The 115343-nt window shown below is 36.9% G+C and carries 83 protein-coding genes and 1 riboswitch (2 of these 84 running past the window's edge); of the genes, 39 read left to right on the top strand and 44 right to left on the bottom strand.

Annotation, left to right across the window (positions count from 1 at the left end; translation table 11 throughout):
* Nucleotides 1-442 carry the 5' portion of a LytR/AlgR family response regulator transcription factor gene (locus A3EM_RS45635; RefSeq protein ID WP_020527721.1) on the bottom strand. The gene continues 302 nt to the left of window position 1, outside the view, so the window shows 442 of its 744 coding nt (coding positions 1-442); the start codon lies at nucleotides 440-442; the stop codon falls past the left edge of the window.
* A 185-nt stretch (nucleotides 443-627) separates the two neighbouring features.
* Between A3EM_RS45635 and A3EM_RS0108250 the strand changes: the two genes are divergently transcribed.
* From A3EM_RS0108250 to A3EM_RS0108235, 3 genes are all read left to right on the top strand, one after another.
* Nucleotides 628-1956 carry a PDZ domain-containing protein gene (locus tag A3EM_RS0108250; RefSeq protein ID WP_020527720.1) on the top strand — a complete coding sequence of 443 codons (1329 nt, stop codon included), beginning with the start codon at nucleotides 628-630 and terminating at the stop codon, nucleotides 1954-1956.
* 245 nt (nucleotides 1957-2201) lie between these two features.
* Nucleotides 2202-3152: a lysophospholipid acyltransferase family protein gene (locus tag A3EM_RS41860; protein ID WP_044237771.1), complete on the top strand. Its 951-nt coding sequence runs from the start codon at nucleotides 2202-2204 to the stop codon at nucleotides 3150-3152.
* A 100-nt stretch (nucleotides 3153-3252) separates the two neighbouring features.
* Nucleotides 3253-3996, top strand: coding sequence for an outer membrane beta-barrel protein (locus tag A3EM_RS0108235; protein ID WP_020527717.1), 744 nt, complete (start codon nucleotides 3253-3255; stop codon nucleotides 3994-3996).
* 69 nt (nucleotides 3997-4065) lie between these two features.
* Here A3EM_RS0108235 and A3EM_RS45630 read toward each other — a convergent pair whose 3' ends face one another.
* The gene (locus A3EM_RS45630; protein ID WP_020527716.1) at nucleotides 4066-6543 is read right to left on the bottom strand and encodes an energy transducer TonB; all 2478 of its coding nucleotides are present in this window, start codon (nucleotides 6541-6543) and stop codon (nucleotides 4066-4068) included.
* Between the two features lie 426 nt (nucleotides 6544-6969).
* Between A3EM_RS45630 and A3EM_RS0108225 the strand changes: the two genes are divergently transcribed.
* From A3EM_RS0108225 to A3EM_RS0108215, 3 genes are all read left to right on the top strand, one after another.
* On the top strand, nucleotides 6970-7632 hold the full coding sequence (locus tag A3EM_RS0108225; protein WP_020527715.1) for a vWA domain-containing protein: 663 nt from the start codon (nucleotides 6970-6972) through the stop codon (nucleotides 7630-7632).
* Nucleotides 7633-7861: 229 nt separating this feature from the next.
* The gene (locus A3EM_RS0108220) at nucleotides 7862-10579 is read left to right on the top strand and encodes a DUF1553 domain-containing protein (RefSeq protein WP_020527714.1); all 2718 of its coding nucleotides are present in this window, start codon (nucleotides 7862-7864) and stop codon (nucleotides 10577-10579) included.
* Between the two features lie 64 nt (nucleotides 10580-10643).
* Nucleotides 10644-12107, top strand: coding sequence for a DUF1501 domain-containing protein (locus A3EM_RS0108215; RefSeq protein WP_020527713.1), 1464 nt, complete (start codon nucleotides 10644-10646; stop codon nucleotides 12105-12107).
* A gap of 10 nt (nucleotides 12108-12117) precedes the next feature.
* Here the strand turns inward: A3EM_RS0108215 and A3EM_RS0108210 are convergent, their stop codons facing one another.
* Both A3EM_RS0108210 and A3EM_RS0108205 read right to left on the bottom strand, forming a co-directional pair.
* Nucleotides 12118-12732, bottom strand: coding sequence for a hypothetical protein (locus A3EM_RS0108210; RefSeq protein WP_020527712.1), 615 nt, complete (start codon nucleotides 12730-12732; stop codon nucleotides 12118-12120).
* Complete coding sequence (locus A3EM_RS0108205; RefSeq protein WP_020527711.1) at nucleotides 12729-13733, bottom strand: phosphotriesterase family protein; 1005 nt, start codon at nucleotides 13731-13733, stop codon at nucleotides 12729-12731. Before A3EM_RS0108205 ends, A3EM_RS0108210 begins: the two co-directional genes overlap by 4 nt.
* Nucleotides 13734-13826: 93 nt before the next feature.
* On the opposite strand from A3EM_RS0108205, the gene A3EM_RS0108200 reads away from it, so the two are divergent.
* Nucleotides 13827-15080 (top strand): hypothetical protein, encoded by a 1254-nt coding sequence (locus A3EM_RS0108200; RefSeq protein ID WP_020527710.1) that lies wholly within the window; start codon nucleotides 13827-13829, stop codon nucleotides 15078-15080.
* Nucleotides 15081-15157: 77 nt separating this feature from the next.
* Here the strand turns inward: A3EM_RS0108200 and A3EM_RS0108195 are convergent, their stop codons facing one another.
* The 4 genes from A3EM_RS0108195 to A3EM_RS41845 all read right to left on the bottom strand — a co-directional run bounded on the left by A3EM_RS0108195 (nucleotide 15158) and on the right by A3EM_RS41845 (nucleotide 18023).
* The gene (locus A3EM_RS0108195; RefSeq protein WP_020527709.1) at nucleotides 15158-15733 is read right to left on the bottom strand and encodes a DJ-1/PfpI family protein; all 576 of its coding nucleotides are present in this window, start codon (nucleotides 15731-15733) and stop codon (nucleotides 15158-15160) included.
* Nucleotides 15734-15983: 250 nt separating this feature from the next.
* Entirely contained in the window at nucleotides 15984-16367 is a 384-nt protein-coding gene (locus A3EM_RS0108180) for an MmcQ/YjbR family DNA-binding protein (protein WP_020527707.1), read from the bottom strand.
* A 96-nt stretch (nucleotides 16368-16463) separates the two neighbouring features.
* The gene (locus tag A3EM_RS41850; protein WP_020527706.1) at nucleotides 16464-17111 is read right to left on the bottom strand and encodes a YceI family protein; all 648 of its coding nucleotides are present in this window, start codon (nucleotides 17109-17111) and stop codon (nucleotides 16464-16466) included.
* A 231-nt stretch (nucleotides 17112-17342) separates the two neighbouring features.
* On the bottom strand, nucleotides 17343-18023 hold the full coding sequence (locus A3EM_RS41845) for a YceI family protein (RefSeq protein ID WP_020527705.1): 681 nt from the start codon (nucleotides 18021-18023) through the stop codon (nucleotides 17343-17345).
* Between the two features lie 333 nt (nucleotides 18024-18356).
* On the opposite strand from A3EM_RS41845, the gene A3EM_RS41840 reads away from it, so the two are divergent.
* The 5 genes from A3EM_RS41840 (at nucleotide 18357) to map (ending at nucleotide 23444) form a co-directional block, all read left to right on the top strand.
* On the top strand, nucleotides 18357-19064 hold the full coding sequence (locus tag A3EM_RS41840) for a hypothetical protein (protein WP_020527704.1): 708 nt from the start codon (nucleotides 18357-18359) through the stop codon (nucleotides 19062-19064).
* A gap of 125 nt (nucleotides 19065-19189) precedes the next feature.
* Nucleotides 19190-19639, top strand: coding sequence for an SRPBCC family protein (locus tag A3EM_RS0108155; RefSeq protein WP_020527703.1), 450 nt, complete (start codon nucleotides 19190-19192; stop codon nucleotides 19637-19639).
* 111 nt (nucleotides 19640-19750) lie between these two features.
* Nucleotides 19751-20962 carry a hypothetical protein gene (locus A3EM_RS0108150; protein WP_020527702.1) on the top strand — a complete coding sequence of 404 codons (1212 nt, stop codon included), beginning with the start codon at nucleotides 19751-19753 and terminating at the stop codon, nucleotides 20960-20962.
* A gap of 35 nt (nucleotides 20963-20997) precedes the next feature.
* Complete coding sequence (locus A3EM_RS0108145; RefSeq protein WP_020527701.1) at nucleotides 20998-22578, top strand: hypothetical protein; 1581 nt, start codon at nucleotides 20998-21000, stop codon at nucleotides 22576-22578.
* 104 nt (nucleotides 22579-22682) lie between these two features.
* Entirely contained in the window at nucleotides 22683-23444 is a 762-nt protein-coding gene (map, locus tag A3EM_RS0108140; RefSeq protein ID WP_020527700.1) for a type I methionyl aminopeptidase, read from the top strand.
* Nucleotides 23445-23449: 5 nt separating this feature from the next.
* Here the strand turns inward: map and A3EM_RS45625 are convergent, their stop codons facing one another.
* On the bottom strand, nucleotides 23450-24196 hold the full coding sequence (locus A3EM_RS45625; protein WP_020527699.1) for a L,D-transpeptidase family protein: 747 nt from the start codon (nucleotides 24194-24196) through the stop codon (nucleotides 23450-23452).
* Nucleotides 24197-24226: 30 nt separating this feature from the next.
* On the bottom strand, nucleotides 24227-25276 hold the full coding sequence (locus A3EM_RS0108130; protein WP_020527698.1) for a glycosyl hydrolase: 1050 nt from the start codon (nucleotides 25274-25276) through the stop codon (nucleotides 24227-24229).
* 252 nt (nucleotides 25277-25528) lie between these two features.
* Here A3EM_RS0108130 and A3EM_RS0108125 point away from each other — a divergent pair, with 252 nt between their 5' ends.
* Complete coding sequence (locus A3EM_RS0108125) at nucleotides 25529-26980, top strand: hypothetical protein (protein ID WP_020527697.1); 1452 nt, start codon at nucleotides 25529-25531, stop codon at nucleotides 26978-26980.
* A gap of 51 nt (nucleotides 26981-27031) precedes the next feature.
* On the opposite strand, the gene A3EM_RS0108120 is transcribed toward A3EM_RS0108125, so the two are convergent.
* The 4 genes from A3EM_RS0108120 to A3EM_RS0108105 form a co-directional block, all read right to left on the bottom strand.
* Nucleotides 27032-27442, bottom strand: coding sequence for a hypothetical protein (locus A3EM_RS0108120; protein WP_020527696.1), 411 nt, complete (start codon nucleotides 27440-27442; stop codon nucleotides 27032-27034).
* 171 nt (nucleotides 27443-27613) lie between these two features.
* A complete protein-coding gene (locus tag A3EM_RS0108115) occupies nucleotides 27614-29131 on the bottom strand; it encodes a sulfatase family protein (protein ID WP_245576491.1) in 1518 nt (505 codons plus the stop codon).
* 345 nt (nucleotides 29132-29476) lie between these two features.
* Nucleotides 29477-30124 carry a superoxide dismutase gene (locus A3EM_RS0108110; protein WP_020527694.1) on the bottom strand — a complete coding sequence of 216 codons (648 nt, stop codon included), beginning with the start codon at nucleotides 30122-30124 and terminating at the stop codon, nucleotides 29477-29479.
* A gap of 233 nt (nucleotides 30125-30357) precedes the next feature.
* The gene (locus A3EM_RS0108105; RefSeq protein ID WP_020527693.1) at nucleotides 30358-31179 is read right to left on the bottom strand and encodes an alpha/beta hydrolase; all 822 of its coding nucleotides are present in this window, start codon (nucleotides 31177-31179) and stop codon (nucleotides 30358-30360) included.
* Between the two features lie 97 nt (nucleotides 31180-31276).
* On the opposite strand from A3EM_RS0108105, the gene A3EM_RS0108100 reads away from it, so the two are divergent.
* Nucleotides 31277-31849, top strand: a complete 573-nt coding sequence (locus tag A3EM_RS0108100; protein WP_020527692.1) for an HAD family hydrolase — start codon at nucleotides 31277-31279, stop codon at nucleotides 31847-31849.
* 21 nt (nucleotides 31850-31870) lie between these two features.
* Here A3EM_RS0108100 and A3EM_RS0108095 read toward each other — a convergent pair whose 3' ends face one another.
* Nucleotides 31871-32518, bottom strand: coding sequence for a hypothetical protein (locus A3EM_RS0108095; protein WP_020527691.1), 648 nt, complete (start codon nucleotides 32516-32518; stop codon nucleotides 31871-31873).
* Nucleotides 32519-32645: 127 nt separating this feature from the next.
* Nucleotides 32646-32748: riboswitch (TPP riboswitch) on the top strand.
* 99 nt (nucleotides 32749-32847) lie between these two features.
* On the opposite strand from A3EM_RS0108095, the gene thiS reads away from it, so the two are divergent.
* The 10 genes from thiS (at nucleotide 32848) to A3EM_RS0108035 (ending at nucleotide 42332) form a co-directional block, all read left to right on the top strand.
* A complete protein-coding gene (gene thiS, locus A3EM_RS0108090; protein ID WP_026210175.1) occupies nucleotides 32848-33048 on the top strand; it encodes a sulfur carrier protein ThiS in 201 nt (66 codons plus the stop codon).
* A 107-nt stretch (nucleotides 33049-33155) separates the two neighbouring features.
* A complete protein-coding gene (gene thiC / locus A3EM_RS0108085; RefSeq protein ID WP_020527689.1) occupies nucleotides 33156-35024 on the top strand; it encodes a phosphomethylpyrimidine synthase ThiC in 1869 nt (622 codons plus the stop codon).
* Between the two features lie 180 nt (nucleotides 35025-35204).
* Nucleotides 35205-35681 (top strand): hypothetical protein, encoded by a 477-nt coding sequence (locus A3EM_RS0108080; protein ID WP_157637786.1) that lies wholly within the window; start codon nucleotides 35205-35207, stop codon nucleotides 35679-35681.
* 50 nt (nucleotides 35682-35731) lie between these two features.
* A complete protein-coding gene (locus A3EM_RS0108075) occupies nucleotides 35732-36502 on the top strand; it encodes a hydroxymethylpyrimidine/phosphomethylpyrimidine kinase (RefSeq protein WP_020527687.1) in 771 nt (256 codons plus the stop codon).
* 1 nt (nucleotide 36503) lies between these two features.
* Nucleotides 36504-37127: a thiamine phosphate synthase gene (locus A3EM_RS0108070; RefSeq protein WP_044237806.1), complete on the top strand. Its 624-nt coding sequence runs from the start codon at nucleotides 36504-36506 to the stop codon at nucleotides 37125-37127.
* Nucleotide 37128: 1 nt separating this feature from the next.
* A complete protein-coding gene (locus A3EM_RS0108065; protein WP_020527685.1) occupies nucleotides 37129-37890 on the top strand; it encodes a thiazole synthase in 762 nt (253 codons plus the stop codon).
* Nucleotides 37891-37999: 109 nt separating this feature from the next.
* Nucleotides 38000-39133: a 2-iminoacetate synthase ThiH gene (gene thiH, locus A3EM_RS0108060; RefSeq protein ID WP_020527684.1), complete on the top strand. Its 1134-nt coding sequence runs from the start codon at nucleotides 38000-38002 to the stop codon at nucleotides 39131-39133.
* A 483-nt stretch (nucleotides 39134-39616) separates the two neighbouring features.
* Nucleotides 39617-40030: an Imm51 family immunity protein gene (locus tag A3EM_RS0108050; protein ID WP_020527682.1), complete on the top strand. Its 414-nt coding sequence runs from the start codon at nucleotides 39617-39619 to the stop codon at nucleotides 40028-40030.
* A 279-nt stretch (nucleotides 40031-40309) separates the two neighbouring features.
* Entirely contained in the window at nucleotides 40310-40936 is a 627-nt protein-coding gene (locus tag A3EM_RS0108045) for a hypothetical protein (protein WP_020527681.1), read from the top strand.
* Nucleotides 40937-41477: 541 nt separating this feature from the next.
* Nucleotides 41478-42332 carry an AraC family transcriptional regulator gene (locus tag A3EM_RS0108035; protein WP_020527679.1) on the top strand — a complete coding sequence of 285 codons (855 nt, stop codon included), beginning with the start codon at nucleotides 41478-41480 and terminating at the stop codon, nucleotides 42330-42332.
* 105 nt (nucleotides 42333-42437) lie between these two features.
* Here the strand turns inward: A3EM_RS0108035 and A3EM_RS0108030 are convergent, their stop codons facing one another.
* From A3EM_RS0108030 to A3EM_RS0108000, 7 genes are all read right to left on the bottom strand, one after another.
* Nucleotides 42438-44852 carry an MG2 domain-containing protein gene (locus A3EM_RS0108030; RefSeq protein WP_020527678.1) on the bottom strand — a complete coding sequence of 805 codons (2415 nt, stop codon included), beginning with the start codon at nucleotides 44850-44852 and terminating at the stop codon, nucleotides 42438-42440.
* A 35-nt stretch (nucleotides 44853-44887) separates the two neighbouring features.
* Nucleotides 44888-46066 (bottom strand): DUF4249 domain-containing protein, encoded by a 1179-nt coding sequence (locus A3EM_RS0108025; protein WP_020527677.1) that lies wholly within the window; start codon nucleotides 46064-46066, stop codon nucleotides 44888-44890.
* Nucleotides 46067-46095: 29 nt separating this feature from the next.
* A complete protein-coding gene (locus tag A3EM_RS0108020; RefSeq protein WP_020527676.1) occupies nucleotides 46096-48864 on the bottom strand; it encodes a TonB-dependent receptor in 2769 nt (922 codons plus the stop codon).
* A gap of 122 nt (nucleotides 48865-48986) precedes the next feature.
* Nucleotides 48987-49733: a hypothetical protein gene (locus A3EM_RS0108015; protein ID WP_157637785.1), complete on the bottom strand. Its 747-nt coding sequence runs from the start codon at nucleotides 49731-49733 to the stop codon at nucleotides 48987-48989.
* Between the two features lie 141 nt (nucleotides 49734-49874).
* A complete protein-coding gene (gene tamL, locus A3EM_RS0108010) occupies nucleotides 49875-52139 on the bottom strand; it encodes a translocation and assembly module lipoprotein TamL (protein ID WP_020527674.1) in 2265 nt (754 codons plus the stop codon).
* A 57-nt stretch (nucleotides 52140-52196) separates the two neighbouring features.
* On the bottom strand, nucleotides 52197-57269 hold the full coding sequence (locus A3EM_RS0108005; protein WP_020527673.1) for a translocation/assembly module TamB domain-containing protein: 5073 nt from the start codon (nucleotides 57267-57269) through the stop codon (nucleotides 52197-52199).
* Nucleotides 57270-57296: 27 nt separating this feature from the next.
* Complete coding sequence (locus tag A3EM_RS0108000) at nucleotides 57297-58316, bottom strand: inositol monophosphatase family protein (RefSeq protein ID WP_020527672.1); 1020 nt, start codon at nucleotides 58314-58316, stop codon at nucleotides 57297-57299.
* 710 nt (nucleotides 58317-59026) lie between these two features.
* Between A3EM_RS0108000 and A3EM_RS41830 the strand changes: the two genes are divergently transcribed.
* Nucleotides 59027-61345: a SulP family inorganic anion transporter gene (locus A3EM_RS41830; protein WP_020527670.1), complete on the top strand. Its 2319-nt coding sequence runs from the start codon at nucleotides 59027-59029 to the stop codon at nucleotides 61343-61345.
* Between the two features lie 8 nt (nucleotides 61346-61353).
* Here the strand turns inward: A3EM_RS41830 and A3EM_RS0107985 are convergent, their stop codons facing one another.
* Nucleotides 61354-61989, bottom strand: a complete 636-nt coding sequence (locus tag A3EM_RS0107985) for a class I SAM-dependent methyltransferase (protein WP_020527669.1) — start codon at nucleotides 61987-61989, stop codon at nucleotides 61354-61356.
* 384 nt (nucleotides 61990-62373) lie between these two features.
* Between A3EM_RS0107985 and A3EM_RS0107975 the strand changes: the two genes are divergently transcribed.
* The 3 genes from A3EM_RS0107975 (at nucleotide 62374) to A3EM_RS0107965 (ending at nucleotide 70281) form a co-directional block, all read left to right on the top strand.
* Entirely contained in the window at nucleotides 62374-64863 is a 2490-nt protein-coding gene (locus A3EM_RS0107975) for a glycoside hydrolase family 9 protein (RefSeq protein WP_020527667.1), read from the top strand.
* Nucleotides 64864-65350: 487 nt separating this feature from the next.
* A complete protein-coding gene (locus A3EM_RS0107970; RefSeq protein ID WP_020527666.1) occupies nucleotides 65351-67675 on the top strand; it encodes a TonB-dependent receptor plug domain-containing protein in 2325 nt (774 codons plus the stop codon).
* Nucleotides 67676-67734: 59 nt separating this feature from the next.
* On the top strand, nucleotides 67735-70281 hold the full coding sequence (locus A3EM_RS0107965; protein ID WP_020527665.1) for a SpoIIE family protein phosphatase: 2547 nt from the start codon (nucleotides 67735-67737) through the stop codon (nucleotides 70279-70281).
* Between the two features lie 97 nt (nucleotides 70282-70378).
* Here the strand turns inward: A3EM_RS0107965 and A3EM_RS0107960 are convergent, their stop codons facing one another.
* Nucleotides 70379-70804, bottom strand: coding sequence for an energy transducer TonB (locus A3EM_RS0107960; protein ID WP_020527664.1), 426 nt, complete (start codon nucleotides 70802-70804; stop codon nucleotides 70379-70381).
* 254 nt (nucleotides 70805-71058) lie between these two features.
* Nucleotides 71059-73896, bottom strand: a complete 2838-nt coding sequence (locus tag A3EM_RS0107955; RefSeq protein WP_020527663.1) for a two-component regulator propeller domain-containing protein — start codon at nucleotides 73894-73896, stop codon at nucleotides 71059-71061.
* 233 nt (nucleotides 73897-74129) lie between these two features.
* Between A3EM_RS0107955 and A3EM_RS0107950 the strand changes: the two genes are divergently transcribed.
* Complete coding sequence (locus tag A3EM_RS0107950; protein WP_020527662.1) at nucleotides 74130-74786, top strand: LuxR C-terminal-related transcriptional regulator; 657 nt, start codon at nucleotides 74130-74132, stop codon at nucleotides 74784-74786.
* Nucleotides 74787-75359: 573 nt separating this feature from the next.
* The gene (locus tag A3EM_RS0107940) at nucleotides 75360-75893 is read left to right on the top strand and encodes a hypothetical protein (protein ID WP_020527661.1); all 534 of its coding nucleotides are present in this window, start codon (nucleotides 75360-75362) and stop codon (nucleotides 75891-75893) included.
* A 132-nt stretch (nucleotides 75894-76025) separates the two neighbouring features.
* Here the strand turns inward: A3EM_RS0107940 and A3EM_RS0107935 are convergent, their stop codons facing one another.
* Nucleotides 76026-78305, bottom strand: coding sequence for an ABC transporter permease (locus A3EM_RS0107935; RefSeq protein ID WP_169513338.1), 2280 nt, complete (start codon nucleotides 78303-78305; stop codon nucleotides 76026-76028).
* Between the two features lie 358 nt (nucleotides 78306-78663).
* On the opposite strand from A3EM_RS0107935, the gene A3EM_RS0107930 reads away from it, so the two are divergent.
* Complete coding sequence (locus A3EM_RS0107930; protein WP_020527659.1) at nucleotides 78664-79164, top strand: YciI family protein; 501 nt, start codon at nucleotides 78664-78666, stop codon at nucleotides 79162-79164.
* Between the two features lie 99 nt (nucleotides 79165-79263).
* Here the strand turns inward: A3EM_RS0107930 and A3EM_RS0107925 are convergent, their stop codons facing one another.
* The 3 genes from A3EM_RS0107925 to A3EM_RS0107915 form a co-directional block, all read right to left on the bottom strand.
* The gene (locus A3EM_RS0107925) at nucleotides 79264-80463 is read right to left on the bottom strand and encodes a PHP domain-containing protein (RefSeq protein WP_157637784.1); all 1200 of its coding nucleotides are present in this window, start codon (nucleotides 80461-80463) and stop codon (nucleotides 79264-79266) included.
* 83 nt (nucleotides 80464-80546) lie between these two features.
* Entirely contained in the window at nucleotides 80547-81878 is a 1332-nt protein-coding gene (locus tag A3EM_RS0107920; protein ID WP_020527657.1) for a Gfo/Idh/MocA family protein, read from the bottom strand.
* Between the two features lie 35 nt (nucleotides 81879-81913).
* The gene (locus A3EM_RS0107915) at nucleotides 81914-82750 is read right to left on the bottom strand and encodes a sugar phosphate isomerase/epimerase family protein (protein WP_020527656.1); all 837 of its coding nucleotides are present in this window, start codon (nucleotides 82748-82750) and stop codon (nucleotides 81914-81916) included.
* Between the two features lie 317 nt (nucleotides 82751-83067).
* On the opposite strand from A3EM_RS0107915, the gene A3EM_RS0107910 reads away from it, so the two are divergent.
* Complete coding sequence (locus A3EM_RS0107910) at nucleotides 83068-88224, top strand: translocation/assembly module TamB domain-containing protein (RefSeq protein WP_020527655.1); 5157 nt, start codon at nucleotides 83068-83070, stop codon at nucleotides 88222-88224.
* A 38-nt stretch (nucleotides 88225-88262) separates the two neighbouring features.
* Nucleotides 88263-90545 carry a translocation and assembly module lipoprotein TamL gene (gene tamL / locus A3EM_RS0107905; protein WP_044237759.1) on the top strand — a complete coding sequence of 761 codons (2283 nt, stop codon included), beginning with the start codon at nucleotides 88263-88265 and terminating at the stop codon, nucleotides 90543-90545.
* Between the two features lie 324 nt (nucleotides 90546-90869).
* Here tamL (A3EM_RS0107905) and A3EM_RS41825 read toward each other — a convergent pair whose 3' ends face one another.
* Nucleotides 90870-92333, bottom strand: coding sequence for an ATP-binding cassette domain-containing protein (locus A3EM_RS41825; protein WP_020527652.1), 1464 nt, complete (start codon nucleotides 92331-92333; stop codon nucleotides 90870-90872).
* A 40-nt stretch (nucleotides 92334-92373) separates the two neighbouring features.
* On the bottom strand, nucleotides 92374-93195 hold the full coding sequence (locus A3EM_RS0107890; protein ID WP_020527651.1) for a hypothetical protein: 822 nt from the start codon (nucleotides 93193-93195) through the stop codon (nucleotides 92374-92376).
* A 102-nt stretch (nucleotides 93196-93297) separates the two neighbouring features.
* On the opposite strand from A3EM_RS0107890, the gene A3EM_RS41820 reads away from it, so the two are divergent.
* Entirely contained in the window at nucleotides 93298-93885 is a 588-nt protein-coding gene (locus A3EM_RS41820; RefSeq protein WP_020527650.1) for a hypothetical protein, read from the top strand.
* A 99-nt stretch (nucleotides 93886-93984) separates the two neighbouring features.
* Nucleotides 93985-94704, top strand: coding sequence for a hypothetical protein (locus A3EM_RS0107880; RefSeq protein ID WP_020527649.1), 720 nt, complete (start codon nucleotides 93985-93987; stop codon nucleotides 94702-94704).
* Between the two features lie 19 nt (nucleotides 94705-94723).
* Here A3EM_RS0107880 and A3EM_RS0107875 read toward each other — a convergent pair whose 3' ends face one another.
* The 10 genes from A3EM_RS0107875 to A3EM_RS0107830 form a co-directional block, all read right to left on the bottom strand.
* Complete coding sequence (locus A3EM_RS0107875) at nucleotides 94724-96385, bottom strand: PQQ-dependent sugar dehydrogenase (protein ID WP_020527648.1); 1662 nt, start codon at nucleotides 96383-96385, stop codon at nucleotides 94724-94726.
* Nucleotides 96370-97323: a TIM barrel protein gene (locus A3EM_RS0107870; RefSeq protein WP_020527647.1), complete on the bottom strand. Its 954-nt coding sequence runs from the start codon at nucleotides 97321-97323 to the stop codon at nucleotides 96370-96372. The genes A3EM_RS0107875 and A3EM_RS0107870 overlap by 16 nt, the downstream gene beginning before the upstream one ends.
* A gap of 119 nt (nucleotides 97324-97442) precedes the next feature.
* Nucleotides 97443-98873, bottom strand: a complete 1431-nt coding sequence (locus A3EM_RS0107865) for a sodium:solute symporter family protein (RefSeq protein ID WP_020527646.1) — start codon at nucleotides 98871-98873, stop codon at nucleotides 97443-97445.
* Nucleotides 98870-99097 carry a hypothetical protein gene (locus A3EM_RS0107860; protein ID WP_020527645.1) on the bottom strand — a complete coding sequence of 76 codons (228 nt, stop codon included), beginning with the start codon at nucleotides 99095-99097 and terminating at the stop codon, nucleotides 98870-98872. The genes A3EM_RS0107865 and A3EM_RS0107860 overlap by 4 nt, the downstream gene beginning before the upstream one ends.
* Before the next feature lie 100 nt (nucleotides 99098-99197).
* Entirely contained in the window at nucleotides 99198-99968 is a 771-nt protein-coding gene (locus tag A3EM_RS0107855) for a 3-ketoacyl-ACP reductase (RefSeq protein ID WP_020527644.1), read from the bottom strand.
* A 251-nt stretch (nucleotides 99969-100219) separates the two neighbouring features.
* Complete coding sequence (locus tag A3EM_RS0107850; RefSeq protein WP_020527643.1) at nucleotides 100220-101368, bottom strand: Gfo/Idh/MocA family protein; 1149 nt, start codon at nucleotides 101366-101368, stop codon at nucleotides 100220-100222.
* A 106-nt stretch (nucleotides 101369-101474) separates the two neighbouring features.
* On the bottom strand, nucleotides 101475-102299 hold the full coding sequence (locus tag A3EM_RS0107845; protein ID WP_020527642.1) for a sugar phosphate isomerase/epimerase family protein: 825 nt from the start codon (nucleotides 102297-102299) through the stop codon (nucleotides 101475-101477).
* A gap of 8 nt (nucleotides 102300-102307) precedes the next feature.
* Complete coding sequence (locus A3EM_RS0107840; RefSeq protein WP_020527641.1) at nucleotides 102308-103687, bottom strand: glycoside hydrolase family 88 protein; 1380 nt, start codon at nucleotides 103685-103687, stop codon at nucleotides 102308-102310.
* Nucleotides 103688-103754: 67 nt separating this feature from the next.
* A complete protein-coding gene (locus tag A3EM_RS0107835) occupies nucleotides 103755-104663 on the bottom strand; it encodes a helix-turn-helix domain-containing protein (RefSeq protein WP_020527640.1) in 909 nt (302 codons plus the stop codon).
* Between the two features lie 110 nt (nucleotides 104664-104773).
* Nucleotides 104774-106168 carry a TlpA family protein disulfide reductase gene (locus tag A3EM_RS0107830; RefSeq protein ID WP_020527639.1) on the bottom strand — a complete coding sequence of 465 codons (1395 nt, stop codon included), beginning with the start codon at nucleotides 106166-106168 and terminating at the stop codon, nucleotides 104774-104776.
* Between the two features lie 305 nt (nucleotides 106169-106473).
* On the opposite strand from A3EM_RS0107830, the gene A3EM_RS0107825 reads away from it, so the two are divergent.
* Nucleotides 106474-107208 (top strand): hypothetical protein, encoded by a 735-nt coding sequence (locus tag A3EM_RS0107825; protein WP_020527638.1) that lies wholly within the window; start codon nucleotides 106474-106476, stop codon nucleotides 107206-107208.
* Here A3EM_RS0107825 and A3EM_RS0107820 read toward each other — a convergent pair.
* On the bottom strand, nucleotides 107182-108150 hold the full coding sequence (locus A3EM_RS0107820; RefSeq protein ID WP_020527637.1) for a helix-turn-helix domain-containing protein: 969 nt from the start codon (nucleotides 108148-108150) through the stop codon (nucleotides 107182-107184). The genes A3EM_RS0107825 and A3EM_RS0107820 overlap by 27 nt on opposite strands.
* A 154-nt stretch (nucleotides 108151-108304) precedes the next feature.
* Here A3EM_RS0107820 and A3EM_RS0107815 point away from each other — a divergent pair, with 154 nt between their 5' ends.
* From A3EM_RS0107815 to A3EM_RS41815, 3 genes are read left to right on the top strand one after another with little or no spacing between them, the layout of a single operon-like run.
* A complete protein-coding gene (locus A3EM_RS0107815; protein ID WP_020527636.1) occupies nucleotides 108305-109456 on the top strand; it encodes an efflux RND transporter periplasmic adaptor subunit in 1152 nt (383 codons plus the stop codon).
* Nucleotides 109457-109472: 16 nt separating this feature from the next.
* Nucleotides 109473-112625 carry an efflux RND transporter permease subunit gene (locus A3EM_RS0107810; protein ID WP_020527635.1) on the top strand — a complete coding sequence of 1051 codons (3153 nt, stop codon included), beginning with the start codon at nucleotides 109473-109475 and terminating at the stop codon, nucleotides 112623-112625.
* A gap of 57 nt (nucleotides 112626-112682) precedes the next feature.
* Nucleotides 112683-114086: an efflux transporter outer membrane subunit gene (locus A3EM_RS41815; RefSeq protein ID WP_044237755.1), complete on the top strand. Its 1404-nt coding sequence runs from the start codon at nucleotides 112683-112685 to the stop codon at nucleotides 114084-114086.
* A 17-nt stretch (nucleotides 114087-114103) separates the two neighbouring features.
* On the opposite strand, the gene A3EM_RS45620 is transcribed toward A3EM_RS41815, so the two are convergent.
* Nucleotides 114104-114769 carry an antA/AntB antirepressor family protein gene (locus A3EM_RS45620; RefSeq protein ID WP_020527633.1) on the bottom strand — a complete coding sequence of 222 codons (666 nt, stop codon included), beginning with the start codon at nucleotides 114767-114769 and terminating at the stop codon, nucleotides 114104-114106.
* A 267-nt stretch (nucleotides 114770-115036) separates the two neighbouring features.
* A protein-coding gene (locus tag A3EM_RS0107795) for an outer membrane beta-barrel protein (RefSeq protein WP_020527632.1) crosses the window boundary here: on the bottom strand, nucleotides 115037-115343 show its 3' portion. It continues 293 nt past the right edge of the window; only the last 307 of its 600 coding nucleotides appear in the window; the start codon falls outside the window, past its right edge; the stop codon is at nucleotides 115037-115039.

Below are 115343 nucleotides of genomic sequence, written 5' to 3'. Positions count from 1 at the left end.
TTTTCAGGTTCTGGTTTAATTCCCTTTCCTGATGAAACAACTCCAGAATTTTTGCAGCTCCTACAAAAATTACGGTAGAATTCACCAAAATAATAGCTCTCAAAATACCATTCAGGTCGAACAAAGGGCTGTGGGGAAGTTGAAGTATGGTTTCATAAAAAAAGTAAATGAATACCCTTTGCAGAACTCCGGAAATTAACAATAGCAATAAATACTGCCAGCCAAAAGAAATGTATTTTTTTGGAAGTAAATTCTTGGGAAGAAGTACATAAATGGTGATATAAACTGCTCCAATCCGGATTGGCAGGAGGATAAATTCGAGAAAATACGATTGGAAATAATTGTTTTCATTTGCCCAGATAAATCCAAACAATAGAAAGTAACTTACCCAAAACAACACATGAGTCAGTATTCTGGAGCCAAATAAATAGTAGCTTTTCATTTGGGATAAATTTGATTTCCAGTTGAGTTTAAATTTTCAGGTTTAATAACCCATTAGTCGAATCCAAAATTAAGAATTTTCACAAGTCATAAAATCCCGCTATTTGGTATAAATAAAGGGGTATTTCATATAAATCTCCAAATTCCCAGGAAGATTTCCTTTAAAATTGGATCAAAAAAACGTTTATGAAAAAAATAATCCTGATCAATTTTTCGATCCTTATGCTTTTGGTTTTCAATCCTATAAGTGCGCAGGATTTGGGCAGAAGAGCTTCCTGGCAGGCAAAGATTGCAGAACCTTCCTTTCCAACTCCCGGGGCACTGGTAAATAGTATAGAAAAAAACTCACCATTGCATAAAAATGGAATTCAATCCGGAGATATCATCCTGAAAGTTGATGATATTTTAGCTAATTCCTCTGAAAGCTGGTGGACCATTACTTATGGGTTAAGAGCCGGCAAGCCAGTAGAAATATTGGTAAAAAGAGGCATAACCACATTTTCGAAAACTATAATTTTCCCCGGAATGGCAAAAGAAAGCCATGAAAACATTGAAACAATTTATACCCAACTGACCAGTGATTATGGTATTACCCAGCGAGTAATTATCACAAAACCCAAAGGCCAAAGTGATAAACAACCAGCTATATTTTTTCTTTCCGGATTAAGTTGCTCCAGTATTGAGTTATATCCCGGAAGAAATTCAAACTGGGGAAAAGTAATCAATGATATTGTGGAAAAATCGGGTATGGTAGTGCTAAGGATAGAAAAACCCGGAGTTGGAGATAGTGATGGGGATTGCGCTTCTACAGATTTTCACACCGAAAAGGCCGGATATCATGCGGCCATAGCTCATTTAAAATCCCTGAATTTTGTGGATACAAACAGGATTATTGTGTATGGTTCGAGTATGGGAAGTGCCCTGGCCCCGTTATTTGCCAATGAATATGGATTGGCTGGTGTGATTTCTGATGGGACCTTTTTTAAAACCTGGTTTGAGCATATGCTGGAAATTGAACGGAGAATCAGACAAATGCAGGGAGATTCTGAGGCTGAAATCGTAGAAAAAATGAATACGGCTTTTATTCCTCTTTACTACGGGATGCTGATCGGGAAAAAATCTTATGAAGAAATTATACAGGAAAACCCGGCCATTGCCCAATATAATTACCACGGATTAAACCACATGTATGGAAGGCCTCTTTCCTATTATCAGCAATTACAGGATTTCAACCTGGCCGGGGAATGGGAAAAGTTGAAAGTGCCTGTAAAAATAATGAGGGGAACAAATGACTGGATTATGTCTTCTTTCGATAACCAGATGATTATGGAAGTTTTGGCCAGAAATGGAAACCAACAAGCCGAACTTTATGAGTTCCCGGGACTGGACCATTGGAATACCATACATGAAAAACCAGCAGATTCTTTCTTCGGAAACCCAGGTAAATGGGATCAGAATATCAGTGATATAATAGTGCAATGGGCGAAGGAATTGGCGAATAATCAGGTGAAATAAGTTTTTTAATTGAATACTTCTGAGCCATTTGCCCTGAAAATATTGTGGGCATTAGTACTTTGGGAAAGTAGTTTAAAACTATTTTCCCAATTTTATTTTTGAAGCTGGATGATTCACAGACAGGTATGGGACTGGAAAAATTAAATTCAACAATGCTTTCCTTATCCTCAGGAATAATTTTTAATTATTTTTGCCAAAATTTACTGAGGGATCCTTAGGCAACAGCAATACTAAATATTAAAAGCTTGAAAAAAAAAATTAGAAAGACACGGAAAGACATCAAGTATTATTTCCTTTTTCAGGGACTTAAAGGATTAATGTTTTTTACCAGAATATTTCCAAGGAAACTGGTTTTGTGGGTATGTGGAAAATTAGGCGGTTTGGCCTATTATCTGGTAAAAGACGCCAGAAAAAAAACGATTGCAAACCTGACCCTTGCACTTTCAAAAGAAAAGTCTGAAGCGGAAATTCTGGAGATCGCCAAAAAAGTATTTGTAAATCTGGGAAAAAATGGAGCCGATGTACTCAGAACCCAACATATTACGGACCTGGAACACTGGAAGGAATATGTAGAAACTGAAGGATGGGAACATTTTGAAAATGCCTTTAACAAAGGAAAAGGTGTGATATGTGTGACCTGCCATATGGGGGCTTTTGAAATGCTGGCTACAAATATGGTTCTGAGGGGATATCCCGCCAGTATTGTGGGAACAGAGTTGAGTAATAAAAGAATTGATGATTTTGTGGTGAATATGAGGACAAGCCGGGGAGTGGAATTTATTCACAGGGGAAAAGACACCATTAAACTGATCAAAACTCTGAAAAGAGGGGAAGTAGTTGGAATGTTGATAGACCAGGATACCAGAGTAAAAAGTACTTTTGCCGATTTTTTCGGAATTCCGGCTTATACACCTCTGGGTGCAGCCCTGATTGCCTTAAAAACCGGTGCAGCGGTAGTGCCATTTGCTATTAGAAGATTAGAAAATGATAAGCACCTTATTTCAGTAAAACCAGAAATCGAAATTGTGAAAAGTGGAGATTTAGATAAAGATATTGATAAATACACCCAGATTTTTAATGAAAATTTAGAGGCTTTCATTCGAAAGGATCTTACGCAATGGGTATGGATGCATGAAAGATGGAAAACACGTCCGCAAGATGTTGCCGAGAGGGAAAGGGAAATGCAGAATGAATAAAATCATCCAGATTTTTTAATCTTACACAAACTAATTAAATTGGATTCGGTTTCGATTACAATTCAATTATTTTTTGGCCTTTACATTAGTGAAATTATTTATGGCATCTAGAAAATTTGGTTCCAGGAAAGTGGAAATATCCACAGTTACCAAAATACCTTTTCCTAATATTCACTCTGCAATTTATGCTTTGGCTTTCATTGGACTTCTCCTCATTTCTCTGGTAGGAAACGCCCAGGATATCAAATGGGGAGCAAGAGCCGGGTTAAATTTCTCCAACCTTGATTTTGATTCTTTTGAGTTTCTTGATAAAGATGGAATTAAACTAAATGTAAGCAGTGATGGTGTTTATGTAGGGTATCATGTAGGTGTATTTAGCCAGATAGGTTTTACTAATATCCCTTTAATGTTCAATCCGGAAATATTATACTCTACCACTGGTGGAAAAATAAAAATTATGGAATCCATGAATGGTGCTGAAATCAATACGACTTCAGAAAATCAAATTTATGGCAGATTGGAAGTCCCTCTGATAGTTGCCTTAGATTTAAGCCCTTTTAGAGTTTCTGCTGGTCCTGTTCCCACCTTTTTTCTCTCAAATAATAAAACACTTACCAATTTGCTGGAAGATAGGGTAAACATAGACATTAGTGATAATTTTGATTCCCCTGTATTATCTTTTCAAATTGCTTTTGGTATGAATTTAGGGAAAAAATTTGCCATTGATTTGAAATATGAGGATAGTTTCAGTGGAGAAACAGGTGTGGGTCAGGGAGTGATTTTGGCTAAGCCAACGAGCCAGCAATTTATTTTTAGTCTGGGTTATTTTTTGAACCAAAACTAGCCCAATAAAAAAGTCTCCTGGATTATACCTTCCCGGAGACTTTTTTATTTCTGAAAATTCTCAGGTCATTTACCTGATGTTAAACTGGATTGGAATGGAAATTTGAGAGTTTACGACCCTTCCTTTTAATTTACCAGGAACCCATTTTGGATATAACTTTAATACTCTTATAGCCTCATCCTCACAGCCATATCCTACATTCGACATAGCCTGAACATTTTGTACTGTTCCATCTCGCATTACGGCAAATTGTAGAATTACCCTCCCGGAAATATTTCTTTCTATAGCCTCTTGTGGATAATTCAGGTTATCTCTCACAAAATTTCCAAAGGCTTTTAGGCCTCCCTGGGGTCTGGGTCTTTCCTCTACCGCAATATAAATTTTATCCATCAATTCCTTCTCTTCAGCCAATTTTCTTTGAACTTCCTCCATCACAGATTCTGAAGGGTTTTCCACTTGTAATCCTACCCCGGCACTGGCAGCTAGTCCGATGTTACCTAAGTTTGCCCCAGGAGCGGGTTCTTGAATCACCTCCTCTTCTACAGGCCTTTCCGGGATGTATTCTTTTGGTTCCTGTTGAGGTGTAGGCTGCGGTTTTGTATTTTGCACTTGAGAAGCCAATTGTTCCTGTGGTGTAGGGTTTTCCTGAGTGATGGAAAGCTCTTCCAACTCATCCCAGTTCTCGTCTTCAAATTCTGTTTCCAGATTGTTGGATGTTCCTCCAAAATCATCATTAGCCGGCAATTCATTTTGTCTGCTCAATAAAACTTTACAAACATCTATTCGGTCTTTGATATATTCGTTATCAGGCTGTTTTTCAGCCGCCATCACGAATTTTGTAAGGGCTTCAACGAAATTACCATCCTTATACAATTGTTCGGCTTCTTCTTTTAAATCCTCAAAATCAGAAGTTTTGGATTCTGAATTGAAAATATTGCCCAACCCGGCTAACAGCCCGAAAGATGATTTTTTACTGAAAGCAAAAAATTGTAGGGAAATAAAAAGAATTAGCAGAATAAGGAATAAGGCTCTCTTCTTTGTGGATTGAAAGAAGCTTTCATTTGCCACAACTTCATCCCCGACATTTTCTTTGGAGTCCTTATTTGCTTTTCCGTTTAATACAGTTCCATTTTTAGTATTCTTCTTGTCATCTACAAAAAAATTATGATCATTATGGTTTAAATCTTCTGGTTTTGCCAAAGTTTCCTTATCCTCTTCATCATTTTGTAAGGTTAATGATTCCAGGCTTTCGAATCCATTAAATTCATTTTGTAGTTCGGATTCTAAGGAATCCAGCTCTTTTTTGTCCTGTTCTTCTCTTTCTTTCTCTTGTTGCTCAATCTCCTTTAAAGTATCATCAAGGGAAATTTCCTTGTCATTTCCTTCATTGTCCTCAGCTCCTCCTATTTCCTGCTCCAGTCTTTTCAATTCCATTAATAAAGGATCTTCTTCCTCGTTTTCCTCCTCCGATTTCATTTTAATTCCATCTTCAAGGGAATCACTTTCCATATCAACCCCTTCAATTCCTGAAAGAAGAGAATCTTCCAGTTTCTGAAGTTCCGACAATTTATCCAGTTCTTCCTTTTCCCTGGCTAATCGTTCTTTTTCCAGTCTTTCCTCTTCCTCTTTTCTTTCTTTTTCTAACCGGGCTTCTTCTTCTTTCCTTATCCTTTCTTCCTCTTCTTTTTGTTCTCGTTCTAAGCGTTCAAGTTCTGCCTGCTTTTCTTTTTCCAGTCTTTCCAGCTCGGCCAAACGTTCCAATTCAAGTCTTTCTTTTTCCTGTCTTTCCCGCTCCAAACGTTCTTCTTCCTCCTTCCTTTCTTGCTCCAACCGGGCTTCTTCTTCCTTTCTACGCCTTTCCTCTTCTTCTCTTTGTTCCTGCTCTATCCTTTCCAACTCTGCCTGGCGTTCTTTTTCCAGTCTTTCCAGTTCGGCCAGCCTTTCTAATTCAAGCCTTTCCTTTTCCTGTCTTTCCTTTTCAAGCCTTTCTTTTTCTTCTTTTTCCTTTTTCAGTCTCTCCAGTTCAGCCTTTCTTTCTTTTTCTAATCGGATCTTTTCCTCCTTTTCTTTTTCCAGCCGAAGCTTTTCCATTTCGGCATAAATAATCCTGCATTCTGTGACCCGGAATTTTATAGCAGTATTGGAGGGTTCAAGGCTATTCAACTTATGGAATAGCGGAAAGGCATCTTTAAATCTTCCTAACTTAAAATATTCTTCACCATAATTTTTTAAGCCGGAAGTATCAAATGATCCATCAGGTTTAAGGAAATCCTTTAATGTTTTTATCTTAATTTTTTCAGCTACTTCCCCCGACTTTGAAAGGGAAAGTTTTCCCCAAAGAGATTTTTTCTGCTTTAGTTTCAGCACTTCAAGTGCCGCATCTATATTATTAATATAGTTGGTATAGAGTTTTTCGAAATGGTCGGAAGTAGTTCTTGAAAGAAGGGTATTAAAAGTTGTTCGTTTATTTTTATACCTGTTTTCAATTTCCTCAAGTGAAGTTTCAGTGTCTGCATCAAAAAAAGACAATGCTTCTAAATGATCCATAAGTAATGGGTTTTTTGGTAAAAAAATCGTCCTAATTTTAGTTTATTGTGTGGTATGTATGGTTTAATCTAAAGCAGGTATTGAAAAAGCTAATGCAATGTAGTAAAAGGCTGGTTGAGTTAAATATTCTGTTTAAATAATTTAACAAATATTCAGAGTTAGGCAAGAATTGGATCGATTTTCATCAAATTTTGCTTATTAGCTTAGGCGCAAAGAAAAAGCCAAAAACTTAAATTAATGTAATATTCTTTGATTTTTTTTCACTTTTATGAGAAAAAATTTTAAATCGGAGCAATTTCTTTCTTTAAAAAGGTTACATCACTGAGAAGAAATTAACACTTTTTTCGAAGTGATTTGTAAGAAATTCGAAAGATTTTGTACTTATTGTTATTGTGGATTTTATGTATTAACTATTCAAAAATAGATATGAAAAAGGGATATACCGATATCGTAGTTTTACTGGACAGATCAGGATCAATGTCTTCAATAAAAGAGGACATGATGGGTGGGTTCAATACCTTCTTAAAAGAGCAAAAGAAACTGGATGGAGAATGTACCATTTCTTTATACAGCTTCGATGAAAATAACGGGCGACTAAGTTATGATACCATTTATAGGGAAGTACCTATAAAAAAGGCTGGTAATCTTAATGACGAAAATTTTGTACCAAGAGGCATGACACCATTACTGGATGCTATGGGAAAATTAATCAATGAAACTGGCAACAGGTACAGGGGTATGAATTCCGAGGACCGACCCGAAAGAATTGTGTTGGTCATCATTACCGATGGGCTTGAAAATGCGAGCAGGGAATTTAAAAAAGAGCAAATTAATAAAATGGTCCAGCACCAGGAGGATAAATATTCCTGGAACTTTATTTATCTAGGAGCCAATCAGGATGCAATTGCTGAAGGGCAATCTATGGGATTTAGTGCTAAAATGGCCATGACATATGAGGTTTCCAAAACAAGAATGATGTATTCCAGCCTGTCTAAAAACATAGCCAATTTCAGAAAAAGTGCAGCTCCTTCCAAGGAATCTCTAGCATTTACAGAAGAGCAGAGGAAAGAGTCAGGAAAGAAAAGTTAGCCTTTTTTCCCTCAGAAAACTGACCTTTAAGCACTACTTTCCTGGTAGTGCTTTTTTATTGGATTAAAAGAGCCATTGGCTTTAATTCTACAAAAAACCATGAATTATAGCCAAATAAGGATGATTTGATACGGATATAACAGTATTTGATACGGCCAGACCAGCCCAATTTAGGAATTCAGACTATCTTCAAGCTTTCTAAAATTACTAACAAGCTATCAGATAAAGTATGAAGCGTATTCGGTACAAACTACTTTCCCTTATCGGATGTTGTGTTTTCCTTTTTCAGTTTATTTCGTGCCAGGAAGACAAAATTAGTTTTAATAAAGAAATCCGGCCTATTTTAAATAAAAACTGTATTAGTTGCCATGGAGGTGTAAAACAATCAGGCGGGTTTGGAATGGTGTTCCGGGAAAATGCCCTGAAAGAAACGGAATCCGGAGTAATGGCCATTGTGCCGGGAGAACCCAATAAAAGTGAGATCATTAAACGTATAAGGCATCATGATCCTGAATTGAGAATGCCTTTGGAAGCTGAACCACTGAAAGAAGAAGAAATTGAACTTATCGAAAAATGGATAGCACAAGGTGCAGAATGGGAGGAGCACTGGGCTTTCATTCCACCCAAATCTATACAGCCTCCTGCAATCGATTCTCCCTGGGTTAAAAATGAGATTGATCAGTTTGTTATGAAGAAACTGGTAGATAATCAAATTACCCCATCTAAAGTTGCTGATCCATATACGCTAATCAGAAGACTTAGCCTGGATATAACTGGTCTTCCTCCCACTCAGGATCAGGTTAATCGCTTTTTAGCAGATTCTACCTACCAAAATTATGAAAGATTAGCTGATGAGATGTTAAACTCTCCAAAGTATGGGGAGCATTGGGCAAGCATGTGGCTGGATCTGGCCAGATATGCAGATTCCAGAGGATATGAGAAGGATTCTTACCGAAGTATCTGGCAGTACCGGGACTGGGTAGTAAAGGCTTTTAATAGTGATATGCCTTTCGATCAGTTTACCATTGAGCAATTGGCTGGGGATTTATTACCAAACCCCAGTATTGACCAGTTAATAGCCACTGGTTTTCATCGGAATTCTGTCAGTAATGATGAAGGGGGATCCGATAATGAAGAGTTCAGGGTGGCCTCAGTGATTGATCGTGTAAATACTACCTGGGAAGTTTGGCAGGGAATTACCATGGGTTGCGTCCAGTGTCACAGCCATCCTTACGATCCCATTAAACTGGAAGAATTTTATACCAGTTATGCTTTTTTCAATAACTCTACTGATGGAGACCTGCCTCATGACCTCCCTCAATTAAGAACTTTTGAAGGAGAAGACTCTACTGATTTGGAAGAAATCAAAAGCTGGATTGTAAAAAATGCTAATGAAGAAGAATCCAATAAATGGGAAAGAATCATTCGAACTAAAGAGCCTATGATTCGCCCACTACTCTTTTCTGATTTTGATAATGTGAGTTTTCAAAACAGAGGAGATCAGGATTTTATGGTTGTATTGGGTGGTGCTTTTATAAAGTTATCCGATGTAGATTTAAGTAAAACCGCTCAGGTTTATTTACAATATTATAGAAACGATAAGGAGCCAGCAGAAGTAGTTGTACGAAAAGATAGTGTAAATGGGGAAAAAATAGGAGAATTTGAATTAGGCTATGCCAGAGGTTGGGGAAATTTAACTTTATCGGGAACGGAAATTCTACAATCAAATGAGACAACGGATCTTTATTTGGTTTTTGAGGGAGAAAAAAATGAATATAAATGTACTGTAGATGGTATTTTACTCACTGAAAGTTTACCAGGGAAAAATTTAGAGGGTTATCAGCACATCCAGGCCATGGTAGATTCTCTACTAATTAAAAAGGGTGGGAAATCTACTGCAATAGTTTGTGAGAATCCTGAAAAGTTTCAGCGAAAAACCCATGTTTTTATGCGTGGAAACTGGATGGTGACCGGACAGGAGGTTACCCCTGCTGTACCGGGAATTTTTGACAGCATTCCAGCGAATAAAACAGCTAACCGATTAAGCTTTGCCCAATGGCTGGTGGATGGAAATAACCCCTTAACTTCCAGGGTAATTACCAACAGGTTTTGGAATAAAATTTTCGGAAAAGGAATTATTAGTTCTGTGGAAGATTTTGGAGCACAGGGAGAAGCACCCTCTCATCCCGAATTGCTGGACTGGCTGGCTTTAAAGTTTTCCGATGATTACCAATGGAGTGTAAAAAAGCTTGTTAAACTGATCGTAATGTCCAATACCTACCGGCAATCCTCTTCGGTATCTCCTGAGTTGTTGGAAAAAGATCCCAATAATGTTTTTCTGGCCAGAGCTCCTAGAGTAAGGCTATCAGCAGAGCAAGTGAGAGATCAGGCTTTAATGGCTTCAGGATTACTAAGTGATAAAATGTATGGCCCAAGTGTAATGCCTACGCAACCTGAAGGTGTATGGCAGGTAGTTTATAGTGGACTTTCCTGGAAAACTTCTGAAGGAGAAGACAAATACCGAAGAGGGTTGTACACTTATTTAAGAAGATCGAGCCCCTACCCTTCTTTTATCACTTTCGATGCCTCCAATAGGGAATTTTGCCTATCGAGAAGAATCCGAACAAACACACCACTTCAGGCATTGGTTACCCTGAATGATTCAGTTTATTTCGAAACGGCTCAGGTATTGGCCAAAGAAATGCAAAACACTTCCGCAGAATTAAAAGAACAGCTTGAACATGGTTATCAAAAATTATTGTTTAAACCATTAACTAAAGAGAAAAGTCAAATTTTAGAAACCTTATTCCATGAAACTTACCAGTATTATGAGGAAAATAATGAGGAAGCCAAAATTGTGACTGGAACAGATGATATCCAATTGGCAGCACTCATCATTGTAGCCAATTCTCTGATGAACCTGGATGAAGTGATTGTAAAAAGCTAACCAAAGCATAAAAAATAAACTATAGAAAATCAGGCCTTTGCGCCACTTAAAATATTAAACAAAAATGAAATTATTTGAAGAAGCCAAACAGAAACATCTACAACTCAATACCAGAAGATATTTTCTGAAACAAAGTATGGCAGGTTTGGGAGGCCTGGCTTTAAGTTCACTATTTGGTTCAGGAGACGTATTCGGCAAAACTAAAGTCAACACAGGATTTGATACTTTCCCCAATTTTGTCCCTAAAGCCAAACGGGTAATTTACCTGCATATGGCTGGTGGACCTTCTCAACTAGAGTTATTCGATTATAAGCCTAAGCTCAAAGAATTGCACGGAAAGGAATGTCCTCAATCACTTTTGGAGGGAAAAAGGTTTGCCTTCATTCAGGGAGTTCCCAAAATGTTGGGACCAATGGCCGAATTCCAGCAATTCGGACAATCCGGTACTTATGTCTCGGATAATTTGCCTTATCTGGCCAATATGGTAGATGATATGACTTTGTTGAAGGCAGTTCATACCGATGAATTCAATCATGCTCCGGCTCAATTATTATTACAAACCGGCAGTCCCAGAGTGGGTAGGCCAAGTATGGGTGCCTGGGTAACTTACGGATTGGGTTCGGAAAATGAAGATTTACCCGGTTTTATGGTTTTGGTTTCAGGAGGAAAAACACCAAGTGCTGGCAAAAATGCCTGGGGAAGTGGCTTTTTGCCTTCGGAATATCAGGGAGTGCAATGTAGAAGCAAAGGTGATCCCATTTTATATGTGTCAAATCCTAATGGCGTAAGCAGAGACATTAGAAGAAAGTCTTTGGATGCCATCAGTGCCATGAATGAGGAGCAATACAAGGAATTCGGTGACCCGGAGATACTCTCCAGAGTAGCCCAATATGAAATGGCTTTTAAAATGCAGGTTTCCGTACCCGATGCCATGGATATCTCCCAGGAACCTGAATATATCCATAAAATGTATGGTACCAAGCCAGGAGAATCAGCTTTTGCCAATAATTGTCTGTTGGCCAGAAGATTAGCAGAAAAAGGAGTTCGCTTTATTCAACTTTACGATTGGGGTTGGGATACGCACGGAACTGGAAAAGATGTTTCCCTAACCGATGGATTTAGAGACCGGTGCCGGGATGTGGACCAACCAATAGCCGCTTTATTAAAAGATTTAAAACAGAGGGGCCTATTAGATGAAACGCTCGTGGTTTGGGGAGGTGAATTTGGAAGAACGCCCATGCAGGAAAACAGGGGAGGCAAAGAATGGAAGTTTTACGGAAGGGACCACCATTCCGAAGCATTCACCATGTGGATGGCTGGTGGAGGGTTGAAGAAAGGGTTTTCTTTTGGAGAAACTGATGAAATTGGTTATTACGGTGTAAAGGATCGGGTACATGTACATGATTTGCAAGCTACAATGCTGCATTTATTAGGCATTGATCATGAAAAATTGACTTATCCTTTTCAGGGGAGAAATTTCCGACTGACAGATGTCCATGGGCATGTAGTAAAGAAAATTATTGCTTAAAACCATTATTTCAATTTGTTACAACAATGGAAGTGGTATCGGAAGAAAGTAATTCGGTAAAATGAAAATTTTCAATATGATAGGAATTTAAGATGGTGGTTTCTTTGTAGTTATTTGAAGGACCATCATCCTGAATTCTTTCCTTTTTTATGATTTCTGATTTAAAATAGTCGTTGGAGAAAACACTGGATTCTTCGTATTTTTCATCCAGTTTATAAGTGAGTTCTGCCACTTTCAATACACTTTCCAATACCTCGCTTTTATTAAAAACCAACAAAAACAACTTGTTTTCAGAATGGCTGGCTACAAAATATTCATAGACTAATAATAGGCAAAAGTCCTCCTGTTCTATATATCCATAATGATAGTAATCCAGTTCTCCGGTTGTATTCTGGTTAATTTTAAATGAGGAATCCTCTTTAATGTAAGCATCTAAAATCCTGGCATCAACTGGAACAAATTCCTGAGTAAAAAGCTCCATTTCAGAAAGCTTTATGGTGATGATATCTCCTGAAAATTGCTTTCCCTTACTTTTTATTTGAGTACATAAATCTTCCTGCTTAATATCCTGAGAGAACGAAAAATTAATCAAATAGAGAATAGAAATTAAATAACTGAATATCATTGTTTTACTTTTCTAATACGAATCCCAAAAGCTTCCTGCGGATTTTTTTGAGTGAGCAAATTTATTTCATCCTGAGAAAACCCATTTTCCACCAGAGCTTTTAGGAAAACTTTGGAAATGGCATCATAAGGACGGATAGCTTTACCCCGGGGAAAGGAATTGCCATCGTGTGAGATTAGCACATTAGCCAATAATCCCTCTGCTTTTAAATCCTTCAATAATTTAAGGTGATGATTCAATGTTTCTGAATCAGCTTTTACTCCATCCAGGGAAATCCAGGCACCTTTTTTTGCTGTTTCAATTATTACAGCAGAATTTTCCGTTTTATTGGCATGTACCCAAATCCAGGCAGAAGTATGGATTTGGTATTTTTCCAAAATGGCTAATTGCCTGGTCACTGCTTCAGGGTTATTTCCGGTGTGTACGGCCATGGTTAATCCGGTTGCCAAATGCGTTATGGCTCCTGCTTCGAATAATTTCAGATCAATTTCGGAAGGAGTTCCATCATCAAAGGCCAGTTTGATAAATCCGGGTTTTACTCCAGTACCCTCAATACCCTTTTCAAATTCATCAATCCAGATTTTGGCAATTTCTTCAGCTGACTTTTCGAAGGCAAATTGGGGAATATACTTGTCATTGGCAGCCCCATAAATCCCCGTATTGGTAATAATTTGCATGCCTGAGGAATCTGAGAGTACCTTTAAAAGTTTTACATTTCTGCCAAAATAAGCCGCTGTACAATCAAAAATAGATTTTACACCTAACCTATTCACTTCTTTAAGATAAGGAACCACCTGAGCAAATAATTTAGCTTCATCATAACTATCCGCTTTTTCTATAGCCGCCCCAAAGTTGGACATTACATGCTCATGAGGCAATGCAAAACCCAAATCCTCTACTGGAATTTGACCATTTACCGTATTAATCGATATTGGTTGGTCAGGTTCAGAGGTATTTTGGCAGGAAAAGAGGAAGAGGAAAATTAATGGGATTAGTTTCATATTTACAAAAAATAGCACGGTGGTTTAATTTATAGTGTCATTGGAAAATATTTAATATGTTTGTGATTATGAAACTTTACCTATTTTTATTAAATGGTCGCCAAAATAAAGTTCGAAAAAAAACAAAATATCGAAATTCTGTTAAACAGACTGCGAATTATTTCATCAATTGATGATAAATTTAATGTGAACTATAATCTCTTTGAATATGAAAAATTATTTTGGCAATTTCTAGTGATTTTAGACTTAGGTAACACGTTAAGTTCCGATTCGAAAAAAAAGATTCTGAATAAAACTTTTGAAATGATTGTGAAAAATCAAAATTTCGAAAAAACCTATTTTATTAATGAATTAAATCAACAAATAACGAAACATAATCTTAGAAAAATAAAATCCTTTTACATATTAACTTCAATTTCCATTACAAACCTTCCTTTTAGAAAACTTGAAGTTGCAAATAGTACAATCCGAATTCATGGAAAAAGTTTTCCTAATAAGTTTTTAAAATATAGAAATGAAGGTTTAAAAAAGTCTCATTTTTTAAGTGACAATAACTATTCAAAACTATCCATTCATGTTAGTTCAAAGAACCATGATGATGCATTTCAAAAAGCTAATTATGCTTTAGAAATTTTTCGTTCCTTTTTATGCTTACTCCTCAATTCCACAATAGAAATCAGAAAAGGAAATAATTCGTTAGATCCTATTAATAAAGTAATTCAAGGGAATGTAACCACAATTCATGAAGAAGATGGAAATTTAGCTCCAAATAGTACTTGCTGGTATTTTCCTGATTTTAAAGAAAGGAAAATATTAATTTTAGATAAGAAAAAGAAGCAAGAAATTAAAAAAAACATCAAATGGTTAATTTTTAATTTCCAAAATTGCAACCCAAAACATCAAGAAAAATTAGGCTTGGCCTTAAATTATTATGTAAACGCATTTGATGAAAAGAATAAATTTATTTGCTTTCTTAAATCTTGGACAGTACTTGAAATATTAACTAACACTGACAATAATGATATTTTAATGAATAGATGTATTTCAATGTTTAATGAAGATGTCAAGGCACATCATAAACAAATATTAGAATGTTTAAGATTATTTCGAAATGAATATGTTCATGAAGGAGATAAAGAATTAAATCCATTAGTAGCATGTTTTTATGCTCAAACATTTATTTATAAGCTGATCATTCATTTCAACCTAAAATATTCAGGGTTTTTCAAAAATATTCAAGAAGCTAATCTTTTTTTAGATAGTCATTCCTCTCATTTAAGGGAGCTTGAAACCAAGAAAAAGATTTTAGATCGGGTAATTAAAAAGAAAAAATTTAAGATGCCGTAGTCATTTTAATAAAAAAACCGACCACAATCAAGCTGTAGCCGGTTAATTAAGTTAATCATCCAAATTAGAGTCTTTTTCTAAATCTCAATTTTTGCACCCAATACTTCTAAAAATTCCCTAATAAAATTCGCATGTCCCGGCCAGGCAGGTGAGGTCACTAAATTGCCATCTACCACTGCTCCGTTAACCTCCACTTCCACATATTTTCCCCCTGCCAAAGTCACTTCCGGAGCAACCGCTGGATAACAGGTGAGTTTTCTGTCTTTCACCACATTGGCTGCGGTGAGAATCTGGATACCATGGCAAACCGCTGCCACCGGAATGTTATTTTTGAAGAAATGCTGCACCAATTCAATTACGCCATTATTAAGTCTCAAATATTCAGGCGCCCTTCCTCCGGCAATCACCAACCCTACATAATCATCATAATCTACATCAATAAAATTATAATTGAGTTGGAAAAGGTGACCTGGTTTTTCGGTATAGGTCTGGTCTCCTTCAAAATCGTGAATGGCTGTTTTGATAAATTCCCCTTTTTTCTTGTCGGGGCAAACTGCATGAACTTCATAGCCCACCATTTCCAGCATTTGGAAAGGAACCATGGTTTCATAATCCTCAGCAAAATCACCAGTTAAAAAAAGAATTTTCTTCATCTTCTGTTACTTTTTTGGTTAAATAAGTTTTCAAAATCAGGGGAAATGAAACGGAAAGCCTCATTTCCTGATCGTTAGTAAAAAATTTAATGTATGCTTTTCAGGTAGGTAAACAACAGGAGCAATTCTTAAAAACACAGGTATTTGCTCCATTGCTCAATAAAATCAGTTCTTGAACTTATATTGCCAGTAAGTTGCTCTATAAAATTAACTATTTCTTGCCAAATTACCTTTTTACAGTAGAAAATTTTCACTTGTTTTTAAGCTCATCTTGTGTTTTTTTCGGCATTCCGGCCACTACTATTTCATAAGAATGATCAATTAACGCCTTTATCAAAACATCACTTAAAGAACCATCCATATAAAGAGAATTCCAGTGTTTTTTACTTTGGTGCCAGCCTGGCTGAATTGCCGGGTATTTTTCCCGTAACTCAATGGCTTTTTCGGGTTCACATTTCAGGTTGATAAAATGAAATGGGGGTACGAGTTCCTGCCCCATTTTAAATTCCTCCACATTGGCCAGGGCAAACATTTTACCCATTACTTTCATCCAAACAGACTCTCCCTTAAAAGGATAATCTTCTGTAACCCCCTTTTTTGCCAGGCAGTAGCTACGGAAACTTTCAAATGTCATCTGCAAAGAAATTTTTGATTTTAATTTAACAAATTAGAAATAAAAAAAGCAATGATTCGAAAACCATTGCTCCAATTTTCTGATAACTGAATATGCTTAAGATGCTGATTTTTTGGAAACTAAATCGAAAGAAACATCGAACTCATCGTCAATGGCCTTATCTCCCCATTTTTCCAAACCAGAGTGAAACATCATATCCCAGTTGGTTCGGTCCAGCCTGAATTCAGCAGAAGTTTTGATATTACTTCCCTCCTCAGAAATTTTTACGGGAATAGAAATTTCCTTGGTGATCTTTTTGATCGTTAAAGTTCCATTTAAAGTATGGGTTGCGCCATTCTCCCCACCCTTGGTGGAGCTGGTAATTACAAACTCAGCAGTCGGACTAATTTCAACACCAAAAAAATCAGTAGATTTTAAATGACCGGTAAGTTTTTTCTGACTTTTAGGATTGTCTTTTAAATCTTCTACATAAATGGTTTTCAGGTTAATTGTAATATTTCCGGAAGTAACTAATCCATTTTCCATTTTAAATTCACCTGAGGCTATATCAATAGTACCATTGTGTTTTCCGGTGATTTTTGCCGCTTTCCAGTTTATTTTACTTCCCGATGCAAATTCATAAGTACCATCTGCAAAGGCTATTGCTTCTGTGGTGGATGCAGGAATATCTGGTTGGTTAAATGCCACCAACAAACTTGTTATTATCAGGGCAATTGAGGATTTGAAAAAATTAGATTGGGTCATTATGAATTATAGTTTTAGTTAAAAATTTCCTCTTTTGGGTATAAGGCACTGCAATCCGTTATAAGCAGAAAATTCCCAAAAATACAGCTAATTTACCTTCTGTGGTAAACAAATACTTTTGGGGAACAATTCACTAGTCTAAAAAGTGCGAAATAATTCAAAGGAATAAAAAAAGCCTTTTCAGGAAATCTGAAAAGGCTTTTCGAAATTGTATTTAAAACTTCCTTCAAATTACATCGCTGTTTTTGAAGCAGTTAAATCAAATTCTACATCAAACTCATCATTGATGGTTTTATCACCCCACTGCTCGAAACCTGAATGGAACATCATATCCCATTTTGTTCTGTCTAATTTAAATTTTGCTGAGGTTTTAATCGCATCACCTTCTTGAGAAATAGTTGCCGGAATAGCAACTTCTTTTTTAATCTCCTTAATAGTAAGCGTACCATTTAAAGTATGGGTAGCATCTGCTTCGGCACTTTTTTCAACAGAAGTAATTTCTAAAGTAGCTACCGGGCTTAATTCTACATTAAAGAAATCCGCAGACTTCAAGTGATTGGTTAATTTGGTTTGCATCTCTTCTTTTCCCTCCAAATCGATTACATAAATAGAATTTAAATCTAATTGGATTGTACCAGATGAGATACTTCCGTTAGAAACAGTGAAAGAACCTTCTGATAAATCCACAGTACCATTATGTTCTCCGGTAATTTTCGTTGCATGCCAATTTACCTTACTATTTTCAGTATCGAATGCATAAGTCCCATCTACAAGTGAAGAAGCATCCTTTTCTTCCACCATTTCAGCTGCTGCAGGGGCTTCCTCAGTGGTTTCTCCACTTTTTTTGCCACTACAGGCAATTACAAAAATTGAAATAAGGGCGACAAATGAGAATTTTAGTGCTTTAAACATGATTGCAATGATTAATAATTAAAGATTTAAAACTGTTAGTTGTACTAAAGGTAGAATGAAGATACAAGTTTAAGGGTTAATTCTATCTATTCAAATAATAAATGTATTAGTTCGGCAATAAATTCGAATACAATTGAGCCTTAAACACTTTTTTAAAGGTTAACTTTCCGACTTAACTAATTTTTAAGATACTTTGTTCAAAAAAATGATAACTCTACAGAATAGTTGGTGTCTTTTGAATAGGTAGCTTTTTTTCTAGTATACACCTGAATAACCGTAAACCTCTTTTTGAACAGAAGCTAATTTTTTACATCATAATTTAAAAATATAAAAATGAATTCTAACAAATTAACTAAAATCTTTTTTTGGGGTGTTGCCCTCATCTTAGCGCTTTCCTTTACTGGAGATAAAAGTTCAGTATGTTACAAGCAAAACTTTAAATCAAAAAAATCCCTTAATGACTTTGAATTTTCCCAGCCGGAAAAATGGTTGTTATCGGAAGGAAAAAAAGGATATGCACTCGAATTTACCGGAAAAAGTGAAGGTTATAAACCTCCTCACAGATCTCCTCATACGATTGGATTGATAAAAGAGAAAAAGTTCAAAAACTTCACACTTGATGTGGACTTAAGACAAACAGGTAAAGAATACGGTCACCGGGATATGTGCATATTTTTTGGATTTCAGGATCCTGCCCATTTCTATTATGTACATATAGCCACCAAAACTGATGATCATGCCAATAATATATTTATAGTTGATGGGGCGCCCAGAACAAAGATTTCTACCAAAACCAATGAAGGAAATGATTGGGGCAAAAATGAAGACTGGAATCATGTTCGGGTAGTGAGAGAAGTGGAATCGGGTAAAATCGAAATTTACTTTAAGGATATGGAAACCCCAATCATGACAGCCACCAATGCTAAATTTGGAGAAGGAGCAATTGGTTTTGGTTCTTTCGATGATTCAGGTATGATAGACAACATCCAGATTGTAAGTGATGGTTGTGTGGATACTGAGTCAAACTTTTTCCCAAACTAGGGAAAAAGTTTTTGTTTGATCGAAGTTTTCCTGTGTTATTTCAGATATCTCCCCCATAGTTTTCAATAAACCAGGGGAAATTTTTATATTGAATAGAAATTTTCCCTGGCTTCAAATGAAAAACCATGCACTACACCAATGAAGTAATCATAGAAGTACCCATCGAAAAAGTCATTTCCCTATTTGATAATCCCGACAATTTAAAAAAATGGCAGCCCGGTCTTCAAAGTTTTGAGCACATTAGCGGAGATTATGGCCAGCCAGGAGCAAAATCGAGGTTAAAATACATGATGGGAAAGCGGGAAATCGAGATGATTGAAACCATAATTACCCGAAATCTGCCACAGGAATTTACGGGAACTTACGAAACCAAAGGCGTTTTTAATAAAGTAAGCAATAAATTTATTCCTATTGAAGGTAATAAAACAAAATACATAGCAGAAAATGAATTTCAGTTCACCGGTTTAATGATGAAGCTATTTGGATTTTTCATGCCCGGAGCATTTAAAAAACAATCTCAGGAATACCTCGACTTGTTCAAAAATTTTGCAGAAAAAGAAGCTGCAAACAACTAAAATTTATTTTTCCTCATTTCTTTATTTACAGTATAAAATCTTATTGTATTAGAATTCGCACTGTTTTAAGTGGATTTTTCCTAAATTTAAAAAACAGTACAAGAGTAACCAATGGAAGCCAGTATAACTCAACCCGAAAATAAACAAGAGAATGTTTCACTGGGGAAATATCATATGCCCTGGTATATTTATTCAGCGGTGATTGCCACTACCTGTATTATCACTGGATTAATCTGGGATATTTCCTGGCACATAAGTATTGGCCGTGACGGACTTTTTTCTCCGCCCCATATCCTCATGTATATTGGAGGTATTTTGGCAGGGTTTGGTGGAGGTTATCTGATGATTAAAACTACATTTTTTGGCACTAAAGAAGAAAGAGCTGCTTCTGTCTGGTTTTGGGGTTTCCGATCTCCTCTAAGTGCCCTCTTTTTGGTTTGGGGAGCTTTGGCCATGATGACTTCCGCCCCTTTTGATGACTGGTGGCACAATGCCTACGGACTGGATGTGAAAATTTTAAGCCCGCCTCATGCTGTGTTGGCCCTTGGAATGGTAATGGTTCAACTTGGTGGGGTAATGCAATTGTTAACCTACCAGAACCGGCTACAATATTCGAAAAAAGACACTCCTGAAATGGAAGGTAAAATTCAGCTTTCCAGGATTTTGTATATTTACACAGTAGGCATGTTGCTGGCTATCCTGTTCATTTTGTCTTCGGAATATTTAAACCCAAATTATGCACATGCCTCTATTTATTACAAAATTGGCTGTGTAATTTTTCCCCTGATTTTGGTAGCAGCCTCTAAAGCTTCCAAATTAAAATGGCCAGCTACCACAGCAGCAGCATTTTATATGGGAATTAACATGTTCATGCTGTGGGTTTTACCATTATTCCCTGCCGAACCAAAACTAGGTCCAATCATTAACCAGATTACCCATTATGTACCTTACAAGTTTCCCCTTTTATTAATCGTTCCATGCTTTTTTATAGACTTATCCTTTCAAAAAATAAATAAACAAGCCGTAAATGACTGGTGGGCAGCTTTAATAATTGGTTTGGTTTTCTTTTTCAGTTTTTTAATCACACAATGGTTTTTTGCCGAATTTATGTTTACTCCTTACGCTGCTAATTGGTTTTTTGCTGGTGATGCTTTAGGATACAACTGGAATCCTGATTGGGAACACAGATATGCATTTTACCCCTGGCTGGAGGATAGCAACCTGACCCTGATCATTGGATTGGTTGTGGCTGCTACCTTATCCGTAATTTTTTCCCGTATCGGCTGCTGGTGGGGTAACTGGATGAGCAAAGTACAGCGATAATCAAAAAAATTCTTTCAATAATTCCACAGAAAAACATGCGGAAAATATTAATTTACCCAATATTATTGGCCATTTACTTTTTAAATGCTGCTCATATTGGAAGTCCTAACATCGTATTTGAGGGAAGTGCAGGAGAATATCCAGTTTTAGTCAGTATATTACCTCCTGAAGTGGTCCCAGGCACAGCTCAGGTTTCTGTCAGGGTAATGGATAAAGAAGCCAGGGAAGTATTTTTACAGGCTGTATATTACCGATATGGAGATGAGAAGGCTCCTTCAGCAGATCCAACCGAAAAAGTTCCTGGAGATGATGAATTATTTACAGGCCAGCTTTGGCTGATGAGTCATGGCTCAGCCAGTGTGAAAATTATTGTAGAAGGAAATAAGGGAACCGGATCTACAGTTATTCCCGTTCCAGCATTGGCTTCTGCCCAGTTAGAGATGGAATCCGAACTGGAAATTTTGCTAATCATTTTAGGGGCCATTTTATTTATTGGTGGTGCCACAATTGTTGGGGCCAGTGCAGGAGAAGGTATGCTAAAACCGGGAGAAAAACTCACTAGTAAAAAAAGGGTAAAATCAATTTTAATTGGGTGTTTGGCTGCCCTTTTATTGGGCGGAACTATTTATTTTGGGGCAGGTTGGTGGAATAGTGAGGAAAATAAATATCAGCGGTACATGTATCAGCCTGTTGGAATCAATACAGAAATCACAGCAATTGATCATAAAAACAAATTAACTATTCATCTTGATGATAAGGGACATTGGGATAGAAAAGCGGGTGATTTAGTACCTGACCATGGAAAACTCATGCATTTGTTTTTGATTAATCAGGATGAGGGAAAGTCCTTTGCCCATCTTCATCCGCTAAAAGTTGATTCGGTAACTTATGATGTAGTTCTTCCCGATTTACCAGCTGGGAATTATCACGCTTTTGCCGATATTGTTCATTTAAGTGGCTTAAGTGAAACGTTGGTTTCTGAATTCGAAATTCAGGGTGAACCACAAAATGCGGGAATAGGGCTGGTAACTGAAATGAAAGAAAATGAACTTCCCATTGATGCTGATGATACCTGGTATGAATATTCAAAACCAAAAGGGCAAGTCCAGATTTTAGATAATGGAATAAAAGTGAAGTGGGAAAATTCAATTGATAAAAAATTTAAGGTAGATCAGATCGAATCATTAAAATTTTCTTTTGAAAGGGAAAATGGAATGCCAGTGGTTTTAGAACCTTATTTGGGAATGCTCGGGCATTCTGTAGTATTTAAGCAGGATGCTTCTGTTTTTATCCATTTACATCCAATTGGGACCATTTCCATGGCTGCTCAGGAAGCTATAGCCGGAAAAGTAGGAGATGAAGTTTCTTTATGCCTTACACTTGATTCAACCAACTATGATGTGCGGTCCCTGGGATTATTGGATCAGAACCAGGTGACCACCATGCGGGATGATATCCTGAAACTGATGAATGAAAAAGGACTGAGCAATAAGGTTTCTTTTCCTTATGCATTCCCAAAAGCAGGGGATTATCGCATTTGGGTTCAGGTAAAAATAGATGGAGAAATTCTTACAGCAGGATTTGATGTTAAGGTAGAGGAAAAGGAAGCTGGCTAGTACAATAAGTAAAAAATTTTACCAAAGGAAAAAAGTAAGGCCATTTCAGTGGGTTTAATAATTTAGCTATAGAACTTTAATTTAAAATCAACATATTAAAAATTATGTCAATAAAATCAGCACAGGATTTAGACGGGATGAAAAAAGCTTCTGAGGTAGTGGGTGAAGCACTATCTAAAATGCGGGAGTTTGCCAAGCCTGGGGTTTCCACTCTGGAAATAGATGAATATGGTTATCAGATCCTGAATAGTTACGGAGCCAATCCGGCACCAAAAAAAGAATATAATTTCCCAGGATGGAATTGTATCAGTGTGAACAATGAGGCAGCCCATGGCATTCCCTCCAGCCATGTCATCCTGAAAGAAGGCGATTTGGTGAATATTGATGTCTCAGCTGAACTAAATGGTTTTTATGGAGATAATGGAGGCTCCTTTGTTATTGGGAAAGATATTAATAACTTAAATCCTCTGGTAGCTGCTTCCCAGGATATTTTATTGGCAGCCATTGGTAGAATAAAAGGAGGTGTGAAAATTTCTGCTATCGGTGGATTTATTGAAAAGGAAGCCAAAAAAAGGGGATTTACCACGATTAAAAACCTTACAGGACATGGAATTGGAAAAAAACTGCATGATTCCCCCAAAGAATTGCCCTGTTATAAAGACCGATTCAATCTGGAACGGTTCAGAAAAAACAGTGTAATAGCTCTTGAAACTTTTATTTCCACAAAATCGAGATATGTGAGGACAGCAAAGGATGGATGGACCTTATTTACAGAAGATGGCAGTTTTGTGGCTCAACATGAACATACGCTGGTGGTAACCGATAATAAACCAATTATCCTGACTCACAATAATGGAATTGCCTAAAGTTTTTAATTAATAAAATCCTGTAACAAATGAGCTTTCAATTCTTTTGGACCCTGAATTATTACAGGATTTTTTTTCTGATCAAGCCAGTGTCTCAATATTTTAAAATTTTCCTCTGAGATGGCAGTGCAGCCTGCAGTGCCTGTTTTTTCATTTTTCCAGATATGTAAAAAAATCAAACTACCCATTCCGGGGATGTTTTCCCTGTTATGATTGATTTCATAAAGCCATTTGTATTGATTGTCCTTCCTCCGCATGGTTTCAAATGATTTAAAATCAGTAGCTTTTACCTCAGTTGTATCAATCACCTGATTGTAGAAAAGCGAAGCCGGATCATCAATTCCCAAATCATTTTTAGTTAATGTCCTGTAATCCCAATGGACTTTTTCATCAGTTTCAGGCGCATATCCCATAAGCTGGCCTAAAGAAAAAATTCCAGCAGGAGATTTCCCATCTCCTTCCACTTTTTGTATGTAATTATGGTCAAATTGCCTGGTTTTGCCCTTCCCTATCCCAAATCCCTTTTTCCCGATTACTGCCTTGAAACGCCCAGCCTCAATCCAGCCATTTTCATGCTTTTCCAATAAAGTCATTGAGGCCTTAAAATTATTCCAACCCTCAGTTTCTACAAGGATGATTTGTTGAGTAAGTTCTTGGTTTTTAGGTAATAAGGCTTCTTCTTTCTGATTGGATTTCACTTGGGTACATGCCTGAATATTTAGGCATAATAATCCCAAAAGTAATATTTTCATGATATCGATCAAGGTTAATTTATTTCCGTTTTACTCTGCTTTGGGATAATGGGTTTTCAATTCTTCAAAACTCATACACCTTGGATTGTCGTAAAGCAATTTAACAGAATCCGGATCATTTGCTGTCCAGATGTATCTGGCCCAGTCCATAAACCAGACCCATTCAGGTTGTTTTTCCAAAATTTCAGCGGTGGGTAATTTTCCACATTCCCCAATTGCAATTAATTTACCTTCCCCAAGTTCAACCAGTTCATCATGGTGGGATTGGCGGTAATCATTATGATAAATATCCGCTGCCAGAATATCTACATAGTCAAGACCAGGGAAAAAATCTGCATAAGCATAAGCTTCATCATTTTCCAAATCCCGTGGCGCGTTTGGATTCCAAACCCAAATCAGGTTATTTAACTGATGATGATGCACGTATCGGTCATACATCATTTTCCAAAGTTTTTGATATCCCTCCTCTCCAGGACGATTGCCATACCAAAACCAAATTCCATTCATTTCGTGGTAGGGTCTCCACAAAACAGGTACTTTGGCATCTTTTAACTGCTTGAGATAACCTGCAATACTATCTACTTTTTGTTCCCACATTTGGTAATATTCAGTTCCCGGAGTAACAATTTGCTTCCATTCATCATCTGTCACCCTCCCTTTCACACTTTTCTGAAAACCCAGTGAATCATGATCAAAGGGCTTTACCTGATGGTACATCAAGGTAATTATACTTCCTTTTTGGTGTTGCCTAATAGCCTCCTCAACTACGTCTTGCCTTACATTCTTACTTCCAAAATCATAACCTAATAAATCTGAACCCCAAACTGCCGGCAATTTTCCCGTAAAATATTTTACAGAATCAGTCGATCGTAACAGCTCGTGACCATAATTGTGCTGGCCTGTAAGTATCTTTTCACCCTTTATCTGATATAAAAAAGACAATACCGATCTGGCCTCTTCCGAAAGATTGGGGTTCACTGGTTCATTTGCATGGGTTGTAGCTGCAGGTTTTTCCTTCGCACATGAAATTACCACAAGCAAAATAAAAACAATGAAGAAATGTTTGGGGAAAATTTTCATTTTCTAAAATAAGATGATTGGAATGTTGCACCGTAAAAATTAAACTATCCTATTATGGATCATACTTTAAAAGAGACAACCAGGTAGTCCAAAACCCTCATAAAATTCTTTAAAGGAATAAAAAAAACTAAAATATTTATTTAACTTCCCCAAACATTATTAACCTGGTTTAAATCTTTATTTTTCTAAAAATCAATAAGATACCATCTCATAAAATTTCATTAATTCCCTTAAAAATAATTATTATTCAGCATGAGATTATTTACCTTTTTTCTCTTTTTCATTTTTGCTTCATTTCAAATTACCGCTCAAACTGTGGAATTAAATCCTGAAAATCCGCACTATCTGAATTACAAGAATCAACCGGTAATTTTAATTACCTCAGCCGAACATTACGGAGCTGTGCTTAATCTGGATTTCGATTATGAAACTTACCTTAAAACCTTGGGAGATGAAGGCATGAACTATACCCGAATTTTTACCGGAGTATATGTGGAAGAACCCGGTGCTTTTAATATTAAAAACAATACCCTCGCCCCAAAACCAAACAGGGTCATTACCCCATGGAAAAGAAGTGGAACTCCGGGCTATGCCAATGGTGGGAATAAATTTGATTTGGACCAATGGGATGAGCAGTATTTCAACCGGCTAAAAGATTTTCTTAAAACTGCTGAAGCCAATAATGTGATTGTTGAAATCACTTTTTTTAGTTCAATTTATCGGGAATCAGGTTGGGAAATTTCTCCCCTTCATCCGGAAAATAATGTGAATGGAATTAACCACAAAGATTATAAAACTGTGCATACGCCTGATAATGGGAAAAAAGCTGATTATCAGCAGAAAATGGTGAGTAAAATTGTAAAGGAAGTAAATGAATTTGATAATATTTTCTTTGAAATTCAAAACGAACCCTGGTCCGATCAAAAAGCGACTGGTTATTATATCAATCCATTTGATAAAAAATCCGACCAGGACTGGAAAAGACGGGTAGATTTAGCCTCTGAAGCATCTTTGGAATGGCAAAAAAACATTGCTGCTGTAGTAAAAGAAACCGAATCCACCTTACCTAAAAAGCACATTATCGCTCAAAATTTCTGTAATTTTAAATATCCTCTAAAAGAAGTTGAGCCCAATATTTCCATAATAAATTTTCACTATGCCTGGCCTGATGCAGTAAATTGGAATTATGGATACAACAAAGTGTTGAGTTATGATGAATCAGGCTTTTCTGGTTCGGAAGATGATGTTTATAGAAAACAAGCCTGGAATTTTATCATGTCAGGCGGAGGTATTTTTAATAATCTGGATTATTCTTTTTTTGCGGGAAAGGAAGATGGTTCCATGGTAAATGAAGCCCCGGGAGGGGGAAGCAAAAATCTGCGGAAAGAGCTTAAAGTGCTTAAAGATTTTATAGGCAGTTTTGAATTTATTAGATTAAAACCTGATCATACTACTATTAAGTTTGCTCCGGGTGTCATTGCTAAAACTCTGTCGGAACCGGGAAAACAATATGCAATTTATCTGGAATTGGGGAATTCATGTGAACTTCAACTGGAGTTACCCAAGGGAAAATATTCCACAGACTGGGTAAATGTAACCTCAGGCGTAATCATAAAAAATGAAGTTCTTGAAAGTAGAGGAAAAGTAGTGAGGCTAAAAAGTCCGGAGTATGAAGGGGCAATTGCCTTAAGAATAAAAAAATAGGGTTAGGCACAAACCTAACCCCTTTATCTTTAGCTTTTTTCTTACCTAAAATTATAGCGATTCGAAATACATCAGCGTTTCCCTCAAAACCAATAAAGCATCTTCATCCCAGAAGGAAATATGGTTTTCAATGATTTCTTTGATGTTTTCTGAGATTAAAGCGGTGGAATCTTCTGATTCAACCTCAGGTTGAAACGCACCCACTTTAGTAAGCTCAGTATAAGTAACAAGTGAATTTACCTGAATTCTATGCTTTTGGAATATGCCATGCAAACGCTTTAGTGCGTATTCCGCTTCCCCCATTTCTTCCTCTTTTTGCACGAAAGTTCCAACTTCTTCAAGTAATTGATTCGCTAACCTTGTCAGATTTGTGTTTGTGGGAATTACCCTACTTTCTTGTTTTTCCTCATTAATCTCATCCAAATCCAAACTTTCCAGTTCCATTAGGTCTCTGAATTTCATAATATAATAATTAGTGTGCCTGTGTTTATTTTTGCTGTGTTTCAAAAAATATAACTACTATAGCCATATTTATTAAAGATAACTATAATAGCTAATTAATGTTATTCAAACTAATCAATTACTATTCCGGTATTTTATTCTGAGATTAAGGAATTTTGAAATTTGGGGAATTTATTGTGTTTTTAGTTGATTTAGTTTTGATTCCAGGTCTGAAACTATTTCCGGGTGGTCATTATAAAGGTTATTGGTTTCTGCAATATCTTCCTGCAAATTGTACAATTGTCCTTTGGGATCATCCGGATTATATGGGGGAAAAACCGGCTCAGTAAATCCACCTGAACCCATGCCTTCTATCATTTTCCAAACTCCATCACGAATGGCAAATTTTCCACCTCCCGAATGGTGTACCACTGGTGCCCGGTCTATACTGGTTGATTTTCCATTCAGTATTGGCCAAAGACTAAAACTATCTCTTGGACGGGAATTTGTATTATTTAACAAATCCTGACAAGTGGCAAAAAAGTCAGTAAGACATATTGTCTGGGCACTTTTGCTTCCAGCCTTTACTTTTCCAGGATATTTCACCATAAAAGGAATATGATGTCCACCATCATAAATATCTGCTTTCATTCCTCTGAAATTATAATTGGACCGGTGATCAAATTCTTCAATAAATTCAGGTTTCCAATAAGCTCCGTTATCACTGGTAAATACGATCATGGTATTTTCTTCTAAACCAGCTTCTTTTACTTTCGCCAATATCTGGCCCACCACATCATCTACCATATTTACAAAATCACCATATTGACCAGCCTGAGATTTTCCATTAAAAGATTCGGTGGGTACCCAGGGTGTATGTGGAGCATTTAAGGGTAAGTATAAAAAGAATGGGTTTTCCCCTTTTTTGTTTTCGTCTATAAAATCCACTGCCTTTTGAGTAAATGTGGGTAATACCTGATCGAACTCGAAAGAAGGAGCTTTTCTCCCTGGTCTCCAGAAAGCTCCGGTATATCCGGTATCCATGTCATTGCCTGCAGTACTGTCTGTGGGAGCTTCCACAGTTACGTTATTTTCCAGATAACAATAGGGCTGGAAATCCAGCGAGGCTGGCAAAATGTAGGAATAATCAAAACCGGCTCTCTTAGGCCCTCCTTTGGCTTCTTCGGAAAAAGCGATGGCATCCGCATCCTTAAAAGCAACCAGCTGCCTGGTAAATAATTCCCCCTTTTTCCCTTCGTGATAATTTCCATTTTTAAGTTTCCAGTCAATTCCCAAATGCCATTTCCCAATACAAGCGGTTTTATACCCCGATTTTTTTAAATATTTGGCAATCGTTTCCTGATCTTCCTCGATCAAAGAAGGACTATATCCTAATAGCACACCTTGTTTTATCCGGCTTCTCCAGGCATATTCTCCCGTTAAAACGCCATATCTGGTTGGCGTACAAACTGAAGAGTTGGAATGGGCATCCGTAAACACCATTCCCTCATTGGCTAACTGATCCATATTGGGTGTAGGAATTTTGGAATCTTTGTTTAGGGCACTCACATCTCCGTAACCCAAATCATCAGCCAGGATAAATATAATATTTGGTTTTGGAGTATTTTGTTGAGTAGTTTCTTTTTCATCTTTACAGGAGAATAATGTAAAAAATAAAAGAAGGAAAGGCAGCATTTTCATTTTCATCATTTTAGAGAGGTTTTTTTAAATTGTTAACAATTTTATTTTAAGAACACTTGCTGTAATTCATTGATTAAGAGCAAAATAATTCTTAAAAAGATACCAGCACAAATCACAAAATTATTATCTGCTTAAAATTATACAGGAATGTCAGAATAGGGAATTTTTAACCCTATTAATTTGCCTTGGTTAATTATTCAGGAGGGAAAGCACAAAAAAAGCCTGTCACTTTTCATGACAGACTCCTATGTTCATCAGATTTAGTTTTTCTTTAAACTAATGGGATTCAGCACTAATCATTATAGTGTGTTAAAATTAGTTTTTCCCAAACAGTAAATCTTTAAAACTTCAATATTAGATCATCACCTGTTCTGTGATTGCAGCCTCATATCTTCTTTCTACTTCCGGCCAGTTTACCACATCCCAAAAGGCATCCACATAATCTCCCCTCTTATTCTGATATTTTAAATAGTAGGCATGTTCCCAAAGGTCAAGACCTAAAATAGGTACACCTCTGAATTCAGCAACATCCATCACCGGATTATCCTGATTGGGAGTTGACCCAATTTTAAGCTGGTCATCATTTACGACCAGCCAAACCCAACCTGATCCAAATCTACTCATGGCCTCTTCCTTAAATTCATTTTTGAAGTTTTCAAAAGAACCAAAGGTATCATTAATCAAATTAGCAAAGTTTCCTCTTGGTTTTCCTCCACCATCAGGCGACATGATACTCCAAAATAGGGAGTGGTTATAATGGCCTCCCCCATTGTTTCTCACCGCATCTCCATATTTGGAAACATTACTCAGAATATCTACAAATGGACTGACCTCAATGGTTTTCCCTGCTAAGGCATTGTTAAATTTTTCAACATAACCTCTGTGGTGTTTTCCATAGTGTACGTCCATGGTATCCTGGTTAATGAAAGGTTCCAGACTATTCGTGGTATATTGAAGTTCCGGAAGTTCAAACAGTTTATTGGATAATTCTGTAGTTTGCATGGTTAATGTATGATTTAAATTAAAAAAATTGGTTTATTTTGATTTTGTCTGTAGTTTATACTTCCAAAAGCCGAAAAAACCTTACCATACCCATTTCATTAAACCGTAAAATCTAAAAAGACATTATATCTCCCTATCTCAGGTGAATATTGGTGTTCAAAAGGAAAAAGTGGATTAATGATGTAGAACATCAGCCTCATAAATGAGAATTGAATTCTACAATATTCCTTAAACTAATCTTTATTCTTTGCAATGTTTTCAACTTCCCTAATCAGGATTGGAAATGCTGGGTAAGTCATTCCATGTCCATATCCATCCATTTCATAGATTTTGATGTCCTCATGGCCGGCAACTTTCATCATTCGGTAGAAATACGCATTTTCTTCATACCTTCCGAGTAATTCCAATTCCCGATCCCCTGTAATTAATACAATAGGTGGAGCATCCTTTTTTACATGGTAAAGTGGTGCAAATTCGTCAATTATGGGCTGAGTTCCGGGAATTCCTCTTTCCTTACGAATGGTAAAATGGGTGATGGTATGTCCGCTGAAAGGAATTAAACCCGCGATATCATTGGCATCAATTCCATGCTTTTCCAAATATTTTTTATCCATACCTACCATGCTAGCCAGATAGCCTCCTGCAGAATGTCCTGAAACAAATATCAATTCCGAACTTCCTCCGTATTCCTTTATTTTTTTAAAAGCCCAGGCAATCGCAGCAGCTGCATCTTCTATATAAGCTGGAGATTTTACTTTTGGATTTAAGCGATAGTTCACCCCAATAATAGCGATTCCTTTTTCCTTCAGTGCATCTGGCAGTTCTTTTTCTCCAGCTGTAATTCCCCCTCCATGAAACCAGACAATTGTGGCAAAATCTGATTTATTGGTAGGGTAATAAAGGTCAAGTACACATCTTTCTTTTTTATAAGCATCGCCAGCAACTTCATCTGAAGTGTAATAAGGAATATTGGTTTTGGTTGCATATTCAGCTTCCTGCGCTAGGAGGTTCGAATAGGAAAGGAATAACAGACTAAAAAATATAAGTTGTTTCATTAGTTTTAGATTAGAGGACAGAAATTGAAACTTAGTTGTTAAGTTCGATAATAATTAATTTTCAGGATAATTATTCAAAATTTTAACTAAATCAAAATTGAATAATCTAAAATTAGTGATATTAGATATTGACGAGACATTGGTTCATTCAACAAGAAATCCTCCTCATGAGAACTGGGATTTTGAATTATTTGACTTTAAAGTTTATAAAAGACCATTTTTAAGTGATTTTCTGTTTTTTTTAAAAGATCATTTTAAAGTTGCTGTTTGGTCATCCGCTTCGGATGATTATGTAGAAGCAATTTCTAAAATTATCTTTCCATCAGATTATCCTTTGGAGTTTATTTGGGGAAGAGAAAAATGCACTTTCAAACTTGATTACTCAAAAGTGGATGATTCAGGCTATCTGGATTACTATGAGCATTACAACTATGTAAAACAACTCTCCAAAGTCAAAAAACAATTCAAAATTCCTCTTGAAACAATTTTGATTATTGATGACTCTCCACATAAATGTATTCAAAACTATGGAAATGCCATTTATCCAATTCCGTTTGAAGGATATAAGAATGATAAAGAATTATTATTACTTCAAAAATATTTATTGAAGTTTAAGGCTGTGAGTAATGTTCGGAATATTGAAAAAAGGTTTTGGCGATCTGAAATTTAAATCATTTTTCCTATTTTTTGGCTAATGGTAATAATTACCTACTCTTAAAACCATTGGAGAGTTTAGTGCCTCCTCAACCCTAGCTTTACCCCAAAATTCGCTGATTATTTCAATTTGTTCTGAATTAGGTTGAATAAGTTTTTTGTTTTCATCATAAATTCTAATCCATAGCAATTTCCCTATCATATAATCAGTAAGTCTATAACTTTCTCCCGAACAGCCACATTCTTCATAAACCATTTTCCCTTCATATTGAGGGAGATCTTTTAATAATTGTGTGATACCTTCAAAATTTCGATTCATCAATATTTTAAAAGCGAATCCGTTTAAATTTCCATCTTCTAAATCCATCATTTTTAACAACTCATCCTCTTCAGCATAATCGTTTAACCATAAATACCTATCCCATTGAGACGGTTGTTCAGCTCCATCCCCAACCCCACTACAAGTAATTCCATCATAGTATTTCATCACTCTTAAGGTATCCCAAACTTCCGTTCTAAACCCTTCTTTAGGTAAAAACCAAGATGAATTAATGGTATTAATAGAATTAAAAATCCAGCACAAAATCACCAATATAAAGGTGGAGAAAATTGAAAGTTGGTTAAATAAAACGTGGTATTTTTTTCTTTTGGATTGTGTACCTTTTTGTCTTTTTTTTTTCCTCATTTAACTTTTTAAATTACTATAGCCTCTTTTTGTATAATTGGCTAAAGTAGAAAAGATACAATCCAGGCAGTATCACTTTTACTTCCTCCAATCCTGTGATTTACCAATATTAACACTATATTTGTATCGAATGCTTTGGGGGTGTTTCACCTAATTTGGGCGAAACTGAGAGCTTACCCTTTGAACCTGATGTAGTTAGCACTACCGTAGGGAAAAGTAATATGAAATACAATTCGTTTGCTCGCTCTCCTAAAGTTTTTATTCATTTAATTTTTTTTCAAATCTAATTTTATTTGGATTTTGAGGAATGCATCTTTTATGAATTAAATATGAAAGTTTTTGTAAACAATGAATCTGTTAACCTTGATGGACATCCGATTTTGGAAAATCTGATTAAACAATTGGATTTACCCTTAAAAGGAACCGCCATTGCCATCAACAATGAAGTGATTCCCAAAAATAACTGGAACACTCAGCAGCTTCATGAAAACGACCAGTTGCTAGTCATTACTGCCACTCAGGGCGGTTGACGATCTGGTCTGTTTAACCTTATTTTAATTTGCCAAAACTATTTTCCGGCTAAAAACCAGGATAGCAAAGGCATTTCAACTTTTTATAAATTTTGATCAAAACTACTATGCGTAAAGACAGAATTCCATCCCAAAGCGTCATCACCAGAACCCCTTTTCCTGCCTCAAGAAAGGTTTATGTAAAAGGAAAAATTCACAATATTGAAGTGGCTATGAGGGAAATTTCCCTTGAAGACACTGTCCATAAATTTAATGGCAGTGCCGGAAAAGTAGAGAAAAATGCTCCAATCACCGTGTATGATACCAGTGGACCATACACCGATGAAAATGTGGAAATTGATGTAAAAAAAGGCTTGAGAAAACTAAGAGAGCAGTGGATTCTGGATAGAGGAGATGTAGAGCAATTGCCTGAAATTACCTCAAAATATGGCCAGGAAAGACTAAACGATCCCAAACTGGACCACCTGAGGTTTGAACATTTGAAAAAGCCTTTGAGAGCAAAACCAGGCATGAATGTTTCCCAAATGCATTATGCAAAAAAGGGAATCATTACCCCTGAAATGGAATACATTGCCATTAGGGAAAACCAAAAAATTGAAGAAGCCAACAAGGAACTGGCCAAACAACATCCGGGAGAAAGCTTTGGAGCCAATACACCAAAAGGAAAAATCACTCCTGAATTTGTAAGGGATGAAGTAGCAGCCGGAAGGGCAATTATTCCAAGTAATATCAACCACCCGGAATCTGAGCCGATGATTATTGGCCGAAACTTTTTGGTGAAGATCAATGCCAATATCGGAAACTCTGCTACTACTTCAAGTATTGAAGAAGAAGTAGAAAAAGCAGTATGGGCCTGCAGGTGGGGTGCCGATAATATCATGGATTTATCTACAGGAAAAAATATCCATGAAACCCGGGAATGGATTATCAGAAATTCTCCGGTGCCTATTGGAACAGTTCCAATTTATCAGGCTTTGGAAAAAGTAAATGGTAAAGCGGAAGACTTAACCTGGGAAATTTTTAAAGATACTTTAATTGAGCAGGCTGAGCAGGGAGTGGATTATTTTACTATCCATGCCGGAGTCCTTTTAAGATATGTTCCTCTAACTGCAAACAGAGTTACCGGAATTGTTTCAAGAGGTGGTTCAATTATGGCCAAATGGTGCCTGGCCCATCATAAGGAGAGTTTCCTATACACTCACTTTGAGGAAATTTGCGAAATTATGAAAGCCTATGATGTAGCATTCTCATTAGGTGATGGTTTGAGACCTGGTTCTCTGGCTGATGCCAATGATGCCGCTCAATTCGCAGAATTGGAAACATTGGGAGAATTGACAAAAATTGCCTGGAAACACGATGTACAGACTATGATTGAAGGCCCTGGTCACGTGCCAATGCACATGATTAAGGAAAACATGGACAAACAATTGAAAGAATGTCAGGAGGCTCCTTTCTATACTTTAGGCCCATTGACTACGGATATCGCTCCAGGTTATGATCATATTACTTCGGGTATTGGAGCTGCTATGATTGGCTGGTTTGGTACTGCCATGTTGTGTTATGTTACTCCAAAGGAACACTTAGGTTTGCCTAACAAAAAAGACGTAAAAGACGGGGTAATTACTTATAAAATTGCCGCCCACGCTGCAGATTTAGCCAAAGGCCATCCGGGCGCACAATACAGGGATAATGTATTGAGTAAAGCAAGATTTGAATTCCGTTGGAATGACCAGTTCAACTTGTCACTCGATCCGGATACAGCCAGGGAATACCATGATGAAACACTTCCCGCTGAAGGTGCTAAAGTAGCGCATTTCTGTTCTATGTGTGGACCGAATTTCTGTTCTATGAAAATTACTCAGGATGTGCGTGATTATGCCGAAGAGCAAGGAATTTCAGCTGAAAAGGCATTGGAAGAAGGAATGAATAAGAAATCTGAAGAATTTGTAGAAAAAGGGAGTCAGATTTATTCTTAATAATTAAGGGTTAGGCTATTTTTCACTAGCGAGGAAATTAATTCCTTCGCTAGTGAAAAATCAAAAAAGCATGGCTTTAGTATCAAGCGAAGCGATTACTTAAGCCTTTTAATTAAAGGAAAGTTTGCAACTTTCCGAAGACTGGCGGTGAAAGAATGGTTCAAAAGCAGATAATTAAAATTGAGCATAATTCAAAATGACATTTGTGATATTTTTTCAATCTTACATGACGCAAGGATTGTTGATTGTAAAGGTGATTTTAATAAATTAACCTTGACCATTCAATGCAATTTTTTGGCAGAATTGATAAATCCTGATTTTGAAAACTTCTATATTGATTTAATTGGAATAAATAAATTAGAATTTGATCCGTGGATGAATCCAATTGATTTAGAGAAGATTGATTTTAATAGCTATGATGAATACTTAAAGGTGGGTTTAGAAATTTTATCCGCTGAGTTAAAAGATAATTTCGTCTTAATAACTTGCAACCAACATGATCTCAATTTGGATTATTGTGGAGGGAGATTAATGATTTCAGCGAATGACTTTGATTTGTTTGATCATATTAAAACCCAGATGACAATTAAACAGCTTGATTCTATTTGTCAAACCTATTGGGATAAAACGAAAAAGCAGCTGGATAAGAAGAAATAAAACTTTTAGCAAATATTAAAGTGCATAATGTTCAAAAAATATCGCTATGCATGATATTTAATTTAGATTCAAAAATTATGGATAATGTACTTTCTATTGCCGGATTTGATCCCTGTGGAGGAGCCGGATTATTGGCAGACATCAAAACTTTCGAAGCCCATAAGGTTGGAGGTTTTGGGGTATGTACAGCATTAACTTTCCAAAATGAATCTGAACTTGAAGGGGTTGATTGGGTAGATATGGATAAAGTGGAAAAACAGATTGGTGTTTTGGCCAGGCAGCATCAGTTTCCTGTGGTTAAAATTGGGCTGATCCAGTTTACAAACATGGAAAAATTGATTTCCCTGATCAATAAGTATCAGCCAGGAGCTAAAATCATCTGGGACCCAATTATTAAAGCCAGTGCAGGATTTGATTTCCAGAATGGTGTTTCCCATAAAGAAGTATTTGAAATATGTAAATCTGTATTTCTGTTCACTCCCAATTGGAAGGAAATGGAATTGATTTCAGCAGGACAAGCAACAATAGATGCCACCGAAATGTTTTCTTTAGCCTGTAAAGTGTATTTAAAAGGAGGACATAATCCGGAAAATAAAGGGCTGGATTTCTTGGTGGAGGAAGGAAAACTAACTCAGTTTCCAGCCGAAAAAGTAGATGTCCCTGAAAAGCATGGCTCGGGTTGTGTGTTATCAGCTGCCATAGCCTCCAATCTGGCAAAAGGAATGGATTTAATCGCTGCCTGTACAAAGGCCAAGACTTATACCTTACATTATATGGAAAGTGATGAAGGTTTATTGGGCTGGCATCAATCAAATAATTAATATGGTCGCAAAACTTCATTATATCACAGATACCATTTCGGGAAAATCTCATGCTGTATTGGCTGAACAGGCTTGTAAAGGAGGAGCAGACTGGGTGCAACTCCGGGTAAAAAATCAGCCTGAAGAAATTATAGAGAAATGGGCTTTGGAAACTCAGGAAGTTTGTAAAAAGTACAAAGCCAGACTCATTATAAATGATCATGTAGCTATTGCCAAAAAAATTGGTGCGGATGGTGTTCATTTGGGAAAAACAGATGAAAACCCGGAAAAAGCCAGATTGTTTTTAGGGAATGATATGATTATTGGAGGCACTGCCAATACCCTGGAAGACATTGAAAAACTAGCGAGATTCAAGGTAGATTATATCGGACTTGGTCCTTTTAGATTTACCAAAACAAAGGAAAATCTCAGTCCTATTTTAGGATTGGAAGGGTTTAAGGAAATAACCAATCAATGTAAATCTTTGGGAATTGATATTCCCATAATTGCCATTGGAGGTATAAAACCAGATGACATCAAAAGTCTTTTGGGAACTGGTGTACATGGTGTAGCGGTTTCCTCTGTAATTAATTTGTCAGAAAATCCCGTTGCCACTACCCAGGAATTAACAAAAAAATTAATTTGAAATGCTAACAATTGCAGATAAAAATTTTAACTCCAGGTTATTCACCGGAACCGGGAAATTTAGTTCAAACGTCCTAATGGAAGAAGCTTTAATTGCCTCAGGAAGTGAACTCGTTACGGTTGCCCTGAAAAGGGTGGATATTCAAAATAAGGAAGATAATATGTTGAATCATGTTACTCATCCTCAATTCAATTTATTGCCCAATACTTCCGGAGTAAGAACAGCTAGAGAAGCAGTTTTTGCCGCTGAGCTTGCCAGAGAAGCATTGAATACCAATTGGGTAAAACTGGAAATTCATCCGGACCCAAAATACTTAATGCCCGATCCGATTGAAACACTTCAGGCCACTGAAGAACTGGCTAAAAAAGGTTTTATAGTTTTACCTTATATCCATGCCGATCCTGTTTTATGTAAAAGACTGGAAGAAGCAGGAGCTGCTGCCGTCATGCCTTTGGGTGCTCCTATTGGCAGTAACAAGGGGCTCAAAACCCTTGATTTTCTTGAAATTATAATAGAGCAAAGTAATTTGCCTGTGGTAGTTGACGCGGGAATTGGTGCGCCATCACATGCTGCTTATGCTATGGAAATTGGAGCCGATGCCGTTTTGGTGAACACCGCAATAGCTGTTTCCCCAAATCCGGTTCAAATGGCAAAAGCCTTTAAATTGGCAGTGGAATCCGGCAGAATGGCCTATGAGGCCAGACTGGCAAAGCAAACCAAACACGCTGAAGCGAGTAGCCCTTTTACGGCTTTTTTGGATTAGAAAATAGGGATTTGGGATTGGTAATTAGGATTAGAATCCAATTTCTAAGATTTCATGCTAGATACAAACAGGGTTTTATTTATAAAGACACTTGATGATAAATTAACAAATGAAGGATTTTCGGGATATTTTTGATCAACATAACTGGGACGATGTAAAGGCCAGCATTTATGACAAAACCGCTGTGGATGTTGAAATTGCCTTGCATAAAAATGGCAACAGGGATTTAGAAGATTTCAAAGCTTTAATTTCCCCGGCTGCAGCTCCTTACCTGGAAGATATGGCCAGATTGAGCCACCAGCTCACTCAAAAAAGGTTTGGAAAAACTATCCAAATGTATGTCCCCATGTACCTTTCCAATGAGTGCCAGAATATTTGTACTTATTGTGGGTTTAGTCTGGATAATAAAATCAGAAGGACGACACTGACCGATACACAGATTCTTAGAGAAGTTGAAGTGATCAAAAAAATGGGATATGACCATATCCTGCTTGTAACTGGTGAAGCAAATAAAACTGTTGGTGTAGATTATCTCAAACATGCTATTGAACTTATTAGGCCTCATTTCTCCCACATCTCCATGGAAGTGCAGCCACTAGACCAACCGGACTATGAAACTTTAATTCCTTCTGGTTTGAATACCGTATTGGTTTATCAGGAAACTTACCATCAGGAAGATTATAAAAAACACCATCCGAAAGGGAAGAAATCCAATTTTTATTATCGACTTGAAACACCTGACAGGTTGGGAAGAGCAGGCATCCATAAAATTGGATTAGGTGTTTTAATTGGACTGGAAGACTGGAGAACCGACTGTTTTTTCACCGCCTTACATCTCGATTATCTGGAAAGAAATTACTGGCAGACCAAATATTCCATTAGTTTTCCAAGGTTGCGTCCCTTCTCAGGAGGCTTACCTCCAAAAGTGGAAATGAATGACCGGGAATTAGTTCAGTTAATTTGTGCCTATAGAATTTTTGATGAAGAAGTAGAATTATCGCTTTCCACCAGAGAAACCGAAAAATTCAGAAATAATGTGATAAAACTGGGCATCACTTCTATTAGTGCTGGCTCTAAAACAAATCCAGGTGGATATTCTGTGGAACAGGAATCGCTGGAACAATTTGAAATTTCCGATGAAAGAAGCCCGGAGGAAATTGCCCAAATGATTCGAAATCAGGGCTATGAAGTGGTTTGGAAAGACTGGGATTTGGCTTATGATAAATTTGAACGGGCGATTTAATGTTTGACAACTAAAAAATGGAACATAAAATTCCTTGGTTAACAATTCTTCGGATTGTCTGTGTAATTTTAATTTTTATTGCCCTATTAAATACTATTTATGGTATTTATTTTTACTATTTCAATCAACCAGAACTTATAGGGCTAAATTACCTACCAGTCGATTATTTTTCTTCTGAAATGATTGACATTTATTGGATAATCATTGTCTCTTCATTCCAGGTCTTTTCTTGCTTGGGGATTTTATCCAATAGAAAATGGGGCTGGTTTCTATTAGCAATTAGTTACACTTATTTGTTTGTTTTGAACCTTATTGATCTATTCAGATATCTTTTCAAGGTTCTGAATATTTATAATCCTATTGTATTTTCAGTAGAATTTTTTATTCCTTTAGCTATTTTACTATTAATAAATACCAAAGTTGTAAGATCACACTTCGATATTTCTTTCAATCTTTTCGGTTTTTTAAAATAATTTCAAATTAATGAAAACTTCCAAAGACCTTATCATCCCGGAAAACCTGATGGAAATTCTATCAAAGGATGAATATTGGGAAGATGATCAATTTTTCCCCTTGAATATTATTATAACACTTGGCTTTGAGGGGGATAGAAGTTATACCAATTACCAAATCAGTTTTGAACCAGATGATCATTTTGAGGAAATTAACAATATTTTCCGTGAATTAAACCAGGAAATAAGCGGCTATGGTTGGGAAGAACTTATCAGAAAATATTTAATTCAAAAAGACCCTAAACTGGAAGAATATACCAATGGAGATTCAGAGTGGGAAACCTGTGTACTCTGGACAACTTCAGAAGATTATTTCCGAAGACTTTTGGATTACATTATAGCGTTGACTACTAACCCGACATTGGCCTTCAAATTATTATACTGAAAACAATTCCATCAACCCGGTACTAATAATTCGCCCTTCTCATTTTTGAATTTTTATTGAAATTATTTATCATTAAACTTTGAGGACCAGCGCAACTTTTTGGTAATGAATTTAATCTCATTATCAGCTTAATTATTACTTCAGAGAACGATTCAATACAATCCAATAACTATTGACAACAATTGAGGAGGAATTCCTTAAAATTGGTCGGTACCTTTTCCCAAAGTATGGAATTGGCACTTTCGATCGATTTGTTTAATAAACTTTTAACAAATAAATATGTATAATTTAGATCATATTATTAAAGTTGGCATCCGATACATTATTTATGGAATTGTAATTCTTGGCCTTACCCAAATATTATTTATTGATGCTCCACTTACCATCGATCCTGCCGAAATAAAAGAAGCTACAATTACCGAGTGGCTGCAGTTGCTATTTTTACTGATCATGTTTTTAATCCATTATTACCTCGGCAGATCAAACAGTACTGTTGCCCCTATAACCAATTTCTTTAATGTAACAATTGTGATGATCCTTATAAGAGAACTCGATTGGTTTATAGACAAAAAAATAATGGCAGACGCCTGGTTAGGATTCGAATTAGTGGTTTTTATTATTGGGGTGGCTTTATTTATAAAACACAAAGATAATGTAGTTTTTGCCCTAGGTCAGTTCATTAGTCTTCCCGGCTTTGGCATAATCGTAAGTGGATTTTTTACTTCTTTCGTTTTCGCTCCGATGCTTGGTGAACAGGATATCTGGCAAATGGTAATGGATGGATTCCTGAAAAGTGTAGCAGATGCCGCTGAAGAAGGAGTAGAGTTGCTGGGTTATACTTTACTACTTATTGGTACAATTGAATATTTTATCAGTATCAAAGCCATGAAAAAAGTCCCATCTTAAATTTTCCATAAGGATATCGATTTAAAAATTTTGTACAAAAGCCCCCTGCCTGGAAAATGGTTGGAGGCTTTTTATTTATATAGGCAACCTTTTCGGCTAATTTCTCATTGATAGTGAGGTAGTCCATATATAATGGGATTCCATTTTTATACATTAAACAAGTAAAAATTGTATTTTTCCAATAAAGTGAAAATTTATTGGGAAAAATTGGGGTCTTCGGAGGCGTTTTTTCCTCTTTAAGAATAAAAGGGTTTTATTGAGGAGATTTGAAAGGTAGTTTTGGACTATAAGTTTTAGTGAAAAGTTAACAAAAACCTTTGAAATTTAACAAATTTTAAAATTTTCATTGAATCTTTAATAAAAATCATGCGTATATAAAGACATTTCATTTTCATATTTTTAAGACTAAGGCTCTGCTTCGTAAGTAGGGCTTTTTTAATTTTTAACCTTTTCAAAGAAAAAATTTCTTATATTTCCTTCTTTTCCATTTTAGCATTATTCCCCTGCGCGTTTTACAAATCAGTCAAAATTTTAGCTTAAAATGAAAGCAGTTCTAGAAAAAATTGACAAGGGAAATGAAAATTCCTTTATGTACAGGAAAATAGATTTGCCGTTTTTTGATGCACCCTGGCATTTCCATCCTGAATTTGAACTGACTTTTATTTCAGAAAGTGAAGGTAAACGCTATGTCGGTGATAGTCTGGAATCATTTGAGCCAGGGGATCTGGTGTTAATTGGCCCAAACCTTCCTCATTACTGGCTCAATCCAAAAGAAAAACAGGGCCGATCCAAATCCATAGTGATTCAATTTTCAGAAAATTTTCTGGGAAATGGGTTCTTTAATATTGCAGAATTGAGGAGTATAGCTGATCTGCTCAAAAAAAGTGAAAGAGGCATTCTATTTTTGGATGAGGAACTAAGAAGAGATACCAAAAGCGGACTGGAAAAAATGCATGAAATGATGGGTATCGATAAGCTACTTACACTCATTAAAATTCTGGATAAACTATCTAAATCCAAAGCTGTGAAAATTCTGTCTTCCCCGGGATTTAATGCAACCATCCAGACTGAATCTGCTAAAAGAATAAATGTCGCCTACAGATATGTGATGGAAAATTTTAAGCACCAGATTAAACTGGAAGATATTGCGGAGGAGGTAAACATGACTAAAGAAGCCTTTTGTCGGTATTTTAAAAGAAAAACCAACCGTACATTCATGGAATATGTGATCCGTTTCAGGATAGGATATTCCTGTAGACTTCTGGTGGAAACCCAGCTCAATGTTTCAGAAATTGGCTACGAAAGTGGGTTTAATACGCTGGCAAATTTTAACCGACAGTTTATTAAATTAAAGGGAGTAAGTCCTAAAGCTTACAGAAAACGATTCCTTGATTAGAACTTCCCTGGTTTACTTCATTGCCTGGCGAAGTGATGCTATTCTTTTCCAAAACACATCGTCCTGGGTAAAATAAAGGTGAGTGAAAACAAATTTTATGTTTCTTTACTTATCGGCAGCCAGTTTTTCTCCAACTGAAAATTCCAGGGTCTGGTAAAAAGGCTGGCCATTGGCCGTTATTCCATTTACCTCCACTTTATAGTTTCCGATATCATCAGCGGTGAAGAATTCCAGATTAACTTCTCCTGATTTTCCTATAATCACCTCAGGATTCCAGTATAACAGATTCCTGAAATCAGGGGTATGTTTATTTTCAGAGATCTCATAGTCGGGGCTATAGAAAATTCGGGGTGATTGCAAACCTGTATATACTTTTTCTGCAATGTTTTCCGGCATGGGAATACCTCCCAAATCACCATTGTAAGAAATAAAATTGATCACGCCTTCATATTTTTCTTCTCCCAGAGAATAGGTTTTGTCCACTACATCAATTTTTTCGATTTTTAGTGGACTCAAGGTTAGAATATAGTCATGATCTTCAATAGGAATCCCATCAAGCAAAGCAAGTGCAGGAGAAAGAAAGGTGCCTTCCGCTTTTACTACATAGAAATTACTTTCCTTTTTTCTTTTTCTGACAAGTACAGCTCTTATATACTCAATAAATAAATCGTTCATGTCCTCAAAACGCGTGTATCTATCCAGGTAATATTGCTTTTCAGGCTCGCCATAAAATGGTAAAATATTAATTTTACCATTTCCATTTACTCCACTAATTTTCGTCTCATCCAGGTAGATTTGGGAAATCTGGATGTTGGCATTTGCCTGCTCTAGAGCCTCTTTAAATGTTTCTTTAATATTATTTTTCAGGTAAAAACCTTCCGGAATAACCTCATCAAATGAAGAAATTAAGTCAATGTCATCCACCTGTAAAGTATCACCTTCTCTCCAGAAAAAAATATCTTCGCTATTGGTTATTCTGAAGGGAATTTCCTGATGAAATGTACCGTCATCATTGACAATAAGTGGGGAAAGCGTAGATGACTTACCATAAAACCCCGTGAAATTGGTCTGATTCGGGTTTGGGTCCTTAATTTTTCCACTAATAATTGGAGCACGTAATTCGGGTGGAAATTTAACTTCGAACTCCTGACTATCAAATAGATTATCCCAATTAAAACGCCTCCAGCCCTGAGTCATTAGTAATAGGTTTATCGCCTCTTTTTTCTCCTGGATATCCTCACAATAATATTCAGGATTTTGAATATCCCCTTTCAAATCCGAGGTAAACAACAAACTGGAAATAATATTATCACTATTTTTTATTTCCTCATCCAAATGCCTGTAAACGGCTATCGACAAAGCTCCTTTGTTAGCCTGGAGCTGTTCTGTATCCAACTGTAAATTTAATTTCACCTTTTCCCGATGGGCATAAATATCTTTATCGGTAGCAAGTTGAAGCGGTTCGGAACCTCCGTCATAATTAAAAACCAGTCTTTCACAAATGGGCTGGAACCGGCCATTGAGCAGGGTTATAGTGAGAATGCCCTCCGGGAAATTTTTTGTGCTTATTGACATGGGAAAACTTCCTTTTACATTTGTCAGCTGATCGGCCTTTAGCAGCAATCCCCTGGAATGAATCACTAAATACATTTGGTTATCCGCAATTCCAGAGGTTTTTACATCCAGGGTTAACTGTGAATCCTGGAGTTTTGCAGCCATTACATACCCAGATAACTGTGGTTTTGGAAGGGCATATTTCTCTGCGGAAGATCGGGAAGTATCCAGGACTACAGTATAATTTTGTCCATTTCCCGGTTTAAAATTAAATGTAGAGAATCCTAAAGCTGAAGTGCTAAACTGAGTAACAATATTCAGAGAATCATCCAGTACAAATCCCGTAATAGTTTTTCCATTACCATATCCATCAGTGGCTTTCACGCCAATTTTACTTTCCAAACCTTCTACCAGATATCCCCCCTCTGGAAAAAAATCGATCAATATTTCATTACTTTTTTTCCGGGAAGTGATTTCCTTCAAGGCCACCGGAGGATTTACAATAGAAAAGCTTTTGGTGTAGTAAAAATCCGCATCGAAGTTCCGCATCCATGAAGTATATGCACGCAATTGGTAAGGGCCCGAACCCAAATCGGGTGTAATTAAGAATTGTCCTTTTCCCATCCCCTCTTTCAATTGAATTCTGGTTTGTTTCAGAGCTTTTCCCTCACTATCCAGAATCTCAATATTTAAAACCTTTGAATAATCAGAAGGGAAATGGGTAGTGGCATCTACGCAGTAGGCTTTCATCCACATCGTTTCACCTGTCATGTATAGTGGTTTATCCGTATGGATAAAAACTTTTTCCTGAAAAACCCCGGATACCCCGTTCTCAAATTTATCGATTAATTCATCTATTGTACCGGGTGACTGGGCCAAGGCAGTGTTCGCACCAAGCAATAGCCCGGAAAGTACAATTGCAAGAAGCGCTTGTATTTTTAATATTATTAAGTCTGTTTTTTTCATTTTTACTTTAAGTAAGCCTCAAAAGGGAAACAAAATCATTCCCAAAAATCTGGTTTTTCTAAATAACCTCCTTTCGCTTCGCAATCCGAACACTGAGGTATACTCATAAGGTAGCCAGCCACACCAGGTCCGGTTTCAGAATAGAGAAATTCCCAGAAGATCTGTCCAAAACCTATAGCTTCAAATACCTCATCATCCGAAATAGGACTTTTCATAATTGTATCCAACTCACATCTCATTGAGGATACAATTCCATGAGGCACATCTCTTCTTGGTACAAAAAGTCTTTGGGAAATCACTCCATTAGCTGAAAAATATCCTAAAACAGGCGTCCCGGGATTGGTTAAATTTTTTATATTCCCAATTACCCTGGCAGGTTGCCTGTCATACAAACTTCCTAAAGCCTCATTCGATTCCTGAAGGTTTTTCCAAAACAAATATTCCTCTTCTTCCATAGCATATTGTCTCACCAAAAGGCTGTATTTTCTGGAGAGCCTTTCAAAGTCATTGCTTACAAATGGAATTTTATGCTGTGAAATGACATTTTCGGAAAGGTTTTGAGTAGTATTTATATTTATGGTTTGAGAAATGTCATCCTGATAACAAAGGTTTTTAGGTTGCTCCCAAAGCCTGGTTTCATCATTACCAAGGTATTCATAAAGTGCAGGATAATTCACCCCAATTTCCCAGGCTTCTTCCCATTCCCACCGATAATACCGGGGATCATCTACCTCTCCATGCGTATCTATATAAAACTGAATACCAGGAATATTGACATCCTTATCCGTTGTTTCTTGTATTTCCTTCCTGTAATATATACTGTCAATTTCCGGAGAGGCCTCTAAAGTTTCCCAATCTGATTGATATTGTTCTTCGTTATAGTAAAAATTCAGCCGGTAACTTTTTCCAGAAGTACCTTTAAATTCAGCCGCATTGGTTTCAAAAATTCCTGTTTCCACTTCAGTTAATGCAAACTGGTTCCCGTTTTCTTCTTCAATTGAAACTTCTATCCCCGAAACGTAGGCAATTCCCTGAGTTTCCAAATTAGTGCTTTTGGAAAAAATCACTCTATAGGGGCCTTCCTCATTAGTAATTAAACCTTCAACCACCAGAATCTCAGAAGCAGAATCCTGTAAAATCGGGTGAAATGGTTCCACGCAGGCGTAAAATCCAACCACCGTGATTATGCTGATATAAATTATAAATCTTTTCACTTTAATTGAAATTAAAAGTTAATCATGAATTACCGGTAATGGAAATTATAGGTGATGGTGGGGATTGGGTTGGCGAAAACAGACAACTGGTAACCATTAATTTCTCCTCCTTCACTTAGGAAATAAACCGAATAGGCATTTGATCTGCCTGTCAGGTTATAAACAGAAAAGGACCATGAACCATGGACTCTCTTTTTCACTTTGTGATTTCCTTCAAAGTTTACTGCCAAATCCATCCGGAAATAATCGGGAATTCTGTACTGATTTCTTTCGGTATATAATAATACAGGTTGATTATTAAATGTATATTTTGAAGCCGGGAAAGTAGCAGGCCTACCAGTGCTGTAATTGATATTCAGGGATAAATTAACTCTTCGGTTAAATTTATAATTAGAAATTATGACCAGATTGTGTGGTTTATCAAAATTAGAGGGATAATAATCTCCCTGATTAATTTGCTCCACCGGAAATTCACCATTGGCTTTCACAAGCGATCTGGCATATGTATAACTCATCCAGCCACTTACTTTTCCAATATCCCTTTTTATCATGAATTCTACTCCATAAGCCCTGCCTTCAGAGTTGATCACATCTGTTTCCAGTACTTCATTCAGTAGCAAATTAGCTCCGTCTTTATATTCTAACACATTCCGAATTTTTTTATAATATCCTTCTAAAGAAATCTCAATCCCTTTTCCAAATACAGTTTTGTAAAGTCCGGCCGAAATCTGATCTCCAATTTGCGGACGAATATACGTATTGCTCAATCTCCAGGTATCAGTGGGAGAAATAGAAACACTGTTTGACAGCATATGAATGTACTGGCGGGTTCGGTCATAACTAAATTTCACAGAAAGATCATCCCTTAATTTTTGTCTGGCGGAAAAACGGTATTCAGGGCCACCATAAGTTTTTATAATTTGCCCATTAGAATAATGAAGGGTATCGGTAATAAATTCAGGTTCTTTAGGACTTCCCGGCTGATAGACATAAGACTTACCCGGCCCAATTAAATTGAACATAGAAAGCCTGATCCCTGCATATAAACTCAGCCTGGGATTTACCTCAAATTCATTCCCAAAATAAATGGCACTTTCGAGTCCGTTTTCTCTATCCAGTAAAACATCCGTTATCAGAGAAGAATCACCCAGAGCCCTCCCCTCTCCTGGGTTAAGATTGTACCAGGTGGAGGTAATGCCCATTCTCAAGTTATTTTTAGAATTGGGAAAATAATTTATTTCCGATTTAAAATTGGTATGGTTAATCTCATAATCCAATTCAAAAGCATTTACCGGAATTTCATCTGCGCTGAGATTATAGGAATAATTGGCATAGGAAGCTGAAGTAAGTAAATAAAGTTTGTTATTAAAATTATGTCGCCATTGAACCGAAGCATTGCTATTGAAATACTGATATACTGAATCAGAATTTAACCTGAAATTATCACGGCTGTGATAACCTGAAAAAACGAGGGTATTTTTCTCATCCAGTTTAAAATTAAACTTGGTAATAAAATCGGAAAATGAAGCCTGACTATTTCTCAAATTCGGGTCATCCAACAGCGAAAAAATATAATCGGAATATGTGCTTCTGACTCCTAATACAAAGGAACTGGTATCTTTCTTTAATGGTCCTTCAATGGTCACTTTCCCGGTGATTGGACTTATTCCACCTTTTATAGAAAAATCCCTTTTATTTCCATCTCTCAGAGCCACATCGAATACTGAAGAAATCCTGCCTCCGTAATTGGCCTGAATACCACTTTTATACAGATTAGCACTGGAAATTACTTCGGGATTAAAGGCTGAAAAGAAACCGAACAGGTGATTGGTATTATAAATGGGGACATCATTAATCAGGATAAGGTTTTGATCCGTTCCACCCCCTCTTACATTAAACCCTGAAGCCCCTTCCCCTACAGTTTGAACTCCCGGCAAAGTAAGAGCAATTTTCATAATATCAGCCTCTCCCAAAACTGTGGGAATTTGCTTGATATTTTTCATGCTCAATTTGGCTACACCCGTCTGTAATTGGTCCACATTATCCCTTTCCCCTGTTACTTCTACTTCTTTAAGTGCAAGAATCTCACTTTCCATCTCCACATCCAGTTTTCCATCTCCATATACCTGAATTTGCCGTTTTGTAGGCTTCATTCCCACTGAATTAACAAATAGTTCATGTTTTCCTTTGGGTAAAGTGAAAGAAAAATAACCAAAAGGATCGGTTACTACACCCATAACCGGTTTTTTCAGAAAAACAGATGCTCCGACTAATGGCTCACCGGTGGTTATATCTTTTATATATCCTTCTATAGTTGCTTCATTTCCTTTATACCGGTCTGCCATCCGCCCAATCTCAAAAAGTTTTGTTTCCAGAGTTTCCTGCGCCATATTTTTATCCGCATCTCTTAGGCCTTCCAGGATGGAATAATAATCATCTCCTTCCTCCTGCTGTACCCCCTGGCCTTTGAAAAAATAGAAGGGCAACTCCGGTTTTATTTCAAAATCATTCGTGACGATTACACTAGACCGATTATGTACATAGAAATTGAGGGATGTACTTTTTGTAAGGGCATCCAGAAAATTTTGTAAGGAAACTTCATCTAATACAAGAGATACCGGTATGCTATCCCATTCCGCTTTGTAATAGAATTTTAAGGGTGGATTGAGGGCTTCAACCTCACTGACAACATCTTTGAACAGCGCATTAGCGTAATTACCGCTCAAAGAAAAATCCTGGGCATTTCCAATGGAAACACCACATATAAAAATTAGGGTGGTTAAAAGAATGTGGCGCATTTCATCTTCAATATAAAACGTTTCAGTTTGCTTTGTTTACATTTTGAGCTATCGCACAAAGCTCAATACCAATTGTTAGTTATTTTGTTTCTCTGATAGTAATTATAAAAAGCAGCAGGGCTTTAGTCTTCGTAAAGAGATAAAGCCTTTACCATTCCTCCATAAATCGTATTCTTTCCGAATTTCAATTTATTTCGCTTAATAATATCTTTCATCTTTTTTTCTTCACCGAATGCTTTGATCATGTCCTTTTTACCATTGATCCGAAAAGTACCATATTGGTTAACCACATAGTACCTGTTTACGGGATCCAATTCGTAATAGACTCTTGCTGATGAACCAACCCTTGACTGAGTTCTGGTTCTGTATATCAATGCCTTTGCCTGAATTCCATCATAAGGAATTTCATAAATATTCTTTTCCAGGACACTATCCTCATAGGAAATAAATCTCCTTCCATCTATTATCATCTCACTCACTTTATCCCTATCCAGGCTAAGAATAAATCTGGATTCGCCATGGTTTACCTCCATTACAATGAGTTGTTTATAAGTATCATACTGAATTAGTCTGTTCTTAAATTCAACCCCATCATAAACAATATCTCCTTTCAACAGATAATCTCCAAAAACAAATTGAGAATTGGCTACCCCAATATATTTCATTGGGTAAACCCTTCCATTTAGAAAATTTCCTATATTAAAATCATCCGTTTTATTGTATATGGAGGCCTTTCTTTGGGCATTGATGTCTTCGATAGAGGAAATTACCTGAGCATTACTGGCAAAAGATGTAATGGAAATAACAACCATTACCAATGCAAAAAGTCGGGCGTAATTCGTAAAAAAATTTAATTTAGAAGACATCATAAAGCTAATAAAATCTTCTCCTCTGGTGGAAAAGAATTGAAAACTACTATGTATTTAGTTTATGTCCAAATAAATAGTTTTATTTTCAACCAAAATTCGATTCTAATCAATGTAAATACTGAAAAAGGGGTATTTTCGGTTTTAAAATGGATAACCGATGGCCACATTTAGCACCAAATGATCATTTCTCCAATCGCTATTAAAAAAATTGACTTTATCAATTACCCATCTTTCTTCTTTGGGCAGGTAGGGAATTCTTAATGGAAAGGCAAAATCAAAACGGAGAATAAACAAGGAGAAATCGAACCTGAATCCCACGCCTGCTCCCATAGAAAACTCTGACAAAAACTCTTTGGCCCTAAAATTTGCCCCGGGCCTGTTGGGATCTTCATTATAAAGCCAGATATTCCCTGCATCAACGAATAAGGCTCCCTTTAAGATCCCCACCATGTCAAATCGGTATTCAACATTGGTTTCTATTTTAATATCACCGGTCTGATCCAGGTTTTCCCGTTGTTCAACAGTAGCAAAATAACTACCCGGTCCTACACTCCGAGCTCTAAAGGCCCTGATACTATTATTTCCTCCGGCATAAAACTGCTTTACATAAGGCAGTGAAAGGGAATTGCCATATGGGTGTCCATAGCCCAGAAATAATCGGGTAACCAATCGGTTTTTTTCTTTCACCCTAAAATAATATTTGGGGTCGATGCTTAGCTTTACGAACTGGGAATATGGCAAACCAAAAATAGTATAGGGATTCTCAAGACTTGGCTGGAAATCCTGCGTGATGGATTGTATTAAATAAAAAAGGTTGCCCGCCACATCAATTTTTCCTTCAAAGGAAAAAGAAGTGCCTGTGTTTCTACCGAACTGATTGCTATATCCGAAGGTATAATTGGTGCCAAAAATGTATTGTTCTTCATAAGTTCTTCTTAAAAACGGGTTTTCCTGCAATAAAGAATCAAATTCTGCTGTGGTATTCGACAATTGTAAAATGTTGGCAGAAATTGGATTTAATTCGTGATAACGCGTAAGCCCTTCTCTCCAGGAATATCCGAAAGTAGCATTAAAGGAATTCATGGTAAACAAATTGGTCCGATTGAGCAAGGAATAACCCAGCCTGACTCTGGTCTCAGGAGAGGATTTTTTCTCCAGTCCTTTTATTTTGAAGGGAATAAAAAATTTAGGAAAGGAAATGCCCGTACTTACATCCACTCCGGTAGAATTGATGCCTGAATTTTCCACCCCAAATTGTGTTTCAAAACTCGTATTGAGTTTAATATCAAAGCGTTCTGCCCCTTTTAATAAGTTCCTGTTTTGCCAACTGAAATTAAACCCCGGACCGGCAAAACTATTGGATTTTGAAACCATTTCTGCCTCCACCATTATAGCTTTTTTCTGCATGGGAATCATGTAAATCACCGCTTGCAAAGAATTAGGTTTATCCTCTACAGGGGTAAAAAGGACATCCACAAAATTAAACACACCCAGGTCCATCAGTTTATTGATGGTAAGGCGATGGAAAGCCCTGTTGTAAAGTGATCCTGAGCGAATAAATATATTATCCAGAATTGCCTGAGGTTTAAAGAGCCCTTCTTTGGAAATATATGTAAAACCACCAATCTCAGTGGTATCGTTTTTAAATTCCGCCTTTTCATCATTTACGTAGTATTCTGCATAAACCACCACATCAGCAATTTCAAATGCCTGCTGGGCATTTTCCGGGAGGTCCGGTTTTATTTCCAGAAAAAAGTTGACTTTTTTATCTCCCAGCGTACTGTCCACTTTGAACATGAGAAAATTAGGATTAAAATAGAAGTAGCCTTTTTCTCTTAAAAAATCACTAATCCGCTCCAGTTCCTTTTCCAGTATTTCATAATTATAAGGCTGCCCTTTTTCCAGCAGGCTCATTTCCCGGGATTGGGCAATCATCTCCACTACAGGTGAATTCCCTTTTGGAAAATGAATATTACTAATGGTATAAGGGGAAGAAATGCCTACCTTATAAGTTATAGCTGCTTTTTTCTTTTTCTGCGAAATAGAAAAATCCACTTTGGGTTTAAAAAATCCATTATTTATCAGGTGGCTTTTTAAATTTTCAGCTACTTTTTCCGAATCTGCATTTTCGAGCAAAACGGGTGGAGAACCTAGTTTATGTTTAATAAAGTGTTTTAAACCTTTCTTTTTTGGGGTATTTCCGATAAGGTTATAAAACCATATACCAGGTCTCATTCCCAATATACTAAAATTGGGTTTGGGTTCAATAATCGCTCTCAGCTCTCCTTCAAGGGTAATTTGATTTTTAATTTTTTCGGATGTTTCAACCTTTAAATCATTTTTAGTTAAAAGAAATTCCCCTTCCTGAAGCTTTTTGGTCCCGGTACAACTCCAGCAAAATAGCATAAACAAGTAAATTAGATATAGGGGAAGATTTTTTATCATACCAGGCAAGTCTGGGATTTATTTTTTGGCTACGTCTCTCGATTTATTCTTTTTGTCCTTTTCCTTCCTCAGTTCTTTCTTCTTTTTCCTGGCAAAAAGCTCTTTAAATTTATTATAGTTTTTAATAAATAAAAATGAGATCCCCGTAGCGACATATTCTCCTTCTATAATATCCTGATTTTCATTTTTTCGATAGGCTTTCAACCTGTATCGGCCATCTTCTGTCACTTTATATTCCACATCTACATTCCCGGCAAAATGGTTTTGATTTCCCTGATTATAACTGGAACCATCCAGAATAAAATTACTCCCAAGTTCAACAGTAATTCTGTCATTGAAGAACCCCTTGGTTATTTGCATTTCCAGGTCTGTTCTGGTTTGGTAACTCCCGCTGGTCCGATCTTCATACGACCTTAGATCAAAATTCACATCAACTCCTTTGATTACCTGATCAGATAATTGATTGAGTTGGTTGGACAGAATCTGGCTCACACTATTTCGCGCATTGGAAGTCACAAAGGCATTCCCCGCAGAGCTGGCATTTCCGTCAGAAAGAAATGTATTCATCATTAATAAAGCAAAAACCTGTTTATTCAGATCACTTTCATCCTCCTTTATTTTTTGAAGACTGGAATACACGGTGCCACTATATGCCTGTTGTAATTCCTGCGGCATTTTTATATCAAAAGAAATTTCAGGCCGATCTAATTCTCCTTTTATGATCAGGTAAACATAAAACTGCATGGGCCTTCTGTACTGATTGGCCTGAGATTCATCTATACGCATCACATTGGAAACCAGCCCTAATGGGGCTGCTTTTATCGAATAAATGGCTGTAATGTCCAGCCGGCCTTCCAGTGGATCACCAGCCCATGAAATTTTACTCCCTTTATCAATATCAAATTCTCTGTTAAGTAATTTATAGAAATTCATATTATAATTACCCTCCTCAATTTCATAAACTCCGGTAAGATTCATATTGCCAAATTCATCATACTCGAAATTCAATCCACCACCACCTTTCAATTCTAAAATATCACCTGCCTGTTCATCAATAATAATTTGTAGAGAGGCTCCTTTATCAATTTTTAGTCCGGCATTAAAATCCAGCTTTATCGGTTCCTTTTTCACCTCGTTTCTGGTAATCATAAGTGAATCTCCCACAAAATCTTCATCAAAAAATTCTACAATACCTTGATGATCAGCAGTTTCTTTGGCATTTACAATTTTGTAAACTAAGCTTGTTTCTTTATTAATATCCAAAATGGTGTTTACCTTTATGTCCTCAAGAAAACCATTAATTTTGGTTTTATTCCCCATAATCACTTTTCCAAAATAAGGAAAACCCATCTCTGCATGTGAATTAAGCGAAATGAATTTATCTGCACTTATTTCCAGGTTGAAATAAGGGTTCAATAATTCTTCATATTTAATTTTTCCGTTAACGATCAGAGGTTTGTTTAATGAGTCTTTTATGGCAAAGTTTGAAAATAAGGCTTCATCTTTATCGAAAGTGATCCTCTCATTTTCCAAACGATAGCTGGCATTCAAATCTTTGACTCTGAATCTGGTATCATTAAAAGCCAAAGCTCCTTGCGTAGAAATACTCTCCTGTTTTTTTTCGAAATCAATTTCACCATAAAAATTACCTTTCAATTCTTTTAAATAATCATCCAGAAAAATTTCCACAGATGCCAAATCAAATTTTTTGATCATTATCGAAAGGTCTGTATCAAAATTGGATTTCTTTATTTTCCCTTCAATCTTTAAATCTTTCTCTTTTTCCAGCATATCAACTGAAAAATCGTAGTGCGGACTTTTCCTGCTGTCAAATTTTAGGTTAATGTCGCCAAATGAGCTTTTCAATACCTGAAAATCCTTCACTTTTAAATTGGCAAAATAATCTCCTTGTTCAATATCCTGAAACCCAATTTTTCCGTTCACAAAACCGTGAAATAATTGAACCTTTTCCTCCATCACATTTTTTAAGGAAGGCAAACTAAAATTTAAAAATTCCAGGTCTAATCCTGTTTTATCTATTCCCTCTGTACGAAGTTTAATGGCTTGATCCTGATAGGTAAATTCAAGTTGTTGGCTTTGAAGCCCTGAAGAACCAAACTTTAAATAATTGTTTGCCGGAACCTGAAACTTTTTGGAGTCGAAGATTATTTTCCCCGGAATAAAACTTAATTGAAACAAACTGTCCTGACTTTCTGCCTTTGTACCAATTAAGAATACCAAATTTCCATCAGCATCTTCAAAGGAAATATCATTTAAAAAAATATCGTTTTTCACTTCCCCGCTCAGCTTTGGTGATTTTACCAAAAATTTATCTCCATATAATTCTTTAAGCCCGATATCATAATAAAAAGCCTCCTTATCTGAAAAAAAATTTAGATTCAAAGAATCCAGAGTCGTCTGGTTATAAACCAACCTTTTGCACTTACTATCCAGGGTCAATAACTTCTTTTCGCTGTTAAATTTCCCCTTTCCAAAAAAATTGGAGACTTCTTTTAATTCGGGAATCAAAAAATCGGTGAAAAAATGGGATTCCACCAGGTTGTATTCAAATGTCATTTCTCTTGGAATACTATCAAACACAAACTTTTCTTCATCCTGGAAATCGAAATAATAGCGGATATGATTCGACAGAGTTTTACTCAAATCAATCAGGTTCACATTACCCACTAACTTTCCTGTAAAAACCTCCGAATTAAGTGTGATAACTGCTGTATCAGGTTTTTGAAAAGTAGTCATGCTTCCGCTGTCCAGAAGGAACTTCCTGTCATCCAGCAGGAAGTTTAATTGGCTTACTTTCACACTTCCCCGATTATCATAGAAATTTCTGGCATTCAAATCTACCTGCAGGTTGAATTGTGCGGCCAGGTCATTTTCCATTATTTTTAACTTTTGAAAATTGGCATGGTTCAGAACCATATCAAATTTAAAGATTTTATCCAGGGAATCCTTTAAATTAACTTCTCCCTCAAAGGACAAACCAAGATTAGGATCAGCAACAGTGGCTTTCCCAAAAAAGCTATTGGGCTCGAAAATTCCCCGAATATTCATATCCGCATAAGGGTATTGATACACATATGCAGAATCAATATTCATATCTATTCTGGCTACAAAATCTTCTCTATTTTGCAGCTCAATATCCAGGCGGGTGGATAAATTAACTTCCCCAAAATATTCTTCAAGTCTTAGTAATTTCCCTACATTAAATTGATGTAGGGAAAGGTTTCCGGATTCCACAATCCGATCGAGTTCTGAAAATGGCTTATGATGAAAAGAGGTAGAAATATTACCAAAGGAAGTAATCAGATGAATTTCTGAACTTACCTTTTCACGGTTCCCCATAAGGATGGCTTTACCAGAAACATACTCCGGAAACCTGATTTCCTGCGGGATCAAAGTATCCGGAACAAGTGAAAAAATATCTTCAGAGGGAGCTATTAATGTATCAATACTAACATGATATTGCAGGTTGTTTTCCAACAGATTTTTAGCTACTCCGGAAAACTGAATTTCCAATTCTTTCAAACCAGTGAATCTTACTTTTTTCAGATTTAGTTCCCTCAATCCTCCTGCTATTTCCCCTTCAAGTCCAATTGTACTTAGTCGATTCAGGTTAATTCCTTTTACATTTTTGAGCTGAGGGAAAAAATAATAAATGTCTTCTAGCTTAATCCTGCAAGGTTTTATTTTTAAGTTTACCCCTGTCTCCCTCAGCTCATAAGCCATTCCCAACAAAGAAGGATAGGTCAGTTGGTAATCTCCTGACAAACGGCTTCCCTTTGTTTGAAGGTTGGCTTTTTCCACCAAAATAGATTCATTGGTCATTTTAATTTCCGAACTGAAATTTTCAAGCACAAATCCACTTCTTTCCTTAAATGAAAAATGCCTGGCCCTTCCTGAAATTTCCGCTTCACTTACCAGCACGTTTTCCATACTCAGATTAATCTTTTCTCCATACAAATGCCCGTAATCCACCACATTTTTAGGAGCCTTTCCTTGACCAAAATCCATCTGGTAATAACCATTTTCCATGGTTGCCCCATCCACGGAAATGGTCCATCCACCAGTAGGCAGATGCTGGAATTTATCCGCATTAAAATCTCTTGGATAAGTTTCTGAAACTGGTTCAGAGGATTCTTCCAGGCTGTTTGGGAATTGTAAATTAGCCCATGGATTTTTAACTATAAAATTATTTCCTGAAATGGTTTGGGAAAGCAGGTCAAAAGTACCCTGATCGACATGAGCATAACCCATTTTATAATACATTTTTAAATCATCGGGGCCAAGGATCACATTATAAGCCACATTATCCAGCGTCACATTGGCATACTTTATATTGAGGGAAAATGGTTTTAGGTTTGAAGTGGTATCATCTTCTACAATCAGGTCAGACTCCGTTTCTTCTTCGTTTAATCCATTGAAACTAATTCCTCCAATGGTATTTTTCAACTTCAATGAATCCACCTCTATATCCATTCCCCACATGTCAAAATTGTTCAGTCTGATGTGGCCTTCCCCCACATTGGCAGTAATCAGAAACCCTATAATTTCATCTGAATACCAGAACCGCACATTATTTAATTGAAGATTTTTTGGAGAAACTATCAGTTTTTTACTGGATTCTTTGGGGGGGTCAGGGACTGTATCTTGGTTTTTAAAGGCATCGATAATAAACTGGAAATTAAATACACTATCACTTGCGGTTCGTTCCAGATTATAAACTACATTGGTTAAACTGACATTTTCCACCTTAATTTCCTGGTGGAATAAGGCGGTCATATCAAGTTCCAACTCAATTTTTTCTCCATATAATACCGTATCCTTCCGCGGATTTTCCAGATAAATGTTTTCGAGTAAAATATGGGTTGGGAAATCGATATAAAGCTTTTCAATCCTTACTTCCACACCAAGCCTTTCTTTCAGGTAGGCCACTCCACTTTCTACTAGCAACTGCTGGACATTCGGAATTTTCAATGAAAAAAATAGGAGAATTAGCAACACAATCCCTCCTGTAAGTATCCTAAAAAGATACTTCCAAATTTTTAAAATAAAGGAGGCTTTGTATTGTTTCATCCACTATTTTTTCCTGAAATTCAAATTTCATTCAATTAATTCGTATTTCCTGAGAATACTTTGTAAAACCCCTTCAATTTCCTTTTGAATATCTTTATTGGCAAAACCTATCCAATCCACAGAAGTGGTGGTATCCATTGGTGCATTCCATTCATTTCCAGAAATATCTGTAACAATAATTCCAGCCTCTCTGGCAATAAGAATAGCACACATATCATAAGGATGGCAAACATGGCCAGCCTTTTTTCCCTCTTTTTTCATTTTAGCGAACAAGGCGGTACGTACATCTGCAATGAAGCGATCGTGCCCTACTAAAAGTTCATACATTTGCCCTCCACTGGAAATATACTGATCTTCAAAAACGATGGCTTTGCCTTCTGGCGCATCAGGGAAAATCGTTTCTATTAAATCTTCTTCAATGGCGGCCAGAGTTTGCCGGCCTGGAGGAAAAAACCGGGCAATTTGGGCAAAACCGCCATAAATTGATTTAGAAACTGACGGTTGTATATTTCTATCACTCACTTCCCCGGTTTGCAGGTTTTTGGTAAAGGCAGAAGCTCCCTTTCCTTTTATGGCCCATAGGGTATCGCTCAACACACTTCGTGAGGTAGGCAACTCTACCATTACCGCAACTTCAATATCGTTAATGGTATTTTCTTTTCCCCTATTTGGAGCCACCCCTGCCAAATAGAATGCAGATCTTTTATCATACATAATACCTCTGGTCCCATCTATTGGATCCATAATTATTTTCAAAGCGGCCTCCTCTGGTTTAATCCCTACGGGTAAAACCACTCCATTTTCCTCATCTTCACCAATTCCCTCAGCCACCAGTAAAATACCTCCCAAACCTGCTGCTTCTTTTTCCAGTAAAGGAACAATGATATCCTCCACATCCTTATCAATTTGATAAATGGTATCGTCTATCCCTTCCTTATGCACAGCAGCCCTTTGTTCCGCAGATTGCTGATGTAAGGATTGATGTGTTCTTTCACAAACTTTCAGGCCAATGGCACATAATATCTCTTTAATTTTTAAATGATTCATCTTAGTAAAAAAAATTCTTTTCCGTCAATACGTCAGGTTCAATATGCTCAGTAAAAAAACACACATAAAATTTTAAATGGAACGATACCAATTGTTTTTCAAATAGTTAGGGGAGCTTTTCGTGCAAAAACGGGTAAATTGGTTTCTCCAAAAAGCCCCTTATCATTCCTGCTTTGCAAAATAGTTACTTTTATTTTTATCTCTTATAAATGGTGCAATTTCTATTAAAAGAGAAAACATTTTTTGAGAAAAGTGAACAAAATGCAAAACTTTATGTTAGTAATATTTTTTGTGGGAAGACAATAAAAATTGATTTTGTAAGCTAAAACATATATATTAGAAACCTTACAAATTTAAACTATTGCAAAAAGCTTGAAATCAGGGTAATTAGTTTATTAAAAATAATATAAGATTTCTGATATCTTTTATACCAGGAATAGACTAAACACTACTGAAATTTAAAGCAATTAGTGTAAATTATATTGATGGGTCATTCTTAAGTACCAATACTTTTTTAATAATGAAGTGTATTCATTATCAATCAGTTGTAATTAAGACGGATAGATTTTTTTTCTGTTGACTACTTAAACGATCCGCCAGCCTTATTAATTAACAATCATCACCGGTTTCCGAAAATTTTTAATACTTTTTTTAACAGAAAAGTAGCCGGGGAAAATACCTTTTTAGGATCACTATAAATTGAAACGCGTATGATTAACCTAACCCAGACTTTACCTGAAAAAGGGCTCATGGGATTGAAATATAACTGGAAATCTGATTTGATTGCCGGAATAAGTGTCTCGCTTGTTGCGCTCCCTTTAAGTTTAGGTATTGCCATAGGGGCTGGTGTTCCACCAATTTCAGGAATCATTGCTGCTATAATTGGTGGGATTTTGACTACATTTTTCAGGTCCAGCTTTTTGGGTATAAATGGACCTGCAGCTGGATTAATCGTAGTTATACTTGCTGCGAATGCGGCTTTAGCTGATCCGGATGGAACAAGTTGGCCGTATGTGCTTGCCGCTTTTGTGGTTGCGGGGGTTCTGCAGGTAGCCATCGGATTAATGAAATGGGGAAAACTGGGTGATTTATTGCCTTCTTCTGTAATTCATGGAATGCTCGCAGCAATTGGCGTGATCATTTTGGGGAAACAGGTACATGTAGCCCTGGGTACAAGTTCTTCTGCTCAGAATGCTTTTGGCGTTTTATTGGAAATTCCGTATTCCCTGATTAATCAAAATCCACTTGTTGCCATAATTGGTATGGTAAGTATTTGTATCTTAATTATTTACCCAAAAATCAATAATAAAACTATTCAATTGATACCTGCTCCAATGTGGGTTTTGATGTTTTCCATTCCCCTTGCTTTAGGACTTAATCAACTGAATCATTATAATTTCCCGGGATTTAATCAAACTTTCGAAATTGGTCCTGAGTACCTGATCGACATTCCGGATAAAATTATTGACGGATTTGTATTTCCAAACTTTTCAAAGATCAATTTACCAGAGTTTTGGGGGGCGGTTTTCAGTATTCTGCTGGTGGGTTCATTAATCAATTTAATAAGTTCCAAAGCGGTTGAAAAACTAGACCCTCACAAAAGATCAACTGACTTAAACAAGGATTTAAGTGCTGTAGGGCTAAGTACTATTTTCTCCGGATTAATAGGAGGTCTGCCCATTATCACGGTAATTGTAAGGAGTAGTGTAAATGTAAATAATGGGGCTAAAACCAAATGGTCAAATTTTTTCCATGGGTTAATTTTGCTGATCATGGTGGTATTTTTAACTCCCCTGTTAAAACAATTGCCACTTGCTGCTTTAGCTGCTATTCTGGTTTTTACAGGATTTAAACTGGCTTCCCCTAAAGTTTTTAAAGAAACCTACGAAAAAGGACCTGAGCAACTGGTCATTTTTTCGGTTACACTTGTGATGGCGCTTGTACTGGGAATATTGTGGGGTGTATTCTTTGGTGTGATTACCACACTTATAGTGCATTATATCAATGCCAAACTCGATTTAAGGCTTTTTGCCAAGTATACTTACAAACCCACCATTAAAGTAACCAAGGAGAAGCGTGGAAAATACTTCATCAATATTAAAGGCATTGCCAATTTTGTAAGTATTCTGAAGCTTAAAAATATTCTGGAAAAAATACCTAAAAAGAACGATATCGTCATTGGTTTTTCCCATGCCGTTTTGGTGGATTTTACCTTATTGGAATTTATCTATTCCTATGCAGAGAAATGGAAACAAAATGGGAAAAATTTTGACATTATCGGCCTGAGTCTGCATTATCGGACAAGCGAGCATCCTATGTCTATTCATTTATTGAGCAAAAAATTTAAGAAAAGAAATACACAGCTGACTACAAGACAAAAAGATTTAAAATTGATTTGTGAAACCTACGACTGGGAATTTAACCCGGCCAACAACTGGAAGATGTTTCACCTGAATCATTTCGAGTTTTTTAAGTCAAGACCTATTGAAAATGGGAATAATTTTATCTCTGGCTATCTGGATGACTGGAATATGTTCTGGGAAATTTTTGATATTACTTATGATGTGGGCGCATTATTTGGCAGAAATGTATACCACACCACAGCCCATCTCATTCATTTGCCCATTGAAATTCCTGCTTTTGTAATGGAGAAAGAAGAATTATTCGATAGAATTATGGATTTATCCGAACATGAGGATATTAATTTCAAGGAGTATAAAGCATTTTCCGACCATTTCGTACTGAAAGGTCCGGATGAAAAAGCGATCAGAAAACTTTTCAACTCAAGCCTGATCAAATTCTTTGATAAAAATAAAATTTTCCACCTGGAAAGTAATGGCAAAACCTTGCTCTTATTGAATAGAAACCGCTTCGCTTCACCTATAGAAATTATCAAACTCCATCAATTTGGTAAAAAACTGGCGATAAAAATCCTAACCAGTTCTTATCTGAATGGAGAAAGCAAAAATGAAAACGGACCAATTGAAATTCCCCTTGATTTTCTAGATAGCAAACTCAGGAAAAATTAATAACTAAATTAATTCGATTTTTCACCTACAAAAAGCAGATAACGCCAAATACCCAATAAACCTTTTTTAATTTTTACGGTTTTGGGCACAAATCTTTTTTCAAGGGCAGGCAGTAATTGTGCTTCCAGGGTAACATGGTTCTCATCCATAAAATTTTTATAGAAGACATAATCAGTATTATGGAAATCTACCAGGGCCAAAATTCCGTTTTCCTTCAGATCGGAATTGGCCTGGTCCAGTAATACATCAAACCCAGGATTTATCATGGAAAGGCAGTATGAAAAAAGAACCAGATCATATTTTTCACTTAAAACCCTTCCTGGAGGGTATGCTTCATTGCGCAATTCAATTCTTTCTCCATATTTATCTAGCTTGGCTTCAGCTACATTCAACATATCACCTGATAAATCATAGCCAGTCAATCTGGCCTTAGGAAATCGGTCTGCCAAATATTTTAAAGTAGTTCCTGTACCACATCCCACTTCCAGCACACTAAACTCCTGATTTTTGGTGAATGGAAGAAGTTTAATAATTTTTTCCCTTCCAAATAAAAAAGTCCATCTGGTTAGGTCATAAATTCTGGATTGAAATACATACCAGTCTTTAATCCTGTCAAATTGGGAGGTGCTTTTCAATTGATTCATTTCCCTCAATAATGTTTTATGCTCGATTAATGCTCAAGTATAAGAATTGAAAAAGAAAGTTTAGCAGACCAGAAATGCAGATTTGCCATTACCAATTATATTTTAGGGCTTTATGATAGCCTCAGGGCACAAAATCATTAAATATGAAGGTTTTGTTAAAAAATGATGTACAATTTGTCATCAAAAAAATATTTGGATAAAATATCCAGGTTAATCCGGTACAAACTGTAAAATTAATAATATAATCATCTCAATTCAGATCCAAATATTCCCATTTCAACTGAATATTATGCTGTTTTATTCCAGATAAAGGTCCTTTCTTCATAGCCTTAATTGAAACAGTAAAAATCAATTTTTATCTATTTGCATTTAATTATTTTGAAAATGAAATCACCTTTAAAAATAATATCATTAATCATTAGCCTGGGTATTGCCTTTATTGCATCAGGCCAACAGCATGAGGGATTTATACTCAATGAACAGGAATATTTTGAAAAACAAGGAGTAAATGTAATGGCTTTTCACGATTTTTATCCTGAAGGCCATCAGGGCGGAGTCACCATTATCCAGAATGGAACCAGAGTAGCCGCCAATGGAGATGTAAGACTGGAAGCTACCCCAGGGCAATGGCAGCCCGTTCCTAAAATGAATGGCCGTGAAGTCAATACGGAAACCAGTGAGATCTCTGTCAATTTATCTTACCCTGATGAATCCAAAAACCGCAAAGGTTTTAACCCTGTGGATTATCCTGATTTAGAATTTAGCTATGATATTCGGGTAAGCACGGAAGGGGCAGCTATTTTAATTTCAGTAGATTTGGAAAAGCCTTTACCTAAAGAATGGATAGGAAAAGTTGGCTTTAATCTGGAATTGTTTCCCGGCTTATTATATGGAAAATCTTATATTCTGGATGAAAAAACAGGGATTTTTCCAAGACAATTGAACGGGCCAATGTATCCTGATACTGATGGTGTTTTTCAAAATACCCCTTTAGCTACCGGAAAAAAACTTGTGATTGCTCCGGAATTGGAAACACAGCGCTTGGTGATAGAAACCCTTGATGGAGAACTCGAGCTTCTGGATGGAAGAGCCCAACACAATAATGGTTGGTATAATGTAAGAACCGCTTTTCCTGATGGAAAAACGAAAAATGCCATCCAGTGGAAAATTACACCGAATGCAATCCCTAATTTTAAATCGCAGCCAGTAATTCATTTATCGCAATTGGGTTATCATCCATCCCAACCAAAAATGGCAGTAGTTGAACTGGATAAGCACGAAACTGAAGTGGCTAATTTTGAGTTGCTAAAAATGTCGGATGATAAGCCTGAAGTCATCAAAACCAGTGATGCCCAGCTTTGGGGTCCATATTTAAGATACAATTATTATCAGTTTAATTTTGATGAAATCAAGACCCCAGGAATATACCAAATTAAATATGGCGCTTACAAAAGCCAACCTTTTAAAATTGGAACTGACATTTATGAGAGACATGTTTGGCAACCAACGTTAGAATATTTCCTGCCTGTGCAGATGTGCCATATGCGTGTAAATGACCGCTACAGGGTGTGGCATGGACTCTGCCATATGGATGATGCTTTAATGGCCCCCACGGACCATAACCATTTTGACGGATATATTCAGGGTTCCTCCACTTTAACCAAATACAAACCTTATGAACAGGTTCCCGGATTAAATGTAGGAGGCTGGCACGATGCAGGAGATTACGATTTAAGGGTAGAATCACAAATAGGGACAGTTTATATTTTATCACTTGCCTACGAGCAATTCAGGGAAACTTATGATGAAACATTGATTGACCAAACCAATAAAATTGTAGAACTGCATCAGCCCGATGGCAAACCAGATATGTTACAGCAAATTGAACACGGAATATTGACTGTACTTGGGAGTTATCAGAATTTAGGACGCTTGTATAGGGGCATAATTTGCCCGGATTTAAGACAGTACGTGCTGTTGGGAGATGGTTCTGTCATGACTGACAACAGAAAGTATAATCCTAACCTTGGGGAAAAAGAAGTTACTGCCCACGAATCAGGGGTTCGGGATGATCGCCTTGTTTTCACTGAAGAAAATCCTTCCAGAGAGTTGCACGTGGTTAAGGGACTTGCTGCTGCCTCAAGGGTTTTGAAAGATTTTAATCCTAAACTTTCCTCAGAATGCCTGGAGGCAGCTGAAGCCTTATGGGAAAACTTAAAAGATGATACCACAAGAAGAGCCCGAAATAATAAATTGCTCGCTGTTTCAGAGTTGTATCTCACCACCAAAAAAGAAGCTTATAAAAAAGTTATAATTGAAAATAGCGATAATTTCAAAAAGAATTTTTCCAGGTCAGGTTGGGTTTTAGGACGAGTTATTCCCCTTTTGAATGACAAGAAATTTTCAAAAATGATGGCAGCTTCAGCTGCAGAATTCACTGAAGTAGTAGCCAAACAAAACAAAGAGAATCCTTTTGGTATTCCCTATACACCTTATATCTGGGGAAGCGGCTGGGACATTCAGCGGCTGGGATTTCAATACTACTTCTTACACCAGGGCTGGCCGGACATTTTCCCCAAAGAAAATGTTTATAATGCATTTAATTTTATATTGGGGAATCATCCGGGTGAAAACACAGTCTCCTATGCTTCGGGAGTTGGAGCAAATTCTTTGGAAACAGCTTATGGTATTAACAGGGGTGATTGGGGATTTATCCCAGGTGGTGTTGGGTCTGGTACCGGACTAATTCGGCCTGACTTACCCGAATTAAAAAAATGGCCCTTTTTCTGGCAACAATCCGAATATGTAATGGGAGGAGGAGCCAGTAACTTTATGTTTTTAGGGCTGGCAGTAAGAGAATTAGTAAAAAATTAAAACAATGTATGGTTTTTAGGGTATTTCTCAAATTTTAAAGTAAGGTCAGTTGAATTTCGTGAATTTCAACTGACCTTTTTTATAACCTGCTTTTTGATCTCTACATAACAAAACTCCAAATTGAAATACACCTCTCTTTTCTGGTAAAAAACATTTATTTATTTAATACAAATAACCATTCTTCCCTTTCGAATTCTGGATTAATCACATCTGTAATATTTAGCCTGAAACCAACAATAATTTAGTTAACGACTTGTTTTAAGGGGATAACAAGTAGGATTATTCCTATATAATTTTTGTGGCAAAAGCCCCTACCCTAACCAAAAACTAATTCAGTTTTTCGATTTGAAAATAGTTGAAATATTGGATGTACGAACCCAACAATGTGTCATTTTTAGCATTTGAAGCAAGGACTCATTGAAATTTTTTACGTCAATTTAAAATTAGTTTTTTCGGATTTCCAAAAAATATTTTGAAAACTAAAGATATGAGAAGGTATTTTACCATTGTGTTGCTAATCCAGCTAAACTTTGCATTTTCACAAAATTTCCAGGAATCAAAAAAAGAAGTTCCCACCTATCAGATAGATGTGAATGAATTGCTTGAAATTCCAAGGAAAACCAACTACGATCAGGAAATTGTCTCCGCCTCAAAAAAAGCAGAAAGTCTTTTTGAAGCCCCTCTATCAGCCTCAGTATTAACTAAAGAGGAAATTAAAGCTTCAGGAGTAACCAATGTGATGGAAGCAATGAGACTTGTTCCAGGGGTTATTGTGAGGCAAATGACCAATGGTGTTTACAATATCCAAATTAGAGGAATGGACTGGTTGCCCAAACACGGAACGGAGGGGGCGTTAAATGGATTAAATAAATTATCTCTGGTAATGATTGATGGACGACCTGTATATAATTATTTGCAGGGAAATACATTTTGGGAAGCCTTCCCCATTGGATTAAATGACATTGAAAGAATAGAGGTAGTCAGAGGACCTGCGGCTTCCATGTTTGGACCAAATGCAGTAACTGGTGTAATTAATATTATTACCAACAAAACCAAAAAGGATGGCTTGTTTGCCAATGCCAATGTGCAAATGGGTTCATTTAATTCTACCATTGCCAATATGGCTGTTGGTTATCAGGCAAACGAAAAATTTTCCGTGATTGTTTCTGGGAACAGGGAGTACAGGGAAAGGACCCATGATTTATATTTCTCAAGAGGCGATTCCCAATACGTAGCCGCGAATGAGCTTAATTATTTCAGTGGAATTATTTCCAGCCAGCAGGGAGCCGATCAAATATTTCAAAACAGCCACGTATCCCTTGATAAAAAGGGAGTAAATGCTTTTATGGAATATAAACCTGTGAAGGCTGTTTCTTTTTCCCTTAAATCCGGATATGAAAATACTTTTTCTAATAAAGTAATTTACCCGAATTTTTCCACCCCTATCACAAAAATGTCCTCTGAGTCTTGGTATATGGATACCGAGACCAGAATTTTTAATGGAAGAATAAAAGCCTCTTATCAAAAGGGAACTCAGGATCCTATCAAAGGAATAATTTATACTTATGATTTTGATTTTTTAGATCTGGATGTAGAATATCCCGTTCAAGTACTGAAAAACCTGACTTTAACGCCTTCATTTAGTTATCGTTTAGCTCAGTATAGTCACGATGTAGATGACAGCAGAATTCTGGATTCCTTTGATAAAACAGTAAATGCAGTAACAGGCAATCTTGATCCTTCCCTCCCCTTCGAATCGGGTTTGGAACTGGCAATGGCCAGAACTTTTGTTCCACCTTTTAGCATTATTTCTCCTGGTTCTAAGATTGATAATCCTGCATTTGCACTAAGGGGAGATTATAGATTATTGAATGATAAACTAAGGTTTGTAAGTTCTATTAGAGCCGACCAGTTTTCTAACCTGAATAAAGACATTTTTTACTCATACCATTTTTCTTCCACATTTAAGTTAAATACTAATGTAATTCTTCGGGCAAACGTAGCCAAAGCAAACTCAAGTCAATCAATTATAGATTCTCAGGTTAATCTGGTTGAACCTACTTCAGTTGACATTGGAGGGGGAAATTATGTGCCGGCTTTTAATATTACCAGTGGAAACAAGGATTTAGTTCCTATAAGTCAAACCATTTTTGAAGTAGGTGCCCGCGCTAAAATCAAAGAAAAATTATCCTTGGATTTGGAAATTTTTAGAGGGTTATTGTCAAACCATAGAGCCTCTATAAAAGAAGATATTGTGTTAGACCTTTCCTATTCCGTACCATTTGCAGCTGTAAACCAAAAATTTAGAAGTTTGCCCATGACTGCAGAGCAGATTGGAACTACCTTTTCATTAACCTACACAGGAAAAAACTTTTGGCTAAGACCTTTTGCAACTTTCCAAAAAACTACAATTAATGACTATTCTCCATATTTTTCAACTCAGGCTTACCAGTCTTTCTTTGCTGATAAACCTCAGGATACCCATTTTGAGAATACAGAAGATAATGAAAACCTTGCTACTCCGGGGTGGTTCGGTGGATTTTACTTGAATTACAGACCGATGAAAAACCTTTCAGTTAATCTGAATGCGTATTTTATGGGAAATCAATCCTATGAGCCAAATGGAATAAGAAACCAATATGAAACAGGAGACAGAATTGTATTAAATGCAAAAGTTGCCTACGATATAAACCGACAAGTGTCATTTTTTGCTTCAGTAAGGGATCTCTCCAATTCTGATCTTCCAGAATATTATAATACCGATCCTATAAAACAAGCCTACTATTTCGGATTAAACTTTGAGTTGAAATAACCCTAGTTCATAAAAAATATAAGGTTTAAAAAAATTAAAATAAAAAATTCAGTCATAAGATGAATTATTATAAAATCGGAATCTTAAGCTTACTTAGTTTAATCTTTTCTATTGTTCAGGTAAATGCACAATCTTTACCTGATTTGATGGAAAATTATTCCAATGCAGAAACCACTCAGGAGAAATCAAAAATAGCACGACTTATCGCCTATAATTTCCAACTGGATGGAGCCCTGGAAAAAGCTAATGATTACTTTTTGCAATCCTTTTCTACAGAAGGGAACCATGTTAATTTTCAGGAAGATATGAAAATTTATGATTTAGTTGGAGATAATTATGTTAAATTAAGCCAACATGAAAAGGCGCTTGAAAACTTTAACAAAGGATTAGCTCTGGCCATTAAAAATAATAGTAAAAACCAGCAAAACACTTTTACCCAGAAAATTGCTGACCTCCAACTGGAAGATGGAAATGTAGGTGAGGCCATCAAGAATTACGAAAAAATTTTAAATGAAAATCAACTTTCTGATAATAAATTGGCAATTGCAAAAGCTCATAATAACCTTGGGTATTTGTATAAAAAGGAGAATAAACTAGAAGAAGCAAAGGTTCAATTCACCAAAGCCCTTGAAATTAACCAGGAGCAAGTTAATCAGGAAGAAAACCTTCCTCTTTCCCAACAGAAAGGAGCCTTTAAAATTAATTTAGCAAGTTCCTATTTATTCTTAGGAAATACTGCTGAAGCCATTCGAAGTTACCAGGAGGCCTTACAAATTTATAAAGCTCAAAATGATTCTGTTCGTCAGGCAGAGGTTTACAATTACTTGGGTGCACTTCATTATTTAAATGGAAATAACCCTCAGGCCCAATTGGAAATTGAAGAAGCCATCGAAATTGGAGAAGCTATAAACTCTAAAGAAACCTTAGTTGACAGTTATAAAATTCTTTCTGAGATATACAATGCAGAAGGGGATTTTCTTGCCTCTCAAAAAGCATATAAAAATCACATTAAATTAAATGATGAATTGGATGCGGCTGCAGAAGAGGAAAGAAAACAGTTTATTGCCAAACAAATTGAGGCAGAAAAAAATGAAAACCTGATAAAAGAATCTATCAGCAAAAAAAGAGAGCAGGAACTTGCTTTAAAACAGGCAGAACTTGAAGCGGAGAAAAAAGCTAAAGAACTTGAACTTCAAAAACAACAACTGGCCCTTGTAACCAGGGAGAAGGAATTACAGGAAACCAGACTGGCCAATCAGGCGCTGGAAAAAAAGAGAGTGCAGCAGGCACTTCAAATAGCCAACCAACAGTTGGAAAAACAAAAAAGCGACCAGGAATTGATCTCGCTTCAACAGGAAAAAGTTTTGCAGGAAGCCGCTCTCCGGGAGAAAGAATTGCAGGAAAAAGAAAGACAAAAAGCATTTGAATTGTTGGAAACGGAAAAAAAGCTTCAGGACCAGGTGCTTTTAGAAGAACAAAGAACTCAAAAAATATTCATTGGTATTATCATAGGAACCGGCTTTGTAGTCCTGATTATTTTATATGGTTTTGTTCAAAGAAATAAGGCCAATAAAAAGCTAACCCATCAGGCTCAGGAAATTAAAGAAAAAAATGAGGAACTCCAGTCGAGTGAAGAGGAATTGAGGCAAAATATGGAAGAGCTGGAAGCCACCCAGGAAGCCATGAAGCAAAGACAATTGGAGCTGGAAGAATTAAATAAAAAGCTTTCAAGTAGTGAAGTTGTATTAAAAAAGGCAATTTCCAAGCTAAAAGAAAGTGAGAATAAAGTAAAAGAGCAAAACCAAAACCTTGAATCTGCCTATTCTGAGCTAGAAGACAAAAACTCCCGGCTTACTGATAGTATCAAATATGCGGAGAGAATTCAAAATGCCATTCTTCCGGCAGAAACTACTCTGGATGATGTGTTTGATAGTCATTTTGTGATTTACAAACCAAAAGATATGGTTTCTGGTGATTTCTACTGGTTTAGCAAAGTGGAAAATAAATCTTTTATTGCTGCTGTTGATTGTACCGGGCATGGTGTTCCTGGAGCATTTATGTCCATGATTGGGAATACACTGCTTAATCAGATTGTAAATAAAAAGGATATTTATTCCCCAGAAAAAATATTGGAAACCCTTCACTACAGTGTAAGAGAAGCCTTAAAACAAAGAGATTCCAATAATGTAGATGGGATGGACGTAGGGCTTTGTTGCCTGGAAGATTTGGGTAATGGAAAAATTGATTTAAAATTTAGCGGTGCCAAATGTCCCTTATTCCACCGCTCAAATGAGGGGAAAATCACTAAACTTTCTCCGGATAGAAAATCTATTGGTGGTTGGCAAAAAGAGGCTGATCACACTTTTAATGTACATCAACTTGAAGTAGAAAAAGGCGAGATGATTTACCTCACCACAGATGGTATCATCGATGCCGCTAATAATAAAAGAAGACGATTTGGTACGAAACGACTAAGTTCATTAATTGAAAGATATGCCAAACGTCCAACTTACGAACAGAAATTACATTTTGAAAGAGAATTAGATGAACATCAGACCGGGGCCGATCAACGTGATGATATCACATTTTTGGGTATCCGATTATAATTTTCTTTACCACAAAAAATAAGCAACTCCCATAATTTTGAGAGTTGGGTTTTTAACTTTATATTTTCCTTTTTTAGGTTGACAATTGATGTTTTGTTTAGAAGGCTAAATGGAACTTCACAGGAATATAAATCCAGGAGTCATAAGTATTGCCATGTATATCCTTTGCAGGCAACAAGTGCATGTATTTTACTTGTCTTAGACATTCCTCACTCATTTTTTGATGGGGAGATTTTACGACTTTTCGCTCTTTCAAACGTCCATCTGCAGAAATAAAAACAGCTAATATTACTGTTCCTTCGATTCCCATTTTTCGACACGCTTCCGGATAGGCAATATTCCTTTTAATTTCCGAATAATTGACTAACCACGCTGAATTGGCAAAGCTTTTATTTAAGGTTTGCTTCGGTTTGAAACCATCAGTTTTTTTATTACTTGCAAAAGTATTTTCCTGTGCAGAAACCGCATTACCCAAACAAATTAATAAAAGGGCTATAATTCCAAAATGTAGACGTAGTGCCATGATTAGACCGATTAAATAGATATGAGAAATTGTGTTATTTTAGAATTGTATTAGTAATGGGTGATCAGTTGCCCATCAATTGTAAAAACGGTTGTTTATAACTATAGCTGGAAGGTATAAGGCCAAAAAGTATTTGTTGATATTTACTGAAAAGAATTTTAAAGGTTGGGGGTGATTTGTTAATAAATTTAAATACGCACAATATTACCGAGTCCGGGTGAATCTCGGTTGAAAAACAAGTTGCAGTTTTTTGCCTAAGCTTTGTTATTTTTAATAAATGTAGAGGGGGAATTGCCAAACTTTTCCCTAAATAACCTGGAAAAATGCGAATGAGATTTAAATCCTGTTTCATCAGCTACTTCCCCTATGGAAAATGAACCATTCTCCAGCAGTTGTCGCGCTTTTTCCAGCCGAATGCCTTTAATAAAATCAGCTACGGATTGTCCAGATAGTTTTTTAATTTTTCGGAACAATTGAGCTCGGCTAACACCAAGTTCGATGCACATGTCATTTATGGAAAACTCGTGATTTGGCAAATTTTGCTGAACAAGCAGGATTGCATTTTCCAAAAAAACAGCTTCTTCGCTTTTTTGATCTTTTTCCTCGGAAGAAAAGGAAGATTCGGATAAATCCGACATTTGATAAGAAGCGAAGGTAGATTTTTGCTTTTTCTGATTATCAAAATAGAAATAGGAAATACCCATGAGCACGACCAACATAGAAAGTGCAATTCCCTGAAATAAAGAGGATTGCCAAAAAGATTGATAAATATTCAGGTTCAGGATAATTCCTTGCTCATTCCAGATCCCGTCATTATTGGAAGCCTTTACCTTAAATGAATACTTTCCCGGTTCCAAATTATCATATGAAACCTGACTTTCATTATTAGTGTAATGCCAGCTTTCATCATAATTATCCAATTTATATGCATATTGGTTTTTATTAGGATGAATATAATTGAGGGCCGCAAAGGAAATATCCAGACTGGAAGCTTCCTTAATCTTTAAATTCAGGGAAGAAAATTCACCAACTGTCAAATCCTTCCCGTTAGCTTTTACTGAGGTAAACACCACAGGTGGTGGATTGGGATTATATTTCAAATGGATAGGATCAAAAATATTTAAACCTTTAAGTCCTCCAAGCATAATCTTTCCGGATTTGGTAATGGTTGCAGTATTGGCATTAAAACTCCCTGGTTGAAGACCATCGTGTTCATCAAACTTTTTAAGAATTTCCAATTCCCGGATTTCTTCATTCCATTGGCATTTTAACAAACCTCCGGAACAAGTAATCCAGTAAAAACCTTCCGAATCTTCCAGAATATTGGAGACAATTCCTTCGAACACTCCTTTGCCTTCCACCAATTTCACGGGTTGAGCAATATTTTCTTTTAAAATGGTCAATCCATTACCCAGAGAAGAAACCCATAAACGCCCATGACTGTCTTCATAAATGTAATTAATGTGGTTTTTTTTGTATTGTTCTAACTTATGAATATTTAAATTTTGCTTCTCTACTTTATATAATCCTGTTTCTGTTCCAATCCATAAGAAACCTCCTGCTCCGCTTTTCAGAGTGGCTACTTTACCCATTTCCGCAAAGATATTTTTCATCGCTGGACGTTTAAATTCACCTTTCGCTACTTCAAATAAATAGACTCCCAAATCAGTACCAACCCATAAATTACCCTCATCAGTCTCTAACAATGCCGTTACGGTATTATGGTCACTTCCTAAATCAAAATATTGAAACTCATTCTGTTGAAATAATACTAGTCCATTTTCTAAAGTGCCCAGCCAGAGTTTTTCACCTTCCGGAAGAATACAATTCACCGTTTTATCCTTCAAATAATTCTGATGAAATTCATCTGTTTGCTGAAAGCTTTGAAATTGTCCTTTTTCAGGATCAAATCTGTTAAGTCCTCCTCCTAAAGTTCCCAGCCATATTTCCCCATTTTGGCCCTCTGCTATTGCAGCCACATTATTCATGCTCAAGCTGTTTTCGTTTTCAGGATTGTGCTGAAAAAGACTTATGTTTTTGGTGTAATGATTCTGAATTTTTACCCCTCCATTAGAGGTGGCAATAGCCACTTCCCCCGTATTCAGTTTATAATGGCAATACACACTGGCTTTACTTCCAAATGGATTATAATTTCCTTCTGTATCGTACCGGGAAAAATTGTCTGTATAATAATTGTAAAGACTTATTCCACCATTCATCCCTCCTAGCATCAGGTTCCCTTCCTCATCCTCAATAATAGAATAGACAGTATTGCTCGGCAGGCTGACTGATTTTTCTTCCTTCTGATAACGGGTAAAATTTCCGCTTTTGGGATTATACTTGTTGAGCCCTTTATTCTGGGCACCAACCCAAATATTACCCATGGCATCCTCATAAAGCGAACTGATATTATTCCCACTAAGTGTAGTGGGGTTTTGGGTTTCATATTGGAATCTTTTAAAAGTCTGACTTTCTGAATGGAATAAATTTAAACCAGAAAATGCCGTCCCAACCCACAACTGCCGCTGGCTGTCCTCCATAATTTTGCTCACCACATTTCCACTTAGTGATTTACTATTTGTAGAATCATTTGAAAAAGTGTGAAACTTTTCGGTGTCTGTGTCGAAATAACTCAAACCTCCCCAGCTACCCACCCAGATTTTCCCTTCATGGTCCTTCAAAATGGTTTCAATCTGTTGGTTTGGCAATGCGGTATTCCCGGAATTAAAACTCCTGATTTTTGTACGATCCCTATTAAATCTATACAGACCATATTTGGTCCCCACCCAAAGATTCCCCTCGTTGTCTTCCTGAAGGGCAGTGATATGATCGTTTACAAATTTATTTTGGGAACTTTCCCCATTTTTAAAAACCAGATAATTTTTTCCATCAAATCGATTCAATCCACTGAGTGTTCCCAGCCAGAGATAACCTGTTTTATCTTGGAAAATACAAGTTACAGTCGGATGGGACAGGCCTTCGATAGGCAATTGCATGAAATCCAACTTCTTTTGCGCAAATAAACACTGTTGGATAAATATCAATATCCAAATGAGCAGTGCCTGCATTTGCCAAAGAAGTTTTCTTTCCATATTTACAAAAATGTTATCACAAAAGAAGTTACCAAATTTTGATTAAACAAAAAAAGACAACAGGGCAATCCCTTAATTATTTTTATTTAGATTTATTATAGATAATGTTTTAATTATCCGATTCTTTATTTAGTTTAGCTTCTTTAAATTTTTAGCAAAAAAACTCATGCAAATCGAAGAAAAGGTATTATCTGATTCGATTACTAACTAAGAAAATTGAAAAACAAAGGTTTATGTCAAAGGAGCACATCAATGTAATACTAGCAGATAACCAGCCATTGACTTTTTTGGCTATTAGCCATTTACTGAGCCAAAAAAAAGTTTTTAAACTTATTTCAAACAGTATTTCAGCGAGTAATCTTCAGGAATTAATTAGAACCAAAAACGATTCCCTACTCATCATAGACTATAACTATGAAGATTTTTGTAAGCCAGATTTTCTTGCCAAACTCATCAGGCAATATCCCAAACTAAAAGTCCTGGTTATTTCTTCCGATAATGATAAAAAGCAGATTTTAAAGGTTCTGGAAGCAGGAGTAAAAGGATATATTACCAAAAATTGCAGTCTGGAAGAAATAGAATCGGCAATTTTAGCAGTCAGCCGGGAAGAAAAGTTTTATTGCAACAAAATTTTTGACCTTCTATTATTTAAACATCAGGAAGAGGAAAATGAAAACTGCCTTCCTACCAGCCTTTCTGCAAGAGAAACTGAAGTTTTGAAGTTAGTAGCAGAAGGAAACTCTACCCAAAAAATTGCCAATGATTTAAATCTTAGTCCTCATACTATTAATACCCATAGAAAAAATATTATCAAAAAATTAGGCATAAAATCACCCACCGATTTCGTCCATTTTGCACTGGAATTAGGAATTTTAAAAAAACAGGAATAAAGAATAATTGACCTTTATATTGAGTCTAAATGCTCACTGTTACCAGCTATAAATGGCGTAAATGGAATATGTGTTAAAAAGTTTGACACATTTCTGATATTTTAAACTAATTATCCTGATTAAATTTGAGATAAATAAATGGATTAAAAATTCATTTTCTAATAATTACCTAATCTACCAACAATTCGCTTGTTTCCATCAAAAAAGCCTGGCAAATTAAGCTTTTTTAAAGATGGTTTTCCAACGATAAGCAATAACAAGATTTTTTATTGGTAAAATCCAATAAAGATATTCAGCTTCTTAACAAAAACCTTTATCCAGGTTAAAACTTAGTCAAGGGTTTTCTATTAATTCATTGTGTTTTTTTTCAAATGTATTCACAGAGATCATCTGAAATAAAAAAAGTGAATTAAACTTTTTCCCCTGTCCAAAAAAATCTTAAGGAAAATTACTATCTGTGAATATATAAACAATATTCCAGATGGGAGAATAGCCTCTGCCTAAAACCCTAATTATCAGTGCATTAATTTCCATTTTTTATATAAATCAATTCTAACCAAAATTTTATTAGTCATGAAAACTTTAAAAACCTCCATTTTATTATTGCTGTTTGTGCCCGCAATTTTCAGCTGCGAAGAAGATACATTTACACCAGAACCACCTGTAATTGTCAACCCTGGGATTAGTATTTTTGGCACTTTCGATATGGTGACAAATTCAAAATTTGAGGAAATAAATGATCACTATGTGGAATTAAAATATGATTTAGAAGGAGAGGGAGTCACCAATCTAATGGAGATTGCATCAATAAAGCTCAATTATAAGAAATTTATTGAAATCAGCAGTGATAGCAGTATAGTACAAAATGGTTCTTATGTTATAAAAGCGAATTCTGGAGAAGAAATCTCAGGTGGATTTGGTGGACACCTGTATACAAATGAAACTGGAACTGAGGAAATAATCCATGCCGTTATTCTTGAAGGAACCCATCAATATAAGGATTGTAAAGGGGATATTATGTTTAAAATCACACATTTAATAAGTGGGAATTTGAATCTTGAAATAAATGGGAAGATTTTTTTGGACGATGAAATTCAACCTCAATAACCATAACAACAGTACATTAAAACAAAGTATAAACAATTAACAAGAATATTGGTCCAACTCTAAAAGTAGTTTAAGGACCAATATTTTTTTATCCCCCGAAGAAAAGAATCATAATTTATATTATCAGAACAGCTACCCTTCACCCAAAACATTTGCCGGGTTCTCTCTTGCAGAAAGCCACACCTGAGTGACAATGGTGATTAGTAATCCAGAAAATAAAACAAAATAGGCACCACAAATATGCATAGCATTTACTTCAATTTTAAAGGCAAAATTATCAAACCAGAACCCTGAAAAATAGAAAGTAGCAGGAAAAGAAATAATTATCGCTGTCACCACCAAAGAGATAAAGTCCCTAAGAAAAAGATGAGCAATACCAGATAATGAACTTCCTGCCACCTTCCTGATGGCAATTTCCTTTCTTCTGTTTTTAATGTTATGAGCAGTAAATGAAATAATTCCCACAAAAACCAGGACTAGGACAACCACAGCAAAAAACAGCAAATTCCTGATAAAAATTTCTTCATTTCTGTATTGCTCCTGGAAATAATCATCCAGAAAATAATAATTAAAATCACCTGAAGAAAAAGTTTCTCTATAGGTTTGTTGTATTTTATCCAAAGTTTCAGGCAAATGCTGGCTTTCCAGATTTATCGCTTTGAAATGTTCATTTCGGCTGGCCAGCACAAATCCGAGTGGTTGGAAAGGTTCTTTTAGGGAAGCATGATGATAGTTCTTAATCACCCCAATAATTTCCTTTTCCCATCTGGAAAATTTCACTTTTTCACCAATAGCTTCCTCTGGATGCTTTATGCCTAGAATTTTCAGGGTTTCTTCATTTACTACAACTCCCTCTTTGTCTGTCTCTTTATGGGCACCAAATCCACTTCCTGCCAAAAATTCGAAATCGAAGACCACTGAAAATTCTGGAGAAACCCTTCCCATTCTAAAGTTTTTAATCTCCTTAGAATGGTTTTTTAAATTAATTTTCCACCAATTATCATTGCCTGGAATTACACTTCCATTGGCATAGGACTTTACCTCTGGCAATTGAAGCAACTTGTTTCTAAAAACCTGATGGAGGGAATCACCCATAGTATTGTCAATTATAAGGGTTTGTTCTAATTTGAATCCCATATCCTTATTTTTTAGGAAATTCACCTGGCTGATTACTAAAATTCCAAAAAACAAAAATCCTCCTAAAATGGAAATCTGAATAGTCAGAAGCGCTTTTCCCAATAGATTCTTTCTGAATCCCAATACCTGGCCTTTTAAACCCGCTGCTGGTTCATAATTAATTAAATGCAGCACCGGATAAATATAGGCTAGGCCAATTATGACCAGAAAAAGCAAGGCTATTCCAATCCAAAGTAGCAGATTATCTTTCAGTGTAAACAGAAAAAAGTCTGATGGAAGGTTAAATAAATAATAATAATGATTCGCCACATAATCCAGCAAAAACAGGGAAATGCCAAAAACAAATAAAGTCTGAAAAAAATACTCCAGAAATAAAGCTGTTAATATCTGGGTTTTATTAGCCCCCAGAATTTTTCGTAATCCGATTTCCTTTATTCCATCCAGACTTTTAATGAAAAGAAAACTGGCATAATTAATCGCAGTAATCACCAAAACCAGAATAGCAATCACTCCTAATAATACCAACAACTGAAAACTTCCATTAACTTTAATTTCATTAGAAAAATTAGAATGTAAATGTATGTCTGTCAATGGTTGTAAGTGAAATTCCTCTCTTCTCTCAAATGCTATTCTCTGAGAAATTTCCTGCAGCAAAGCATGTGAAATTTTTCCCTCTAAAGTTGCCTTATTTGCTTTTTCATCGATTAGGAGGTAAGTATAGAAGTCGGAAAAATACCAATCTTCATTCATTTCCTGCCCCTGAAATCCCAGAAAAGTTTCAAAAGAAACGAGAAAATCAATGTCGAGATGAGAAGAACTGTTCTTTTCAAAAACTCCTGTAATCACAAATGGCCCTATACTTTCCAGTTCCTTTCCGATTGGGTTTTCATTTTTAAAATATTTTCTGGCAACAGCACTTGAAATCACAATTTTATTCATTCCCTCTAAACAAGTCTTCCTTTTTCCAGATAGCAGCGGGAAAGAAAAAAACTGGAAAAATTCTGGATCGCTATAGTAAAAATTCTTCTCACTGAGCTCCTGACCATTATAAAAAACAGATGCCGGAAAGGAATGAAGTCTAAGAGATTTTTTCACCTCTGGAAATTGGCTTTCCAAAAATGCACCTGCTGCGGGATATGTTTTTACATCTTTTGTTACTAAGTTTTCATCCTGAAAACGGTCATTTCGAATACGATAGACATTTTCAGCATTTTCATGGAACTGATCGTAATCCAACTCATGAATAATGTAGCTCCACAAAAAATTATAGGACAAAATTCCGGAAATAAGTAACAGAAAATTAGTTAGAAAAAATAACTTATTTCGTCTAGTCTTTCTTAAAAAAACCTTTAAAAGGAGCTGATACATAAGATTTTAAAATTAAAAAATGAAAGAAGAATATCCTTTTTAAAAAATTGAATCTGTTTATCCTAAATTTATAAAATAAAAAATGGTTTGTGGCATGATTACGCAATTAAAATAATGGCAAAATACCATTAAATTAAAATTATTTCTTCAATCAAATGAATGTTTTAATTTTCTCATCAGCTTAAAATATCATTTAAAAAATATTTGACTACCCGGGTTTTTGTTTAAATTGAAATACAATTTTTTACAATCAATTTCAATTCCCATGTACAAGCTATTTCCTATTCTGCTTATTATTTCCTTCTATTCCTGCACCAGTCCAAAGCAGGAAGAAGCCACGCAACCCGAAACTAATCAGCCAAACCAGGTTGCTGAAAATTCGGGATATGATGCCGAACTGGCCCAAAAATTAGGTGCTGATGACTATGGCATGCGAAAATATGTGATGGCATTTCTAAAATCCGGTCCCAATAGGGATCAGGATTCTGTTACCGCAGCCAACCTTCAAAAAGCCCACATGGAAAATATTGGCAGAATGGCTGAAGAGGGAAAATTGGTACTGGCCGGTCCTTTTATGGACAGTGGAGAATTCCGGGGAATTTATATTTTCGATGTAGAAACCGTAGAAGAAGCCAAGGCCTTAACCGAATCAGATCCCGCCATTCAGGCTGGCCGACTAGTGATGGAACTTCACCCCTGGTACGGCTCCGCAGCGATAAAACAAATTGTGGAAATTCATGAAAAAATCAGTGTGAAGGAGCCGTAGACAACAATGTTGATAATTAGATATGGATTTATTTATGTTACTTCAATCAACCTTGATAAAATCCTCCTGAAAGAAGGGCTTTTAATTTAACTTCATTCATCACAACTCAAACTCCTCCCCACCATACACCACTGGCTGAACCCAGGCGGCTTCTTTGTCTTTTTCTAATACCGGATTTTTCATTTCTTTATCGGAAATGATTTTTGCCCTGACAAATGTAGTTTCTTCAGTCAGTTGATAGGTCCCGGATTGCCCCTTTTCAGTTTTTAAGATTTTTGGGCCACCTTTCCCTTTTTCAATTCCGATAAACTGAATCTCATAATTTACCCCTTCTTCAACTTTTACTTCAACTGACAATTTATTTTTCAAATAACAAATTTTTTGTAAAGTTACTCCAGAACTGGCATAAAAACTTCCTTCTTCCATTGCGACTATCAGAGATCCTGCATCTAAACTTTCCGCCTTTACCATTACCCAGCCTCTTCCTGAATTACTATATTCTCCACCAAAAACATGGTAGTTATGGCTATCATCTGTAGCGATTCCAAACATAAGTGGTTTGTCATTTTTCAGGTAGGATTTATTTATCAAATCCCACATTTTTTCAGTTCCGATATGTTCCTCATCACCATAGTTATTCACCATGGGATGTCCATTGAAAACTTCAAAAAATCGCTCTCCATTTAATTTCTGCATGTCTTTCAATGAAATCGCATAATGAAAATTAGGATGATTGATGTGAGGAAACATTGGTGTACCTGTGGCAGACCGCTGAGCTAAAACGGCATCAATATTTTTCTGCATCACATTGGCTACACTTTTCCCTCCCTGTGGTGGTATAAGTTTCTGCACATTTGTGGCATTCAAATGGATGGGTTTGCCATCATATTCATCACTAATTTCTTCCGATGGAATAATAAGAAATTCTCCTTTTTCCTCAAACAGGGGTTGATATTCCTGAAGTGTTTTCAATTGCACCTGAAAACCTTCATCATCTTTTTTATAATTCACCCAATCCTCTCCATATTTTTTCAAATATTTTTGGAAAGCAGTTTGGTAAACTTCCATTTTAGGCACTGTTATCCACTTCTCTCCTTCCTGAAAAATATTGTGATCGGATAAGGCGACAAACTGATAATCATTAGTTTTATACCATTCCATAATCATTTCAGGAAAGGCATCTCCATCACTCCAATAAGAGTGGGTATGTAGATTTCCCTTGTACCATTTTCCCTCAACAGTTTGTGCCGAACAAGTATGGGAAATTAAAAGCATGAGAAAAAATATGACTATTGGCATTAGTTTTTAGGTTTTAATGTTTAAAACCTAAAATCAGCATTATTTTTTTTGTTCCAAAATGAATCCTGATATTTAACTAAAAATTAAACCGCTTTTGGCAGCTCCCAGGGACTTCTGTATTTCGGAGTGATGAATTTATTGGCCGCTTTGTGATCAAATTTGCCTTTTCCCACATCCCAATTCAATTTATAGGCTCCTGAACGAAGTGCGATATTGGCAAAATGAGCATAAAGTGCCACATTTCTACCAACTTCCGCATTACAGGAAGGCTGTTCTCTGGTCTTAATACAGTTTACAAAGTCCTGAGCATGCAACACGGTAGAGTTGGCTTCAGAATTAAATTTTGATTCTTCTATTTTGTTAGCTTTTTTAGCATTATCCCACTCCGGATATATTTCCCAACCTCTTCTATCTGCGACTAAAGTTCCATTTTCACCAACAAAGGCAATTCCATATAACCTGCCATAGGGACCATTTTGTGTCCCTGCTGTATGCTCCCATTGAATTAAATAATCATCTTCCATGGGGAAAAGCACCGACATAGTATTAAAGGTCTCTGTGGATCGGTCACTAAATTCTCCATGAGTTCCGGAGGCCAGCACCGATTTTGGTGGTGTTTCTATTTTCCTGGCCCAAAGTGCCATATCAATCAAATGGACTCCCCAATCAGTCATTAAACCTCCACCATAATCCCAGAAAAAGCGCCAGCTCCCATGGAATCGGGAATCATTAAAAGGCAGAGTCGCTGCCGGTCCCAGCCAAAAATCATAGTCAACTCCATTAGGAGCAGGAGTATCTGAGACTTTTTTAGGCCCTAAGCCATAATTAAAATTTGCCCAAATATTAGCTCTCCTCAATTTACCTAATTTGCCAGACCAGATTTCCTTCATTGCAGCATTCCAAACTTCACCACTTCGTTGCTGTTGGCCCACCTGGACTATCCTGTTGTATTTATTAGCCGCAGCCACCATTAAATCACATTCCGCAATAGAATTAGCCATGGGTTTTTCTACGTAGACATCCTTCCCTGCCTGGCAGGCATAGACACTGGGTAAACAGTGCCAGTGATCTGGTGTACCAATAATCACAGCATCTATATCTTTTTGTTCAAGCAATTTTCTGAAATCGAGATATACTTTAGGATCTTGATTGTATTTGTCTTTCAATTCAGCTTTCTTTTCATTAAGCACATTTTCATCCACATCGCATATCGCTACACAATTAACCTCAGGCATGGTCAAATGATCTTTTAATACCGCAAATCCTCTTTGTCGACAACCTATTAGCCCCACATTTACCTGATCGCTTGGAGCAACTTTCCAGTTTTTAGCACTTAGAATGTGGGGAAAAGCCAGGCTGCTTCCGGCAATTGCCAATCCCGAATGGTGTAGAAATTTTCTTCTTGAGTTTTTCATTTTCAATATTGAGTAAAGTGAGTAATTTTCATGAGCTACAATGCAGTAAAGGTACTTTTATAACTTATGGTTGCACATTGAATACCATTTGTGCTTTGTTCATTTTCAACAATGGGGTATTTTAATCCGGCTTTTTTACTCCATTTAAAGATTTCTTTAAAATTAATTTTCCCTTCTCCTACACAAGTCATTTTTCTTTCAGATGTCAAATCCATGTCCTTTACATGGAATAATTCAAACCTTCCTGGGTATCGCTTAATTAAGTCCACAGGATCTGCATTTCCTTTTTTTACCCAATACAAATCCATTTCCACTGTCACCAACTCCGGGTCAGTATTTTTCATCAATACATCAAAAGGTTTATCCATTTGGCCAATATCAGCAAATTCTTTATCGTGATTATGCCAGGCCAACCGGAACCCTTCCTTTTTTACCTTTTCGCCAATTCTGTTCAACCGTTCCGCAGTTTTCTTACATTCTTCCAAAGTCAGATTTGTGGCAGAACTCATCCACGGCCAATAGCAAACAATATAGGCATAATTTAAGGCATTCGCCTGATCTAGATACTTACCCAGGTCTTTTTCGAAGTTCCCCATAGCCGCTCCTCCGGCAATTGATTTTAACCCCAGACTTTTCAGTATTTTTCCATATGAGGCTGCTGATTTGCCATAAACTCCTCCTTCTACATAATTGTACCCAAGTTCAGCCAGTTGCTCTAGTGTTTTTTCAGGATTCTCTTCCATTTCCTTCTTCACAGTATTGAGAATAATCCCCAATTCCCTCTTTTTTCCCAAGAACCAATTTTGTGGGGTAGCCATTGACAGGCCAACCATTCCCAAAGCGGAATGGTGAATAAATTTTCTTCTTTTCATTATTTACAATTTTTTCGCACTCTTTTTTTAGTTCAATTGTACTAAACCAAATATTTTATGAAGTCTTAATTAAAGAAATAAGTTAAATCTCTTTACTTTGTAAGAAGAACAAATTTTGAAACACCTGCCTACCTACCTTTCGCTCAACCCGGATATTCTAATTTCGAATTAGATGGATTTGAGTAATCCCTGAAAAATTACCAAAAAAAATAATCAAATAAAATTTCAAAAAGTTGAAACAATTTTAACCTGTAATTTTTTTAATTATAACATTTACTCTTGAACTTAGAAGTAAAAACTAGCACTAAATTATTGGCATGGATAAATTAACTGAAAAATTACCTAACTGGCTTAAAAAGCTTTTCCGGGTATTTTTATGGATAGTTGGTGCGGTTATATCCCTCCTGCTGTTGCTAGTCATACTCATTCGTATTCCCTACATTCAGAATTACCTTACCCAAACGGCCACCAATTATTTGGAAGAAACCCTAAAAACCAAAGTAGAAGTTGGAGGGATTAAATTGAACTTTCCTAAAGCTGTTGCCCTGGAAGGCATTTATATAGAAGACTTACAAAAGGATACCTTATTATATGCAGGGGAAATTGCCGTAAATCTAGATTTTTATGCTTTGTTTAATAGCCGAGCTCAGGTGGACTATTTTTCTGTGGAACAATTGACAAGTCATATTTATAGAATAGAAAATGACACGAATTTCAACTACCAATTTGTAATTGATGCATTTTCCAGTGAAGATACAACCACCGTGGAAGATACTGCTCAAAGCTCCTTTGATGTAGGAATTGATGATATTATCCTGTCAAAAATTAATTTTACCTATTCCGACTATCTGGAAGCTACTGATTTCGATTTCCATTTAAATGAACTGGAAATCGAATTTGAGGAGACTTCTTTGCTGGAAAACACTTTTCTGGTCGATCAAATTAGCATTAATGGCATAAAATCCTCTTTAGTACTAGGAGAAAAATCTACTGGTAACCAACCTTTGGAAGAAGAAAAAACTGAAAGTCCCTCTATCGAAGATGAGTCAGCTTTACCACATCTGGGGCTAACCGAACTAAATCTTCAAGACATCAATTTCAGATTTCAGGAAAAAACTGCTGGCCAGAATCTGCTACTTAATTTGAATGAATTGGCATTTCTTCCCGGTAAAATTGACCTGAATAAACAGGAGCTGAATTTGGGTAAACTGAACTTGAAAAATTCCCTGGTTCAATTCGATCAGGCAATGTTACCTGTTCAAGATTCATCTCAGCTTCAAATAGCAGAAAGTGATATTTCTTTGGATTCTACAGCATCTGCTTCACCGATTTCTTTAGATTTCGGCTGGGTTGTAAAAATGAATGAGTTGAAGCTGGAAAACAACACCATTAAATATAATGATCACAATGTTACACCAGTAAACAAGGGTTTTGATCCTTCTCATATTGAATTTAAAAATTTCAGCCTTGAGTTTAGGCATCTGCTGGCCGACAGGGAAAAGGTAGAATTTATTCTGGAAAATTTTTCTGTAATGGAAAAAAGTGGTTTTGGCATCAACAACATAGCTACACAATTTTCTATTAACCATCAGAAATTAGCCCTTCAAAACCTTGAACTCCTTACTTTCAATAGTGAGTTCCATGCAAATTTAAAGGCTACTTACCCAGATCTTAAATCCCTCACCGCTCAACCAGAAGACATTTTGCTGGATTTTGAAATTGACCAAACGAAACTCTTCTTCAAAGATCTGATTTATTTTGCGCCCGACCTGGACAGTGTGCCAACCATAGGTGGAAATTTGGAGAAAAATATTGCTCTTGATATTAAAGGAACGGGAAAAATCAGTGATTTTGAACTGGAAAAATTTAACTTTTATACTTTCGATGAGACTAAATTTATTAGCCACGGAGAGGTAAAAGGCTTGCCTGATATTAATGCCCTAAGGTTTGAATACTATATCGATTCTCTCCATAGCACCCAAAAGGACTTACTGGCCATTATCAATGATACTTCCATTACCAATCCATTAAACCTTCCCAGCTTCATCAATTTGCAGGCTAGTGCTTCGGGAAAACCAGATAGTCTGGAAGCAGAAACCCGATTTCATTCCAATTTTGGTTTAATTCGATCCATCACTTCTTTTGAAATGGACACTACCAGAAACACCGATTTCCTTGACTTCAATCTCGACCTGGAAGATTTTAAATTTGGTGAGTTTTTAGAAGATGAAACTATAGGGCCTGTTTCCTTAAATGCCGAAGTAATAGGAAAAAATATTACCACAGAAAAACCCAATATAAAACTAGAGGCCTCCATCATCCAGTTTCTTTACAACCAATACAATTACAGGGATTTAGACATTCTAGCCAATTATTTTGGTGATTCCCTGAATGCGGAAATCACTTCGAAAAATCAACCCCTCGATTTTTCATTCACCACTGGCCTTTCTATGCAGGAGAAAGATACAGCACTTTACCTGGATATAGATTTAAGAAATATCGATTTTTTTGCGCTGAATTTACAACAGGCGGAAACCTCCATTAAAGGAAAAATTAATTCTGAAGTACACCTACGGGACTCCACTTTTATGGACGGAATGTTGAAGGCTTCAGAACTGGTAATTGTATCCAATAAAAGGAAATATCCCATTGAAACCACCGACCTTGATTTTACACTAAAACCAGGAAAATCAGATATTAATTTGATCTCTGATTTTATGACCGTTGACCTCAACGCTTCTTTTCATTTGCTGGAATTTGGGGAAGTGGCAGAAGCGGCCTATTCCCGGTTTCTCAATCCTTCAGATTCTTTGGAAGAAATGCTCAATGAGAAAAATTTTGACTTTGAAGTACAGATTCTGGAAGAAGATTTTATAACTGACATTCTGGTACCAGACCTTCAAAAAATTCAAATAGGAGATATAAAAGGAGCCTATTTGGGTAATCAGAATAAACTGGACGTCAATATTGATATTCCGAAAGTAAATTATGCCGATATTGAAGTTGATTCCTTTCTGGTAGCATTGGAAACAAGTCAGGATATTCTCGATTTTAATGTTGGCTTTTCCCAACTCACCATTGATTCTTTTCAGGTGGCTTATCCGGAAATTGGAGGTAGCGTGGGAAATGGAAAACTCGCCCTGGGTTTTAAAATGAAAGATGAAAAAAAGAAATATAAATATCAGATTGAAGGTGATCTGGAAGTGCTGGAAAAAGAATATCGATTTAAATTCCTGCCTGAAAAATTTATTCTGAATTATAATCCCTGGACTGTAAATGAACAAAATGCCATTTACATAAGTGATGAAGGGTTGAGAACAGAATACGTAGAAATATCACATGAAAATGCGGCTATCAATTTTGCGGTAGAAGAGGAAATTACAAACCTGAACCTCAAAAACATTGATCTTTCCGATCTTTTTCAACTCATCAAAACCACTAAGTACAACACCCAGTTAATTACCGGAATGCTCGATTTGGATTTAAACCTGAACCAGACATCCGACTCCTCATCCTATTTTAGTGTTGATTCTAAAATTACTGATTTTGCCCTTCTTGAAGCTGATTTGGGTACATTAAGTCTCTCCGCTGACGATAAAGAAAACCACAATATCGCTATAGATATGGCTTTGAAAAATGATAAGAATGATCTGGAGATAGCTGGTATTTATCAGTCCATTGAAGGAATTTTTGATTTCGATGTGGATATCAATCAACTTAGTTTAAAAACACTTGAGCCGCTCACCCTTGGCAACCTGAAGGAAATGAATGGTTTAATTACCGGAAATTTAGAGGCTCAAGGAACCGCTCAAAAGCCATTTGTCACCGGGATGTTGAACTTTAGAGAAGCTACTTTAAATCCTACCATGATCAACACTTTATTTAAAATGGATAATGAAAAAATTGTGTTGGATGAACAAGGAATAGAATTTCAGAATTTCACCTTAAAGGACCGGGAAGATAACAAGCTGAGTGTAGATGGATATTTAATCACTGAAAATTATACAGATTTTGATTTTGACCTGAATATTAATGCCAAAGATTTTCAGGTGATAAACAGCACCAAAGAAGATAATGATGAATTTTATGGGAAGTTTGTGATGGGAACTGACCTGGATATTACCGGTAACATGGATTTACCCGTAGTGAAAGGAAATATTTCTATAGATGAAGGCACAGATATGACTTATGTTCTTCCTCCTGAAGAATTTGATATGATTTCCGATGAAGATATTGTGGAATTCAGAAACGTAAGTGAAGCAGGAGATACTACTTTTAATTACAATTTCAACCCGACAATTTCCGCCAATGATACTATCATTCCTACCTTCACAGGAATTGAACTTAATACGGTAATTGATATTGATAAAGAAGCTCAGTTTGGTGTAGTAATCGATCCAAAGTCCGGAGATTACGCCAAGGTAGTGGGTGGAGGCCATCTAAACTTTCTGATGAACAAAAGTGGAAACATGACGCTTACAGGAAGGTATGAAATTACCCGTGGGGAATATTTGCTTTCTTTTTATGGATTGGTGAAAAAGGAATTTCAAATTGCAGAGGGAAGTTTTATCAGCTGGACAGGGGATGTGTTGGATGCCGAGGCCAATATTTCCTGTTTGTATGAAGTGAAAACCTCCTCCCTTGAGCTGATAGCCAATGAGATTGGTAATGATGAAAGCCAGCAAAATATCTATAGACAGAAATTACCCTTTACGGTAGAAATTGATATTAATGGAGAACTCATGGAGCCTAATATCCGCTTTGGAATAGGGCTGGAAAAGGAATACAGAGTGAAATATCCCACAGTGGCTAACAAACTGAACATGTTGGACGATCCCAACTACGAATCTAAAAGAAACCAACAGGTTTTTGCCCTATTGGTATTGGGTGGGTTTATTTCCGAAGTTCCGGTGGCTTCTAATCAATCCACAACCAGCATGGCCACTTCTGCAGCCAGAAATAGTGTGAATGGCATGTTAGCTGACCAACTCAATAAACTTTCCGGAAAATACATTCAGGGTGTAGATTTAAGTTTCGGTCTCGATACTTATGATGATTATTCCGGAGGACAGGCCCAAACTAAAACCGAGCTCGATGTAAAAGTCTCAAAAGAATTTATGAATGACCGACTTGAAATTGAGGTTGGGGGAAGTTTTGATTTGGAAGGGGAAGAAAATCCCAATGAAAAACAATCCTCAGGCATAGATGCAGATGTCGCCATAATTTACAAACTCACAGAGGACGGCCGCTATCGGCTAAAAGGATTTAGAGAAAATTCATACGATACTTTCGATGGGGAATTGGTAAATATGGGAATTGCCTTTATCATGGTGAAAGATTTTCGGGAATGGGGAAAAGAAGAGAAACAGAGCAAAAGGGAAAAGAAGATCGAAAACCTGATCAAAAAGCTGGGATTAAAGGAGGAGGAAAATGAATTGAAAAATGAATCTGCAGCCAGTTCAACCCAGAAATAATCTTATTAAATAATTAGCAAACCTTCAATAACAGGGAAGTGAACTTTAAATATTCAATTTTTTTAGCTTTTATCATTTGTTTGGGTAGTTGTACCGGATTGAAAAAGCTGGAACAAGGATATTACCTCTACAATGGCAGTGATATTGAAATTAAAACGGAACATGAAGTCTATAATGAAGGAGATTTAACGGACGAACTTTCCAGCCTGATAGAACCTGGGCCTAATGGTAAAGTGCTCTGGATGCGGCCAGCTCTTTCCATTTATAATACCATGGGTCAACCCCAAAAAGAAAAAGGGTTAAAAAACTGGATAAAGAAAAAAATGGGCGAACCACCTGTTTATTTATCCGAAGTAGATGGTCAGGCCATTTCCAAAATGATGGAAAACAGGTTATACCACCGTGGTTATTTCAATGCTACAGTAAATTACCTGGTTAATAAAAAATCAAAAACCGGAACACTCACTTTTGAAGTTCAACCTGGCCAGGCCTACCTGATTGATTCTGTTATTTATCCAACAAATGGCGATACCTTATCTATGCTGGTACAGAAGCTCAGGGAAGAATCTCTAATTGTTCCGGGAGAACCGTATAGTTTAAATAACTTACAAAATGAAAGAGCCAGAATTGAAAAGTTTCTGAAAAATGAAGGGTATTATTATTTCAGAGGAGATTATTTCAAGTTTGTAGTGGATTCTACGGTGAACAACCACAAAGTAAACATTTACTTGAAGCTGAAGGAAAATCTTCCTGAGGAAGCCACCAGTCCCCAGACAATAAACCATATTTATGTGTATCCGGAACATTCCCTGAACAATGATTCCCAACCAGATACTTTTGAAATCTATGATTACCACTACATTCCTGAAACTTATGAATTTAAACCAAAAGTGATCCTTAATTCAATATTTCTTGAAGAAGGAAATTATTACTCCAAATCTGATCATACCAAAACCCTTAATTATCTGATGGGGCTTGGTGTTTTTAAATATGCCAATCTGGAATTTCATGATGTTGAAGGCAAAAATGATAAACTGAATGCTTCCATTTATACCACTCCACACAGCCGTTATGTTTTTTCTTCAGAATTCAATGTCATCACCAAGTCCAATAATTTTACCGGGCCGGGCATCCGGTTGACTTTAAAAGATAGAAATCTGCTGGGTGGAGCCGAAAAATTGTCCATCAACCTGGATGGCCGTTTTGAAGTACAACTCAATGGTGGAGGGGATAATGTCACCAACTATGAATTGGGAATTGAGCCCGTTTTGGAAATTCCAAGATTCTATCCTTTTCGATTAAAAAAACTTGCTAAACAATATGTGCCCATTACACAGGTTGGAGCGGGTTTTAGATACTTAAAGCGGGTGGGCCTGTATACCTTTAATTCATTCAATTTATTCTACGGGTTCAACTGGAGGAGCAATCCATATATCACCCATAATTTCCGACCAATAGATATCAATCTGGTGAAACTGACCAGTAAATCACAGGAGTTTGAAGATTATCTCGAACAAAACCCAAGTATTAAAAGAAGTTTTGAAGAACAGTTCATTTTGGGAACAAACTATAATTATATCTATACCAATGAAATAGATAACAAAAGAAATTACATCTACTTTAGAGGAGAAGCTGATTTTTCTGGTAATTTGATGAGTCTTGTCAATGGTGGGTTATCCTTTTTGGAAACTGATTCCACCGGATCTTCTAAAGTATTGGGTATTCCCTATTCACAGTTTTCAAAATTTACAACCGATTTCAGGTATTACTTTGGAGCAGGGGAAAAGAGTAAATTTGCTACCCGGTTAATTCTGGGAGCAGGAATTCCATATGGAAATTCCGACATTCTGCCCTATGTAAAGCAATACTACATTGGTGGTACCAATAGTATCCGGGCATTTGTAGCTCGCTCTGTAGGTCCTGGTTCCTATCTTTCCCCAAATGCCGGAGGTAATTTACTGGTAGATCAGACCGGGGAATTGAAGCTGGAAACCAATATTGAATACCGCTTTCCCATCATTAGCATGTTGAAAGGAGCTTTGTTTGTAGATGCAGGAAATATCTGGCTGATAGATGAAGATCCCAACCGGCCAGGATCAGGGTTTTCCGGAGACTTTTTCAAGGAAATTGCCATGGGAACAGGGTTTGGTTTGAGAGTAGATGCCGACTTTTTTGTCTTCAGATTAGACTGGGCCTTCCCACTCAGAATCCCCAACCTCCCCGAAGGAGAAAGATGGGTAATAGATGACATCGCCTTCGGAAACAAAAGCTGGCGAAAGCAAAACCTAATCTGGAACATTGCAATTGGATATCCATTCTGAGAAGCACTATTTCAAAATTTGTTTTTTAAAACACATTCCTTTTTCTCAAGCTGTGACAATTTTACCTTAAAATTTGTATAAACTCCACCCACCTGGCTTGAGCTTTTTGCTTAAGCCTTCCAATAAAATCCAGTTTTCAACTGGATTCAGGCAAAATACACGATTGGATTTTTTTATTGATTTTTCCTTCCCAGCAGGGTTTTCTGCAAGAAACCCTGCGTATTCCACCCAACCCAGTTTAAAGCTGGGAATTATTCCAAGTCTTAAGTTTTAAAGCTAGAGCAGTATTGTCTTGCCTGAATAAATTAGGGTTGCTGAATTACCTCACTCCTCCATCTTCCCCTTTTTTAAATAAACTTTTTTCTGAATGAAAGAAGGCAATTCTTCTTCATAATGGGTGATGAAAATTAGGGTGGTAGAATTCTTTTTCAATAAGTTTTCCAGGAGCGCATTGGCCAAATGGATGCTTTTCCAGTCCATTCCCTGGTAAGGTTCGTCCAATAACAGGTACTCCGGATTTTTAATTAATGCCCTGATAAATAAGAGAATTTGCTGCTCTCCTAAAGATAGTTTCCCGAATATCTCATCCCTTTTATGACTTAGGCCAAAGTAGGATAGACACAAATCTATAAGTTCAACTTCTTCGGAGGTTAATTTTCTGGCCACATAAAACTGATCGAAAATTCCCGTGGCTACCGTTTTGGCTGCAGACAATTTGAAATTAAAAAACAAATGCAGTTCCGGAGAGACAAATCCCGTATGCTTTTTTATATCCCAAATGCTTTCGCCCGATCCTCTTTGCCTATCGAAAAGGATAATGTCATTGGCATAAGCCAGGGGATTATCGGCATACATCAAACTCAACAAAGTAGATTTCCCAGAACCATTGGAGCCTAATAAAGCCACTTTTTCCCCCTGTTTCACCTCCCAATTGATATTTTGTAACACAGGCTTCCCATCATAGTTAATTGATACATCATTAAACTTAATGATGGTCTCAAAATCCTTGTGATTGGCAAATTTATCCCACTGTTCTTTAATTTTGGCCAACAAATCTTCCCTGATTTCCACCTCAACATTCACGGGTTCAGGCCTTAGTTTGCCGGCATATTTTATTTTGCTATCTTTCAATTCCAGTTCACGATCCATAATATCCGGCATATCGCTTTTCCTTCCGGCAATCACCAATTGAATATTGAAATTTTGGGACAATTCCTTCAGCCAGTCATTAAACACATTCCTGCTTTGCTTGTCCAGGCCAATATAAGGATCATCCAAAAGCAAAAGAATGGGTGCTTTCAAAATGGCTTTCACCAATAATAATTTCCTTCTCTGTCCACTGGAAAGTTTGATCAAATGCCTTTCATAAAGTTCCTGCAATCCACCTTTTTGTAAAATTTCCTGGTGATGGGAATTTCCTTCATCAAAACCAAAAGATTTCAGGTAACCTTTCACATCAATACTTTCATCGGCAATGGATGGCTGATACCGTTGCTGGTAAAAAAAGGCAGCTGGTTTAAAAATTTTATTGCTTTCCGAAAAAGTTACCAGTTGCACATGGTGAAAAAAATCCAGGGGGGAAGCCGGCTCTCCATCAATTGTATAGTATCTTTTCCCCTTCACACTGGGGATTTTTCCAGATAAGCACTTCAGAAAAGAGGTTTTCCCCGACCCAATATCTCCGGTAATGGCCCAGTTTTCATTTTCTCCCAATTCAAAATTTAATCCTTCAAACTGAATCTTCCCTTTATTCAGGAAACTAGCCTCATCGTATTTTATACTAATCATTTTTGCGCTTTTTCTTTTCTTTTTTTCAATTGACCAAACTTCAAATTTCTATATGAATATGGTCATCATGCCGGACAGCATGGCAACCATGGAACCGGACTTTCCCTGTATTTAATCCCAATCTTGTCCTTAAGTGTGGTTCAATAAAAATCTTTTTGATCTCTTTCCTTCGGGAAAGTTCAATGATAAGTTTTTTAGTCCTTTTTTCATCAAATTTCATGGAAGAAAATACCCAGTTGGGAATAATTTCACCTAAAATTCCATATTGCCAAAAGCCTTTTCTTTGGCATATTTCGGGCATATTTTGCTCCCCTTTTTTCGGACCCTCAAATCCTCCATAACCAATTGGTGAAGGAGCCTTGTAGTCCAATCCTTTTCCGGTTTCGTCATCATAATAATAAAAGGCCAAATCGAGTTTTTTACCATCTTCATGACTCAGATGAGGCAGTAAAGGAAAACCATTGAAAAAAGGAAAATTAGCATCAAGATAGCTAATTCCTGTTCCAGGATATTGTCCATTCATGCTTTCTGAAACTTCCTCCAACAAGATTTTCAATTCTGGTTTCACATAATGTCGGTTTAGCAGGCAGGTCCAGATGGTGAGAGGTTTTAAATTGCCGAAATTGACAGGCAATGGAACCCTTCCATTTTTTTCTGCCAAAATAGGAATGATGGTAAAAGTAGCGACCAGATAAAGACTTAAAAAAATTCCCGTTTTATAAAAAATTCTTTTGCCGGCAGAATATTTTTTGATTGAAGAATCAAAAAATAGAGTACAAAAATAAATTATTCCACCCACCTGTGTGATTACAGTAATTATTAAGAAAAAAAATATAATTTTAATTAACTTTAGCGCCATCATAAACGATGTTCTTCAACATTACTTTTTAAGATTTATAATTTCTATTCGGAAAATTAAGTAATAATCTCAGCTTCAGGATTCTAACAGCTAAAAAATTAACTTATGAAACTAATAAACTCAGGTATAAAAATCTCAATATTATTAATTGGATTAATAGTGTTTGGAGCGGATGGTTTTGCCCAGGTAAGTGAAGCAGATTCTGTCCAAAGTCCTGTAAAAGAAAAGAAAGATCCTCGACCAATTGGAGAGCGAATTTATCTTGGAGGAAATATTGGTTTTTCCTTTGGTAACTATACCCGGATTTCTGTAAATCCTCTTATTGGTTATAAAATCACCCCTAAATTTTCAGGAGGAGTTACATTTGGCTATGAATATGTAAGAGACAAACGATACCCAAAAACTTATGAAACTAATAATTATGGAATGAGTCTATTCACCCGATATAGAATCGTTCCTCAGCTTTATGCCCATGCAGAATATGCCTGGATAAATTATGAATTGTTCGATACTATTGGAGAATCTTCCAGAGAAACAGTACCGTTTTTCTTTGTAGGAGGAGGCTACAGTCAACCCCTTGGCGGGAGAACATGGCTCAACCTGCAGGTTTTATTTGATGTTCTGCAAGATGAGCGATCTCCTTACAAAGCTTGGGAGCCTTATATTACCGTAGGTGTGGGAGTGGGCTTCTGATGCCGGTTCACTCCGGTATTTTTCCCATCTACTATTTTTTATTATTTACGTATAAATAAGTAGGGTAATATTGCCTAAACAACCAAACTGTTTAGCACCATGAAAACACTAGCAACCCTACTAATAGTTAATCTTTTATTCCTTCAAATTGGTTTTGGACAAACCTTTTCCAGTACGGAGGAACTCTTCCGGGAGTACGGCATTTCAGTTGAATTCCTTAATGAAGCCTTATTTGGAAACACTCAGGAAAATTTCAGTTTTAAAACCACGGAGGTAAAGTCTATTAAATCTCCAGAGGCTTTAAATCCTTATTTTCAGACTGTGGAAAAACAATATCTTTCTACTACTGGAGAATGGAAAGTGCTGAATAAGGACAATTCCGATTGGAATGGCTTTTTAGATAATGAGAAAGTTTTAATGCCACATGCGATTCAGTTTTTGAAAGTTGAAAATATATCATTACTTCATGAGGATGCTCAATCTTTAACTTTTAAATTCCATTTTCAGGCTAAAGACTTACCCAAAAATCAGAAGCACCTCAAAGTATTTGAAGGAAAAATCATCTTAAGTAAAGCCCAAAAAAGCCTTGATAAAATTGAAGTATACGCCACTTCAGGCTTTAACACGGCCACTGTTACCAGAGTACGTTTTTTTAATGCGGTTCAGGTTTACAAAAAGGATTTGAAAACAGGTCTTCCATTATTACAAAGGGAAACTATAAAAGCTGAGAGTGGAACTTTTGGTAAATCAGTTGTACTGGATAAAACCATCCATTATTATGATTATAAACAGGATGTCCAACAACAGAATGAAGTTTAAAGGTTGGGGAAAAATTCATTTATAATACAGTTTTTTCCCTAATCAAATTAACCTCTAGGCGGGAAATTTCCGAAGCGTTATTTCCAAAATTACTTCGGATAAAAGTCAATATTTCAGCAATTTCCCCATCGTTCAATGAAGTGGCAAAGCCCGGCATTTCCTGATTGTACAGTTTTCCGTTTACCTCAATTTCATCTGACAAACCATTTAAAACTGTGGCAATCAACTTGTCTTTATCTCCGGTAACCCATTCTGTTTCAGATAAAGGAGGAATTAAATCCGGCACACCATTCCCATTTTCCTGATGACACGGCATACAGTTTCTTTGATAAAGGCTTAATCCTGTATTGACATAATTGTCTACCTCAATCTCAATTTGTTCCTCATTCTCCGTCAATAATTTTTGATTGGACATTTGGGAAATTTTCGCCATCAGATTTTCATCTGCTTTTGATAACCTGATTATCTTGTCAAATCCCTTTAAGGGAAGATGATCATAGGTCCAGGGCTGAGACTTTGGGTGCCAGTCAAGATTGCTGGTGCACAAATAAATATCACCATCAGGGGAAACCATCACATCCCTTATCCGACCCAATTCTAATTGAAAAAAAATACCCTCTTTTTCGATTCTTGAACCTTCAGGATTCAATTTAAGTACCCGAAGCGATCTTCCTTTCAGGCTACCTAGGAGCAAACTATTGTTCCATTCAGGTATTTTTTCATTTTCGTAAATGCTTAAACCAGCCACTGCAATTGTAGGAGTATAGGCAATAAGGGGCTCTATTACTCCCGAATCCAGGCAAAACTGTTTTTCCTGTGCTTTATCGCAAAACCCTTCCACATTTGGCCAGCCATAATTCCCCAAAGGCTGGATAATATTTACTTCATCATCATTGTTGGGACCATGCTCGGAGCTGTACAAAATACCATTTTTCCCAAAAACTATTCCCTGACTGTTTCGATGTCCCCACGAATACACCAGACTTCCGGGAATAGGATTATCCTCAGGAACTGATCCATCCAGATTCATCCTTAGCACTTTCCCTGACAAAAGATTTACATCCTGACTTCCTCTCTTATTTCCCGCATCTCCTGTGGTTAAAAATAATTTATGGTCTTCGGAAATAACCATCCTTGAACCGTTGTGATAACTTTTCCCCGGAATATTTCCCAGAATTATTTTCGGGTTATGCAGTTGATTCTTTTCTTTATCATACTCAAATCTCACTATTTTCGAAAAACTGGGTGTGCTTTTACCGGGTTTTTCATCGGTGTCCGATGCATAAGTATAATGTAGGAATACAAAAGGCTGATGTTCAAAATCAGGATGGAAAGCCAGGCAATATAACCCCCTTGACTTTTGAAAAATAAGATCATCAATTTGATGGATGGTTTTTACCTCTCCGGTTTCAGGGTTTACTTTACTTATAAGTCCTTTTTGTTCCGTAAACCAAATCCAGTTGTCAGGTCCCCAGGCCAAATCCCAAACTACCTCACGATCACCAATCACTTCACTGACAAGAAGGGTAGTTTTTTCTAATTGGAGATGTGCCTGATATTTCGATAAAGCAATTTCTACTGCTGCTCCTCTCTGGGTTTTAGGGGAGTTGCACCCCAACAAAAAACAAAAAGCAATTCCGGTTTTTATTAAAAAAACAATTGGTTTTACGCTTTCTCCCATAATTCTCTGGCTGTTTTGAGGTCTTTGCGCATGGCTTTAAAAACTTCCTCTTTGGAAATGGAGATTTCTCTTTTCCCATGATTTGCACCTCCCAGATCATATTCCAAATGCAGAGACACAGGCAGGTTAATTTTATATTCTTTAAGCAGTTTGAAATAACTTATAAAATCTACCATTCCTTCTCCAAGAGGGGTATTGATTAATTTCCATTTTCCATTTTCTTTCACCCATTTATAATCCTTCAAAATAATGGTTTTGATCCTTGGTCGGATTAACCTCAAACCAGTAGGCCAGGATTTTCCTCCTTCTACAGAAGCATGTCTGATATCATATTGGCAACCAAGATATTCCTCATTGGCTTTTTCCAAAATCTCCCAGATTTCCCAAATTGCTGCACCTACATACAATCCTGAGTGATTTTGGTAAGCGCCTACAATACCCACTTCCTTGTTCAGTTTCCCAAGATCCTTCATCATCACTTTAAATTCTTCCACCGCACCGGGTATTTCTTTGTCTTTCGGATATTTCAACCAACCAGTTCGGTAACACTTAAATCCCTGTTTGGCTGCGGTTTCTAAAACCTTTCTGTTTACCGGAACTTTTGCATCTGTTATGGCTGTAGTCATCAAAACGGTTTTTAATCCTGCCTTTTTAATGGCTTCCACCGCCTTGGGTAAATCCTCTTCTACCCTTTCAGGTTCTACATGTCCCTTTGGCCGGACCGTTAAATCCAAACCGGCAAAACCCATTTCGGCTGCAGCATCTGCCATATCTTTATAATCCAGAAATTGCAGATGTTTGGAAAAAAGGTGGATTTCCATTGGTTGAGTTTCTTTTGATTTATTCCCAAAAACATTTACAGGATTGATAAATGGAACAGTGCCAACTGCCGCAGCAGAATAATTTAAAAAAGTTCTTCGGCTAAGTTGCTTTTTCATAATCTTGTATATCTTTTGTTTAGATATTGCATTAAGTTTTTTGACTGGTTTACAGACTTTTTTTGCTTTTTAAATCAATTCGACCTGGTAAACCGGATCAGGATTTTAAAAAAGCAATATTATTTCGCCTCCGAAATAACCTGTTCCGGAGCCGCCAGTTTTTCACTGAAAAAATGGTAGTTGACTAAGGCAAACGCAGTTAGAGAAAACATTAAAATTAAATCCAAGCGGATGCCAATGTAGCTATTTGGAATAAGCCCCATTAAAGATCCTATAAATGCCAGCATGCAAACTAAAGTAAACACAGGCAATGCCATGTTTAATTTTTTAGTAGCAAAAATTCCCACGAAAATCATTGGGGCCATCAGGGCTGTACCCGCAAAACTGGTCCTGGCCAATAATACCAACTGGTCACTGGTTAGCAGTGAGAAAATCAGGATGGTAACTGCGAAAAATACGATTGCAATTCTGGTAATTTGAAGCATTTTGGAATCTTCCCCTTCCAATAGTGACCTTAACTCTCCTCCCATCGCAAATATTTGAGAATCAGAAGTGGAAATTGCCGCTGCAATTAGCCCAATTACCGTAAATGCGGCAATAAAATCTGTTTGTTCTGTAATTAATACATTACTGATAAAGTCAGCGGTGCTGGCTTCGGGATGATTAACCGCCCCATACATGCCAATAAGCAGCGTGGGAAAAATAATAATCATAGCAAACACCCCTACCCCAATAGCCATTCTGAATAATGATTTGTAATTCTTCATGATAATGATTCTGGTTACCACATGTGGCTGAGTAAACGGAATCATCATGATGGCAATAAAGGAGGCAATTAAAAATTGAGGTGTAAATAATCCTTTGGGTCCGGGAACTGAGAGCAAACCTTTATTCACTTCTTCAATTTTTACGAAAAGATTATTCATATTTCCAAAATAGGTAAGGCAGTTATATCCGATAATCCAAATCACGATTAACAATAATAAACCCTGAAGCATATCGGAATAAATAATGGCTTTCAATCCACCTATTTCACTATAAGTCAACATAAGGACTACCATGGCAGTTGCCCAACCCCAAATCGGCATCGCTCCCGGAAATGTGGCATTTAAAAATATGGCAATTCCCCTGATCTGTATCGCCACATAGGGAACTAAAAAGATAAAAGCTCCTGCAAATACGATATATCCGGCAAACTTATTTTTATAGCATTGGACGATTAAACCTGAAAGCCCTTTGAAATCTTCCCGCTTTGCTTTTTTTCTTAAATAGTAACCCACAGAGATGATAGCAAAAACCATTGCAGCGTCTGAAAAAGCAAGGAACATCCAGGAACCCACACCATGAGTCCTGAAAAAATCAGGCATCCCGATAAGTGTAAATGTACTGAAAAGTGTGGCGGCAAAAGTAAAAATGCCGAGCACTGACCCAATTTTGGATCCAGCTAAAAGGTAGGTTGCAGTATCTTTCTCTTTTTGTCTGGTTACCAGGGAAAAAGTAACCAGTAAACCTAAATATATGATAGAAATAACTATTAAAATGGGTATCATTCTTCTTCTGGGTTATTTTTTCCGGGGTGAACTTTTGTACCTAAAAAGGTAAGGAATACTAATAAAAAACTCAATAACATGCTTACCCAAAGCGGATAAGGCATTCCCAGAAGTTTTGGTTGAAAAATATTATTTGGAATGGCAAGTGGTGTAAAGCCCAGAATACTTACTATAATGGCAGCTATACAACAAACTTTCCACAAAATTTTTTGATGAGATGGCATGGTCAATTAGTTTAGGAACCTGTGCTATGAATTCTGATGAGATAAAATCTCTCCGTCAGGCTTTTATAAATGGTTTATTTAAATTTTGGCTGAGTGAAATTTACAGTCTATCAATGGAAAACCCTCCATCTACCATTATCACCTGACCTGTAGAATAAGGAAAATCACCAGTAGCCAGTGCACGGACAGCCTTCCCAACATCTTCAGTAGTTCCCCATCTTTTTTGAACTGCAATTCCTTCGGCAAATAATTTGTCGTATTTCTCTTTCACACCCGAAGTCATATCCGTAGTGATAATTCCCGGTCTTACTTCATACACAGGAATATCCAAATCGCCCAATCTTACCGCAAACAATTGAGTAACCATACTCAATCCGGCTTTGGAAACACAATATTCACCACGATTAATGGAAGCTGTAGTAGCCGAAATAGAAGAAACATTGATAATACTGGCTTTAAAATCCGGATTGGCAGTTTTTTGCTCTACCATCCAGTTAGCGGCTAATTGGGTAAGGAAAAATGACCCTTTCAGGTTAATACCCAATACCCTGTCAAAGCTTTCTTCGGAAGTTTCTAAAAGGTCTTTTCTTTCATTTGGGGCAACTCCTGCATTGTTTACCAACACATTCAATTGACCAAACTCTTCTTTTATTTTTTGAATCATGCCATTCCTATCCGCAGCGTCTCCAATATTCCCCTGGCAGTAGATTACTTTTACATTTTTTGAGCGCAACGTTTCCAGAACATCTGCGACATCATTTTCAGGTCTCATCCCATTAATGGCCAAATCATAGCCTGCATCCGCCAGTTGAAGGGCAACACCCAAACCAATCCCCCTGCTTCCACCTGTAACTAGTGCTGATTTTTTCATTTTCAATTAAATAATTAATTTGGTTGATCGAAATAAATATAAGGATTCTTCCCTATAAAATATATTGATTGCTAATATTTACTGGTTTTTCGTTCCTCACCTAAATCCCGGAAGTTACCCACTTTCTCATATTTAAGTAACCTCCTCACTTGTAATTTCAACCAGTTTTGGATTTTTTCGATTAAATCAAGGGAGAAGATGCCGGTCTAAATCCATAAAAAACCCTGACATCCTGTCCCTTTTTCCCCTCTCTATTCCAAATCAGGAATATCTACCCAGGCTCTTTTCTCCCAGCTTTCAATCCCTTTTTCTGCCAACTGCACTCCTTTCGCTCCTTCCAAAATTGACCATGGAAATGGTTCATCTTTTACAATATGCTTTAAGAATAATTCCCATTGTGCTTTAAAAGCATTATCATATTCTTCCTGAACTGGAACTTTCGACCAGTCCTCATAAAAATCAATAGGCTGATCAATATCCGGATTCCAGACAGGTTTAGGCGTATTTCCATAATGCTGAATATGGCAATGTCTCAAACCTGCTACTGCCGAGCCTTTTGAACCATCCACCTGCAAGGTCAATAAATCGTCTCTTCTTACCCTTACAGTCCATGATGAATTGAAGTGGGCAATTACCCCTCCTTCCAATTCAAATGTAGCATAAGCCGAATCATCTGCAGTACACTTGTATTTGTTGCCATTTTCATCCACTCTTTCGGGTATATGAGTAGCCCCAAGACAAGATACCGCCTTCACATTGCCAAACAGATTATCTAACACATATCTCCAGTGGCACAGCATATCTACTATAATTCCTCCATCTTCCTCTTTCTTGTAATTCCAACTTGGCCTTTGGGCGGGAATGGAATCTCCTTCATAAACCCAATAGCCAAATTCCCCTCTTACGGAAAGAATTTCCCCAAAGAAACCTGCTTCTTTCAACCGTTGGATTTTAAGTAAACCAGGCAACCACAATTTATCCTGAACTACGCCATTTTTCAGGTTATTTTCTTTACACAAGTGATAAAGTTCCAGCGCCTCTTCCGTAGAAACTCCTATTGGTTTTTCACAATAAATATGTTTTCCCGCTTTAATCGCTTCTTTCACAGCTGGAGCTCTTCTGCCTGTAGTCTGTGAATCAAAATAAATTTGGTAATAAGGATCGGACATGACTTCGTCCAGATTGGTAGTAATTTTCTCCACTCCGGAAATTGACCTCAGGTGTTCCAGTTTTGCTAAATTTCTTCCTACCAAAACAGGATCAGGCATTATGGTTTCTTCAGGGCTGATTTTCACTCCTCCCTGCTTAATGATTTCCACAATTGACCGCATAAGGTGTTGGTTGGTCCCCATCCTTCCGGTCACCCCGTTCATGATAATTCCAATTTTGTGTGTTTTCATTCTCTAATTTCTAATAATTAACTTTATTCCTTTTTATTAAAACCTAATCACTAATCACTAATCACTAATCACTAATCACTAATCACTAATCACTAATCACTAATCACTAATCTTCCCAATATTCCGAATAGCTTTTCACAATCTTATCCAGGAAAATCTTCTGATCCATTTCCCAAAATTTATTTGAGAAAATTTCTACTTCATGAAAGCCATCAAATCCCGTATCCATCACCCATTTTTTAATGCGATCCAGTTTAATACATCCTTCTCCCATCAGCCCTCTGTCCAGTAACATATCAGTAGTCGGTACATTCCAATCACATATATGAAAAGCTGAAAAATTTCCTCCGGCATGGCATCTCTTAATTTGATTTTCCAAATCAGGATCCCACCACAAATGATAAACATCCACAGCAACCCCAACCCATTTGGAATCTATGGCTTCCGCCATTTCATTAGCTTGTTGTAGTGTATTGATGGCAGATCGGGTATCTGCATACATAGGATGAAGCGGTTCAATCGTGACCTGAACTTTGTGTTTTTCGGCAAAATCAAGCACAGATTCAATCCCATCCTGAATTTGCTTCCTGGATTCTTCCAAAGTCTGCGCAGGCTCAGCTCCACAAACCAACACCAGCATTGGTGCCCCCAGCTCAGCTGCCTCTTCTATCATTTGTTTATTGTGATCAATTGCTTTTTCTCTTTCTGCTGATTTTACATTGGGGAAAAAACCACCTCTCACATAGGAAACCACTTCCAGACCATTTCCTCGTATTATATCTCCACTCTCCTTTGCACCAAGTTCCATGGCACTATCCTGCCACACAGAAATTCCTTTTACCCCAACTCTAGCATACTGCTCTACCGACTCAGCCAGTTTCCATGGTTTGGTGGTAATGGTATGAATACACAATTTTGATAAATCTGCCATTATTTCTTCTATTCTATACAGCCAAAAAAGGTATAATACTTTTCATTATCCATTAATCGCTGAAGGTATAATGCCAATTCCCGGGCGTGATAATCTCCCCACATGCTCGATTCACCATTGGGTATTTTACTGCCTTCAGGGGTATAATCCCAACCATTTGGCCTGTGGTAGATAGAATGTAAAATCAATCCCTGATGATTGGTATCTTCACTTAAATAAGGAGCACCCAACAAGGTTTCAGTGGTTAATAAACCGGCTTGAATGTATTTTTTACCATCATCATCTCCATTATCTAAAAGATATTTACCCAATCTCAACAAACCCTGTGCACCTATGGCAGAAGCTGAACTATCAACAGGCTCAAAATCATTATAAGGATTCGCTGGTTTTGATAAATAGTCATCTCCCAATTTGTGTAATAAAGGAGCTCCGGTATCCCAATAAGGAATTCCGTCTGCAGCAGTATGATCAATAAAGAAATCACAGGTTGCCTTGGCTGCTTTTAGGAAAATAGCTTCAATTTCAGCCCTTCCTCCGAATGGTTCCAATTCTTCATCTGAAACAGTTCTCAAAAACTCTAGTTCTTCCGGAAAGCCCAACATTGCCCAGCTTAACCCTCTGGTCCAGGTGGTGAAACCAGTATAACCCTGCTGTGAGTTCGGGCATCGGAAATTTCCATCGTTTGTATTGAATACCCCTTCATGCGCAGCCCTTCCCCAGATATCGTATACATCCCGTCCTTCACCATAAAAAATAACATATTTCGCAGTTGATTTCGCATGCGCAATTCCTCTCCCTAATAGGCTAATGTCCCGATCATTCTCATCCATTATGCTATGTCCCAACTTGTGGGCTGCCATTAAAACCCTTACGGTTCGGATGGTATCCACAAATAAAGAATGTGGTCCGTTAAAGGAATACATGTATCCACCATCTTTAATATCCGTCCATCTTTTGGCCTGCACTGCACCCGAAACTTTAATCGCCAACTCGTAGAAGTTCCGCTCCCATTCATTTGAAGGGATTTTTCCTTCTACCATCAATCTTAGCAGGTTGCCATAAGTACTTATATTATTAAAGCCATGATCATGCACCCCAAAATGGCTGACATGTGATGCCATTTTATTGACTGTGTTTTTTCTGGCTATTTCCAAAAACTGCTCATCTCCTGTAGCATCAAACTGCAAAGCAGCCGAACCATACTCAAACCCCTGAGTCCATTCCGTCCATCCTCTGGTGGTATATTTCCCTTTTTCTGTGAAAACTGGTGAGCCTTTGGAAGCATCATATTCCTGGGCTATGGATAGGATTTTTTGCCCGGAAACTTTCCAGAAATGCGCTAATTTCTCTCTTAAATCTTCTACGTTTCTTGTGCCTTCTAATTTCATCGAAATGTTATATTTACTAGTACATTTCACAAATGTAGGCTTAATAAGGAGGCGTAAAAAGACACAATTATTTCAATTGCTGGTACTTTTTCAACATTTCATTTCTGAAGTCTGAAGGAGAAAAACCTGTCTTTTTTCTGAATATTCTACTGAAATAAGAGGGGTCGTCATAGCTCAGTTCGTGGGCAATTTCCTTATTGGATAAGCCTGAAAATATCAAATGGCGTTTGGCCTCTAAAATAATTCTGTCCAGAATAAAATCACTTGCATTTTTACCTGTAATTCGGGTGCAATCCTTATTTAACTTTACAGGCGTAACATTTAACAGGTCGGCATAATCTTTTACCTGATGATAAGTATTGTAATTTTTTTCTACCAGATTCCTGAAGCTTATCACCAGTTCATCTGCTGCGTTAACTTTTTTCCCCGATACCTTTTCCTGAAACAAATCATTTATTTTTAGAAGGAAAATGTTGAGGTATGACCTGATTAAATTCCTGGTAGAAGCACTACTTTTCTGTCTTTCGGTCTTCATTTTCCCAATCAACTCAAGCAATTCCTCAAAAATTTCATTGCTCAGATTCAGGATTGGGTTAATATCATATTGATGAAAAAAGGAAACATTGAGCAGGCCGGGTAATTCCCTGAAATAAAAAGCATGGAATTCCCGGTTGAAAGCCAGAATATATCCATTACATCCTTTTCCCCCTGCAATCAGGTGAGTTTGCCCGGGAGAAACCACATGAACACTTTTGGGATGAATATCGTGCTGTACAAAATCCAGGATATGATTCCCTGAACCTTCTGTGAATATAAAGATTTCGAAAAAATTATGCTTATGGGGACTATTGGTAGGAAAGGATGCCGAGGGAAGATTATCATTTGTCATCCTTTCTCCTTTCAATTGAAAAAGTCTGAAAATACCATCCAGGCCATCCTCCCCTTCTATTTTATATAATGGTATCTTGTTAAGCATTTATTTTCTATTTCTTTAATTTGATTCAAATTAGTAAACTTAATATTGCGAACCAGCAGAAACTAAAACCAACCCCTAATCACCAATCACTAAATCCTAATCACCAATCACTATTTCAAAAGCATCGCCAGTTCCACAAAGTCTTTTGGTTTTCCGATAATAGTATTTTCCTTATCCAAAAGCAAAATTGTAGGGGTATTGAAAACATTATAATCCTGAGCCACTTCACTATTCCAACTTCCGTCTGCAAGGCAATTTGTCCATGAGTTTGGATTTTTATGGATAAAGTTTTCCCATTCACTTTTATCTTCATCAAGGGAAATACTCAGGACATCAATTCCGGAAAGTTTCTGCTTGTTTTGTTTACCAAATTCATTAAGTTTTAAGATAAACTCTTTACAGTGTGAACAGGAACTTTTCCAAAAGAAAATTAATTTTTGATCTTTTTTCAAATCATTTAAACCTACCATTTTTCCGGATAAATCCGGAAGGTTAAAATTGGGTGCAATTTTCCCCACATTAGCTTTTTCAAACTGACCTATTCTATCCGTAAGATCGGAAATGAGGGATTCGTCCGTGCAGGAAACAAAGGGTAAATAGTTTTCACCAATATGTGCCAAAACTTCCTTCGATTTTAATTTCACGAAGCAATCCACTAAAAAGCTTACCGAATAGGCAAATACCTCATTATTTACTCCGGCTTTCTTCAAAATGATGTCTACCCCTTTTTTAAAATTTTCATCCTGTTCCTCTTTACTTAGAGAACGATTTTGAAAATTGCCCAGGAAATTGAGGTAAAGTGTGGTAAAGGCATCGGTATTCAGCAGGGTAGAATCGGAAAAATCTTTTCCTTTCCAATACTCTTTTTGCAAAAACTGCTCAAAATCCAGCTTCCCGTTTTGGCCGGGATCATAAACTGGCCGGTTGGCAAAAGCAGTATATCTTGCCGCCAATAACTGTTCGTATCCATTAAATAAGGCAGCATACGCCTGGTTTTCTTTCTGTTGCAGATCCTGAAATTTGGCCAAAGATGTTGCATAATCCTTTGCGTCAGGCTCATTGTCCAACAAGAACTTGGATAGGGAAACCAGCTGTCCTCTGGTAGTTCCCAATTCGGTGAAATACTTTCTCAGTTTCTGATTCTCCACAGATTCAGTGAAAACAAGCGCTCCTCCCGGATTTACCATCTCAGTCTGCAAAGCCACTTTTTCATTATTTAAAATGATCTTGATGAATTTTCCATCAGGAAATCTGAGCTGGTACATCCCTGGTTTTACTTCATCAGATAATTTTTTATACACATGACCTTGGGCATCAGTGACCAAAGAATCTACTAAATTTACCTGTTCACCATAATACCCATATAAATAAAGTTTTTTATTCCTCCCGGAATTGAGGGTAATATCCAGCGCGTTTCCATCTTCAATAGTTTTGGTAGCATCACATCCAAAAATTATAAAAATGATTCCCAGGAAAAACAGTTGCAGCCTCTTTTTAAATTGCATTTATTTATTTTATTTGAATTATTCTAATATTGCAAAAGTGAAACAAAAATAGAAAACCACATCCGGAATTTGTGCATTTTCTTCTATCTTTGAAGGATCAAATGGCTACACTCACAGGAAGATTTTCCCTTTTCCTCCAAATACAAAAGTCTCCAATCAAACTTAATTTCTTTCCACATTTCAGTCTACTCCTATTTATCAACTCAAAATTAATTTTACCATAATCTGCTACAGGTTTTGCCTTACTGGTATTTCCTGAATTTAAGGCTGCTGTTTTATTTTTTTATCACCCTAAATCATTTAAAATGAACAGTAGAAAACAATTAACCGAAAGTGCCATCTTTGAAAAAAAAGTGATCAGAAAATTGTGGGAAAATGAAAGATGGTATTATTCAGTAGCCGATGTCATTGGAGCCATCAGTACACTGCATTTTCCTGACCGGTATTGGAAAAGGATGAAACATCGCAATAAAGATTTGAGATGGATCAAAAAGATTTTTCAGACACTGGATGAAAAAATCATTTCAGTTGATTTTGCCGAAAAAACCTCCTTACGGATTATAATTGCTTTATTGTCATCTGAATCCAATCCGGATTTTCTGAAATGGCTGGAAGATTCAGACAGGGAATTGCCCATGCAAAAGGAAGATTATTATCGGGAAAGTAAGGTCATTTTCCTTGAGTCTTCAGAAAGATGGTTCAAATATTCCCTTAAACTTTCTGGCGTAAATGGTCCTGGAAGCAGACGAATTCTTAAAAATGGCGACCTCGCCCTATTCAATGGAGATCCACATCAGCTATTTGAATTGAGGAAAAATGACGATTTAAATCCGTCTTTAAACAGCCTGTTGCTGGCCGCAAAATCATTTGTAATTACCGTAACCGAATTTCTCATAGAAAAAAGGAAAATAAGAGGTGAAAGGGATATCAATCAAACTTATAAATCGCTGAATGCAGATATAAGAAAAATAATCCGTCCTTTTAAACCAGAAGAAATGCCATTGGAAAGAAAATTAGTTCCCCTGCGCTGCCTGAGGTAAGTTCCTATATTTTTCTCTGAATTTTGAGGGATAAATTTTATGAAATTTGCGAAACAAACGGGAAAAGGAACTGGAATTTTCCATGCCAATTAGCCAGGCAATTTCATTGATGGAAAGGCTGGAGTAAATTAATTTTTCTTCAGCCTTTTTTATCCTGATTGCTGTGAGCATCTGGTGAGGCGATTCTCCGAAAACTATTTTGAAAAGCCTTAGGAAGTGGTATTTGGAAATACCCGCCACTTGTGCCAATTCTTCCAGAGAGATATTAGAATTATAAAAACTATACAGATAGTCGGTAGCCAAAAATAGCTTTTTCTTCAATTCTTCCCGGGTAGATTTTTTTATAGTGGGAATTTGCGCAATGCTTTCCTTCAAATTGTTTTCCTGTATTTGTAAATGCAAAGCCAATTCCACCAGCAATTCTTCCAGTTGCAAGTTGGAAAGTAAACCCTCTTTTCCCAAGGCATAGATTTTCTCTATAATTTCCTGAAATTGAGTTGTTTTAAAATAAAGCTTGTTGTGGAAATTAAACTGAGGAATTGGGCAACCATCCCCATTATCTAGTAGGAATTCCGGAGAATTGGCAAACCCGGAACTTACCCTGTTTAAAAAATTATCCCCCAAATGAATATTGAAAGTTTCCACCTCTTCTTCAATTCCCAGAGAATAATATTGCCGGTTATTGGAAATAAAAAAACAGTTTTCAGGAATCTCCACACTTTTGTTTTCCACCTGTACTACACTTTTTCCCTTTAAATTCATAAATAAGGATAAAGGTCCTTTTACCTGATTTCTTTCTGCGGCTTTAGTTTTAACATTGAGTAACACCGTTGGCCAGCCTTTTTGAGGAAGAATCCTTCCATTAGAAGAAAGCTGATCATTGAAATTTTCCTGAATCTGCTTTTTGAGCCAATGAAGGTTTGGAAACTGAGTAAGGACCATTTTTTAAATATGCTAATTATCCTGTATAATTAATACATGAAACTTTTATTTAAAGTAATTTTAATTAATTTAATTATTTTGATTATTTATGGCAAAAACTTTTAAAAATCAATAAGATTTCTATAATTGTAAAAGCAATACCAACTTTGCACTTATGAAAAATTTTTATTGGGTAGTATTTTTTTTAGCTACTCTTACCATTACTACTACTACCTGTACCGAAAATTCCGATAAAAAGGAAGCTCCCATCATAGATATCCCTGTGGTGCAGGTTGCCGAAGAAAACATCCCATATTATGTGGAGATGATAGGCCAGACCTTTGGTTACTACGATATTCAAATCAGGGCCAGAGTAGAAGGTTTTTTGGAAAGCCGACATTTTCAGGAAGGTTCCAGAGTAAAGAAAAATCAATTGCTCTATACCATTGATGCCCAACCCTTTCAGGCCAAAGTTGCTGAACAGGAAAGCCGACTGGCCCAAGCCCAAACCAATCTGGTGAAAACAGACGCTGATCTTAAGAGAATAAGGCCACTTGCTGAAAAAAATGCAGTAAGTAAAAGTGATCTGGATGCGGCTGTAGCTAAATTTGAGGCCTCTCAGGCCGAGGTAGAAGCTGCAAAAGCTGGTGTTAGACTGGCTAAAATTGAAATGGGATACACCAGAATTTACTCTCCTATCAACGGTATTATTGGAATGACCAAGGCTAAGGAGGGTGATTTTGTAGGAAGAGAACCAAACCCGGTTGTATTAAACACAGTTTCCAGAGTAGATACCATTCAGGTCAGATTTTCAATTACTGAAGCCCAGTACCTCGGTTTTTCCCGATATGAAAGGGTACAAAGAAATTTGGAGTATACTGAAAAAGGAAAAGAAACTGAAGAAAACCTGGAATTAATTCTGGCGGATAATTCTGTGCACGAATTTAAAGGCCATCTTGATTTTGCAGACAGGCAGGTAAATCCTGAAACGGGCACCATGATGCTACAGGCCTCATTCCCAAACCCTGAGAAAATAGTAAGACCTGGACAATACGCCAGAATAAAAGCCCTGGTCACTGAATATAAAGGCATTTTGATTCCCCAAAGATGCATTACCGAACTTCAGGGACTTTATTCCGTGACTGTGGTGAACGCTGAGAATATCATTGAATCACGCCAGGTTGAAATTGGTGAAAAAATTGGCAACATGTGGGAGATCAGAAAAGGATTAAAAGCCGGAGAAAAAATTGTACTTGAAGGATTACAAAAGGTAAGGCCCGGCATGAAAATAAATCCTATGGTGCAGGAATTTGAAAGGAAAATCTAAGAAACAAACTAAAAGAATGGGTGGTAATTTTTTTGTAAGGAGACCTATTGTTGCAATGGTAATTGCCATTGTAATTGTCATTGTCGGTCTTGTATCACTAATTGGTTTACCAATTGAACAATACCCAAATCTAACCCCTCCAATTGTCCAGGTACGAGCTACTTATACCGGGGCCAATGCCGTGAATGTGGAGGAATCTGTGGCAACACCACTTGAGCAACAAATAAATGGTGTAGATAACATGATTTACATGAAGTCTACAAATGCCAATGATGGCACCATGGTCATAGATGTTTCATTCGATGTGGGCACGGATCCGGATATGAACACCGTATTGGCCCAAAACAGGGTTTCCGCTGCCACAGCAAAACTTCCTGAAGCTGTAAAAAAATACGGGGTTACAACTGAAAAATCCCTTCCCAATATTTTAATGCTGGTCACACTTACATCTGATGGAAGATATGACCAGGATTTTTTAGGAAACTATGCCCTTATTAATATTAAAGATCAACTGGCCAGGATAAAAGGCGTGGGTAGAGTTCAGGTAATGGGAGCTTCTGATTATTCTATGCGGATTTGGATAAAACCGGATTTATTATCCAAAATGGGGATTACTGTTCCTGAAATTTTAGGGGTAATTAATGAACAAAATATTATCGTTCCGGGTGGAAAGTTTGGGGCTGAACCTGCTCCTCCTGGAACTGAATTTACCTACACCGTTCGACTTCCCGAAAGGTTTAACTCCCCGGAAGCATTCGGGGAAATTGTGGTAAGGATTCTCCCGGATGGCTCTCAGGTAAAATTAAAGGATATCGCTACTATCAAATTAGGGGTAGAAACTTATAATGCCTTTACCAGACTGAATGAAGAGACTTGTTCTATAATTGCCCTATATCAGGCTCCGGGTTCCAATGCAGTAGAACTGGCTGAAAAAGTAAAGGCGGAAATGGAAACTTTGAAGGAAAAATTTCCCGAAAGTGTAAAATATGATGTTTCCCTAGATTCCACCTTACCCATTACAGCCGGAATCAAAGATATTGTGGTGACTTTAATTATAGCCCTTGTGCTGGTAGTGCTGGTAGTATTTATTTTTATACAGGATTGGAGAGCCACCTTAATTCCAACACTGGCCATCCCGGTATCCCTAATTGGTGCATTTATGTTTTTTCCACTGCTTGGATTTACCATTAATGTACTTTCCCTGCTCGGACTGGTTCTGGCCATTGGTATTGTGGTAGATGATGCCATTGTGGTGGTAGAGGCAGTTCAGGTTAATATTGCCAATGGCATGAAAACCAAAGAAGCTACCATGGATGCTATGGCTAAAGTAACAGCTCCGGTAATTGCTACTACATTAGTTCTAATAGCCGTGTTTATTCCTGTAGCTGGTATGGCTGGAATTACAGGATTACTTTATCAGCAATTTGCGATTACCATAGTGGTTTCGGTAATTGTTTCTTCGGTAAATGCCCTGACATTAAGTCCGGCACTTTGTTCAATTCTGCTAAAAGAACCTGAAACTTATGGGGGACCATTGGGATGGTTTTTTGGTAAGTTTAACAAATGGATGGGAAAATCCACGGACTCTTATATGAGTGTGACCAATGTGGTTACCAGAAAAATTAAAAGGTCTGTAATTTTCATCGTATTACTTACCATTGGTGCAGGAATATTCGGCAAACTAGTTCCCGGAGGTTTTATTCCAGAAGAGGATATGGGTTATTTTTTCGTGAATGTTCAATTGCCAAATGCCGCTTCCCTGCAAAGGTCGGATGTTATCTCAAAAGATATAGAAGCCATTCTGATGAGTACTCCTGAAATAGAGTATGTAACTACAGCAACAGGCTTCAGTTTGCTTTCCGGAGCAATGTCTTCCAACAATGGGTTTATGTTTGTTACCCTGAAAGACTGGGGAGACAGAGAATTGACGGCCCGGGAAGTTGTTCAAAAAGTAAATATGCAATTAGCCATGAAAATTAAAGGGGCACAGGCTTTTGCCTTTGGGCCTCCGGCAATTCCAGGACTCGGAAATGGATCAGGATTCAGTATTATGATTCAGGACAAAGGGGGAAATGATCCCGATTATCTGGCTCAAAATACCATGAAGTTTATTCAGGCAGCCAATGCTCGCCCGGAAATTGGCACAGCCTTCACCACTTTTCAGGCAAACGTACCACAGCGGTTTATGGATATTGACAAGGAAAAAGCCTTAAAACTTGGTGTTCGGCTTAACGATTTATATACCACAGTTGGTGCATTTATGGGTGGAGCCTATGTCAATGACTTCACGCGTTTCGGCCGATTGTACAAAACTTATATACAGGCAGAACCAGCCTACAGAGTAGACGAAAAGCAAATCAACAACTTTTTCATTAGGAATATAAATGGGGATATGGTTCCGCTGGCCACCATTGCCACAGTTTCTCCTATTTCTGGTCCGGATTATACCAACAGATTTAACCTTTTCCGATCAGTAGAAGTTACTGGAGCTCCGGGGCCGGGCTTTACTTCAGCCCAGGCCATGACTGCATTGGAAGAAGTTGCTGCTGAAGTTTTACCGCAGGACATGAGTTTTTCCTGGAATGCCATGTCCTTTCAGGAGAAAAAGGCCTCTGGGTCTTTGGGCATTATTTTAACCTTTTCCCTGGTTTTTGTATTCCTGATTCTATCTGCTCAATACGAAAGCTGGACACTGCCTTTTAGCATTTTACTGGGAACGCCTTTTGCCATTTTTGGTGCTTTGTTCGCTTTATGGGCAGCCAGAATTTTCAGCCCCACTTTCGAGAATAACATTTTTGCACAGGTATCCTTTGTAATGCTTATTGGTATGGCTGCAAAAAATGCCATTCTTATTGTTGAGTTTGCTAACGATGAATTTAAAAAAGGACTGAGCTTATTTGATGCAGCAATCAAGGCTGCAAAATCCAGGTTCAGGCCAATACTGATGACAGCCTTTTCCTTTATTCTTGGGGTTTTTCCACTGGTGGTAGCAACCGGTTCTGGAGCGGAAGCCAGAAAAGTGATGGGAATGGCACTATTGGGAGGAATGGGATTAGCCACTATTCTTGGTGTGTTTCTCTACCCGATGTTGTTCGTGCTGATTGGAAAACTGGCAAATTACGAAAAGAAGAGAGACAAATTAGCAGGAGGGGGAATTTCAGCGCCCTGATGAATGGCCGGAGATTAATATTCAGGTTTTTATAGCCTTATTAAAATAGCATTTTTAATGAAAAAATCTTTACTCATATTCTTCATAGTTTTAGGTAGTATGTCGGCTTGCATGATGGGCCCAAATTACCAAAAACCTGAGTCCAATCTGCCTTCGGCTTATAAATATGGAGGTACAGTTGCCGATTCTGTTTTAAACCTTTCCTGGTGGAAAATTTTTAATGATGGAGTATTAAATGAACTGATTGATTCGGCAATTGTCAATAACCAGAATGCCTTAATTGCGGCTACCAGAATTGAAGAAGCCAGAAGCATAGTGGGTTTTACCAGAGCTGATATGTATCCAAAAGTTAATGGAAGCGTGAATTATAATTTTACCAATCAGCTGGTACAGGGACTTGGGGAAACAAATGAGGACCCTTTGCATATTTTTAGCGCAAATACTCCTTTGAATTGGGAAATTGATTTTTGGGGAAAATTCAGAAGAGCAAATGAAGCTGCCCGGGCCGAAATGGTCGCTTCCGAGTTTGGTTATCGTGCCATAATGATGGCTTTAATTACGGAAGTAACCATCAACTACTTTACCCTGTTGGATTTCAATCAAAGATTATTAATCGCACAGAGAACCCTTGAATCAAGGAGAGAGTCTTTAAGGATTATTCAGGAGAAATTTTCCGAAGGTTATATTCCGGAAATTGACCTCAATCAGGCTCAGATTCAGGAAGCTATTGCTCAGGCGGCTATTCCAGCCTTCAAACGTTCAGCAAGACTCACCGAGAATTCGCTTAATGTGCTTTTAGGCAGGTTTCCTGCAACCATTGAAACTCCGGGAATTTATGCCCAGAAACTTCCTGATTCTATCCCAATTGGCTTTCCTTCCCAATTGATTGCCAGAAGGCCGGATGTATTAGAGGCGGAATATTTTTTAGTCGCTCAGAATGCCCGAATAGGAATAGCCGAAGCGCAGCGGTTTCCTGCTATTGGACTCAACGGTCTGATTGGAATCGCTGGAAATGGGACCTCCTTTACCACCGGAAACTTTGTGTGGGGAGTGGGCGGTTCTCTGGCAGCCCCGCTTATCAATATTGGGAAAAACAAAAGAAGGGTAGAAATTGAGAAAGCCAGGACGCAACAGGCGCGCTACAATTATCAGCAGGCTGTGATTACCGCTGTAAGCGAAGTAGAGAATTCCCTTATTGAAATTGAAACCTATAAAGAAGAATTAGTGGCCACTCAAAAAAGAATGGAGGCCGCTCAAAATGCCGCTTCACTTTCCCTTGATCGTTATAATGGTGGAGTAACCAGTTATCTGGAAGTTTTAGAATCGGACCGGTCCAAATTTGATGCAGAGCTGGTAGCCTCCCAAACCTACAGGGAATTTTTAAATGCCTACATTAAATTATACAAAGCCCTTGGTGGTGGCTGGATCAATCGAGATGAAGCAACCAATAGCCAAAATTAGAGGATAAAAATTCAATATTATTCTTCTGGTTGTTTAGGATCAATAGGCTTTTCAAGTTTCAATTTTTCTGGTAACTGTCCTGTATTTGCCTTCAATATTTCCCGGACATCTCTATGGTTAATTTTATTCAATTCTTTGGCTGTTTCCAGGTCGGCTATTCCTGCCGATTTTAAGCCTTCATTGGTCATTTCTGTGGCAAAATCCCTTCCCTTTATCAACACAAGTGGTAGTTCATTGTCGGGCATGGGTTCACCATTAAAGAATATTTTCCGACCTGCATAATCTATTTCGATATAATCATTTTCCTTCCCTCCTATCTCCAACACATGATCTTTTAACCGACTTTTAGTCGTTTCCAGTTTCATAAAACCTTCCAGTCGCTTATTGTCCCTTATGGCCAATAAGGTTTCCTCGCATTTGATAAAGTACGCTCTTGCCTGATCACCTTTGGGAGTTTTGGCCATCATGGCCAGTTTTTTTCCCGTGTTAATCGTCAGGTAATAATCCTTCCTTTGCCGCCCTCCGGTACTTTGTCCCAAAAATGGGAAAAAGTCTTTATCTTCCTCAAAATCGGTAAGTAGGTTTCGGGAAATCCACATGGAAAACTTGGTTTTAATCTCCAAAAATTCATACAGATCATAAGCCGTAATAACATTGCCCTGATAGATTTTGATGAGTTCCATAGTTATGTGGAGGAAAAAGGTTAATAAAAATCACTTAAATTAAAAGTTAAAATTAATGGAAATACTCGAAAATGCGGGAACAATTAACTATAAAAATCATTTTTCACAATGTTATTTTACAGTCCTGAGACAAAAAATTTTTAAATTGTCTTTAAAGGTGAGATTGTAAAACCTTTGGAAAATGAGATGAAAATTCAAGATATCCATTAAATGCACCAGGAAAAAATTATGGTACACTTAATGGATGAAAACATGAAGAGGCTTGTTCTACAAATGGATAGCAATACCTGTACTTATCGAAATATAGCCCTGAGGTTCACTCAATTCACCTGCCTGAAAACCATGATAGTATTTAGCTGCTAACTTAAAAGAAGTGCTGTAGGATATTTCGTACAAAAATCCTACCTCTGGCTTCAAGGCAAAGTGCCAGGGGTTTTCTTCAATTCTCCAGGTCCCCATATCTGTAGTCCTTTCTGAATACAGGGTTCCGATTCCCAGACCACCATAGGGTTTGAATGGCTGATCTACAGAAAAAAAGTAGTCCGCAGCAATTAACAATGGAATCTCATTCTGG

Source organism: Flexithrix dorotheae DSM 6795 (assembly GCF_000379765.1).
Classification (GTDB): Bacteria; Bacteroidota; Bacteroidia; order Cytophagales; family Flammeovirgaceae; genus Flexithrix; species Flexithrix dorotheae.
Note: the sequence above shows the minus strand (reverse complement) of the source record. Positions and strands in the feature narration are given on the sequence as shown.

Excerpts from the sequence above, each read along its gene's own strand:
- A3EM_RS0108250 (WP_020527720.1), top strand. The coding sequence starts at position 628 with ATGAAAAAAATAATCCTGATCAATTTTTCGATCCTTATGCTTTTGGTT.
- A3EM_RS0108235 (WP_020527717.1), top strand. The coding sequence starts at position 3,253 with ATGGCATCTAGAAAATTTGGTTCCAGGAAAGTGGAAATATCCACAGTT.
- A3EM_RS45630 (WP_020527716.1), bottom strand. The coding sequence starts at position 6,543 with ATGGATCATTTAGAAGCATTGTCTTTTTTTGATGCAGACACTGAAACT.
- A3EM_RS0108225 (WP_020527715.1), top strand. The coding sequence starts at position 6,970 with ATGAAAAAGGGATATACCGATATCGTAGTTTTACTGGACAGATCAGGA.
- A3EM_RS0108220 (WP_020527714.1), top strand. The coding sequence starts at position 7,862 with ATGAAGCGTATTCGGTACAAACTACTTTCCCTTATCGGATGTTGTGTT.
- A3EM_RS0108215 (WP_020527713.1), top strand. The coding sequence starts at position 10,644 with ATGAAATTATTTGAAGAAGCCAAACAGAAACATCTACAACTCAATACC.
- A3EM_RS0108210 (WP_020527712.1), bottom strand. The coding sequence starts at position 12,732 with ATGATATTCAGTTATTTAATTTCTATTCTCTATTTGATTAATTTTTCG.
- A3EM_RS0108205 (WP_020527711.1), bottom strand. The coding sequence starts at position 13,733 with ATGAAACTAATCCCATTAATTTTCCTCTTCCTCTTTTCCTGCCAAAAT.
- A3EM_RS0108200 (WP_020527710.1), top strand. The coding sequence starts at position 13,827 with ATGGTCGCCAAAATAAAGTTCGAAAAAAAACAAAATATCGAAATTCTG.
- A3EM_RS0108195 (WP_020527709.1), bottom strand. The coding sequence starts at position 15,733 with ATGAAGAAAATTCTTTTTTTAACTGGTGATTTTGCTGAGGATTATGAA.
- A3EM_RS0108180 (WP_020527707.1), bottom strand. The coding sequence starts at position 16,367 with ATGACATTTGAAAGTTTCCGTAGCTACTGCCTGGCAAAAAAGGGGGTT.
- A3EM_RS41850 (WP_020527706.1), bottom strand. The coding sequence starts at position 17,111 with ATGACCCAATCTAATTTTTTCAAATCCTCAATTGCCCTGATAATAACA.
- A3EM_RS41845 (WP_020527705.1), bottom strand. The coding sequence starts at position 18,023 with ATGTTTAAAGCACTAAAATTCTCATTTGTCGCCCTTATTTCAATTTTT.
- A3EM_RS41840 (WP_020527704.1), top strand. The coding sequence starts at position 18,357 with ATGAATTCTAACAAATTAACTAAAATCTTTTTTTGGGGTGTTGCCCTC.
- A3EM_RS0108155 (WP_020527703.1), top strand. The coding sequence starts at position 19,190 with ATGCACTACACCAATGAAGTAATCATAGAAGTACCCATCGAAAAAGTC.
- A3EM_RS0108150 (WP_020527702.1), top strand. The coding sequence starts at position 19,751 with ATGGAAGCCAGTATAACTCAACCCGAAAATAAACAAGAGAATGTTTCA.
- A3EM_RS0108145 (WP_020527701.1), top strand. The coding sequence starts at position 20,998 with ATGCGGAAAATATTAATTTACCCAATATTATTGGCCATTTACTTTTTA.
- map (WP_020527700.1), top strand. The coding sequence starts at position 22,683 with ATGTCAATAAAATCAGCACAGGATTTAGACGGGATGAAAAAAGCTTCT.
- A3EM_RS45625 (WP_020527699.1), bottom strand. The coding sequence starts at position 24,196 with ATGAAAATATTACTTTTGGGATTATTATGCCTAAATATTCAGGCATGT.
- A3EM_RS0108130 (WP_020527698.1), bottom strand. The coding sequence starts at position 25,276 with ATGAAAATTTTCCCCAAACATTTCTTCATTGTTTTTATTTTGCTTGTG.
- A3EM_RS0108125 (WP_020527697.1), top strand. The coding sequence starts at position 25,529 with ATGAGATTATTTACCTTTTTTCTCTTTTTCATTTTTGCTTCATTTCAA.
- A3EM_RS0108120 (WP_020527696.1), bottom strand. The coding sequence starts at position 27,442 with ATGAAATTCAGAGACCTAATGGAACTGGAAAGTTTGGATTTGGATGAG.
- A3EM_RS0108115 (WP_245576491.1), bottom strand. The coding sequence starts at position 29,131 with ATGATGAAAATGAAAATGCTGCCTTTCCTTCTTTTATTTTTTACATTA.
- A3EM_RS0108110 (WP_020527694.1), bottom strand. The coding sequence starts at position 30,124 with ATGCAAACTACAGAATTATCCAATAAACTGTTTGAACTTCCGGAACTT.
- A3EM_RS0108105 (WP_020527693.1), bottom strand. The coding sequence starts at position 31,179 with ATGAAACAACTTATATTTTTTAGTCTGTTATTCCTTTCCTATTCGAAC.
- A3EM_RS0108095 (WP_020527691.1), bottom strand. The coding sequence starts at position 32,518 with ATGAGGAAAAAAAAAAGACAAAAAGGTACACAATCCAAAAGAAAAAAA.
- thiS (WP_026210175.1), top strand. The coding sequence starts at position 32,848 with ATGAAAGTTTTTGTAAACAATGAATCTGTTAACCTTGATGGACATCCG.
- thiC (WP_020527689.1), top strand. The coding sequence starts at position 33,156 with ATGCGTAAAGACAGAATTCCATCCCAAAGCGTCATCACCAGAACCCCT.
- A3EM_RS0108075 (WP_020527687.1), top strand. The coding sequence starts at position 35,732 with ATGATATTTAATTTAGATTCAAAAATTATGGATAATGTACTTTCTATT.
- A3EM_RS0108070 (WP_044237806.1), top strand. The coding sequence starts at position 36,504 with ATGGTCGCAAAACTTCATTATATCACAGATACCATTTCGGGAAAATCT.
- A3EM_RS0108065 (WP_020527685.1), top strand. The coding sequence starts at position 37,129 with ATGCTAACAATTGCAGATAAAAATTTTAACTCCAGGTTATTCACCGGA.
- thiH (WP_020527684.1), top strand. The coding sequence starts at position 38,000 with ATGAAGGATTTTCGGGATATTTTTGATCAACATAACTGGGACGATGTA.
- A3EM_RS0108050 (WP_020527682.1), top strand. The coding sequence starts at position 39,617 with ATGAAAACTTCCAAAGACCTTATCATCCCGGAAAACCTGATGGAAATT.
- A3EM_RS0108045 (WP_020527681.1), top strand. The coding sequence starts at position 40,310 with ATGTATAATTTAGATCATATTATTAAAGTTGGCATCCGATACATTATT.
- A3EM_RS0108035 (WP_020527679.1), top strand. The coding sequence starts at position 41,478 with ATGAAAGCAGTTCTAGAAAAAATTGACAAGGGAAATGAAAATTCCTTT.
- A3EM_RS0108030 (WP_020527678.1), bottom strand. The coding sequence starts at position 44,852 with ATGAAAAAAACAGACTTAATAATATTAAAAATACAAGCGCTTCTTGCA.
- A3EM_RS0108020 (WP_020527676.1), bottom strand. The coding sequence starts at position 48,864 with ATGCGCCACATTCTTTTAACCACCCTAATTTTTATATGTGGTGTTTCC.
- A3EM_RS0108015 (WP_157637785.1), bottom strand. The coding sequence starts at position 49,733 with ATGATGTCTTCTAAATTAAATTTTTTTACGAATTACGCCCGACTTTTT.
- tamL (WP_020527674.1), bottom strand. The coding sequence starts at position 52,139 with ATGCTATTTTGCTGGAGTTGTACCGGGACCAAAAAGCTTCAGGAAGGG.
- A3EM_RS0108005 (WP_020527673.1), bottom strand. The coding sequence starts at position 57,269 with ATGAAACAATACAAAGCCTCCTTTATTTTAAAAATTTGGAAGTATCTT.
- A3EM_RS0108000 (WP_020527672.1), bottom strand. The coding sequence starts at position 58,316 with ATGAATCATTTAAAAATTAAAGAGATATTATGTGCCATTGGCCTGAAA.
- A3EM_RS41830 (WP_020527670.1), top strand. The coding sequence starts at position 59,027 with ATGATTAACCTAACCCAGACTTTACCTGAAAAAGGGCTCATGGGATTG.
- A3EM_RS0107985 (WP_020527669.1), bottom strand. The coding sequence starts at position 61,989 with ATGAATCAATTGAAAAGCACCTCCCAATTTGACAGGATTAAAGACTGG.
- A3EM_RS0107975 (WP_020527667.1), top strand. The coding sequence starts at position 62,374 with ATGAAATCACCTTTAAAAATAATATCATTAATCATTAGCCTGGGTATT.
- A3EM_RS0107970 (WP_020527666.1), top strand. The coding sequence starts at position 65,351 with ATGAGAAGGTATTTTACCATTGTGTTGCTAATCCAGCTAAACTTTGCA.
- A3EM_RS0107965 (WP_020527665.1), top strand. The coding sequence starts at position 67,735 with ATGAATTATTATAAAATCGGAATCTTAAGCTTACTTAGTTTAATCTTT.
- A3EM_RS0107960 (WP_020527664.1), bottom strand. The coding sequence starts at position 70,804 with ATGGCACTACGTCTACATTTTGGAATTATAGCCCTTTTATTAATTTGT.
- A3EM_RS0107955 (WP_020527663.1), bottom strand. The coding sequence starts at position 73,896 with ATGGAAAGAAAACTTCTTTGGCAAATGCAGGCACTGCTCATTTGGATA.
- A3EM_RS0107950 (WP_020527662.1), top strand. The coding sequence starts at position 74,130 with ATGTCAAAGGAGCACATCAATGTAATACTAGCAGATAACCAGCCATTG.
- A3EM_RS0107940 (WP_020527661.1), top strand. The coding sequence starts at position 75,360 with ATGAAAACTTTAAAAACCTCCATTTTATTATTGCTGTTTGTGCCCGCA.
- A3EM_RS0107930 (WP_020527659.1), top strand. The coding sequence starts at position 78,664 with ATGTACAAGCTATTTCCTATTCTGCTTATTATTTCCTTCTATTCCTGC.
- A3EM_RS0107925 (WP_157637784.1), bottom strand. The coding sequence starts at position 80,463 with ATGCCAATAGTCATATTTTTTCTCATGCTTTTAATTTCCCATACTTGT.
- A3EM_RS0107920 (WP_020527657.1), bottom strand. The coding sequence starts at position 81,878 with ATGAAAAACTCAAGAAGAAAATTTCTACACCATTCGGGATTGGCAATT.
- A3EM_RS0107915 (WP_020527656.1), bottom strand. The coding sequence starts at position 82,750 with ATGAAAAGAAGAAAATTTATTCACCATTCCGCTTTGGGAATGGTTGGC.
- A3EM_RS0107910 (WP_020527655.1), top strand. The coding sequence starts at position 83,068 with ATGGATAAATTAACTGAAAAATTACCTAACTGGCTTAAAAAGCTTTTC.
- A3EM_RS41825 (WP_020527652.1), bottom strand. The coding sequence starts at position 92,333 with ATGATTAGTATAAAATACGATGAGGCTAGTTTCCTGAATAAAGGGAAG.
- A3EM_RS0107890 (WP_020527651.1), bottom strand. The coding sequence starts at position 93,195 with ATGATGGCGCTAAAGTTAATTAAAATTATATTTTTTTTCTTAATAATT.
- A3EM_RS41820 (WP_020527650.1), top strand. The coding sequence starts at position 93,298 with ATGAAACTAATAAACTCAGGTATAAAAATCTCAATATTATTAATTGGA.
- A3EM_RS0107880 (WP_020527649.1), top strand. The coding sequence starts at position 93,985 with ATGAAAACACTAGCAACCCTACTAATAGTTAATCTTTTATTCCTTCAA.
- A3EM_RS0107875 (WP_020527648.1), bottom strand. The coding sequence starts at position 96,385 with ATGGGAGAAAGCGTAAAACCAATTGTTTTTTTAATAAAAACCGGAATT.
- A3EM_RS0107870 (WP_020527647.1), bottom strand. The coding sequence starts at position 97,323 with ATGAAAAAGCAACTTAGCCGAAGAACTTTTTTAAATTATTCTGCTGCG.
- A3EM_RS0107865 (WP_020527646.1), bottom strand. The coding sequence starts at position 98,873 with ATGATACCCATTTTAATAGTTATTTCTATCATATATTTAGGTTTACTG.
- A3EM_RS0107860 (WP_020527645.1), bottom strand. The coding sequence starts at position 99,097 with ATGCCATCTCATCAAAAAATTTTGTGGAAAGTTTGTTGTATAGCTGCC.
- A3EM_RS0107855 (WP_020527644.1), bottom strand. The coding sequence starts at position 99,968 with ATGAAAAAATCAGCACTAGTTACAGGTGGAAGCAGGGGGATTGGTTTG.
- A3EM_RS0107850 (WP_020527643.1), bottom strand. The coding sequence starts at position 101,368 with ATGAAAACACACAAAATTGGAATTATCATGAACGGGGTGACCGGAAGG.
- A3EM_RS0107845 (WP_020527642.1), bottom strand. The coding sequence starts at position 102,299 with ATGGCAGATTTATCAAAATTGTGTATTCATACCATTACCACCAAACCA.
- A3EM_RS0107840 (WP_020527641.1), bottom strand. The coding sequence starts at position 103,687 with ATGAAATTAGAAGGCACAAGAAACGTAGAAGATTTAAGAGAGAAATTA.
- A3EM_RS0107835 (WP_020527640.1), bottom strand. The coding sequence starts at position 104,663 with ATGCTTAACAAGATACCATTATATAAAATAGAAGGGGAGGATGGCCTG.
- A3EM_RS0107830 (WP_020527639.1), bottom strand. The coding sequence starts at position 106,168 with ATGCAATTTAAAAAGAGGCTGCAACTGTTTTTCCTGGGAATCATTTTT.
- A3EM_RS0107825 (WP_020527638.1), top strand. The coding sequence starts at position 106,474 with ATGAACAGTAGAAAACAATTAACCGAAAGTGCCATCTTTGAAAAAAAA.
- A3EM_RS0107820 (WP_020527637.1), bottom strand. The coding sequence starts at position 108,150 with ATGGTCCTTACTCAGTTTCCAAACCTTCATTGGCTCAAAAAGCAGATT.
- A3EM_RS0107815 (WP_020527636.1), top strand. The coding sequence starts at position 108,305 with ATGAAAAATTTTTATTGGGTAGTATTTTTTTTAGCTACTCTTACCATT.
- A3EM_RS0107810 (WP_020527635.1), top strand. The coding sequence starts at position 109,473 with ATGGGTGGTAATTTTTTTGTAAGGAGACCTATTGTTGCAATGGTAATT.
- A3EM_RS41815 (WP_044237755.1), top strand. The coding sequence starts at position 112,683 with ATGAAAAAATCTTTACTCATATTCTTCATAGTTTTAGGTAGTATGTCG.
- A3EM_RS45620 (WP_020527633.1), bottom strand. The coding sequence starts at position 114,769 with ATGGAACTCATCAAAATCTATCAGGGCAATGTTATTACGGCTTATGAT.